The sequence below is a fragment of the Flavobacterium sp. FlaQc-49 genome, from assembly GCF_044005985.1.
Lineage (GTDB): Bacteria > Bacteroidota > Bacteroidia > Flavobacteriales > Flavobacteriaceae > Flavobacterium > Flavobacterium cupriresistens.
Genome location: NZ_JBIPCS010000003.1, coordinates 230,686 through 346,028, shown reverse-complemented (window position 1 = coordinate 346,028; position 115,343 = coordinate 230,686). Strand labels below are relative to the sequence as shown.

General features: G+C 35.2%; 102 protein-coding genes and 2 tRNA genes (2 of these 104 only partly in view). 33 read left to right on the top strand and 71 right to left on the bottom strand.

What is annotated here, in order from left to right:
- Positions 1 to 420: the 3' portion of a hypothetical protein gene (locus ACHRV3_RS07900; protein ID WP_230004575.1), read on the top strand. It extends 174 nt beyond the left edge of the window; only the last 420 of its 594 coding nucleotides appear in the window; the start codon falls outside the window, past its left edge; the stop codon is at positions 418 to 420.
- A 127-nt stretch (positions 421 to 547) separates the two neighbouring features.
- On the opposite strand, the gene ACHRV3_RS07895 is transcribed toward ACHRV3_RS07900, so the two are convergent.
- Positions 548 to 1,606 carry a serine hydrolase domain-containing protein gene (locus ACHRV3_RS07895; protein ID WP_395433877.1) on the bottom strand — a complete coding sequence of 353 codons (1,059 nt, stop codon included), beginning with the start codon at positions 1,604 to 1,606 and terminating at the stop codon, positions 548 to 550.
- Between the two features lie 308 nt (positions 1,607 to 1,914).
- Here ACHRV3_RS07895 and ACHRV3_RS07890 point away from each other — a divergent pair, with 308 nt between their 5' ends.
- The 4 genes from ACHRV3_RS07890 to ACHRV3_RS07875 all read left to right on the top strand — a co-directional run bounded on the left by ACHRV3_RS07890 (position 1,915) and on the right by ACHRV3_RS07875 (position 6,440).
- On the top strand, positions 1,915 to 3,783 hold the full coding sequence (locus ACHRV3_RS07890; protein ID WP_395433876.1) for a U32 family peptidase: 1,869 nt from the start codon (positions 1,915 to 1,917) through the stop codon (positions 3,781 to 3,783).
- A gap of 585 nt (positions 3,784 to 4,368) precedes the next feature.
- Entirely contained in the window at positions 4,369 to 5,544 is a 1,176-nt protein-coding gene (gene purT / locus ACHRV3_RS07885; protein WP_395434067.1) for a formate-dependent phosphoribosylglycinamide formyltransferase, read from the top strand.
- 3 nt (positions 5,545 to 5,547) lie between these two features.
- Positions 5,548 to 5,865 carry a DUF6370 family protein gene (locus tag ACHRV3_RS07880; protein WP_395433874.1) on the top strand — a complete coding sequence of 106 codons (318 nt, stop codon included), beginning with the start codon at positions 5,548 to 5,550 and terminating at the stop codon, positions 5,863 to 5,865.
- On the top strand, positions 5,865 to 6,440 hold the full coding sequence (locus ACHRV3_RS07875) for a Crp/Fnr family transcriptional regulator (protein ID WP_395433873.1): 576 nt from the start codon (positions 5,865 to 5,867) through the stop codon (positions 6,438 to 6,440). The genes ACHRV3_RS07880 and ACHRV3_RS07875 overlap by 1 nt, the downstream gene beginning before the upstream one ends.
- 202 nt (positions 6,441 to 6,642) lie before the next feature.
- Here the strand turns inward: ACHRV3_RS07875 and aceA are convergent, their stop codons facing one another.
- Together aceA and aceB are read right to left on the bottom strand one after the other, a co-directional pair.
- Positions 6,643 to 7,923 (bottom strand): isocitrate lyase, encoded by a 1,281-nt coding sequence (gene aceA, locus ACHRV3_RS07870; RefSeq protein WP_047778318.1) that lies wholly within the window; start codon positions 7,921 to 7,923, stop codon positions 6,643 to 6,645.
- Positions 7,924 to 8,178: 255 nt separating this feature from the next.
- Positions 8,179 to 9,780 carry a malate synthase A gene (gene aceB / locus ACHRV3_RS07865; protein WP_395433872.1) on the bottom strand — a complete coding sequence of 534 codons (1,602 nt, stop codon included), beginning with the start codon at positions 9,778 to 9,780 and terminating at the stop codon, positions 8,179 to 8,181.
- Between the two features lie 208 nt (positions 9,781 to 9,988).
- Between aceB and ACHRV3_RS07860 the strand changes: the two genes are divergently transcribed.
- From ACHRV3_RS07860 to ACHRV3_RS07845, 4 genes are all read left to right on the top strand, one after another.
- Positions 9,989 to 11,470: a helix-turn-helix domain-containing protein gene (locus ACHRV3_RS07860; RefSeq protein ID WP_047778314.1), complete on the top strand. Its 1,482-nt coding sequence runs from the start codon at positions 9,989 to 9,991 to the stop codon at positions 11,468 to 11,470.
- Positions 11,471 to 12,028: 558 nt separating this feature from the next.
- A complete protein-coding gene (locus tag ACHRV3_RS07855) occupies positions 12,029 to 12,745 on the top strand; it encodes a pirin family protein (RefSeq protein ID WP_047773241.1) in 717 nt (238 codons plus the stop codon).
- Between the two features lie 174 nt (positions 12,746 to 12,919).
- Positions 12,920 to 13,150 (top strand): (4Fe-4S)-binding protein, encoded by a 231-nt coding sequence (locus ACHRV3_RS07850; RefSeq protein WP_395433870.1) that lies wholly within the window; start codon positions 12,920 to 12,922, stop codon positions 13,148 to 13,150.
- 119 nt (positions 13,151 to 13,269) lie between these two features.
- A complete protein-coding gene (locus ACHRV3_RS07845) occupies positions 13,270 to 13,803 on the top strand; it encodes a YceI family protein (RefSeq protein WP_395433869.1) in 534 nt (177 codons plus the stop codon).
- Positions 13,804 to 14,107: 304 nt separating this feature from the next.
- Here ACHRV3_RS07845 and ACHRV3_RS07840 read toward each other — a convergent pair whose 3' ends face one another.
- The gene (locus ACHRV3_RS07840) at positions 14,108 to 14,974 is read right to left on the bottom strand and encodes an AraC family transcriptional regulator (RefSeq protein ID WP_395433868.1); all 867 of its coding nucleotides are present in this window, start codon (positions 14,972 to 14,974) and stop codon (positions 14,108 to 14,110) included.
- A 95-nt stretch (positions 14,975 to 15,069) separates the two neighbouring features.
- Between ACHRV3_RS07840 and ACHRV3_RS07835 the strand changes: the two genes are divergently transcribed.
- The 3 genes from ACHRV3_RS07835 (at position 15,070) to ACHRV3_RS07825 (ending at position 17,177) form a co-directional block, all read left to right on the top strand.
- Entirely contained in the window at positions 15,070 to 15,432 is a 363-nt protein-coding gene (locus tag ACHRV3_RS07835) for a hypothetical protein (protein ID WP_047773234.1), read from the top strand.
- 73 nt (positions 15,433 to 15,505) lie between these two features.
- Positions 15,506 to 16,381 (top strand): ACP S-malonyltransferase, encoded by an 876-nt coding sequence (gene fabD, locus ACHRV3_RS07830; protein ID WP_230004566.1) that lies wholly within the window; start codon positions 15,506 to 15,508, stop codon positions 16,379 to 16,381.
- A 112-nt stretch (positions 16,382 to 16,493) separates the two neighbouring features.
- Positions 16,494 to 17,177, top strand: coding sequence for a DUF4919 domain-containing protein (locus ACHRV3_RS07825; RefSeq protein WP_395433867.1), 684 nt, complete (start codon positions 16,494 to 16,496; stop codon positions 17,175 to 17,177).
- A 46-nt stretch (positions 17,178 to 17,223) separates the two neighbouring features.
- Here ACHRV3_RS07825 and ACHRV3_RS07820 read toward each other — a convergent pair whose 3' ends face one another.
- The 7 genes from ACHRV3_RS07820 to ACHRV3_RS07790 all read right to left on the bottom strand — a co-directional run bounded on the left by ACHRV3_RS07820 (position 17,224) and on the right by ACHRV3_RS07790 (position 21,724).
- Positions 17,224 to 17,541: a hypothetical protein gene (locus ACHRV3_RS07820; RefSeq protein WP_395433866.1), complete on the bottom strand. Its 318-nt coding sequence runs from the start codon at positions 17,539 to 17,541 to the stop codon at positions 17,224 to 17,226.
- Entirely contained in the window at positions 17,529 to 17,741 is a 213-nt protein-coding gene (locus ACHRV3_RS07815; protein WP_395433865.1) for a hypothetical protein, read from the bottom strand. The genes ACHRV3_RS07820 and ACHRV3_RS07815 overlap by 13 nt, the downstream gene beginning before the upstream one ends.
- A gap of 74 nt (positions 17,742 to 17,815) precedes the next feature.
- The gene (locus ACHRV3_RS07810) at positions 17,816 to 18,142 is read right to left on the bottom strand and encodes a hypothetical protein (protein WP_395433864.1); all 327 of its coding nucleotides are present in this window, start codon (positions 18,140 to 18,142) and stop codon (positions 17,816 to 17,818) included.
- On the bottom strand, positions 18,127 to 18,321 hold the full coding sequence (locus ACHRV3_RS07805) for a hypothetical protein (RefSeq protein WP_395433863.1): 195 nt from the start codon (positions 18,319 to 18,321) through the stop codon (positions 18,127 to 18,129). The genes ACHRV3_RS07810 and ACHRV3_RS07805 overlap by 16 nt, the downstream gene beginning before the upstream one ends.
- A 213-nt stretch (positions 18,322 to 18,534) precedes the next feature.
- Entirely contained in the window at positions 18,535 to 19,440 is a 906-nt protein-coding gene (locus tag ACHRV3_RS07800; protein ID WP_047773226.1) for a DMT family transporter, read from the bottom strand.
- Positions 19,441 to 19,541: 101 nt separating this feature from the next.
- The gene (galE, locus tag ACHRV3_RS07795) at positions 19,542 to 20,555 is read right to left on the bottom strand and encodes a UDP-glucose 4-epimerase GalE (protein ID WP_230004559.1); all 1,014 of its coding nucleotides are present in this window, start codon (positions 20,553 to 20,555) and stop codon (positions 19,542 to 19,544) included.
- Positions 20,556 to 20,593: 38 nt separating this feature from the next.
- Complete coding sequence (locus tag ACHRV3_RS07790) at positions 20,594 to 21,724, bottom strand: DegT/DnrJ/EryC1/StrS family aminotransferase (protein WP_395433861.1); 1,131 nt, start codon at positions 21,722 to 21,724, stop codon at positions 20,594 to 20,596.
- 138 nt (positions 21,725 to 21,862) lie between these two features.
- Here ACHRV3_RS07790 and ACHRV3_RS07785 point away from each other — a divergent pair, with 138 nt between their 5' ends.
- Together ACHRV3_RS07785 and ACHRV3_RS07780 are read left to right on the top strand one after the other, a co-directional pair.
- A complete protein-coding gene (locus ACHRV3_RS07785) occupies positions 21,863 to 23,092 on the top strand; it encodes a 3-deoxy-D-manno-octulosonic acid transferase (protein WP_395433860.1) in 1,230 nt (409 codons plus the stop codon).
- Between the two features lie 348 nt (positions 23,093 to 23,440).
- The gene (locus ACHRV3_RS07780) at positions 23,441 to 23,665 is read left to right on the top strand and encodes a hypothetical protein (RefSeq protein WP_017497763.1); all 225 of its coding nucleotides are present in this window, start codon (positions 23,441 to 23,443) and stop codon (positions 23,663 to 23,665) included.
- A 514-nt stretch (positions 23,666 to 24,179) separates the two neighbouring features.
- Here ACHRV3_RS07780 and ACHRV3_RS07775 read toward each other — a convergent pair.
- The 4 genes from ACHRV3_RS07775 to mutS all read right to left on the bottom strand — a co-directional run bounded on the left by ACHRV3_RS07775 (position 24,180) and on the right by mutS (position 27,657).
- On the bottom strand, positions 24,180 to 24,572 hold the full coding sequence (locus tag ACHRV3_RS07775) for a DUF1508 domain-containing protein (protein ID WP_395426692.1): 393 nt from the start codon (positions 24,570 to 24,572) through the stop codon (positions 24,180 to 24,182).
- 156 nt (positions 24,573 to 24,728) lie between these two features.
- Positions 24,729 to 24,814: transfer RNA gene (locus tag ACHRV3_RS07770), tRNA-Leu, on the bottom strand.
- A 14-nt stretch (positions 24,815 to 24,828) separates the two neighbouring features.
- Positions 24,829 to 24,901, bottom strand: a tRNA-Gly gene (locus ACHRV3_RS07765).
- A 149-nt stretch (positions 24,902 to 25,050) separates the two neighbouring features.
- The gene (gene mutS / locus ACHRV3_RS07760; RefSeq protein ID WP_395433859.1) at positions 25,051 to 27,657 is read right to left on the bottom strand and encodes a DNA mismatch repair protein MutS; all 2,607 of its coding nucleotides are present in this window, start codon (positions 27,655 to 27,657) and stop codon (positions 25,051 to 25,053) included.
- Between the two features lie 160 nt (positions 27,658 to 27,817).
- Between mutS and ACHRV3_RS07755 the strand changes: the two genes are divergently transcribed.
- Positions 27,818 to 28,237, top strand: coding sequence for a DUF1573 domain-containing protein (locus tag ACHRV3_RS07755; protein WP_047773212.1), 420 nt, complete (start codon positions 27,818 to 27,820; stop codon positions 28,235 to 28,237).
- A gap of 77 nt (positions 28,238 to 28,314) precedes the next feature.
- Positions 28,315 to 28,851: an RNA methyltransferase gene (locus tag ACHRV3_RS07750; RefSeq protein ID WP_047773293.1), complete on the top strand. Its 537-nt coding sequence runs from the start codon at positions 28,315 to 28,317 to the stop codon at positions 28,849 to 28,851.
- 136 nt (positions 28,852 to 28,987) lie between these two features.
- On the opposite strand, the gene folK is transcribed toward ACHRV3_RS07750, so the two are convergent.
- Complete coding sequence (folK, locus tag ACHRV3_RS07745) at positions 28,988 to 30,118, bottom strand: 2-amino-4-hydroxy-6-hydroxymethyldihydropteridine diphosphokinase (RefSeq protein WP_047773211.1); 1,131 nt, start codon at positions 30,116 to 30,118, stop codon at positions 28,988 to 28,990.
- 137 nt (positions 30,119 to 30,255) lie between these two features.
- Here folK and sppA point away from each other — a divergent pair, with 137 nt between their 5' ends.
- Both sppA and ACHRV3_RS07735 read left to right on the top strand, forming a co-directional pair.
- Positions 30,256 to 32,013, top strand: a complete 1,758-nt coding sequence (gene sppA, locus ACHRV3_RS07740; protein ID WP_395426690.1) for a signal peptide peptidase SppA — start codon at positions 30,256 to 30,258, stop codon at positions 32,011 to 32,013.
- 538 nt (positions 32,014 to 32,551) lie between these two features.
- Positions 32,552 to 35,146, top strand: a complete 2,595-nt coding sequence (locus tag ACHRV3_RS07735; protein ID WP_395433858.1) for an AsmA-like C-terminal region-containing protein — start codon at positions 32,552 to 32,554, stop codon at positions 35,144 to 35,146.
- A gap of 43 nt (positions 35,147 to 35,189) precedes the next feature.
- Here ACHRV3_RS07735 and ACHRV3_RS07730 read toward each other — a convergent pair whose 3' ends face one another.
- Positions 35,190 to 36,278, bottom strand: coding sequence for a glycosyltransferase family 9 protein (locus ACHRV3_RS07730; protein ID WP_395433856.1), 1,089 nt, complete (start codon positions 36,276 to 36,278; stop codon positions 35,190 to 35,192).
- A 223-nt stretch (positions 36,279 to 36,501) separates the two neighbouring features.
- Entirely contained in the window at positions 36,502 to 37,296 is a 795-nt protein-coding gene (locus ACHRV3_RS07725) for a DUF2797 domain-containing protein (protein ID WP_395426687.1), read from the bottom strand.
- A 242-nt stretch (positions 37,297 to 37,538) separates the two neighbouring features.
- On the opposite strand from ACHRV3_RS07725, the gene ACHRV3_RS07720 reads away from it, so the two are divergent.
- A complete protein-coding gene (locus tag ACHRV3_RS07720) occupies positions 37,539 to 39,050 on the top strand; it encodes a GH3 auxin-responsive promoter family protein (protein ID WP_047773201.1) in 1,512 nt (503 codons plus the stop codon).
- 477 nt (positions 39,051 to 39,527) lie between these two features.
- Here the strand turns inward: ACHRV3_RS07720 and serB are convergent, their stop codons facing one another.
- The 6 genes from serB to ACHRV3_RS07690 form a co-directional block, all read right to left on the bottom strand.
- Positions 39,528 to 40,757: a phosphoserine phosphatase SerB gene (gene serB, locus ACHRV3_RS07715; protein WP_230004550.1), complete on the bottom strand. Its 1,230-nt coding sequence runs from the start codon at positions 40,755 to 40,757 to the stop codon at positions 39,528 to 39,530.
- A gap of 236 nt (positions 40,758 to 40,993) precedes the next feature.
- On the bottom strand, positions 40,994 to 41,434 hold the full coding sequence (locus ACHRV3_RS07710) for a VOC family protein (protein ID WP_395433855.1): 441 nt from the start codon (positions 41,432 to 41,434) through the stop codon (positions 40,994 to 40,996).
- 49 nt (positions 41,435 to 41,483) lie between these two features.
- Positions 41,484 to 41,918: an ATPase gene (locus ACHRV3_RS07705; RefSeq protein WP_047773194.1), complete on the bottom strand. Its 435-nt coding sequence runs from the start codon at positions 41,916 to 41,918 to the stop codon at positions 41,484 to 41,486.
- A gap of 2 nt (positions 41,919 to 41,920) precedes the next feature.
- On the bottom strand, positions 41,921 to 42,337 hold the full coding sequence (locus tag ACHRV3_RS07700) for a VOC family protein (RefSeq protein WP_047773192.1): 417 nt from the start codon (positions 42,335 to 42,337) through the stop codon (positions 41,921 to 41,923).
- A gap of 11 nt (positions 42,338 to 42,348) precedes the next feature.
- Positions 42,349 to 42,756, bottom strand: a complete 408-nt coding sequence (locus ACHRV3_RS07695) for an SRPBCC family protein (protein WP_395433854.1) — start codon at positions 42,754 to 42,756, stop codon at positions 42,349 to 42,351.
- 32 nt (positions 42,757 to 42,788) lie between these two features.
- Positions 42,789 to 43,196: a VOC family protein gene (locus ACHRV3_RS07690; RefSeq protein ID WP_047773188.1), complete on the bottom strand. Its 408-nt coding sequence runs from the start codon at positions 43,194 to 43,196 to the stop codon at positions 42,789 to 42,791.
- A gap of 140 nt (positions 43,197 to 43,336) precedes the next feature.
- Here ACHRV3_RS07690 and ACHRV3_RS07685 point away from each other — a divergent pair, with 140 nt between their 5' ends.
- Positions 43,337 to 44,302 carry a GlxA family transcriptional regulator gene (locus ACHRV3_RS07685; protein WP_047773187.1) on the top strand — a complete coding sequence of 322 codons (966 nt, stop codon included), beginning with the start codon at positions 43,337 to 43,339 and terminating at the stop codon, positions 44,300 to 44,302.
- 476 nt (positions 44,303 to 44,778) lie between these two features.
- Here ACHRV3_RS07685 and clpX read toward each other — a convergent pair whose 3' ends face one another.
- The 6 genes from clpX to ACHRV3_RS07655 all read right to left on the bottom strand — a co-directional run bounded on the left by clpX (position 44,779) and on the right by ACHRV3_RS07655 (position 50,096).
- Entirely contained in the window at positions 44,779 to 46,011 is a 1,233-nt protein-coding gene (gene clpX, locus ACHRV3_RS07680; RefSeq protein WP_047773185.1) for an ATP-dependent Clp protease ATP-binding subunit ClpX, read from the bottom strand.
- Positions 46,012 to 46,088: 77 nt separating this feature from the next.
- Positions 46,089 to 46,763 carry an ATP-dependent Clp endopeptidase proteolytic subunit ClpP gene (gene clpP / locus ACHRV3_RS07675; RefSeq protein ID WP_047773182.1) on the bottom strand — a complete coding sequence of 225 codons (675 nt, stop codon included), beginning with the start codon at positions 46,761 to 46,763 and terminating at the stop codon, positions 46,089 to 46,091.
- Between the two features lie 218 nt (positions 46,764 to 46,981).
- Positions 46,982 to 48,304, bottom strand: a complete 1,323-nt coding sequence (locus ACHRV3_RS07670; protein WP_395433853.1) for a trigger factor — start codon at positions 48,302 to 48,304, stop codon at positions 46,982 to 46,984.
- Positions 48,305 to 48,421: 117 nt separating this feature from the next.
- Positions 48,422 to 48,766: a phage holin family protein gene (locus tag ACHRV3_RS07665; RefSeq protein ID WP_047773176.1), complete on the bottom strand. Its 345-nt coding sequence runs from the start codon at positions 48,764 to 48,766 to the stop codon at positions 48,422 to 48,424.
- A gap of 38 nt (positions 48,767 to 48,804) precedes the next feature.
- Positions 48,805 to 49,293: a YdcF family protein gene (locus tag ACHRV3_RS07660; RefSeq protein WP_395433852.1), complete on the bottom strand. Its 489-nt coding sequence runs from the start codon at positions 49,291 to 49,293 to the stop codon at positions 48,805 to 48,807.
- Positions 49,294 to 49,331: 38 nt separating this feature from the next.
- Positions 49,332 to 50,096: an alpha/beta fold hydrolase gene (locus tag ACHRV3_RS07655; protein ID WP_395433850.1), complete on the bottom strand. Its 765-nt coding sequence runs from the start codon at positions 50,094 to 50,096 to the stop codon at positions 49,332 to 49,334.
- Positions 50,097 to 50,312: 216 nt separating this feature from the next.
- Between ACHRV3_RS07655 and ACHRV3_RS07650 the strand changes: the two genes are divergently transcribed.
- On the top strand, positions 50,313 to 51,710 hold the full coding sequence (locus ACHRV3_RS07650; RefSeq protein WP_395433849.1) for a hypothetical protein: 1,398 nt from the start codon (positions 50,313 to 50,315) through the stop codon (positions 51,708 to 51,710).
- A 50-nt stretch (positions 51,711 to 51,760) separates the two neighbouring features.
- On the opposite strand, the gene ACHRV3_RS07645 is transcribed toward ACHRV3_RS07650, so the two are convergent.
- From ACHRV3_RS07645 to ACHRV3_RS07635, 3 genes are all read right to left on the bottom strand, one after another.
- Complete coding sequence (locus tag ACHRV3_RS07645; protein WP_395433848.1) at positions 51,761 to 52,615, bottom strand: DUF4249 domain-containing protein; 855 nt, start codon at positions 52,613 to 52,615, stop codon at positions 51,761 to 51,763.
- A gap of 3 nt (positions 52,616 to 52,618) precedes the next feature.
- The gene (locus ACHRV3_RS07640; protein ID WP_395433847.1) at positions 52,619 to 54,895 is read right to left on the bottom strand and encodes a TonB-dependent receptor domain-containing protein; all 2,277 of its coding nucleotides are present in this window, start codon (positions 54,893 to 54,895) and stop codon (positions 52,619 to 52,621) included.
- An 82-nt stretch (positions 54,896 to 54,977) separates the two neighbouring features.
- Positions 54,978 to 55,691 carry a pyridoxine 5'-phosphate synthase gene (locus tag ACHRV3_RS07635; protein WP_395433846.1) on the bottom strand — a complete coding sequence of 238 codons (714 nt, stop codon included), beginning with the start codon at positions 55,689 to 55,691 and terminating at the stop codon, positions 54,978 to 54,980.
- 116 nt (positions 55,692 to 55,807) lie between these two features.
- Here ACHRV3_RS07635 and ACHRV3_RS07630 point away from each other — a divergent pair, with 116 nt between their 5' ends.
- From ACHRV3_RS07630 to murI, 8 genes are all read left to right on the top strand, one after another.
- Entirely contained in the window at positions 55,808 to 56,467 is a 660-nt protein-coding gene (locus ACHRV3_RS07630) for a CBS domain-containing protein (protein WP_395433845.1), read from the top strand.
- A gap of 92 nt (positions 56,468 to 56,559) precedes the next feature.
- Entirely contained in the window at positions 56,560 to 57,444 is an 885-nt protein-coding gene (locus ACHRV3_RS07625; RefSeq protein ID WP_047773169.1) for an NAD kinase, read from the top strand.
- Between the two features lie 173 nt (positions 57,445 to 57,617).
- Positions 57,618 to 58,301 carry a DUF6089 family protein gene (locus tag ACHRV3_RS07620; protein ID WP_047773168.1) on the top strand — a complete coding sequence of 228 codons (684 nt, stop codon included), beginning with the start codon at positions 57,618 to 57,620 and terminating at the stop codon, positions 58,299 to 58,301.
- A gap of 4 nt (positions 58,302 to 58,305) precedes the next feature.
- The gene (locus ACHRV3_RS07615; RefSeq protein ID WP_047773166.1) at positions 58,306 to 59,046 is read left to right on the top strand and encodes an isoprenyl transferase; all 741 of its coding nucleotides are present in this window, start codon (positions 58,306 to 58,308) and stop codon (positions 59,044 to 59,046) included.
- Complete coding sequence (gene bamA, locus ACHRV3_RS07610) at positions 58,979 to 61,750, top strand: outer membrane protein assembly factor BamA (protein ID WP_047773164.1); 2,772 nt, start codon at positions 58,979 to 58,981, stop codon at positions 61,748 to 61,750. Before ACHRV3_RS07615 ends, bamA begins: the two co-directional genes overlap by 68 nt.
- A gap of 42 nt (positions 61,751 to 61,792) precedes the next feature.
- Positions 61,793 to 62,806 (top strand): OmpH family outer membrane protein, encoded by a 1,014-nt coding sequence (locus ACHRV3_RS07605; protein ID WP_395433844.1) that lies wholly within the window; start codon positions 61,793 to 61,795, stop codon positions 62,804 to 62,806.
- Positions 62,807 to 62,820: 14 nt separating this feature from the next.
- Positions 62,821 to 63,324, top strand: a complete 504-nt coding sequence (locus ACHRV3_RS07600; protein WP_205625349.1) for an OmpH family outer membrane protein — start codon at positions 62,821 to 62,823, stop codon at positions 63,322 to 63,324.
- Between the two features lie 662 nt (positions 63,325 to 63,986).
- Positions 63,987 to 64,763 carry a glutamate racemase gene (gene murI / locus ACHRV3_RS07595; protein ID WP_395433843.1) on the top strand — a complete coding sequence of 259 codons (777 nt, stop codon included), beginning with the start codon at positions 63,987 to 63,989 and terminating at the stop codon, positions 64,761 to 64,763.
- Positions 64,764 to 64,782: 19 nt separating this feature from the next.
- Here murI and ACHRV3_RS07590 read toward each other — a convergent pair whose 3' ends face one another.
- Both ACHRV3_RS07590 and ACHRV3_RS07585 read right to left on the bottom strand, forming a co-directional pair.
- Complete coding sequence (locus tag ACHRV3_RS07590) at positions 64,783 to 65,301, bottom strand: gamma carbonic anhydrase family protein (protein ID WP_047773157.1); 519 nt, start codon at positions 65,299 to 65,301, stop codon at positions 64,783 to 64,785.
- Between the two features lie 11 nt (positions 65,302 to 65,312).
- Entirely contained in the window at positions 65,313 to 66,302 is a 990-nt protein-coding gene (locus ACHRV3_RS07585; RefSeq protein WP_395433842.1) for a type IX secretion system membrane protein PorP/SprF, read from the bottom strand.
- Between the two features lie 143 nt (positions 66,303 to 66,445).
- On the opposite strand from ACHRV3_RS07585, the gene ACHRV3_RS07580 reads away from it, so the two are divergent.
- The 3 genes from ACHRV3_RS07580 to ACHRV3_RS07570 all read left to right on the top strand — a co-directional run bounded on the left by ACHRV3_RS07580 (position 66,446) and on the right by ACHRV3_RS07570 (position 68,812).
- The gene (locus tag ACHRV3_RS07580; protein ID WP_047773154.1) at positions 66,446 to 67,345 is read left to right on the top strand and encodes a NifU family protein; all 900 of its coding nucleotides are present in this window, start codon (positions 66,446 to 66,448) and stop codon (positions 67,343 to 67,345) included.
- 154 nt (positions 67,346 to 67,499) lie between these two features.
- Positions 67,500 to 67,907, top strand: coding sequence for a hypothetical protein (locus ACHRV3_RS07575; protein WP_047773152.1), 408 nt, complete (start codon positions 67,500 to 67,502; stop codon positions 67,905 to 67,907).
- 92 nt (positions 67,908 to 67,999) lie between these two features.
- Positions 68,000 to 68,812 (top strand): mechanosensitive ion channel family protein, encoded by an 813-nt coding sequence (locus tag ACHRV3_RS07570; protein ID WP_047773150.1) that lies wholly within the window; start codon positions 68,000 to 68,002, stop codon positions 68,810 to 68,812.
- Between the two features lie 10 nt (positions 68,813 to 68,822).
- Here the strand turns inward: ACHRV3_RS07570 and tsaB are convergent, their stop codons facing one another.
- The 7 genes from tsaB to ACHRV3_RS07535 form a co-directional block, all read right to left on the bottom strand.
- Positions 68,823 to 69,494 carry a tRNA (adenosine(37)-N6)-threonylcarbamoyltransferase complex dimerization subunit type 1 TsaB gene (gene tsaB, locus ACHRV3_RS07565; protein WP_395433841.1) on the bottom strand — a complete coding sequence of 224 codons (672 nt, stop codon included), beginning with the start codon at positions 69,492 to 69,494 and terminating at the stop codon, positions 68,823 to 68,825.
- 35 nt (positions 69,495 to 69,529) lie between these two features.
- Positions 69,530 to 70,822: an efflux RND transporter periplasmic adaptor subunit gene (locus ACHRV3_RS07560; RefSeq protein WP_395433840.1), complete on the bottom strand. Its 1,293-nt coding sequence runs from the start codon at positions 70,820 to 70,822 to the stop codon at positions 69,530 to 69,532.
- Positions 70,823 to 70,828: 6 nt separating this feature from the next.
- Positions 70,829 to 72,280 carry a TolC family protein gene (locus tag ACHRV3_RS07555; RefSeq protein ID WP_047773145.1) on the bottom strand — a complete coding sequence of 484 codons (1,452 nt, stop codon included), beginning with the start codon at positions 72,278 to 72,280 and terminating at the stop codon, positions 70,829 to 70,831.
- A gap of 79 nt (positions 72,281 to 72,359) precedes the next feature.
- Positions 72,360 to 73,475, bottom strand: a complete 1,116-nt coding sequence (locus ACHRV3_RS07550) for an efflux RND transporter periplasmic adaptor subunit (RefSeq protein ID WP_047773143.1) — start codon at positions 73,473 to 73,475, stop codon at positions 72,360 to 72,362.
- 40 nt (positions 73,476 to 73,515) lie between these two features.
- Positions 73,516 to 74,781: an ABC transporter permease gene (locus ACHRV3_RS07545; RefSeq protein ID WP_395433839.1), complete on the bottom strand. Its 1,266-nt coding sequence runs from the start codon at positions 74,779 to 74,781 to the stop codon at positions 73,516 to 73,518.
- Positions 74,782 to 74,783: 2 nt separating this feature from the next.
- On the bottom strand, positions 74,784 to 76,028 hold the full coding sequence (locus ACHRV3_RS07540; protein ID WP_047773141.1) for an ABC transporter permease: 1,245 nt from the start codon (positions 76,026 to 76,028) through the stop codon (positions 74,784 to 74,786).
- Complete coding sequence (locus ACHRV3_RS07535; protein WP_047773140.1) at positions 76,021 to 76,722, bottom strand: ABC transporter ATP-binding protein; 702 nt, start codon at positions 76,720 to 76,722, stop codon at positions 76,021 to 76,023. The genes ACHRV3_RS07540 and ACHRV3_RS07535 overlap by 8 nt, the downstream gene beginning before the upstream one ends.
- Before the next feature lie 174 nt (positions 76,723 to 76,896).
- Here ACHRV3_RS07535 and ACHRV3_RS07530 point away from each other — a divergent pair, with 174 nt between their 5' ends.
- Positions 76,897 to 78,303 (top strand): DUF4403 family protein, encoded by a 1,407-nt coding sequence (locus ACHRV3_RS07530; RefSeq protein WP_395433838.1) that lies wholly within the window; start codon positions 76,897 to 76,899, stop codon positions 78,301 to 78,303.
- Between the two features lie 322 nt (positions 78,304 to 78,625).
- Here ACHRV3_RS07530 and ACHRV3_RS07525 read toward each other — a convergent pair whose 3' ends face one another.
- The 29 genes from ACHRV3_RS07525 to ACHRV3_RS07385 form a co-directional block, all read right to left on the bottom strand.
- Positions 78,626 to 78,895 (bottom strand): hypothetical protein, encoded by a 270-nt coding sequence (locus tag ACHRV3_RS07525; protein ID WP_395433836.1) that lies wholly within the window; start codon positions 78,893 to 78,895, stop codon positions 78,626 to 78,628.
- Complete coding sequence (locus ACHRV3_RS07520; protein WP_047773135.1) at positions 78,885 to 79,427, bottom strand: DUF420 domain-containing protein; 543 nt, start codon at positions 79,425 to 79,427, stop codon at positions 78,885 to 78,887. Before ACHRV3_RS07520 ends, ACHRV3_RS07525 begins: the two co-directional genes overlap by 11 nt.
- A gap of 2 nt (positions 79,428 to 79,429) precedes the next feature.
- Positions 79,430 to 80,119: an SCO family protein gene (locus ACHRV3_RS07515; RefSeq protein WP_395433835.1), complete on the bottom strand. Its 690-nt coding sequence runs from the start codon at positions 80,117 to 80,119 to the stop codon at positions 79,430 to 79,432.
- A gap of 12 nt (positions 80,120 to 80,131) precedes the next feature.
- Positions 80,132 to 80,773 (bottom strand): hypothetical protein, encoded by a 642-nt coding sequence (locus ACHRV3_RS07510; protein WP_395433834.1) that lies wholly within the window; start codon positions 80,771 to 80,773, stop codon positions 80,132 to 80,134.
- 78 nt (positions 80,774 to 80,851) lie between these two features.
- Positions 80,852 to 81,202 (bottom strand): cytochrome C oxidase subunit IV family protein, encoded by a 351-nt coding sequence (locus tag ACHRV3_RS07505; protein WP_047773130.1) that lies wholly within the window; start codon positions 81,200 to 81,202, stop codon positions 80,852 to 80,854.
- An 18-nt stretch (positions 81,203 to 81,220) separates the two neighbouring features.
- Complete coding sequence (locus ACHRV3_RS07500) at positions 81,221 to 82,207, bottom strand: cytochrome c oxidase subunit 3 (protein ID WP_047773128.1); 987 nt, start codon at positions 82,205 to 82,207, stop codon at positions 81,221 to 81,223.
- A gap of 42 nt (positions 82,208 to 82,249) precedes the next feature.
- Positions 82,250 to 82,837 (bottom strand): cytochrome c oxidase subunit 3, encoded by a 588-nt coding sequence (locus ACHRV3_RS07495; protein WP_047773126.1) that lies wholly within the window; start codon positions 82,835 to 82,837, stop codon positions 82,250 to 82,252.
- A gap of 2 nt (positions 82,838 to 82,839) precedes the next feature.
- On the bottom strand, positions 82,840 to 83,742 hold the full coding sequence (cyoE, locus tag ACHRV3_RS07490; protein WP_047773125.1) for a heme o synthase: 903 nt from the start codon (positions 83,740 to 83,742) through the stop codon (positions 82,840 to 82,842).
- 159 nt (positions 83,743 to 83,901) lie between these two features.
- The gene (locus tag ACHRV3_RS07485) at positions 83,902 to 86,040 is read right to left on the bottom strand and encodes a gliding motility protein RemB (RefSeq protein ID WP_395433833.1); all 2,139 of its coding nucleotides are present in this window, start codon (positions 86,038 to 86,040) and stop codon (positions 83,902 to 83,904) included.
- Positions 86,041 to 86,784, bottom strand: coding sequence for a deoxyribose-phosphate aldolase (gene deoC / locus ACHRV3_RS07480; protein WP_395433832.1), 744 nt, complete (start codon positions 86,782 to 86,784; stop codon positions 86,041 to 86,043).
- A gap of 115 nt (positions 86,785 to 86,899) precedes the next feature.
- Positions 86,900 to 87,283, bottom strand: a complete 384-nt coding sequence (locus tag ACHRV3_RS07475; RefSeq protein WP_047773285.1) for a VanZ family protein — start codon at positions 87,281 to 87,283, stop codon at positions 86,900 to 86,902.
- Entirely contained in the window at positions 87,276 to 87,656 is a 381-nt protein-coding gene (gcvH, locus tag ACHRV3_RS07470) for a glycine cleavage system protein GcvH (protein WP_047773117.1), read from the bottom strand. Before gcvH ends, ACHRV3_RS07475 begins: the two co-directional genes overlap by 8 nt.
- 86 nt (positions 87,657 to 87,742) lie before the next feature.
- Complete coding sequence (gene sprA, locus ACHRV3_RS07465; protein ID WP_395433831.1) at positions 87,743 to 94,987, bottom strand: cell surface protein SprA; 7,245 nt, start codon at positions 94,985 to 94,987, stop codon at positions 87,743 to 87,745.
- 24 nt (positions 94,988 to 95,011) lie between these two features.
- Positions 95,012 to 95,593: a Holliday junction branch migration protein RuvA gene (ruvA, locus tag ACHRV3_RS07460; protein WP_047773113.1), complete on the bottom strand. Its 582-nt coding sequence runs from the start codon at positions 95,591 to 95,593 to the stop codon at positions 95,012 to 95,014.
- Between the two features lie 66 nt (positions 95,594 to 95,659).
- The gene (locus tag ACHRV3_RS07455; protein WP_047773111.1) at positions 95,660 to 97,951 is read right to left on the bottom strand and encodes an NADP-dependent malic enzyme; all 2,292 of its coding nucleotides are present in this window, start codon (positions 97,949 to 97,951) and stop codon (positions 95,660 to 95,662) included.
- A 159-nt stretch (positions 97,952 to 98,110) separates the two neighbouring features.
- Positions 98,111 to 98,536, bottom strand: coding sequence for a CBS domain-containing protein (locus ACHRV3_RS07450; RefSeq protein ID WP_047773110.1), 426 nt, complete (start codon positions 98,534 to 98,536; stop codon positions 98,111 to 98,113).
- Positions 98,537 to 99,451: 915 nt separating this feature from the next.
- Positions 99,452 to 100,375 (bottom strand): tRNA epoxyqueuosine(34) reductase QueG, encoded by a 924-nt coding sequence (queG, locus tag ACHRV3_RS07445; protein WP_395433830.1) that lies wholly within the window; start codon positions 100,373 to 100,375, stop codon positions 99,452 to 99,454.
- Positions 100,375 to 101,721, bottom strand: a complete 1,347-nt coding sequence (locus ACHRV3_RS07440) for a cytochrome P450 (RefSeq protein WP_395433829.1) — start codon at positions 101,719 to 101,721, stop codon at positions 100,375 to 100,377. Before ACHRV3_RS07440 ends, queG begins: the two co-directional genes overlap by 1 nt.
- Positions 101,722 to 101,732: 11 nt before the next feature.
- Positions 101,733 to 102,755 carry a Holliday junction branch migration DNA helicase RuvB gene (ruvB, locus tag ACHRV3_RS07435; protein ID WP_047773104.1) on the bottom strand — a complete coding sequence of 341 codons (1,023 nt, stop codon included), beginning with the start codon at positions 102,753 to 102,755 and terminating at the stop codon, positions 101,733 to 101,735.
- Between the two features lie 201 nt (positions 102,756 to 102,956).
- Positions 102,957 to 103,526, bottom strand: coding sequence for a hypothetical protein (locus ACHRV3_RS07430; RefSeq protein ID WP_395442778.1), 570 nt, complete (start codon positions 103,524 to 103,526; stop codon positions 102,957 to 102,959).
- Positions 103,523 to 104,008 carry an RNA polymerase sigma factor gene (locus ACHRV3_RS07425; protein ID WP_395433827.1) on the bottom strand — a complete coding sequence of 162 codons (486 nt, stop codon included), beginning with the start codon at positions 104,006 to 104,008 and terminating at the stop codon, positions 103,523 to 103,525. The genes ACHRV3_RS07430 and ACHRV3_RS07425 overlap by 4 nt, the downstream gene beginning before the upstream one ends.
- 1 nt (position 104,009) lies before the next feature.
- Entirely contained in the window at positions 104,010 to 104,846 is an 837-nt protein-coding gene (locus tag ACHRV3_RS07420; protein ID WP_395433826.1) for an alpha/beta fold hydrolase, read from the bottom strand.
- 840 nt (positions 104,847 to 105,686) lie between these two features.
- Positions 105,687 to 107,489, bottom strand: a complete 1,803-nt coding sequence (locus ACHRV3_RS07415) for a cbb3-type cytochrome c oxidase subunit I (protein WP_230004523.1) — start codon at positions 107,487 to 107,489, stop codon at positions 105,687 to 105,689.
- A 31-nt stretch (positions 107,490 to 107,520) separates the two neighbouring features.
- Positions 107,521 to 108,708: a cytochrome c oxidase subunit II gene (locus tag ACHRV3_RS07410; RefSeq protein WP_047773095.1), complete on the bottom strand. Its 1,188-nt coding sequence runs from the start codon at positions 108,706 to 108,708 to the stop codon at positions 107,521 to 107,523.
- 19 nt (positions 108,709 to 108,727) lie between these two features.
- Entirely contained in the window at positions 108,728 to 110,272 is a 1,545-nt protein-coding gene (locus ACHRV3_RS07405; protein ID WP_395433824.1) for a quinol:cytochrome C oxidoreductase, read from the bottom strand.
- Positions 110,273 to 110,299: 27 nt separating this feature from the next.
- Positions 110,300 to 110,845: a cytochrome c gene (locus ACHRV3_RS07400; RefSeq protein WP_026110155.1), complete on the bottom strand. Its 546-nt coding sequence runs from the start codon at positions 110,843 to 110,845 to the stop codon at positions 110,300 to 110,302.
- 8 nt (positions 110,846 to 110,853) lie between these two features.
- The gene (locus ACHRV3_RS07395; RefSeq protein WP_041516373.1) at positions 110,854 to 111,378 is read right to left on the bottom strand and encodes a DUF3341 domain-containing protein; all 525 of its coding nucleotides are present in this window, start codon (positions 111,376 to 111,378) and stop codon (positions 110,854 to 110,856) included.
- Positions 111,371 to 112,774: an NrfD/PsrC family molybdoenzyme membrane anchor subunit gene (gene nrfD, locus ACHRV3_RS07390; RefSeq protein ID WP_047773090.1), complete on the bottom strand. Its 1,404-nt coding sequence runs from the start codon at positions 112,772 to 112,774 to the stop codon at positions 111,371 to 111,373. The genes ACHRV3_RS07395 and nrfD overlap by 8 nt, the downstream gene beginning before the upstream one ends.
- 38 nt (positions 112,775 to 112,812) lie before the next feature.
- Positions 112,813 to 115,343, bottom strand: partial view of a TAT-variant-translocated molybdopterin oxidoreductase gene (locus ACHRV3_RS07385; protein ID WP_395433822.1) — the 3' portion only. 529 nt of this gene lie beyond the right edge of the window; only the last 2,531 of its 3,060 coding nucleotides appear in the window; its start codon lies beyond the right edge, outside the window; the stop codon is at positions 112,813 to 112,815.

Genomic DNA, 115,343 nt, shown 5'->3' with positions numbered 1-115,343 from the left:
TCTGGTTTTTATACAGAAGGAGAATATGTTTTTGGAATAACTTCATGGTTTAGCGTAAGACCTTATGCAGGAATTATTTTAACTTCTCCTGATAAAAATCCGGAACTACAAAATCAGCCTCAATACAAAGTAAACACCAGAGCTTTTTTAGTGGGAGGAAAAATTCGTCTATGTGCACCTATTCCCTGGGTAGCTCCTTTTATTGAAACCGGTATTGGTGCTTCTATTGGTTCATTTGAAACTTTTACACCTTCACACAATTTCAATAAAAGCGATGTCCTAATGCACATCCCTATTAACCTTGGATTAGCAGTAGGCCCTAAAAACAATATAGAGATTGCTGTTTCTTTTTACGTACATCCGGCAGCCAAACAATCTACCGGAGTCTTTGCCGCAGGTTTTTCTTTTCCAATAGATTAATAAAAAATATACTAAAATTAAAAGCAAAAAAGTCTCACGCAGATTTTAGCGGAATGAAATAAAAAAAATCCGCGGAATCTGCGTGAAAAAATCGCTTAACTTAATGACATTGACCTAAAGCGAGAGGCTAATCCAACAACAAAGCCACTATCTCTCTTGTAAGTGCAGTTGGAGAATTGCAATCACAATTACTCAAACCAATTACATAAATTTTACTAGCCGGCTCATAAACGCCCATCGATTTAAAACCAAAAATACTGCCTCCATGTTCATATACAAGCTTCCCTTTTACCGCATCAATATGCCATCCATATCCGTAGTCCGTTTTGGTACCGTTATTTAGTTGATAATTCGTGAATACTTTCGCAGTAGTAGCCGGACTAAGCAACGTATGGGCTGCAATTGCATTTTGCCATTTCAACAGATCCTCAACATTTGACATTATCGATCCCGAAGCATAAGGTATAGAAAAACTGATATAAGGTGCATTTACATAACCCTCTCTATCACGATAACCGGAAGCCCTGTTTTTTATTACCTTCTCATGACTTGCATAATAAGTATTGTTCATGTCTATTTTCTTAAAAATATTCTGATCAATAAACTCCCCAAAAGTTTTACCTGACACCATCTCAATAATATACCCCAAAAGAACATAACCCGAATTACAATACTTATACTGTTCACCCGGTTTAAAGTCTACTGGTTCATTCTTAAAAAAATCAACTAGTTCCTTAGGCGATAAATCGCTTTTGGCAATATCTTTAATTGCTTTCATACTTGTAAAATCCTTAATTCCTGCAGTATGGGTCAACAAATGATGAATCATAATACTATTTCCGTTGGTTGGATAATCCGGAATAAACTTGGTGATTTCATCATCCAATTTCAGTTTTCCTTGCTCAACTAACATCAAAATGGAGACCGCTGTAAATTGTTTGGTCATGGAACCAATTTCAAAAACAAAGTCCGGCTGCATTGCAACATTCAATTCTAAATTAGCCTTTCCAAAAGCTTTCTTGTATATAATCTTTCCCTCTTTAGCAGCTAAGAATGCGCCTCCGGGACCTTCGGGTTTGAATTTTTCATTTAATAACTTATCTATTTTGGCTTCTAAAGTCTGAGCAAAAATAACAGGCTGAAAAATGAAACAGGAAACAATACAAATTTTAAAAATTAATCTCATTTGATACTCTAATTAAGGGTTACTATTTGTTTTGACGACATTGGGAATCATTAGGTTACAAAAAGCAATATCTATCTAAAATCATATTAATCATTTAATTGGCAAAGAGAAATCAGTATAAGAATATCATGTAAATAGCTTTGAGAATAAAACATATACAAAGAAACACAGTAACTTCTTAAACATCATCATTCCATATTAGCCACTCATTTCAAAAAAAATCACCGCAGCACTAGCAAACTCAAATTATTTATTAGAACTTTGCACACTTTTTTCCGGGAAAACCACAAAAGCCTAAAGTACTAAAAATGAAGAAGAAGATTGAAATATTAGCCCCTGCTAAAGATTTAATTGGAGGAATTGCTGCCATCAATAGTGGCGCCGATGCAGTTTATATTGGCGCACCATTATATGGAGCACGCTCTAATGCCACAAACTCTATTGAAGATGTTGCAGCATTAGTAAAGTATGCACACTTATTTAACGCTCAGGTTTTTGTCGTTATCAATACCATTTTATATGATAACGAACTAGAAACGTGTCGTTTAATGATTTGGGAATTATACAATATTGGAGTTGATGCCTTGATCATTCAAGATATGGCGATTATGGAAATGGACTTACCTCCTATCGTACTTCACGCCAGTACACAAGCCAATAATCGTGATGCCGATAAAATAAAATTCTTAAAAGATGCCGGAATAAAACGTGTCGTTTTAGCACGTGAATTGAACCTGCACCAAATTAAAGAAATCTACGATAAAGCAGATGTTGAATTAGAATTTTTCGTTACCGGCGCCTTATGTGTTTCCTTCAGCGGAAATTGTTATATGAGTGTGGCCAACGGAGAACGTAGTGCCAACCGTGGTTCTTGTGCTCAAAACTGTCGCTTACCATACAACTTAATCGACGGAAACGGAGAAACTTTAATCAAAAACAGCCACTTACTTTCTATAAAAGATTTTGATGTTTCAAATGAAATTCCAAATCTGGTTGAAGCAGGAATTGTTTCTTTTAAAATCGAAGGCCGTCTTAAAGATATTGTTTACGTAAAAAATAACGTTTCGTATTTACGCCAAAAATTAGATGCTTACTTAGAAGGAAGTGATAAATATACCAAAGCTTCTTCGGGAAAATGTACTTACAGTTTTGATTCTGCTTTGGATAAAAGTTTTAATCGTGGTTACACCGACTATTTTGTAAACGAAAGACACAGTTCAATTGGCTCATGGGAAAGTCCAAAATCAAAAGGACAATACATTGGTAAATTGGTTAAAACAATAGGAAACGCTTACCAAATTGAGAATGGTGAATTATTGAATAATGGTGATGGACTCTGTTTTATCAATGAAAGCAATGAAGCAGAGGGAATCTATGTCAACAAAGTTGAAAATGGCTTGGCCTATCCTAACGTTTTAAAAGAAATTAAAGACGGTACTTTTATTTATAGAAATAATGATGCCGCTTTCATTAAAATTGTAGAAAGAGAAGACAGTGCCGTACGTAAAATCAGCACCACTTTATTATTGACCGAAAACGAAAATGGCTTTGAATTAATTGCCACTGACGAAGATGGAAATGTAAGTATTGTGACTTTAGTTCACCCGAAAGAGCAAACTAAAAACAACGAATCAATCGCAGAAAACTTTAAAATCAATCTGGCAAAAACAGGTTTTACTCCTTACACTGCAGATGAAATTAATGTACTATTTTCTCAAAATTGGTTCCTTCCTATTTCAAAAATCAACGAAATGAGAAGAACCGTTTACGAGCAATTATCCGAAATTCGTTTGGCCAATTACAAACGCGAAGAACATCAGTTGGTAAAAACGTCACACCCTTATCCTGAAACTAAATTGGACTTTATGTACAATGTTTCAAATAAAATAGCGCGTAAATTTTACGAACGCCATGGTGTAACTGAAATTGAAAAAGCATTCGAATTACAATGGGATCCAGGAAAATCCCGTGTAATGACCACCAAATATTGTATCAAATACGAATTAAAAAAATGTCCGATACACCAAAAAGACATTGTAGGTGTCAAAGTAAAAGAACCATTGGTATTAAAGCAAGGCGAACTGGAATACAAACTAAAGTTCAATTGTAAACCTTGTGAAATGGAAATTTGGGAAAAAGACGCTGAATTTGAAATTGAAGAAGATCATTTTCATTAAGAGCGTTATTTAACCGCTAGGTACGCAAAGGTTTACGCAAGGTTCGCAAGGGTTTATTTTAAATCTTTGCGAACCTTTTTTTTGTCGCAATAAGGGTTTAACCGAAAAGGACGCAAAGTTTAATTATAGCATTGCGACTTCTTTTTTAATTCTATATCTATTTTTTTACACGCAGATTTAGCAGATTGCGCAGATTTTTTTTGCAAGAGGCAAAGATCAGCCTAATCTGCTAAATCTGCGTGCAAAAGAAAAAATTTGCTACTCCACGAACTAAAATCACGCCCCCCTTACTCTCCTTACGATCATTTTATAGCTTTTAATAAAGATAAAACTCTTCTATTAAGTTAACTTTTTTTATCAAATCCAAAGTAAAGGCAAGATACGCTAGGACTTGTTTTAAATCTTTACGGGCTTTTTTATTTTAGGTTCAACCTCAAGGAGTACAAAGCTTTTTTCAATCTTTGCGAACCTTGCGTAAACCTTCGCGTACCTAGCGGTTAAAAAAAACAAACAAAACATCTCCAATGACCAATATTATAGAATGCTTTTTTTTACATTTACTACCCTTATAAGATTCCAAAAATCATAAAAAATTCCCCCATGAAAATACTACTTCTAGGTTCAGGCGAATTAGGAAAAGAATTCACCATTGCCGCACAAAGAATCGGTCAGACCATAATTGCTGTTGACAGTTACGAAAACGCTCCTGCAATGCAAGTTGCTCATGGTTTTGAAGTAATCAATATGCTCGATGGCGAAGCACTTGACCGCATAGTAGCCAAACACCAACCTGACTTTATTGTCCCTGAGATAGAAGCCATTCGTACCGAACGTTTTTACGATTACGAAAAACAAGGCATCACCGTTGTTCCTTCAGCAAAAGCAGCGAATTTTACCATGAATCGAAAAGCTATTCGCGATTTAGCCGCAAAAGAATTAGGCTTAAAAACAGCCAAATACCAATACGCAACTTCGGCAGAAGAATTACAAAAAGCCGTTCAGGAAGTTGGAATTCCATGCGTAGTAAAACCTTTGATGTCGTCTTCAGGAAAAGGACAATCGACCATTAAAAATCAGGAAGATATTCTTAAAGCTTGGGAATATGCCGTTGCAGGTTCCCGAGGTGATGTTATCGAAGTGATCGTGGAAGCTTTTGTAGATTTCAATTCTGAAATTACACTTTTGACAATTACTCAAAATAACAATCCAACACTTTTTTGTGCTCCGATTGGCCACCGACAAGAACGTGGCGATTATCAGGAAAGCTGGCAGCCAGCAAAAGTCTCCGATAAAGACTTGTACGAAGCACAGGATATGGCCGAAAAGATAACCGAAGCCCTTGGTGGTGCCGGACTTTTTGGTGTTGAATTTTTTCTGACCAATGACGGCGTTTATTTCTCCGAACTTTCCCCACGTCCGCACGACACCGGAATGGTAACTTTGGCCGGAACTCAAAATTTTAATGAATTCGAATTGCATTTACGAGCCATTTTAAGCCTCCCAATTTTTGAAATTACTTTAGAAAAAGCCGGAGCAAGCGCTGTAATTTTGGCTTCTGAAGATTCAGCAAATCCAACTTTTACCGGAATCGAAAAAGTAGCTGCTTTACCCAAAACCGATTTCAGACTTTTTGGAAAACCAACCTCAAGACCGTACCGCAGAATGGGTATTGTTTTAAGTCATGATACTTTAGTCACTCCAATCGAAGAAATAACAGAACGCGCAAAAGCAACTTCAAAACTAATAATTGTAAACTCTTAAAAAATGAAAAAACTAATATTTCTTACATTGTTATTTACCGGCCTTAACATGCAGGCTCAAGACAAAGAAAAAACCGAAAAACCTCAAATTGTAGAAACCGCTTGTGGTGAATGCCAATTCGGAATGAAAGGTGACGCTTGTGATCTTGCCGTTCGCATTGACGGAAAATCCTATTTTGTTGACGGAACAACCATTGACGAACATGGTGATGCTCACGCAAAAGATGGTTTTTGCAATGCAATCCGTAAAGCTGCTGTTACAGGAAAAATAGAGAACAACCGCTTTAAAGTGACTACATTTACTTTAATAAAAGAAAAATAATGGCGCTGATTCTTGACAATATTGCCAAGCATGTTGCATTGACTCCGGAAGAGCAGGCACTTTTTTTATCCAAAACAGAAACACATACCTATAAAGCCAAGACCATTTTATTAAATGCGGGCGAAATATGTAAACATTCTTATTTTGTGAATTCAGGGATTTTAAGAAGCTTTAACATCAACGATAATATTGTTGAACATGTACTTTCTTTTGCCTGCGAAGGCTGGTGGATGAGTGACATGTACAGCTATTTTTCACAAAAACCCGGACAGCTTTTTATAGAAGCTCTAGAAGAAACGGAAATCGTTTCGTTATCAAAAGAAAATCAGGAGCAATTGTATCTTCAAATTCCAAAATTAGAACGTTTTTTCAGAATTCTAATCGAAAATTCGCTAGTTGCCAATCAGCAAAGACTAATGGACAATCTGAGCTTACCCGCAGAAGAACGCTTTGAAAAATTCTGCGCCAAATATGGAACATTGGTTCATAAAGTCCCTCAAAAACAAATTGCTTCTTTCATTGGTGTTACGCCAGAGTTTTTTAGCAAAATGAAAGCAAGACTTTTGAAGAAATAAATAATATAGCCACAGATTTCACAGATTAAAGTGATTTTTTTGGCCACTAATTTCACTAATTCACGTGAATTTTAATTCCATTATTAAACCAATTAATTAGTGAAATTCGTGGCCATATTTTTTTAATCCTTTTAATCTGTGAAATCTGTGGCAAAAAAAGAAAAAACACGGCTCAAACAAGAACCGTGTTTTTTTTTATGAATTAAAATTGCTCAACCTCCGTAGAATGTTTCATTGCCGTAGTGGTTGACTTACCAATGGTAACCGTATTCTGAACCGCATCAAAATAAGAAGTCCCTACAAAAGCTTGATGTTTAACCGCTCTAAATCCGTTTTTCTGTAAAGCAAATTCTCTTTCCTGTAACTCAGAATAACCTGCCATTCCGCGTTCTTTATACGCTTTAGACAGTTCAAACATACTAGTGTTTAAAGCATGGAAACCTGCTAAAGTGATGAACTGGAATTTATACCCCATCGCAGCCAAATCTTCTCTAAAAGTTTCCATTTCTGCCACTGATAATTTTGCAGCCCAGTTAAAAGAAGGCGAACAATTATACGCTAACATTTTGTCCGGAAATTCTTTTTTCATGGCATCAGCAAATTTTTTCGCATAAACCAAATCAGGATTACTGGTTTCCATCCAGATCAGATCGGCGTACGGTGCGTAGCTCAATCCTCTTGCAATTCCCTGATCGATACCGCAGTTTACATAAAAGAAACCTTCATTGGTTTTTTCACCAGTAATAAACTTAGCATCTCTCGGATCTGCATCACTCGTTAGTAAATTAGCGGCATCTGCATCAGTTCTTGCTACAATAAGTGTAGGAACCCCCATAACATCTGCTGCTAATCGAGCCGCAATTAGTTTATTAATCGCCTCCTGAGTTGGTACCAAAACCTTCCCTCCTAAATGCCCGCATTTTTTAGCAGAACTCAACTGATCTTCAAAATGAACCCCAGAAGCTCCGGCTTCAATCATAGATTTCATTAGTTCAAAAGCATTTAAATTTCCACCAAAACCTGCTTCGGCATCAGCAACAATGGGTACTAAATAATCTATTTTATCTTCTACTTTATTTACCACCTGAATCTGATCAGCTCGCAATAAAGCACTATTAATTTTTTTCACAACCATTGGTACACTATTTACCGGGTAAAGCGATTGATCCGGATACATTTCTCCAGCCAGATTCGCATCAGCAGCCACTTGCCAACCGCTTAAATAAATCGCTTCCAAACCGGCATCAACTTCCTGAATCGCCTGATTCCCTGTTAAAGCCCCCAATCCAGCTACATAATCCTGACTTTTTAACTTTCTCCATAATTTTTGCGCCCCTATTTTAGCAATAGAGTGCTCAATCTGATAAGAACCCTGAAGCGTCACCACTTCGGTAGCAGTATACGGACGTTCAACACCTTTCCATCTTGGGTTCGTAATCCAATCGTTAATCAATTCCTGAATTCTGTCTTCTGTTGTTTTCATAAATAATATAGTTAAGTTGGTTAGTAAAAAGTTTGCAGTCTCAGTTTTCAGTTTTCAACTGAGACTTAAAAAAAAATTAATTAGTATAATGAGTTATTTTAACGTGCAGGAACATCTCTTTTCTTTCTGATGAAGTTTGTTCCATTTGTTTTAAAACACATAGCTATGTGCAAAATCAAGATTTCTTAAAATATCCCTTCCTTCAATTTTACATCTATGTTTCTATGTGTTAAAAAAAATTAAACGCAACAGCCCTTATAAATATTTGTAACATGGAATCGTCAAAAAGTCAACAAAATCAGCATTAACAACTAATCTTTCCAGTACTTTTTCAGCCAAAGGAAATTGTCGTTTTTCGTAGTTTTCTTCTCCCAATTCCGTTTTTATTTTATGGAATTCCTCTAAAGCCAATTCGTGATAATAGGCCAGATTCAACTCTTTGTCAGTATCCAAAACCACTTTATTCTGAAGCCACTGCCACAATTGTGATCTCGAAATCTCAGCCGTTGCAGCATCTTCCATCAAATTATGCAAAGCTGCCGCACCCTGACCATTCAACCACGAAGCCAAATACAAAACCCCAACATTGATGTTTTTTCGAACTCCATTTTCAGTAATGATTCCAATTGGTGGTTCAATCAGATCCGCTTCTGTAATTTTGCGGTGTTCTCTTTTGATATGAATCTGGTTTGGGGTTGGCATTCCGGCATCAAAAACTTCTTTCGCCAGCGCTACCAAATCCGGATGTGCTACCCAGGTGCCATCATGACCATTTCGAACTTCACGTTCTTTATCGGTTTTTACTTTTGCAAAAGCAACAGCATTGGCTTCTTCGTTATTTTTAATCGGAATCTGAGCCGCCATTCCTCCAATAGCATGAATTCCTCTTTTATGACATCTCTGAATTACCAAATTCGAATAAGCATTCATAAACGGTGAAGTCATATTTACCTGATCGCGATCCGGAACAATAAACTTCGAATTTTTACGGAATTTTTTGATGTACGAAAAGATATAATCCCAACGACCACAATTCAATCCCACAATATGCTCTTTCAATTCGTAGATAATTTCATCCAACTGAAAACTGGCTGTGATGGTTTCTATTAACACCGTAACTTTGATCGTCCCTCTTGCTAATTTTAAATAATCTTCGGTAAAATCAATTACAGTATTCCACCAACGCGCTTCTAAATAATGTTCCAATTTTGGAATATAGAAATAGGGTCCGGAATTATTTTCAAGCAATTGTTTATGATTGTGAAAAACATACAAACCAAAATCCATCAAAGAACCTGAAACCATTTGACCTTCTATCTGAAGGTGTTTTTCTAAAAGATGCAAACCTCTTGGACGAACAATCAAAGTCGCTATTTTTTCATTTAGCTGATAGGTTTTGTTTTTTGAAAGATCCGTATGCGAAATCGTTTTGTTAACCGCATCTATTAAATTAACCTGTCCTTCCATCAAATTTTGCCAAGTTGGAGAAGTACTGTCCTCAAAATCGGCCATAAATGTTTTTGCTCCTGAATTCAAGGCATTGATAATCATTTTACGATCAACCGGTCCAGTAATTTCAACTCTTCTGTCTAATAAATCTTTTGGTGTTTCACCGGCAGTCCAATTGCTTTCTCTAACCTCTTTGGTCTCTAAAGGAAAAGCAGGCATGACACCTTGATCAAAACCGACTTGCGCTTGGTCTCTTTGCAACAAAAGTAATTTTCGTTGTGATTCGAATTTCTTATGCAATTCTGTTATAAAAGCAATTGCATCATCGGTCCAAATACTTGGATAAGAAAGCTTTTTTTCGGCTAAAAATTCCATTGCCGTCTCGGTAATCTCAAATTGGTTTTTCATAGCTGCAGATTTTATTTTTAAATAGTTAAATAAGATATTATCTCAATTGATTCATGCCTTTTAAAACATTTCATATCTAACAATCTCACCTCTAACTTGTTTTACACTACAATGTTATGAAAAAGTTTTTTACAAAACAAGCGAACGTTCGCTAAATGTGTAAAATATTTTTTTGGCGATTATTTTTTTATTGGTTACATTTGATACTATGGATATCGAAAAAGACTATATAAAGCTGATTTTTGGGCTAAAACTCAAGCAGGTCCGCACCCAAAAGAACCTTTCGCTTTTTGGCTTAGCCAAATTGACCAACCTTTCAAAATCGTATTTAAACGAAATTGAAAAGGGAAAAAAATATCCCAAAACCGATAAAATTTTACTTTTATGTGAGCATCTCGATGTTTCTTACGACCAAATGGTCTCTTTAAAACTCGACAACAACCTCGCTCCGATTGGTGAAATTTTAAAATCCGGTATTTTAAAAGAGATTCCTTTAGAGCTTTTTGGAATCCAGGAAGCGGATCTAATTGATATTATTGCGAATGCTCCGGCAAAAGTCAACGCCTTTATCAGTACCATAATTGAAATTGCACAGCATTATAATTTAAGTCGTGAAAGTTTCTTTTTAGCTGCTTTGCGTTCGTATCAGGAAGCACACAGTAATTATTTTGAAGATTTAGAAAATAAGGTAATTGCTTTCTCCAAATCTTTTCAAATCAATTTAGATACTAAGATCAGTATTGAAGAATTGCAAGCGATTCTAAAAGAAGAGTACGAATACACTATAAAAGAAATTGCTTTTACCGATCAGGAAGCATTGGGAGATTTACGTTCCATTTATGTCCCAAAAAGCAAAACACTATTACTTTCTACAGAAATTGACGACCCACAAAAAGCATTTATACTTGCCAAAGAAATAGCCTACAATTATTTAAATCTATCCGACAGATTGCTGACTTTTAGTTGGATTAAATTTGATAATTTCGATCAGGTGCTCCATAATTTTTATGCTTCGTACTTTGCTGGAGCTTTATTGCTGCCAAGACAATTGGTAGTAGACAAAATCAATGCATTCTTAAATAACGAACAACCTAAACCGGAACAGTTTGTAGCTTTAATTGAAAGTTTCGAAGTTTCACCGGAATCTTTCTACCAACGATTAACCAATTTATTACCGAAAGACTTTCATCTGAAGAATCTCTTCTTCCTAAGATTATCTCATAAAATTGGCTCTGATTTTTATCAGATAAAAAAAGAACTACATATTACCAATCAGCAGGAACCACACGCAAACGAAACCAATGAGCATTACTGCCGAAGATGGGTTTCGGTAAAAACGATTGACGAAGCCATCAGACAAAATAAACCTCACTTTTTTGATGCTCAGATTTCGAGTTATGCGAATAGCGGAAATGAGTATTTGGTTTTTTCTTCCGCTACAAAAGATCCGTTTGTTGAGAATTGCATCAGAAGTATTTCTGTTGGCATTTTGATCAATCCAACGATGAAAAAGAAATTCAAATTCATCGACGGAAAACCACTCACCAAACAAATCGTAGGCGTAACCTGCGAAACTTGTGCCGTAAAAGATTGCCTGGAAAGAGCTTCCCCTCCTATTGCATTAGAGAAAAAGAAACGCCATGAGGATACAGATGCCGTTGTGCAGCAGTATATCACACAATATAGTTAGGATTTTAGATTGCAGATTTTAGATTTTAGATTAAAGACTGTTGATTGAAGATTATTGATTGAAAATTATTGATTGAAGATTGTTGATTTCAGATTGTTGATTTCAGATCGTGATTATTGATTTTAGATTTTCTCTCACCTTGTCATTTCGAAGAATGAGAAATCACACTAGAAACTCCGTTTCAATTCTCCGCAATTTTGTCATACTGAGGAACGAAGTATCTTCACGAGATAATCCATAAAGTGCAGCTCAACAGTATCGATTCAGCAAACACAGATCCATCGTTCCTCAGGACAACAAACAGTACGGAGTTTCTCATGCGCTTTCTCGACTTTGCTCAGAAATGACAAATTAAAATTACTCTTCACTCTTATTACACATAGTCGCAAAGTTCCCCTCCTCAGAACCTTTGTACCTCTACCCCTTTAAACCTCCCATAAAAAAACTCAGAAACTTAGCCACTCAGAACCTCAGAACCTTTTCTTAATCTACATTAAGTACATTTCATCTATGTCCGTCGTAAATTTGTACTATAAAAATAACAAAACACATAGCATCATGGAAAATATAGTATTACATAAGGCAGAAACAAGAGGAAATGCAAATCACGGATGGCTAAATGCTTATCACAGTTTTAGTTTTGCAAGCTGGTACAATCCGGAAAGAGTTCAATTTGGAGCATTGCGTGTTTTGAACGATGATACGATTGCAGGCGGAATGGGCTTTGGAACACACCCACACGACAATATGGAAATCATCACTATCCCGTTGGAAGGTGATTTAGCGCACAAAGACAGTATGGGTAACACCGAAATCATCAAAAATGGTGATATTCAGGTAATGAGTGCAGGAACCGGAGTACAACACAGTGAGTTTAATCCGAATGCTGATCAGCAGACTAAATTATTGCAAATCTGGTTGTTTCCAAACCAAAGAAATGTTGATCCACGTTATCAGCAAATCTCTTTGAATGTAGAGGACAGACATAACAAATTACAACAAATCTTATCTCCAAATGCAGACGATGCAGGAGTTTGGATTCACCAGGATGCCTGGTTTCATATGGCCAACTTTGACGCTGGAATCGCAACAGAATATCATCTAAAAAAAGAAGGAAATGGCGTTTATGCTTTCATCTTAAAAGGAAATGTAACCATCAACGGACAGGAATTAAACTCCCGTGATGCTCTTGGAATTACCGATTTTGAGACTTTAAACATCAAAGCAAATACTGATGCTGAGTTTCTTTTAATGGAAATTCCGATGAATTATTAATTCGCATAAGTAATAAACAAACCCTCACAACAAGAGGTAATATTTTGAATTTCAATTTATTACCTCTTTATTTTTTATCCAAAATTTCATAAAGCCCGAAAGAAAGATTAAATTTATAGTAGAAACTGATCGGACTTCAACAAAGTAGAAATAACCACTCTAAAACACTCAATTATGGATCCAAATGACCTTACAAAAGAATATACGAATGGTGAAGTAACTATCGTATGGCAATCCGGAAAATGTATTCATTCTGCCAATTGTGTAAAAAATAATCCCGATGTTTTTCACCCAAAAGAAAAGCCGTGGATACAAGCTAAAAATTCAACTACAGAAAAAATTATTGAAACTGTAAACAAATGTCCATCCGGAGCTTTGACTTTTTACCTGAATAATAAAGACTGATAATCAAAAACTTAATCTATTGTTTTCATTTCTTAATCTAGGTTAAGTGCCCTTCGTTTACTCTCAGCGTAACTTTGCCTTATCAAAATGAAACTATTACAATTTAAAAAAATAAAATTATGGCAACTACAAAATGGTCTATTGACCCAACACATTCACAAATTGGTTTTAAAGTAAAACACATGATGTTTACAAATGTTTCAGGTAAATTCGGAACTTACGATGCAACCGTTACAACTGATGACGAGAATTTCGAAAATGCAGATATCGCTTTTTCCGCAGACATCGCTTCAATTGATACAGCAAATGCAGACAGAGACGGACACTTAAGAAGCGGCGATTTTTTTGATGTTGAAAACCATCCAAAATTAGCTTTCAAATCTTCTTCCTTTAAAAAAATTGACGATGGTGAATATGAGATCACAGGAGATCTAAACATCAAAGGAGTTTCTAAAACAGTAAAATTTCCAGTAGAATTTAGTGGTATCATGACCGATCCTTGGGGAAATACAAAAGTAGGATTAAACATCGAAGGAAAAATCAATCGTAAAGATTGGGGATTAAACTGGAATTCTGCCCTTGAAACCGGTGGTGTATTGGTTGGAGAAGAAGTTAAATTAAACATCGAAATTCAATTGGCAAAACAAGTCTAATTTGAATTAATCTGATTAATGAGAAGCTCTGTATTCTAAGAAGTACAGAGCTTTTTGTTTGACACGAATTACACAAATTTTCACTAATTGTAAACTGAGAAACTAAAATTTAATTCGTGGTAATTCGTGGTAAACATCCTCTTTTTTGTCATTTCGAAGAATGAGAAATCACACTACAAATTCACGCACAGTTTGCGGAATATTGGATGTGATTTCTCATTCTTCGAAATGACAATCTTTGCGCAATAAAAAAACACAACCAACAAATCAATTCGTGACAATTCGTGTAATTCGTGTCAAAAAATCAACGCCCTGTATTATTCCTAAATTCCGTCGGAGAATTTCCGGTTTGTTTTTTAAATACTCTCGAAAAATAAGAGTAGTCTTCATAACCAACAGCATATGCGACTTCGTTTACAGCTAATTGTTTATCGATCAGCATTCTTTTTATTTCGAGAATTACGCGATCCATAATTACTTCGGTTGCTGTTTTTTGCAAAATCTCGTTACATATTCGGTTCAAATGTTTTAAAGTAATATACAATTGATCCGCATAAAAAGAAGGCAACTTCTGAGTTTTAAAGTACTTTTCCAGAAGTACCTCGAAAGCACTAATTTTAACATTATACGAATGCGCCTGACGTGAGTAAGTTTCACCATATTTGCGAGCAATTTCGATATGAACACAATCCAGCAAATTGAGCATCTTGTCCAATTGCAATCTATGATTTTGATTGTTTTCCTGAATCAGCAGATTAAAATAAGGCAAAATTTTAGATGATTCTTCCCCTTCAAAAAGAACTTCCGGCTGATTGAGAATCGAATTGTAAAAGTTGTAGTCGTTTATTTTTTTCTGTCCGAAATACAGATTATAAAGTTCCTGTGAAAAGATAATCACATACCCCTCAATATCTTCCGACAAACTCCAATGGTGCATTTGCCCGGGTTGCAAAACAAACAAACTACCCTTTTTTATTTCAAAACGATCAAAATCAACTTCGTGAATTCCCGAACCGTTAGTAAAAAAAACCATTAAATAAGAATCGTGACGATGCGGCTCTTCTACAAAACTGTGACTTTTTAAATGTTCCTTGAAAGTATTGACATAAAAATCACGGTGAATATCGTTACAACTAAAATTCTGAACGCTATAAACAGGGTATTTTTTCATAACAAATGTCTTTATTGTGCTATAAGTAGCGAAGATATAAAAAAGGTTTCAATAGAATCTAAAATACCTTTGTATAAATAAAAAACAACAAAATCATGTCAAGTACACTAGTCCATATTTTGAAAAATGAATGTCCGAATTGTCATAAAGGAAAAGTATTCAAAGACAAAAACATATTCCTAAATATCGGTTTTCCAAAAATGAATGAATACTGTGGTCATTGTAATTATAAGTTCCAAAAAGAGCCAGGCTACTTTTTTGGTGCGATGTATGTAAATTACGGACTAACGGTTGCGCAAGGAATTGCTACTTACTGTATTGCACAATTTTTCTTTGAAAAAACATTTGATCTGAGAATTATTCCCATCATTGCGGTTGTAATTACCTCTTTATCATTTTTCAACCTTCGTTTTTCCAGATTATTATGGATTTATATGTTTAAGGACTATACAAGCTAAAAAAATGTTATTTTTGCCTTTCAATTGAAACTAATTTTCAATTCCAAAAAAATTCAATCTTTAAATTAGACAAATGAAAGCATACGTATTTCCAGGTCAGGGCGCACAGTTTACAGGAATGGGCAAAGACTTATATGAAACATCGGCTTTAGCCAAAGAATTATTCGAAAAAGCTAATGAAATTTTAGGTTTCAGAATTACAGATATCATGTTTGAAGGTACTGCCGAAGAACTAAAAGAAACAAAAGTAACACAACCTGCCGTTTTTTTACACTCGGTTATTTTAGCCAAAACTTTAGGCGAAGATTTTAAACCGGAAATGGTTGCAGGACATTCTTTAGGAGAATTTTCCGCATTAGTAGCTAATGGAACATTATCTTTTGAAGATGGACTGAAATTAGTTTCTCAACGTGCTCTTGCGATGCAAAAAGCATGCGAAATTACACCTTCTACAATGGCTGCCGTTTTAGGTTTAGCGGATAATGTTGTTGAAGAAGTTTGCGCTTCTATTGACGGTGTTGTGGTAGCTGCAAATTACAACTGCCCTGGGCAATTAGTAATCTCAGGAGAAACCACGGCTGTTGAAAAAGCTTGTGAAGCAATGAAAGCTGCGGGAGCAAAACGTGCTTTGATTTTACCTGTTGGAGGAGCATTCCACTCGCCAATGATGGAACCGGCAAGAGAAGAATTAGCTGCTGCAATTGAAGCAACAACATTCGCAACACCTATTTGTCCGGTATATCAAAACGTAACAGCTAGCGCTGTTTCTGATGCCAATGAAATCAAAAAGAACCTGATCATTCAATTGACTGCTCCTGTAAAATGGACACAATCGGTACAACAAATGATCGCTGACGGTGCTACTTTATTTACTGAAGTTGGACCAGGAAAAGTATTAGCCGGTTTAATTACTAAAATTGACAAAGAAGCAGTTACTGCTAATGCTTAATTTTTAGTTTTCAGCTTAAAATAAAAATCAAAAAATCCCAAATGATCAAATTCATTTGGGATTTTATATTTCTAAAGTCTTTACCTTTTTCATCCAAACTAAACCATTAATTATGAAAAAAGCACTTCTAACCGCGGTCTTTTTATTTTTTAGCCTAGCAGGCTTTTCTCAGTCACCTAAATTTGTTGCTCCAAATTACAAAGAAATAGAGTCCAATATAAAAGATAAAAAATCCGTCTATTATTATCCCAATTTGCTTGAAAAATTCAATGTTTCTGACTCTACAATGACACTTGAACAAAAAAGACATTTGTTTTATGGATTTGTTTTTCAGGAAAAATATAACCCCTATTCTGTATCAGATGATAAAAAATCTTTAAACACTTTAATCAATAAAGAAAACTTAACCAATCAAGACTTCGAAAAGATTATTGAGCTCTCCGATTTAAATCTGAAAGAAAATCCATTTGATTTAAGACCATTGAATTACAAATCTTATGCATTTAAAAAACTAAACAAAGAAGCTGAATCGAAGCTGAACGTAATCAAAACAAACATTATAATGGAAGCCCTTCTTAGCACTGGAAACGGAACTAGTAAAGAATCCGCTTTTTATGTAATTAACACCTCAAATGAATACGACTTGATTAATATGATTGGTTTTCAATTTGGTGGAGAACAAAGTTTAATCGAGCATTATGATTACCTCAAATTAGCAGAGAACAAATACAATATTCCTGGTTTTTACTTTGATATTAGCCCTTGCTTAAATCATATTAAAACAAAAGGTTTTTAAAATTAAAAAATCCCAAATGAATTTGAACATTTGGGATTTTTTATTTCTATAGATCTTTTGCTTCAATACAATAATTATTCAGGATACCTGTAATCAAATAATTTTGCTCACTTTTTTCAAAAAAAACATACCAGGTTGTACGAGAATTAGTTTTATAAAAAATATAATTAGAACCTAAATACAGAAGCATTGTTGGCGTTTTCTTATGCGGAAAACTTGAAATCCCAGAAACAATAAAAGCGACAATTTCATCCACATATTTCTGTGCAGACTGAGGAAAACCAAAATATTCTTTTTCAAAAAGCAAAAAAACCAAATGATTAAAATACTCAAGAACATTGTTCTCAAAAATTATTTTTCCCAAGGATATGCTTTTATTCTCTTAAACATTTCCTCTTTAAATTCCTCTGGAGTCAAACCGTTTGCAAACTCGGCATCAAAATCAAAAGTATCTCTGTCTATTCCTTTAAATTCTGGCTTCAGAACTTCATATTCTAATGCTGGTTCTTCGACTTTATTGTCCTTTATTTGTTTTTTCTTCGCATTCATAATAAAAAATTTCATCTAACCCATTTATAACAAATCAACCAAATCAAGATATACCAAATTATCGATTAATCAATTGGAAATTTATATTTCTACAGATTTTTTGCTTCAATACAATAATTATTCAGGATACCTGTAATCAAATAATTTTGCTTACTCTTTTCAAAAAAAACATACCAAGTTGTACGAGAATTAGTTTTATAAAAAATATAATCAGAACCTAAATACCGAAGCATTGTTGGCGTTTTCTTGTGTAGACCCTTTTGTATTTTTTCCGGAACAGCATCGTAGATATTAGAAACATATCTTTCTGCTGCATCTACAGAGCCGAAATACTCTTTTTCATACAACGTAACAACTAAATTATCAAGATATCGAATAACGCCTCGTGTAAAAACAACTTCTATTTTCCCCACCACTCTCTAATTCTCTTAATTGATTCTGCCTTTGCTTCCTCCGGAGTCAACCCGTTTGCAAACTCAGCATCAAAATCAAAAGTATCTCTGTCTATTCCTTTAAATTCTGATCTCTGAACCTCATATTCTACTACTGGTTCTTCGACTTTATTGTCTTTTATTTGTTTTTTCTTCGCACTCATGATCCCTTTTTTTATTCTGATAAATTTACGACAAACTAATCGGACCAAAAGATTCCAATTTATAAATGTGTGGTTTTAATCTCTATTTGTTATTGACCGTAGAGACGCACTGCAGTGCGTCTCTACAAATGCAGTGCGTCTCTACAAATGTGGTGAAGATGCACTGCGGTGCATCTCTACGAATTCGGCGTGTCTTCTATTTGTATTCCTTTTTTATTTTATGTGATTTTCTTTCTTCTTATAATTAATAATAAATACACCTAAAATAATAAGCACTGTAGCGATGATAAAGTCAACTGTAATTTTTTCATCTAAAATCAACCAACCCAGAAAAACAGCTATAATTGTATTTATGTAAGACAAAATAGAAACTTGTACAGCTGTAACACGTTTTAAAGCATAATTATAACAGAGAAAAGCAATTACAGACCCAAAAACAGATAGATATAAAGAAGCAAAAATACTTCTTGAACTCCACAAACTTATATCCGGATTTGGTGAAAAAATAAAAGCTAAAACCAATTGTATACAAGAAGCCATCGTAAACTGATAAAACAAATTGAGTGCAATATTACCCGATTTATAAGCATGCGTTTTCGTATAAATCGTTCCGGCTGCCCATGCTAAAATCGCCAGCCCCATAAACAGCACTCCGATTTTATAATCTGCATCCAAAAACGAGCCGAGCCCTTCTTTGAATATAAAAACAACTCCTGAAAATCCGATTATAACCCCAACGAAGCCTTTTAAACTTGCTTTTTGCAATCCAAACAAAATACTACCTATAAAAATAAGTATTGGAGACATGGCACTAATCACAGACGCTAGTCCGCTGGGTAAAGTCTGTTCGGCAACGGTTGTAAATCCGTTCGCAATTACAATCATTAAAATAGACGGAACCAGTTGGTGTTTTAAATTTTTCCAGCCAATCCATTTCAGTTCTTTTTTAAACAATAAAACGGTCATAATCATCAGTCCCGCCAATCCTTGACGAATAGAGGTTACAAACCAGGGCGGGATTGTTTCTACAGCAACCCTAATTCCTAAAAATGTGGTGCCCCAAACAACTCCAACCGTTGCTAAGGCAAAAATTAACTTATAATCTAAATTTTGTTTCATGATAATTAAATACCTTTTTTTTAAATAAAAAAAATCCCAAATTACACTTCGATAATTTGGGATTTTTCAATGTAGATGCACTGCAGTGCATTTTTACACCATTATGATCGTACTTTTTGTTCCCATTTCCAGGCGCTTGCCATGGCTTCATCTAACGTTAACTGTGCTTTCCATCCCAAAACATTATTTGCCTTGTCTGTATTTGCATAAGCCTCCGTGATATCACCCTCGCGGCGTGGCATAATTTTATAAGGTAATTTTTTATCACTGACTTTTTCAAAGCTATTAATCACTTCAAGGACAGAACTTCCTTTTCCTGTTCCTAAATTAAAAGTCTCTACTTTAGACAGATTCTTTTTATTGAATAAACGCTGTAAAGCAATAACGTGTGCTTTTGCCAAATCAACCACGTGAATATAATCCCGAACCGCCGTTCCGTCCGTCGTTGGATAATCATCTCCAAAAACAGATAACTCCTGACGTAATCCGATACCGGTTTGTGTGATAAAAGGCACTAAATTCTGAGGAACTCCAATTGGTAACTCTCCAATCTCTGTCGAAGCGTGAGCTCCAACCGGATTAAAATAGCGCAATAGAATAGCACTGATATTCGTTACTTTAGCCGTATCTGTTATGATTTCTTCTCCTATTTGCTTAGTATTTCCATAAGGAGACATTGCGGTTTGGACAGGAGCATCTTCTGTAATCGGCATATTTTCGGCTTGACCGTAAACCGTACAAGAAGAACTAAAAATAAAACTTGCCTCCGGTTTTTGTTCCAATTGCTGTAACAAATACACCAAAGTACTGATATTGTTTTCGTAGTACAAAAGTGGATTTTCAACACTCTCGCCCACTGCCTTTGAAGCCGCAAAATGAATAACCCCAGTAACGTCATTGTGTTTTTTAAAGAAATCCTGAACTTTGGACTTCTCCCGTAAATCTATTTTTTCAAACAGCGGAAGTTTTCCCGTAATTTTCTCAATTCCTTTTAAAACATCTTCTGAAGAATTAGAAAGATCATCAATTATTACAACTTCAAAGCCTTCATTTTGTAATTCGACTACTGTATGTGATCCGATAAATCCTAAACCTCCCGTTACTAATACTTTCATTTTGTGGTTATTTTATATGGCTAATAATTAAGTTTACTCTATTTCAAAAATTCAATAACACTATCGGTAATAAATTTAATCTGTTCGTCATCTAATTCCGTATGCATCGGTAAAGCGATTACTTCCTGTACTAATTGATTGGTAACAGGAAATTGTTCCTCTTTATAACGAACATCAACATATGCTTTTTGTGAATGTAAAGGAATTGGATAATAAATCGCACAAGGAATCCCTTTGTCCAATAAATGTTGCATTAAACCATTACGATCCGCATCAATAACTCTTAAAACATACTGATGAAAAACGTGGTCGTTTTGATCCACATCAAATTCCGGAGTTATAATATTTTTATTCCCTGCAAAAGCAGCGTTGTATTTTGTTGCAGCCAAACGACGTGCTGTATTATATTCGTCCAATAAAGGTAATTTCGCATTTAAAACAGCAGCTTGAATACTGTCTAAACGTGAATTCACACCCACAACATCGTGGTGGTAACGCTCGTACATTCCGTGATTTACGATTCCGCGGATAATGTGAGCTAATTTATCATCGTTTGTAAAAATCGCTCCACCATCTCCGTAACAACCTAAATTTTTAGACGGAAAAAATGAAGTAGCAGCCACATGACCAATTACACCAACTTTGCTTTTTACTCCTGACTTAGAAATATAATCCGCTCCAATGGCTTGTGCATTGTCCTCGATTACATACAAATTGTGCTCAGCAGCAATTTCCATAATCGCATCCATATTAGCAGCACGTCCGAATAAATGAACCGGAACAATTGCTTTTGTTTTTGGAGTAATTGCATTTTTAAGCGCTTCGATATCAATGTTCATATTATTCATATCAACATCAACCAAAACCGGAGTCAATTGCAATAAAGCAATCACCTCAACTGTAGCAGCAAAGGTAAAATCTGCTGTAATAACCTCATCTCCCGGTTTAAGATCCAATCCCATCATAGCAATTTGCAAGGCATCGGTTCCGTTTGCGCAAGGAATTACGTGTTTTGCACCTAAATAGTCTTCCAGATTTTTTTGAAACTGATGAACTAATGGTCCGTTTATATAAGTATTTGTATCTAAAACTTCTTGAATCGAAGCATCAACTGTAGTTTTTATTTTCTCGTATTGACTCTTTAAGTCAACCATTTGAATTTTTTTCATTTATCTTTCTTTATTTTAAAACTTAAGATTTGTTTTTGGAATTCAATCTTCAAAACGAAGAACAAAAATAGTTATTTAATACCTTCAAACAATGAAAAATAATGGAAAGAAACGTATTTTAGCACCAAAATTACACACATGCTTTTTCTATACAATTTAGTCGTTTATCTTGCTACGTTTTTTCTGAAAATTGTTTCCTTATTTAGTCCGAAAATTAAGCTTTTTATAGAGGGAAGAAAAAACGTCTTCACGATATTGGAAGAAAAGATAAAACCCACAGACAGAACAATTTGGTTTCACGCTGCCTCTCTTGGAGAGTACGAACAAGGCCTTCCTGTTATTGAAAAAATCAAAGAAAAATACCCTTCGCATAAAATCATTGTTACCTTCTTTTCCCCTTCCGGATACGAAGTGCGTAAAAATAACACAGTAGCAGATGTTACCCTATACCTGCCTTTAGACACCAAAAACAACGCTAAACGTTTTTTAAAACTAGCCCATCCCGAACTGGTATTTTTTATCAAATATGAATTCTGGCTTAATTACCTGAAAGAACTCAAAGAAAACAAAACACCAACTTATTTAGTTTCCGGAATTTTCAGAGACAGTCAGATGTTTTTTAAATGGTATGGAGGATTTTATCGCAAAGCCTTAAAAACATTTACTTACTTCTTTGTACAAAATCAAAGTTCAAAAGAAAAGATAGAAGCTCTTGGCTTCCACAATGTGATTGTTTCCGGCGATACTCGTTTTGACCGAGTGAATGCTATTTTAGAAAGAGACAACACGCTTGATTTTATTGAAAATTTCAAAAACAATCAAACCACAATTGTTATCGGAAGTTCATGGCCAAAAGACGAAGCCTTATTAGCCGAATACATCAATCAGGCTCCTGAAAATGTAAAATTCATTATTGCCCCGCATAACATAAAAGCAGATCAGATCGCGAACCTCACGGCTCAAATCACGAAATCAACTGTCCTATATTCCGAAAAAGAAAACAGCGACCTATCTACTTATAATGTCTTTATTATTGACACGATAGGCTTATTGACCAAAATATATAGTTATGGAACGATTGCCTACGTAGGAGGCGGATTTGGAAACCCGGGTATTCATAACATTCTGGAACCGGCTACTTTCGGTATTCCAATTGTGATTGGTCCAAACTACGCTAATTTTGCGGAGGCCGTACAACTGGTAACACTTGGAGGCTGTACCGTTATCAACAACAAAGAGGAGCTAAAACAAAATCTGGATCATTTGATCTCGGACGAAACCTATTATAAAGAAAAAGCACAAATCTGCAAGTCGTTTATTCAGGACAATAAAGGAGCTACAAACAGCGTTATGGAAATCGTTTCATAACAACTCCGATTAACAAAAAGTAAATTTTGAGTCGTAAATCATAAAAAATACTTTCAAAAAAGGGCATCAATCTATTTGGCGATTATTAAATAATCATCAAAAAGCAAAATAAACCACAATGAAGACCATAAAAAGCGCCCTTTTTCTTATTGAATATGCAGCGATCGATAATTTACGCAAAATATACCACAATACAACACAATTTAACTATTTTGGCATATTTTTTGATAATTAAGATAATCGTGAGCGATGAAAATATTTTAAAAAAAAAATAAAAAAATATTTTACATATTAAAAAATTTATATCTTTGCCACGAATTAATAATTAACCTTTTATAATAAAGTAAGATGAAAAAAGTATTTTTAAGTTTAGCTGTTGTTGCTGTTTTAACTGTTGTATCTTGTAAAAAAGCTGACGCTGCAGCTACTGAAGCTGTAGATTCTACTGCTGTTGCTGTTGATTCTGCTGCTGCTGTAGTTGATTCTGCTGCTGCAACTGTTGATTCTGCTGCTGCAAAAGTTGATTCAGCTGCTGCAAAAGTTGAAGAAGCTGCTGCTCCTGCTAAAAAGTAATTCTAAATTACTCAAAAAATTAAAAAGCTATCTTTTAACAGATAGCTTTTTTTTATGCCCAGAAACCAAGGTTCTTGGAAATTCCAAAATTTTGAAATTCCAAATTTCAAATCTTGAATTCCAAGCTTCGCTTTGAATTTTAAAACAGAACGAGAACACCTTATAATAAAAAAGGATTAAAGACCGCATTAGATCTTTAATCCTTTTTTGTTATTATATTTCTCAAATCACTATAGAGGAACCTACCTTTAAAAACACCCCTTCATTCAATCCAACACCACACCACTACTATCAACTATTTCCAATACAGATCTACAAGCCCTATTTTCCAACAATCTTGTTCATTTCAGCACAAGAAATCACAATAACATTTCCGCTGAGGAAAGAAAAATCTTTGTCGAGTTACGCGTGCGATTTCTCCTTCGTCGAAATGACAAAAACAAGCCCCTTAAAAAAAAAAAAAAAAAAAAACAGTTTCAAAAGCTGGAATTTGGAATTTCAAAATTTTGGAATTTCACCCCTCCATCATCTCTTCATCCAAAACTTCCTCCCCCTCCTCTTCGTCTTCAAAAATCGATTCACTTGACGAGAAGTCCAAAATCTCAGATCTTGAGCCGTACGTAACAATCTCCTTGATTCCTTTTTGTAAAAGCAATTCCGTCGTGTATTTACGACTTGTTGCAAAATGAAGCTCCCCTAACATCAATTTAAAAAAATACTTCCCTCCTGAGCCTTTAAATTTTAAAAACTTAGCCTGATCCATATTTGCTTTAAACTTCTCAATATCTTCTTCGCACTCAAACTTCAATTCATAACTCAAACTCGTAAAGATCACTTTTCCCTTTCTCGAAGTAAAAACAAATTTATACTCGTCGTTAAACCGCTTACTAATTACAAAGGCACCCATTTTTTGATTGTTGATTTTAGATTATTGATTGCTGACTTTGATTTTTGATTTCCGAATTTAGATTACCGGATATGCAAAAAATCACTTTATCATCTCACGTTTAAAAGACATGAGTTTACGCCATAAAAAAAGCCTCTTCAAAAGAAGAGGCTTTAGTACTCAGAGCGGGACTTGAACCCGCACGAACATTGCTGTTCACTGGATTTTAAGTCCAGCGTGTCTACCAATTTCACCATCCGAGCATTATATGGTTTTGAGCGAAAAACGGGGCTCGAACCCGCGACCTCGACCTTGGCAAGGTCGCGCTCTACCAACTGAGCTATTTTCGCATTTCACATTCTAATAAGAACCGCAATACTTGACTTGTTCTGTATTGCGGTTGCAAATTTAGGACATTTATTGAGTTATACAAGCGTTTTTTGAAAATATTTTTCACTTATTTTATAACTTTCTGATAACCTAATCTTTAAATATGAAATTATTTTTTCACTAACATTCTTTTGATCTCATTCAGCTTCATTAACGCTTCAACCGGTGTGATCGCATTGGTATCAAGCCCCATAATTTCTTCCTTTATCTCTTCTAACAAAGGGTCATCTAAATTAAAGAAACTCATTTGCATTTCTTCTTCGCCGGATTTGATTCCGTTTAAAGCATCGCTGGAATGATTCTTCTCTAATTTCTTCAATAACTTCTGTGCTTTCAAAATAACAATTTGTGGCATTCCCGCCATTTTCGCTACATGAATACCAAAACTATGTGCACTACCGCCTTTTACAAGCTTTCTGACAAAAAGAACGGTATCTTTTAGTTCTTTTACTGCAACATTATAATTCTGAATCCTCGGCAATGATTCTGTCATTTCATTTAACTCGTGGTAATGCGTCGCAAATAACGTTTTTGGTCTTGCCGGATGCTCATGCAAAAACTCTGCAATGGCCCACGCAATAGAAATACCATCGTACGTACTGGTTCCTCTACCAATTTCATCAAGCAACACCAAACTACGATCTGAAATATTATTCAAAATAGAAGCCGTCTCATTCATCTCTACCATAAAAGTCGATTCTCCCATCGAAATATTATCCGATGCTCCTACTCTGGTAAAAATTTTATCCACGATCCCCATTCTCACACTGTCTGCCGGAACAAAACTTCCCATTTGAGCCAGCAATACAATCAAAGCCGTTTGTCTCAAAATAGCCGACTTACCCGACATATTGGGTCCGGTAATCATAATAAGTTGTTGGGTTTCTCTGTCTAAGAAAACATCATTGGCTATATAAGGCGTTCCAACCGGTAATTGTTTCTCGATAACCGGATGCCTACCGTTCTTAATTTCCAACTCAAAAGTCTCATCAATTTCAGGACATACATATTGATTCTCTATAGCAAGTTGTGTAAAGGAACACAAACAATCTAATTGCGCCACCAGATAGGCATTCATCTGAACCGGCTTTATATAAGTCGAAATCCAGGAAACCAACTTCTCAAAAAGATCTGTTTCGATTTTATGAATTTTCTCCTCCGCACCTAAGATCTTTGTTTCGTATTCTTTTAATTCTTCGGTAATATAACGCTCTGCATTTACCAAAGTTTGTTTACGAATCCATTCTGTCGGCACTTTATCTTTATGTGTATTTCGAACTTCAATATAATATCCGAAAACATTATTGAATGAAATCTTCAACGAAGAAATTCCTGTTCGCTCTGATTCTCTTTTTTCAATACCTTCTAAATATTCTTTTCCGGAGGTTGAAATCGCTCTTAAATCATCTAATTCTTCACTGATGCCTTTTGCAATTACATTTCCTTTTGCCACGGCAACAGGCGCATCCTGATTTAAAGTAGTTTTGATTTTTTCTCTTAACAAATCACAGGCATGCAGACTGTCTCCAATTACTTTTACCGCTTCCTGAGGGCTATCAAGTGCCAAAGTTTTGATTGGAATGATAGCATCCAGCGATTCTTTAAGATACACAATCTCGCGCGGTGAAATTTTCCCTGTCGCTATTTTTGAAATCAAACGCTCCAAATCTGAAATCTGTTTGATTTGATATTGAATGTCTTGCAGGACTTCCTGATTTAATTTCAAATAAGAAACCACTTCATGACGGCCTTTTATTTTTGTACTATCTTTTAAAGGAAGTGCCAACCAACGTTTTAACAAACGTCCTCCCATTGGCGAAAGGGTTCTGTCAATAACATCCAGAAGCGTAACTGCATTTGGATTATAACTGTGGTATAATTCTAAATTTCGAATGGTAAAACGATCCATCCAAACATAAGCGTCTTCTGCGATTCGTTGAATTGTTGTGATATGCTGTACGCGGTTGTGTTGTGTTTCCGACAAATAATACAACACCGCTCCCGAAGCAATAATTCCTTCTTTCAACTCTTCGATACCAAAACCTTTTAGCGAAGAGGTTTGAAAATGCTTGGTAAGAGTCTCTAAAGCATAATCCTCTTTATAAATCCAGTCTTCCAGATAAAAACTATGAAAAGTCTCTCCGAAAGCCTCCTTAAAATCATTTTTATTATTCTTTGGAACTAAAACCTCACTTGGACTAAAGTTCTGCAATAATTTATCAATGTACTCTGCATTTCCCTGTGCTGCTAAAAATTCACCAGTAGAAACATCCAGAAAAGAAACTCCGATACTGTTTTTAGCAAAATAAACAGAGGCCAAAAAGTTATTTGTTTTTGACTGTAAAACCTCATCGTTTAAAGAAACACCCGGAGTTACCAATTCGGTAACACCACGTTTCACGATTGTTTTAGTCATTTTAGGATCTTCCAACTGATCGCAAATTGCTACACGAAGTCCTGCCTTTACTAATTTTGGCAAATAGGTATTAATAGAATGGTGTGGAAACCCTGCCAAAGCTGTTTCGGTTTCAGAACCCGCACCTCTTTTTGTTAGTGTTATACCCAGAATTTTAGAAGCTCTGATGGCGTCTTCTCCAAAGGTTTCGTAGAAATCTCCTACTCTGAAAAGCAAACAGGCATCAGGATATTTTCTCTTGATTTCATTGTACTGTTTCATTAAGGGTGTTTCCTTCACCACTTTCTCTTTCGCTGCCAAATTATTGTATTTTAAATGAAAAAATTTATGACAGCGAATTTATGCTATTTTAAAGAAATATCGAAGAGCTTCAAAAATTAAAATATTTTAAGCTTTTTTTAAGCGCACATATAAGAATTTTATCTAGATTTGTTACTAATTAAATAAGACCCTAAAAAAGATGAAAAAAATAATTTTAATCGCAATGTTGACTGTAGTTGGAATTACAGCTTCTAACGCTCAAAGTACTAAGAAAAAAGCAGCTAAAGTTGAAGGAGCTGGAATGGCTTTCGAAACTGAAACAATTGACTACGGAACTATCGCTCACAATGCAGATGGAAAACGTGAGTTTGTTTTTGTAAACAACGGAAGCAAGCCACTTATCATTACTAACACACAAGGATCTTGTGGTTGTACGGTACCAACTTCACCAAAAGAGCCAATCGCTCCGGGTGCAAAAGGTACTATCGGTGTAAAATATGCTACTGACAGAGTTGGTGCTTTTACAAAAACGGTAACGGTTACTTCTAATGCTGAAGGACAACCAACAAAAGTACTTACCATTAAAGGTACTGTTTTACCAGATCCAGTTAAAAGCTAATCTGAAAAACAATTTAAAATAATCGAAAAAGCTTCCTTATCTTTGGAGGCTTTTTTTATGACCTGAATGCAATGCAAATGAGAAAACTTGAAAATAGTGAACTAGACCGAAAATCAATTGAAGATTTTAAAGAATCCAAAAAAACACCGCTGATTTTAGTATTGGATGATATTCGCAGTTTACACAATATAGGATCTGTATTCAGAACCGCTGATGCTTTTTTGATTGAAAAAATAATCCTGTGTGGTATTACCGCTACTCCTCCCAACAAAGAGATTCACAAAACCGCTCTTGGCGCTACCGAAACTGTAGCCTGGGAACATCATGAAAATGTACTGGAGGTTATTGAAAACTTAAAGAAAGAAAACGTACTGACGCTTGCCATCGAACAAGTAGAAAGTTCTGTTTTTCTTCAGGATTTTGAAGTAAAGAAAGATCAAAAATACGCCTTGGTTTTCGGAAATGAAGTTTATGGAGTTGCTCAGGAAGCTGTTGCGCTTTGCGATGGCTGTATCGAAATTCCGCAATTAGGAACCAAACACTCTTTAAACATTTCTGTAAGTGCCGGAATTGTAGTCTGGGATTTGTTCCAAAAACTCAGCTGGCCGAAATAGATAATGTGGCAATGTGTCAATTAGATAATGTGCCAATTTGGAAATGTGTTAATTGAAAATGTGTTAATTGGATAATTGCCATGTTTACCACGTTCAGAATAATTATCAAATTATCAAATTGACACATTATCTAATTTTAGATCTTCTTGCGTATTTCATCCAGAATAAAAAGATAGTCTTCGTGTTTTTTTACAAAATCGCGGTCTGAGACGTCAATAATCAGAACATTCAAATCTGTTTGTGATTTAATATAATCCAAGTAACCGGTATTGATTTTATCTAAATATTCGGCCGAAATATTTTGCTCGTAATTTCGTCCGCGTCGTTTGATATTTTCCAACAATCGGCCTGTATTCTGATACAAATACACATACAGATCGGGCTTTTGCATTTCTTTGTAGATGATATCAAATAAGTTTCTATACAAACGATATTCATCTTCAGCAAGTGTAATTTTAGCAAAAATCAGCGATTTAAAAATATGGTAATCGGCTACCACAAAATCTTTAAACAAATCAAATTGAGCCAAATCATCAGATAGCTGCTGGTATCTATCTGCCAGAAAAGACATCTCTAACGGAAAAGCATATCGGTTTTGGTCTTTATAAAACTTAGGCAAAAACGGATTGTCTGCAAAACGTTCTAAAACGGTTTTAGCATTGAAATCTTCCGCTATTTTATGTGATAAAGTCGTTTTTCCTGCCCCGATATTGCCTTCAAAAGCAATATAATTAAACTTCTCAAGCGGAATATCTCCCAACGGGTTTTTCAAATCCTGAACAACAGTACAAACACTATCATCCGGTGTAATTGCAATTAATTCGGATATGGTTTTCTGAAAAACAGGATGTTTCCAATCTAATTTCAAATCCTGCATGGGCAGCAATACAAATTTTCTGTTTTGCATTAACGGGTGCGGAATCTGAAGTTTTTCCGACTCAATAATTTCATCGTCAAAAACAATCAGATCAATGTCAATCGTACGGGCTTGATATCCTTCCTGATTTCCCCTGATTCGTCCTAATTGTTTTTCTACTTTCAGCACCTGATTAAGTACTTTCTGTGCAGAAGCATTGGTGTGCAAAATAAGAGCACAATTATAAAAAGCATCACTTTCAAAACCCCAGGCAGGTGTTTCATATAGCTTTGAAACCTGAATTATGGTCCCTACTTCCTGATGTATCAAACGAATACAATCTTCGATGTTTGCTAAACGATTTCCTTCGTTACTTCCTATAGATAATACGACCTGATGCTGTGATTTCATAATAAATGCAAATTAACTAAAACTATTTTAGAATTAACAATATATTTGTAAAACGAGTTCTCAATTTAATTCAGAACTTGTTTTTAAAACTTGTAACATATTGCCTCTTATCGCTACTTATTAAAAAAAACATATTTATGAAATTTCTAGGAAATGTAATTGCCACTGTGATTGGTATTTTTGTATTCATTATGCTATTCTTTTTTGGAGTACTTCTAATTGGAGCTATTTTTGGAGGAAGCGAAACCGTTTCTGCCAAAGCTGATTCTGTTATCGAATTAGATCTGAGAAAAATCAGAAATGACTATGCCGGAAAATACAAAGACCCTTGGGTTACCGTTTTTTCAGACCAAAAAGATGTTGGTTTAAGTGATGTTATTAACGCCATTGAAGCCGCTGAAGCTGACGATAATATTAAAGGTATTTCAATCTTAAACGATCAATCTTCGTTGGGACTTGCGCAATGTAAAGATTTAAGGAATGCGCTTGAAAAATTTAAAAAGTCAGGTAAATTTGTTTGGGCTTATGCTAATACTTACTCTCAAAAAGAGTACTATTTAAACTCTGTTGCCAATACAGTTTATTTAAACCCTGCAGGAGATTTAGATTTTAAAGGTCTTTCGTCTGAAATCATGTTTTTTAAAGATTTTCAGGACAAATCCGGTATTCATATGGAAGTGATACGCCACGGAAAATACAAAAGTGCTGTTGAACCCTTTTTAGAAAACAAAATGAGCGATGCTAACAGAGAGCAAGTAACCGCTCTTTTAAATTCGATCTGGTCAACGGTTTCTAACGACATCTCAAAAAGCAGAAATATACCGGTAGCCAAACTAAATGAAATTGCAAACGGTCTCTTAGCAAGAACACCGGAAATGGCTAAAGCACAACATTTAGTTGACATTGTCGCTTATGAAGATGTTTATCATAATGCCATCAAAAAAGCATTAAAAGTTGCTGATGATGAAGAGTACAACAAAATCTCGATCTTAGATTACACACAAAATAACATTACAACAGCTTTAGCAAATACCTCTAGTGATCAGATTGCTATTATTTACGCTCAAGGCGAAATTCAAAGCGGTGAAGGTGATGTTACGGTAATTGGTGAAGGATCCATGCGTCGTTCTTTGCAGGAAGCCAGAAAAAACAAAGACGTTAAAGCTATTGTTCTTAGAATTGACAGCCCGGGCGGAAGTGCTTTGACTTCTGATTTGATCTGGAGAGAAATTGAAATTACCAAAAAAGTAAAACCTATTGTGGTATCTATGGGTAATTATGCGGCATCCGGCGGATACTACATTGCTTGTAACGCAAATAAAATTTTTGCCGAAAGCAATACAATAACAGGTTCGATTGGAGTTTTCGGAGTATTACCCAATTTTACGCCCTTAGCAACTAAATTAGGGATTAATACTGAACAAGTAAAAACACACGAAAATTCAGCCAATTACAGTCCGTTTGTGCCATTAGACGAAAACTTTAAAGCCTTTACCTTAGAAGGTGTAGAAAACATCTATAAAACTTTTGTAACACGTGTAGCTGAGGGTAGAAAAATGTCTTTTGCTCAAGTAGATGCTATCGCTCAGGGAAGAGTGTGGTCCGGTAGTGAGGCTATAAAAATTGGTCTGGTTGATCAAATTGGCGGACTAAACGCCGCTATTGCGGAAGCTGCTAAAATTGCTAAAATAAAATCATACAGCACACAGAATTATCCAGAGTACGAAAAATCATTTGATGATTTATTATCCGGTCTGCCTTTTGCAAAATCAAAAGAAGCTTTCATAAAAGAAGAAATTGGTGAGGAAAATTACAGGATTTTAGAACAGGTAAAAAGATTCCAAAAACAAAAAGGAGTTCAGGCTATGCTGCCGTACGGAATAAACATTCAATAAAAGAAACTTGTTGTGTCTATTTATTTTTTAACACATAGAATCATAGTCTCAAAAAGACTTTTCACTTAAAAAAAATCACATAGACTATTCGAAAAAGAAAGCTGATTTTCCTGAAACATTTCCGAGCATTACTTTCGAATCTATGTTTCTATATATTAAACAGCACTAATTCTATTTTTTGCAAACAAGTTCAAAAAGAATAAAAATCAACACAACCCGTCTGAGACAAACTCAGGCGGGTTGTTTATTTTAATTAACCAAAAGTTAATTTCTACTTAACATCTTTAACCTGTCATCTTATCTATTTTAGCCGAAAATTACAGCATTCCAGTAAGACCAAAATCAGCCCTTGATAAAGTATTAAAAACATAGAAAATTAATTTATTTTTTTTTGATAGCTTGCCTTAATCGAAATTCGATCGACGGCAGGCTATTGTTTTTTATGAAAATTTTCAAATAAACTCAAGTATAAAAGTCTATTTTTGCAAGTATAGTACATCTCAAATCAGAATCGTAAACCTCAAACCTACAATTAATTATGTTGAAGAAAATTTTAAAAATCTCAGCCATTGTCCTCGTGGTATTTATTGCCGCCTTATTCGCCATTCCCTACTTTTTTAAAGATCAGATTAAAGCAAAAATCTCCGAAGCCATTAACGAAAGTGTAGACGCCAAAGTGAGTTTTGCAGATGCTGATTTAAGTTTGTTCCGAAACTTTCCGAATGCCACTGTTGGAATTGATAAATTAGTTATCATCAACAAAGCCCCTTTTGAAGGAGACACTTTGGTATCATTAGGTAAATTAAATCTAAAGATGAGCATCAAAGAACTTTTCAAAGGAAAAGAGGAACCTTTAAACATCGAGGGAATTAGTTCTGAAAATGGTTTAATCAATATTATTTTTAACAAAGACGGTGTCGGGAACTTTGATATTGCTTTAAAAAACAAAGAAAAAACAGAAAAAGAAGAAGCCGGAAAACCTCTTGCTTTAAAGATTCAAAACTACAAAATCGAGAATTTTACTTTTAGATACATTGATCAGGGGTCTAAGATTAAAATGGTAATTGACAGTTTAAATCACGAAGGAACTGGTGACTTCACCAACTCAAAACTGGATTTGACTACCAAATCTACTGCGAAAGTTTCTTTAGACATGGATAAAACCAATTTCATGAATAAAGTATCTCTGACTTTAGATGCTGTTCTTGGCATTGACTTAGAGAAAAGCAAATATACTTTTAAAGAAAACAAAGCTTTAATTAACCAATTGCCACTGGAATTTGACGGATTCATTCAAATGGTTGAAGCGGGTCAGATTTATGATTTAAAATTTAAAACACCTACTTCTTCCTTTACGAACTTCTTAGGGTTAATTCCTTCTGCCTATGCCGCTGGTTTAGACGGTGTAAAAACTACGGGAGACTTTACTGTAGCTGGTTTTGCAAAAGGAGAATTAACCGAAACAACGGTACCAAAATTCAATATTGCAATTGCCTCAAACAATGCTTCTTTTCAATATCCGAACTTACCAAAATCGGTTCAGAATATTGTAATTGACACCAAAATCATCAATGAAACAGGGATCTTAAATGACACTTATGTTAATTTAGACAAACTTTCTTTTAGAATTGACCAGGATGTTTTTAGCGCAAAAGCCAATATTAAAAACATAACTGTAAATCCGATTGTAGATGCAGCTTTAAAAGGAACAATCAACTTAGCCAATCTTTCAAAAGCCTATCCAATCAAATTAGACAAACCTTTGGCCGGTATTTTAAAAGCAGATGTAACTACCAATTTTGATATGGCTTCTGTAGAGAAAAGCCAGTATCAAAACATCAAAAATGCAGGAACAATGCGTTTATCCGGTTTTAAGTATACGGATGAGAACAACAAATCTATGAACATCAGTACGGCTTTGGTCGAATTTAATCCAAGTAAAATCAACCTTAAGCAATTTGATGCTACTACAGGAAAAAGCGATATCAGCATCAACGGAGTTCTGGAAAATTTCTATGGTTTTATGTTCAAAAAACAAGAACTTAGAGGAAACTTCAACATGAGTTCTAACCAACTTGCTGTTGATGATTTCATGACTTCGGGCGAGCCGGCAACAGCCACAACGCAAGCAAAACCTACCGAAGCGATGAAGATTCCCGCGTTTTTAAATTGTACCCTAAACGCAAAAGCAACTACCGTTTTGTACGATAATTTAAAACTAAAAGATGTTTCCGGAAGATTGATTGTTAAAGACGAAAAAGCAACTTTAGAGAACTTTAAAACGTCTATTTTCGGAGGAACAATTGGCTTAAACGGAGCGGTTTCTACCAAATCTAAAGTACCTACTTTTGACATGAATTTAGGTTTTAATCAAGTAGATATTGCTCAGACTTTTACGCAATTGGACATGATGAAAAAAATTGCTCCTCTGGCAGGAATCATCAACGGAAAATTAAATTCTACGATTAAACTAAACGGAAATTTAGATGCCAAAGAATTAACTCCGGACTTAAAATCAATTTCGGGAGATTTACTGGGGCAGTTGCTTTCGAGTACACTAAATGCTAAAAATTCTACGGTATTAAATTCCTTAACTTCAAACATCAAATTCCTTGACGCAAGCAAATTGAATTTAAATGATTTGAAAATGGCTTTGACTTTTGAAAACGGAAAAGTAAATGTAAAACCATTTGACATTAAATACCAGGATATCAAAATCACAGTTGGAGGAACGCACGGTTTTGACCAAACCATGAATTACAATCTAAAATTAGATGTTCCGGCTAAATATTTAGGAAGTGAAGCAAACGCATTGATCGCTAAAATGTCTCCTGCAGATGCCGCAAAACTGGATAATATTCCTGTGAATGCCATGATTACCGGTAATTTCTCTAATCCGAAGGTAACAACCGACATGAAAAGCGCCGTTACCAGTTTAACGACTCAATTAGTAAATCAACAGAAAGATAAACTGACCCAAAAAGGTACATCAGCTCTTACGGATTTGATTAATAAAAACACAAAATCTAAAGATACAACGAAAGCTGCGGCAACTGAAAAAGAGAAAAAGACTCAGGAAGTTACCAAAAAAGCAGGCGACTTATTGAACGGTTTGTTTAAGAAGAAAAACTAAACAACAAAAAAAGGTCAATCTCGCGATTGACCTTTTTTTATGCTTAAACGGCTTTTGAATAAGCTTTTAGCTTTCCGTTATTTAAAATTCCATTCAATATTTTAAAATAATCCTTTAGAGAACAAGTAGTAACATCAACTCCAATGCTAGAGTTATCATAAGGCTCATATTTTTTAAGATCTGAGACCGAAAAAAAACCTACTGTCGGGGTCTGAACCGAGCTTGCTAAATGCATCATACCACTATCGGCTCCTATAAAAACCATTGCATTTGCTATTACCGCTCCAATCTTTCTAATGTCTTTACTATAAAATGATGGCGCTTCAAAACCAATCTGTGATACATTTTCGATTGGCAAAATTTCGATTATGGTATAGTCTGCGTATTGTTGTTTAAGCGCTTGGTAAAAATCCATCCACCAGTCTTGTGACAAACATTTTGTCCCGGTAGCATAGGTAAACAAACAAATTGTTTTTTTCGAACTGCCGTCTACTATTTTCTTTAAAGTTTTTTTGCCTTTTTTGAGTTCAGGCTGTGTTAATTTCAGATCTAAAGGCAGAATTATGCTGTTGCTTTTTGCTAATCCCAGTTTTGTTAGATAGTTCCTGAAATTATAAACAGGATACTTGGCAATATGGCCATAATCACTTTTTACATGCTGATGCTGCTGCTGATCACTTAAATCTCCGTAGAATTTATATTTTGCCCTTGAAAAAATGATCGCCAAACGTCCCGATGAAGAATTCTGATCTACATTAATCGCCATATCGTAGGGCTGTCTTCTTATCGAAATCCAAACTTTACAGTACTTCAGCAAACTTTTAAAAGGTTTTTTGGGTAAATGAATTGTTTTATGGACCGTATCGTAGTTTTTAAAAATAATTGGCGCCAGCGGTCCTTTTACAAATAAATCGATTTTACAATTTGGAAACATTTCTGAGACTTCCTGAACCAATGGTGTAATCAATAAAAGATTTCCCAGTCGTGCATTGGGTCTGCAAATCAAAATTCGTTTTATTTCTGTTTTATCTACTAAAACAATATCTAAGTCTCTTTTTGATTTCCCAACATTCTTAGTCAGACTGTGCATTACGCGCCTTCTGAAAACATTTATGGCAGTTAAAACACTCATAACTATATAATTTACGTATTAGAAAAAATATCTCTGTATTCAAGAAAAACAACCATCATTTGAACCTCTTCAAATCTAAATTGTTTTGTTCTCTAAAATAAAAATCTTCTAATAAGTAATTATTATAAAATTGTAATCAAATGTATCAACTTCTTCATGCTTTTCACAGAAAAAACAGCACCTAATGCCAACAGAATAAACTAGTTAACCAAACAATAAAAAACTAAACTGCAATGGTTACAACATAGCCTTCTGAGCTTCGAACATTAAAAACAGTACCATTTTCAAAGATCAGATACTGCCCTTTTATTCCCGTTAGTTTTCCTCTAAATGTAGGTGTTTTATCTAAATTTAGACTCGTTACTTTTGCCGGAAAATTTAAAACCGGATATTGTAATTCGTACAAATCATTCTTTTGACTGTAAAAATACTCGCGCGCTTCTTCCGGAATTAAACTTTCTACTTTTTCTTTCTCTTTAATCAAGTCAAAAGTCTGTGTTTCGTTCTGAAGCATTTTTCGCCAATTGGTTTTGTCGGTATAATGACTTTTTAAAGCAACTTCTGTGATTCCAGCCAAATAACGATTCGGAACCTCAACAATTGCAATCGCCTGACTCGCTCCCTGATCAATCCAACGGGTTGGTACTTGCGTTTTACGGGTTACCCCAACTTTTATATCACTCGCTACCGCCAGATAGACAATATGAGGCTGCAATTGCACTTTTTGCTCGTATTCCAAATCACGATCTGCGATTCCTAAATGTGCCGTACTCAATTCAGGTCTCATAATCCAATCTCCAACAGCCGCACTTGAATAAAAGCATTCGTAACAAAATCCCTGTCTGTATATCTTTTTCTTTTTACCACAATTCAGACATTGATATCCCACAAAACTGACTTCAATTTCTTTATTCAATAATTGATTCATATTGAGAAAACTATCTTCAAAAACCAAATAATATTGAATAGGGTTTCCGATTTCTGTTTGCATTTTTGTAAGTACGCCTTGATATGTCATTGGATTTTAGATTGCTGATTTTAGACTTTAGATTTACTTTTAAGGGCGGTGAATTCTGCCTTTTAAATTCAAATTTTGAATTAGATTCTTAACTTAAATAAATTGTATTTTGTAAAAAATACACTATTTTTGGTATGACGACAAAGTTAGTATTTGTATATCGATATTCAAATTTTAAATCTTCTGCTTTTTGATACTAAAATTCAAATCGGAAATTTAAAATCTAAAATCTAAAATTATCCATGCCCTTATCAATAATCAACTCGTTTGCATCTTGGGTTCTTAAGCAAAGAATTCATCAAATAGAGCTCTTTCTAAAATACCCGAATGAAGTTCAGGAAGAATTGTTACATAACTTATTGACTGCTTCTGAAAACACGATTATAGGAAAACAATATGAATTTTCGTCCATAAACTCGTATCAGACTTTTGCTGAGCGGGTGCCTATTGCTACTTACGAGGAATTGCAACCTCTAATTGAACGAACACGTCAGGGAGAACAGGGTGTTTTTTGGGAAACGCCAATCAAATGGTTTGCTAAGTCAAGCGGAACTACTAATGCCAAAAGTAAATTTATACCGGTCAGTAATGAAGCTCTCGAAGATTGTCATTATAAAGGAAGTAAGGATTTGCTTTGTCTGTACCTGAACAACAATGAAGATTCAGAATTGTTTTTGGGAAAAAGTCTTCGTTTAGGCGGAAGCTCTCAGATTTACGAAAACAACAATACTTTTTTTGGAGATCTTTCGGCCATTCTGATCGAAAACATGCCAATCTGGGCCGAATTTAGTAGTACTCCAAGCAACAAAACTTCATTAATGACCGAATGGGAAGCTAAAATTGCAGCCATCATCAATGAAACCAAAAATGAAAATGTAACCAGCTTTGCCGGAGTTCCGTCGTGGATGTTGGTTCTAATGAATAAAGTTTTAGAAGATACAGGAAAAGGAAGTTTATTGGAGCTATGGCCCAACCTTGAAGTTTATTTTCACGGCGGTGTGAGCTTTTCTCCTTACAAAGAACAATACAAGAAAATCCTGCCTAGCAAGGATTTCCAATATTACGAAATATACAATGCCTCAGAAGGCTTTTTTGCGATTCAGGATTTAAATAATTCGAGTGATTTATTATTGATGCTGGATTATGGAATTTTCTATGAATTTATCCCAATGGATACTTTTGGAACTCTAAATCAGAAAGTAATTCGCCTGGCTGACGTTGAATTAAATAAAAACTACGCTATTGTTATTACCACAAATTCAGGTCTATGGCGCTATTTGATTGGTGATACGGTTCGTTTTACTTCTTTAAATCCTTATAGAATCAGAGTTACCGGAAGAACCAAACATCACATCAATGTATTTGGTGAAGAATTAATGGTCGAAAATACCGATCAGGCCATTGCCAAAGCCTGTCAACTTACTCAAACAGAAGTAATCGATTATACGGTTGCCCCTATTTTCATGAAGGACAAAGAAAAAGGAGCACACGAATGGATGATCGAATTCAAGAAAAAACCGGCAGATGTGGGGCTTTTCCAAAAAGTATTGGATGAAACCTTGCAGACTTTAAACTCCGATTACGAAGCCAAACGCTACAATAATATGACCTTAAATCCTTTGGTAATTAACGTTGCCAGAGAAAATTTGTTTTACGACTGGCTAAAAGAAAGAGACAAATTGGGTGGTCAACATAAAATACCAAGACTTTCGAATCAGAGAGATTATTTGGAACAATTAAAGGAAATGTCGTGATTTTTTTGAAATTCCAAATTTTTTAAATTCCAAATTCCAAATCTGGAGTAGAACTTTGGGGATCTGGGATAGTTGTTGCCGTAGCTTTTTTGAAATTCCAAACTTTTGAAATTCCAAATTCCAACCTGGGGTAAAACTTTGGGGATCTGGAATGATTGAAGGTGCTATAGTTTTTTTGCCACAAATTACTCTAATTATCACAAATTAAAACCTGCTGTTCTATATTCTCAAACTTAATAAACTCACATTGTCAGGCTGAGCGAAGTCGAAGCCCCTTTATCCCTTAAAAGCCTTCGACTTCGCTCAGGGTGACACCATCTTTTTAAATCATATCAATGCGCCTATCGTAAAGTGTAGTTTTTTGCCACGAATTACTCTAATTTTCACAAATTAAAGCCTGCTATTCTATATTATCAAACTTAATAAACTCACATTGTCAAGCTGAACAAATCCCATTAGGATGAACGAAGTCGAAGCCTACATCATATCAATATACCTGTCGTGATATCCTAACAGATACAAAACACCGTCAAGTCCTAAGCTTGAAATTGAGGTTGCGGCATTTTCTTTTACTTTTTGTTTGGCGTGAAAAGCGATTCCCAAACCGGCTAAGTTTAGCATCGGTAAGTCATTTGCACCGTCACCCACAGCTATTGTTTGGTTAATGTGAATCCCTTCTTTGTCGGCGATAGCTTTTAAATGCTCTGCTTTTTTCTGTCCGTCGATAATATCTCCTAAATATTTACCGGTCAGTTTACCGTCTATAATTTCCAACTGATTCGCGTGAACATAATCAATTCCTAATTCCTTTTGCAAGTATTCGCCAAAATAGGTGAATCCTCCGGAAAGGATTGCTGTTTTATATCCGTAGTATTTTAAGGCTTTCATCAGACGATGTGCTCCTTTTGTTATAGGTAATTTTTCTGCAACGGATCGTAAAACATCTTCACTCAATCCTTCCAATAAAGCCATGCGTTGCTTGAAGCTATCGTTAAAATCAATTTCACCATTCATGGCCTGCTCTGTAATTGCTCTTACCTGCTCGCCTACTCCGTTTAATTCGGCTAACTCATCAATTACTTCGGTCTGAATCAATGTCGAATCCATATCAAAACAAACCAGACGTCTGTTTCTTCTGTAAATATTGTCTTCCTGGAAAGAAATATCAACATCTAATGTTCTTGAAATCTGCATAAAACTGGCCGTCATGACAATTTTATCTACAATTTCTCCGGTTACCGCTAATTGTATGCAAGAACGAGGATTTTCTTCTATCTCAATAATAGAAGTTCTGCCTGTTAGTCTTATAATGGAATCAATATTCAGATTTTGATCAGACAATATTTTAGTCACTGCGGCCAATTGTGAAGCGGCCAATTGCTCTCCTAAAATATTAATGATATAACGTTGTCTTGATTGCGATTTTACCCAGGTTTCGTAATCTTCAATAGAAATCGGAGTAAATTTTACTTTGATTTCCAGTTCATAAGCTTTAAACAGCAAATCTTTTAAAACAGGTCCCGAACTTGAACCGGATTCAATTTCGAATAAAATTCCTAATGAAAGTGTATCGTGAATATCGGCCTGACCTATATCTAAAATAACAGCGTCATAAGTTGCCAATACCGCGGTTAAACCAGCTGTAACTCCCGGCTTATCATGACCGGAAACTTTTAATAAAATAATCTCTTTGCCTTCTGCTGCCATGTTTTCTTTATTGATTACGAAGCGACAAAAATCGGCAATCTATTGTTGATAAAAAAGAATAATCATTGTTTTTTTAGACCTAAAAAACACAAATCAATGGCTATTTTTTAATTAATTTAACATTTAACGCTAATTATTAAAATAAATATACTTTTGGTAACTTCAAACAAAAAATGACTCCTTTTTGAGGAATCATTTTTTGGTCTTTTAAAGATAAAATAATTGCTTATCAGTCTTTATTTACTTGGCATATTTTCATCAAAATTTACCATCCAGCTGATGTCAAATTTGTCTTTGAACATTCCGAAATACGCACCCCAGAATGTTTTTTCCATCGGCATATAAACGGTTCCGCCAGCTGATAATCCGTTAAAAATTCGATCTGCTTCTTCTGTACTTGCTACGTTAATTGAAACGGAGAAATTCCCACCAACTACTACATCTCCGGATTGTTCGCTGCTATCGCTTCCCATCAAAATAGTATCTCCAATTGGTAAAGAAACGTGCATGATTCTGTCTGCATCTTTTTCTGATGCACCTGTACATCCTTCTTCGCCTTCAGGCATATCTTTAAATTTTCCGATATACGGAAATTCTCCTCCAAAAACTGATTTATAAAATAGGAATGCTTCTTCGCAATTTCCATTAAATATTAAATAAGGGTTTACTGTTGCCATGATATTTTATTGTTTGTTGTTATTATTTATTGTCATTGATCATTTATTCTTATTCTGCTAATTCTTTTACTTTTTCCAATCCTTTTGGAAAAGTCTCTTTGAAGTAATCCAGGTATTTTTCGACTACATCAACGTGAGCCACCAAATCAGTAAATTCGCCGTCAGCTGTTAATCGATACGTTTCCATGGCACCGCTCCATTTTTTTGTTTCCTCATCAATGGGCATTTCCTTAAAATCTTTTAGTTCACCTAAATGTTTAAAAGCCATATATTCGTTAGGAATCTTTGTTTCAATAATGCTATACATTCCTTCACCTCCAGGGGATAAAAAATGTATTGTATCTCCTTCGTTCCAGTTACTTATTGTAGAGGAACCTTCGCAGAAAACTTCAGTCCATTTCTTATAGGTTTCCTCCTCCCATAAAACTGACCATATTTTCTCTCGTGAAGCCTTTATTCTAATTGCAAATTCTAATCTTTCCATATCTAATTTTGTTGTGGTAGTTTACTAAAATCCATATATAAAACATTCCAGCGATGACCGTCTAAATCGGCAAAACCAAAACCATACATCCAACCCTGGTTTTCTGCCGGCGGAGCAAAAACAATCCCTCCGGCTGCTTTTACCTTTTCTGCTAATGCATCTACTTCCTCTTTACTTTCGGCATCAATCGAAATCAGGATTTCTGAACTCGATTGTGTATCTGTAATTTTGTTCTGAGAAAAGCTCTCAAACAAAGCATCTTCAAAAAGCATTACTACAAAATTCTTTTCTCCAACCAACATACAAGTCGAGCTGGGCGTATCCTGTTGCTCATTAAAAGTAAACCCTACTTTCAAAAAAAAGGCTTTTGCTTTTGCTACATTCTTAACAGGTAGATTCAACCAAATTTGTTTTGTCATCTTTGTCCGTTTTAGGTTGCACTTTCTACATAACTTTTAAAACTATCCATAATAGCCTGCCAGCCTCCGCGTTGCATTTCTTCCGAATTTTCTATTTCAGGGTCAAAACTTTCAACCACTTCTACTCCGTTTGGCGTTTGCTTGAAGCTAATCTCCACTTTACGTCCATCTGTTATTACATAATTGATGGCTTCGTTTTGTTTGACCAACGTATATTCTCCTTCAAAATCAAAACTCATACTGCCATCTTTTGCAGCCATAGTCGATTTGAATTTTCCGCCCTCTTTTACATCATTCTCAGCATAAGGGGTATGCCAGTCCGGCGAAGGTGTGTTCCATTTTGTAATGTGTTCCGGTAATGTCCAAAATTCCCAAACTTTACTTATCGGTGCATCGATTGTATTCTTTACTGTAATCATAGTTGTTTAAGTTTATATTGTTAGTTAAAAATTTAATTTGAAGGAGCCTGACTTTCATCCATAAAGAAGATTTCCCAATGATGTCCATCCGGATCTAAAAAAGCTTTTTGGTACATCCAACCATAGTCTTTTGCCTCCATATATTCTGTTCCTCCGGCTTTTACAACTGCTGCTATTATCTCATCTACTTTTTCACGACTGTCAACGGATAAAGCCGTCAAAAATTCCGTGCTCTTAGAGGTGTCACAAATTTGTTTATTAGTAAAGGTTTTGAAAAACTCCTCTAAGAGAAGCATGGCAAAAATATTTTCACCAATTTCCAAACAAGCTGCTTTATCATCTGTAAAGTTTAGATTGAATGTAAAACCCAATTCCGTAAAAAAATCCATGGACCGTTTTAAATCTTTTACAGGAAGATTTAAGAAAATTTCTGTTTTCATATTTATAAAATTACTAATTATTTAAGACAAATTTAGAATTTTAAACAATCCTTAAGAATACAATAAAAGTCATTTTTAGGGTCGTATGAGACAATTTTTATACTTTTGTGTAGAGATTAACTTTCAAAAAGCAACAAACCATGAGCAAAAAAATAGGTCTAATTGTACCGCATGACTATAAATTATTGAGCATTGCAGCGATTTTAGAAGTTTTTGAAACCACTAATAAATTGCATACCGGAATTGAAAAACCTTTTGAGATTATGGTCTTTCAATCTTCCGAACAGATCAATCAGGAACACTTGTTCGGATATGAAGTACAACCAATAGAAACTTCTGAAGAACATCCGGAATTGATTTTGATTCCCGCTTTTACTACAGACAATATGAGTGAGGTGATTGCAAAGAACAAAAGTTTTATTCCGTGGTTACAAAAGCAACACAAAAAAGGAGCTGAATTGGCTAGTTTTTGTACCGGTGCGTTTTTGTTTGCCGCTTCAGGTTTACTAAATGAAAAACTGGCTACTACACATGTGGATGCTTGTAGTGCCTTTACTAAAGCTTTTCCATTAGTCAAACTAAAATCAGAGGAAACTTTGACAGCAGATGGGAGCTTGTATACCAGTGGAGGCTCTACCTCAACCTTTCATTTATTGATTCTATTGGTTCAGAAATATTGCGGAAATGAGATTGCGGTTCAGATCGCCAAGATTTTCTCGATTGATTTAAACCGATACAAACAGAGTTATTTCAGCACGTTCAGACCCAATCATTTGCATAATGACAGTCTGGTTGCCATGTTACAGCAAAAAATAGAGAATCAATACAGTACCATAGAAAAACTGGAAGAGATCACCAAAGATATTCCCACCAGCGCCCGAAACATGACACGTCGTTTTAAACTGGTTACAGGAATTCCGCCTATTGAATATTTACAGAATATAAGAGTAGAGAGTTCAAAGAAATATCTGGAGCAAACGCAGCTTTCGATCTCTGAAATTATAGAAAAAACAGGTTATAATGATCCTAAAGCGTTTAGAAAAGTATTTTATAAAATGGTCGGCATGAAACCTATTGAATATCGCGACAAGTTTAGGGTGCAATAAATTACGCTTTTTGGAGTAAAAGGCAAAGTCGCAAAAAATTTTAAACCATATAAGTGATGTAAGAAAATATAAGTTTTGAATTCGATTAACTTATAACTCTCCTTGTGATAAATGTCTTGTAAGCATTGGAGCTATTTTTCTCGCAAAGCCGCAAAAAATTAAACCATATAAGTCATAGAAGAAAATATAAGCTTTAACTTAAGTGAACTTATAATTCTCTTTGTGAAAAATGTCTTGTAAACATTGGAACTATTTTTCTCGCAAAGACGCAAAGTCGCAAAAAATTAAACTATACAAATCATTGAAGAAAATATAAGCATAAAATTAAATGAACTTACATCACTTATATGGTTTAAACCGACCCTCATTAGCTTAACAACTAAAAGATCAATCTCTTTTTTTTACTGCGTCGAGAATTAAAAAACCACTTTTCAGTCAAAAAAAACGCCTCAGATGAGGCGTTTTATAGTATTGTTTTAAGAAGCAATTTCCATTCTCTTCAATAAATTTTTACTTAGTGTATGTTCGGCATACTCTCTGTCGATTGTCAGTGTTTTGTCGTCTGAACTTGGCAATTCATACATCGCATCGGTTAAGATTGCTTCACATAACGAACGCAATCCACGTGCTCCTAATTTGTATTCTAATGCTTTGTCAACAATAAAATCTAAAGCTTCATCCGTGATACTGAATTCAACTTCATCCATCAAAAATAACTTTTGATATTGTTTGATTAAGGCATTTTTAGGTTGCGTCAAGATTGCACGTAGCGTTTCTCTGTCCAAAGGATCCATGTGCGTTAAAACCGGTAAACGACCGATAATCTCCGGAATCAATCCGAAATCTTTAATGTCTTTTGGAATAATATATTGTAACAAATTGTCTTTGTCGATATTGTCTACATTTTTAGAAGTTGAATATCCAACTGCCTGACGGTTTAAACGCTTTGAAATAATACGTTCTACTCCATCAAAAGCTCCACCTGCAATAAACAGGATGTTTTGGGTATTTACTTCTACAAATTTCTGGTCCGGATGTTTACGACCTCCTTTTGGTGGTACGTTTACAACTGTTCCTTCCAGTAATTTCAATAATGCTTGTTGTACACCTTCACCTGAAACGTCACGTGTTATAGATGGATTATCGCTCTTACGGGCGATTTTATCAATTTCATCAATAAATACGATTCCTCTTTCGGCTTTGGTTACATCATAATCAGCAGCTTGTAGCAAACGTGTCAAAATACTTTCAACATCTTCTCCTACGTAACCTGCTTCTGTAAGTACCGTTGCATCAACAATAGCCAAAGGAACGTCTAACATCTTAGCAATCGTTTTTGCCACCAATGTTTTTCCGGTTCCGGTCTGACCCACCATAATGATGTTACTTTTTTCGATCTCTACTTCGTCGTCTAATTGCTGTTGCATTAAACGTTTGTAGTGATTGTAAACCGCAACCGACATTACTTTTTTAGTCTGATCCTGACCAATTACATATTGATCCAAGAAAGCTCTAATTTCTTTTGGTTTCTTTAAAATTAAGTCCCCAACTAGTTTTGCACTTCCGCTTGATTTTAATTCTTCTAATACAATTCCGTGTGCCTGCTCAATACACTTATCACAGATATGTGCATTGATACCTGCAATCAATAAATTGGTTTCTGGCTTTTTTCTTCCACAAAACGAACATTCTAATACTACTTTTGCCATTTCTTATGTTTCAAGTTTCAAGTTTCAGGTTCCAAGTTAACAATAGCAACTTTAAACCTGAAACTTTAAACCAATTTTTATCCTCTTCTCAACACCTCATCAATCATTCCGTATTCTTTAGCTTCGTCTGCGATCATCCAGTAATCACGCTCGCTGTCTTTGTGTACTTTATCAAAAGTTTGTCCTGAATGTTGTGAGATGATGTTGTACAATTCATCTTTTAGTTTCAACATTTCACGTAAGTTGATTTCCATATCGGTAGCTACTCCTTGTGCTCCTCCTGATGGCTGGTGAATCATTACTCTTGAATGTGGTAAAGCGGAACGTTTTCCTGCTGCTCCTGCACATAGTAAAACGGCTCCCATAGAAGCTGCCATACCGGTACAAATTGTCGCTACGTCAGGTTTGATGTATTGCATAGTGTCGTAAATCCCTAATCCTGCGTAAACGCTTCCTCCCGGAGAATTTAAATAAATCTGAATGTCTTTTGATGCATCAGCACTTTCCAGGAAAAGTAATTGTGCCTGAACGATATTAGCGATCTGGTCGTCGATACCTGTTCCTAAAAAGATAATTCTGTCCATCATTAATCGGGAGAAAACATCTAATTGAGAAATATTCAACTGACGTTCTTCGATAATATATGGAGTCATATTGGTTGGGTTCATTGCCGCTACGATTTTATCATAGTACATGGCATTTACTCCTTGGTGCTTTGTAGCAAATTTTTTAAATTCTTTACCGTAGTTCATATGTATCTGTTCTAAGTTTAAGTTTATTTGATGTCTATTTTAATTTATCAAAGGTCATACCTTTTTATGAATAATGCCAATATGTCTTCTTTTCGTTTAAAATGTTTCAGGTTTCAAGTTTCAGGTTCACGAACTTGAAACCTGAAACCTGAAACAAAAAAAAAGAGCGTCAAAAGAAAATATCAATTGACGCTCAAATATACTTATTTTTTCAGAAATTATTCTCCGTATGATGCAGCAATAAATTCTTCGTAAGTTACTTCTTTAGTTGTTGGATTTGCTTTTTCTTTAAACAACTCTAACAATTTCTCTGCAACAACTTGCTCAGAAAGTCTTTTTACTTCCTCTTGGTTAGATAAAACTCTAGCCACGATTCCTTGTACTTCCTCGTCAGTTGGGTTTGTTTGACCAAATTGAGCCATTTGTTGTCTGATCGCGTTTGTTGTAAAAGCTTTCAAATCTTCAAATGTAATTTGGATATTACTTTGAGCCATTGCTTTTCCTTCAATCAATTGAAAACGCAATCCTTTTTCAGATCTTGCATATTCTACTTCAGCTTCTTCTGCAGAAAGTTTTTTCTCTCCAACAGTTTGCAACCATTTTTTAAGGAATTCTGACGGTAAATCAAATTTTGTGCTTTCGATAAGGAAATCCTGAACGTCTAACAATAATTTTTGATCTGCTTGTTGTGCAAATTGCGCTTCAGCATCTTCTTTGATTTTAGCTTTTAAGTCTTCTAATGAAGCTACTTTTCCTTCACCAAAAAGTTTATCAAATAAATCCTGGTTTAATTCTGCCAATTCAGCTCCGTTGATAGCTTCGATAGTAAAGTTTACTTCGATATCTAAACCGTGAACATTATCATGACCTACTTTTAGGTAGTCCATTAATTGGTGATCATCTTCGAATAAACCTTTTGTGCTTACTACAACAACGTCTCCTACTTTTTTACCGATGAATTTATCTCCGGCAGCTTTGTTGAAAGTAGCTACAGAAATGGTAGTTGTGTTATTGATTCCGTTTTCTTCATTAGAAAAAGTTCCAGTTAAGTCAGAATCTGCAACAACAGCTTCTTGAGGAATTGCTTTTCCGAATTGTTTTTGGATACGCTCTACCTGACCGTCGATTAATTTAGCATCAGCTGTAACGATATATTTTACGATATCATTTTTAGCTTCTAAATTAATTTCGAAGTTTGGTACTAAACCAATTTCGTATTCGAAAGTTAACTCTTCAGCATCCCAATCGAAGTTTTCGTTTACTTTAGCAAGAGGAGTTCCTAATAGATTTAATCTTTCAGATTGTACAAAACGCTCTAAAGCTAAATCAACTACTTTTTGAATTTCTTCTTGTTTAATACCTTTTCCGTATTGTTTTTCAACAAGGTCTTTAGGTACTTGTCCTTTTCTAAAACCTTTTACAGTTGCTAAAGGCATTTTTTCGTTTATTCTTTTTTGCACCTGCCCTTTGTAGTCCATGTGAACAACGTTCATCACAATCACTTCATTAACAGCGTCTATTGCTACTCTTTTAATATCCATCGTGTTCTTTAATTTACGTAATAAAATTGGGTTGCAAAATTATAAAATTTTTGCAACCCAACCAAGTTTTTAACCTATTGTATTTGAAGCCCTTTTTTATTCGGCTTTGATTTTAGTTTATTTATCGTCTCCTACAATTTTATAAGTAATAGATTGAAGAATAGACAATATAATACTGAAGAATAATGCGGTCCAGAAAGACTCCACTTTAAAGCCTCCGACAATATTGGTGCACAGAAGAATAATAATGGCGTTAATCACCAGTAAAAACAAGCCCAACGTCACAATCGTAACTGGAAAAGTCAGAATGACCAATATTGGTTTTATAAAAAGATTCAGCAACCCTAAAACTACCGCAACAATTACAGCGGTGGTAAAACTGGCAACATGAACACCTGGTAAAAAGTGAGCGATCACCAAAACCAAGGCAGCGGTAACAAGAAGTCTGAGTAATAAATTCATAATTGTATGGTTTAAAATTTATTTAAAAGTACTAAAATTTAATAATATAAGCCTTTGCTTAAAATTCCATTGATTGCTTTTTTTTCATGGATCACCAATCGCTCTTTTTCTGTATCAGAAATAGCATGGACTACTCCGGCATATTCCACGTTATCAAATCCTAAAATTTCATCAAAAATAAGCTTCACCCTTTCGACATGATAGTCAGAAGTAATCACAACGACCGTATCAAAGTGATGTTTAATCAATATCTTTTTTGCTAATACTGCATCTTCGACCGTATTGGCAGACAAGGCCGCTTCTAAGAAGTTTTCCGCACTAAGTCCATTCTCTGTTAAATAGTTCATTGCATAGTCTGCATGCGGATAAGGCGCTGTATTAAAATGCGCTCCAAAACCTCCTGTACAAATAATATAGTTATCCTTTGGCTCAAAAATATCCAAACAATAATCTAATCGGTCCAGCGCTATTTGCCCTAAGTTTCCAAGTTCTGAATTTGGAGACCCCAGTACAATTAAAACTTTCATCCTTTAACTTTAATAACAGTAGTCGTCATCCTCAAAACTTACTCTTTTAAAAATGCCGTTGTCAGTTCAAAAAACAATTTTGGATTTTCGGCATGAAGCCAATGTCCTGCATTAGGTATCGTATCTAATTTTACATCCGGAAAATGCTGACGTATTTGTTCCATGTCTTCGTCCTTAATATAACCAGAACTTCCTCCACGTATAAACAAGGTCGGTTTATCAAAAACCAAACCGTCTGCCAACGCTTTTCCTATAGCATCTAAATTACCATTAAAAACAGCCAGATTAAAACGAAAGGCCAGTTGTCCGGGTTCCTGCCAATATAAATTTTTCATTAAAAACTGACGGGTTCCAAAATCCGGAACATATTGTGTCAAAATAGCCTCTACGTCATTTCGGCTTGGCTTTACAGAAAAATCAACTGCATTTAACCCCGCCAAAATATCCTGATGATGCTGGTTGTAAAATCTCGGACCAATATCAGCCACAATTAATTTATCTACTAATTCCGGATAAGTCGTCGCGAAAAGCATCGCTACTTTCCCTCCCATCGAATGTCCTAAAATATCAATTTTGCTTAGCTGATTTGCCTGGCAATATTCGAACACGTCCTTTGCCATCGCTTCATAGGTAAATTCATCGGAATGAAAACTGCGTCCATGATTTCGCAAATCCAAAACATGAACCTGAAAACCTGACTCTGCATATTGCGAAGCAAGCGTTTTCCAGTTATCTGACATTCCTAAAAAACCATGCATGATAACGAAAGGTTTCCCTTCGCCTTCTATTTTTGAGTATAACATTTATGTTTTTATTTTAAGTATTGCAAAGGTAAAAAACTTATTTATCAATTTACAGCAGAACGAGATCTTCAACCGTTATTTCAAAATTAAATCATCAGCAAAAAGTTTCCTTTTTTTACGGTTTCGCGTAAAAAAAAACGAATCCAAAACAGTACCTTGCACCTTCAAAAACCGAAACTTTTGTTTCATTCATTTAATTAATTTCAACCCTTCACCATGATTAAAAAAATTATTTTAACATCGTTAGTTCTTTCGCAACTAGCAATTTCCTGTTCAAGTGATGATAGTAAAGACGAAACCAAGCCGGAAACAGAACAAACTCTTGCCGAGCAAATTGCAAACATTGTTAAACAACCTTATTCTAATTTAACTCCAGCCGAACAAAAACAAAAACTGGAAGTAGAGGCTAACGAAATGTTGGTACAATTGGACAAATCAAAAAGCTCAAATGCAATTGAAGCAATAAAGAATTTAGGACGTTTATTTAGCCTTAATCACATCGATCTTTTTGACGGAAAAAGCGATAACGGTGTTGAAGAAGCTTTAAACATTTCAGGAGTTTATGGAATTTACACTTGGAACAATGCACAACAAAACTGGACAAAAACAGCTTCTTTAACAGAATTAAAGTTCGTTTTTCCTGCTAAAGCATCTCAGACTGTAAACAATGCTGTTTTAACTTCTAAAAGCACACCTTCTGATATAAAAATAAAAAACATCGACACTTACGGAGAATCGTCATACAATCACGAAACTGGAAGCTGGACCCAAACTCCTTCTCTACATGATTGGTTCTTTTTACCAACAGCAACAGATGCAACATTAACAATCGACGGTGGAGCGTCTGCTACTTTTACTCAAACAGCTAAGTATTCTAACGGAAAAGAAGTTCCAAATGAATTTGCATACAAAATCACATTAAACGATGGTTACATCTGGGAAATGAGTGGTACAAAGGCTACTGAAAACACTTCAAAAGCTTCCTTTACTTTTAATGGTAAAAACCTGGTTCAATTTACTGCCGGCAGTACTTCTCAGATAGACGCTTTACTTGACAATAAAGAAGTTGTCGCTTACAAAGGAAAAGCTAATGGATTGATTAGATTGATGGACAATTTTATTATTGTTGCGGATGCGGACTTAGCTACTGAAGCTGCAGATGATATTGCTTTACGTAAAAATAATACCCGACCTGCATATCCTGAAGAATACAACAATCCTAAAAACAATTACAAAGAATATTATACTGCTTCAAACGCCTACGAAAAAAGGATCTCTGAAGGAACAGCAGCTAATTTTAACAAAAACATGAAATTAGCTTTAGTTTCTAAAAAAGACGGAACTAAAATTGCTGAAATTGTTCTACATTCAGAAGAAAGAGGCAATCCTTTTACTTTTAACTTACCAATTTGGGTCGTTAACGATTCAAGTACAGGCGGCTACTGGTCATGGTATAGTGAAAAAGGCGAGAGATTCTCTCAACCGTACCTGGAGGAAATATATTACTTAAAATTCAATGATAAAACCGAAGTAGAAATGAGTGTTTATTTCTCTGCAGGATTCACGGAATTAATAACTAAATTTAACGATTTCACTAAGTCTTTTAAAAAATAACTTTTTTTTAAAGAGGATCTAAAGCCGATTTGAACGTATTCAAATCGGCTTTATTTTTTAGCCGGTGTTTTTACCAGCAAAGTGCTCTGACCATATCCCGCCCAAATACCAATCCCTCCTGTTATATTCGATTTCAAACTGGTGTTCGAAGGGTAAATCGGGTTTTTACTGTTTACAATTTCATTTTGCCAACTGTTCCAGAAATCCAACGCTTCTTTGGTTTGGGTTCTTAATTTCACATAAATCACATCTCCATCGACAAAATAAGGCGTGAATTTTGTTTTAGGAAAAAGCAAAATCCCTCTGTTGATTTGTGCCAAAACAGCGGATTCCTGAAAGTTTTTATCATCTAAATTCCCATAAAACGCAGGAACAAAAACAGGTTCTTTCCCTTCAATTTTTGTAGCTAACTGATAATAATTTTTTTCGTTTAACGGATCATCAAATCTTACAAACACATAACCGGTTGTATCGGAAGGATTCTTTTTTACATATTCTGCACTTTTAAGCGTTACACTTTTTGGAATTGCTGTAACCGCTTTAACGACCCTGTTTAAATATTCTATTTTTAAAGCGTATTCTTTTCCTGCTTCACCTCTTAAAGTGAATCCGAAATAAACAAAGGGCGGTATTCTGTTTTTATCATTTTTAACCCTTAAAACTTCTGATGTAACACCATCTGAGATTGTGATTTTTGCTGATCGTATGACATGGTTTAAAACAGCTGTAGAATCTGTAGCACTAGTGACGGGAACACTGCTCGACAGTAAAACCTGTGCAAAATCACCTTCTTCAATCCACCCTTCTACTACAATCTTAGATTCAACGTTAGTTTTTTGACTAAAATCATCTTTAGAGCAGCTAATGGTTATTACAATCAAAAGAAATAAAACACACTTTTTCATCTGTTAAAATTTAAATCTCCAACTTATTGAAGGTAATATTCGATATAAAATCTTCTTATCTTGTTTTACAACTATATTATTACGATCCTTATCCACCGCAACATCCAGCACAACATAAATCGGATTGTCTAAATTGAATGTATTGTAAATTGAAAAATTCAGAGCACTTTCTTTTTTATTCGTTTTTATGAAAAAGTAGTTAACGGATAAATCTGTACGGATATAATTTGGCATTTGCGCATTATTGTATTCCGAATACTCTTTGACAGGGTTATTGTTGATAAAGTACCACGACGTTGGCATTGTAAAACGATTTCCTGAACTAAACAGCTGCGTCAATCCAAAACTCCATTTCGGATTTAAATCATACATCCCCACCAAAGAGAGATTGTGTCGTCGGTCGTATTTTGCAAAATAAGTATTTCCATTATTGAGTGCGTCAAAATTTCGATCCGACCAGCTCAAAGTATAACTCAGCCAACCTTTAAATTTTCCGTTATTCTTTCGAAGCATCATTTCAAAACCATATGCCTTTCCATTACCAACAAGCAAATCATTCTTCAAAGTGGTAATTTCATTGAACTGTGTTACGCCATACGGATATTCGAGTAAATTTTTCATTGTACGATAAAATCCCCCGAATGAAGAAACTAAATTCTTCGAGATATTCTGACTGGAACCAACAGAAAACTCATCTGATGACTGGGGTTTTATCCCCTCTGAACTGGCAATCCAGAAATCAGTCGGAATCCCGACACTGGAGGTAGTTATCAAACTCAAATATTGATACTGTCTATTATAAGATGCATAAAAAGAATATTTGTCACTGGCCATATAATTCAGCAGCACACGAGGCTGGAAATGAAGATAGGAATTCGAAGATCCTGAGGTATAATAATTAATCCGAAGACCTAGTTCTGCATTTAAACGATCTCCAAACTTTGGTTTAATAGTGGTGAAAACCGCCCCTTCTCCAGCATTAATCACCGTATTTTGAGTCGTATTATTTACATCTGCCAAATTTTCAATGGCAACTTTTTGAGGTTGCAAATTGTGGTATACATATTGCAAACCCGATTCAAAAGGAATGTTTTTAATGGCATAACGAACCGAATTGGTAAACCCAAAATCTTTTACATAAGAAGAAACTTCAAACTGAATGGTAGCTTGTTCCATGCTTAAGTTATTCGAATATTGACTGAAATAAACCGAATTGGTCATACTTACATTCGAAGAAATAGTTGTCGCCAAGGTCGGAGAAACCGTAAAATTACTCCACTTTAAATTCGTTCGAAGCGCAAGATTACTGTCTTTAATTTTCAACTCATCGGCGCTAAAAAAAGCATCAACAGTAAGCAGATTGTTTTTGGTTATCTGAGATACAAAAGTCATATTCCCGTCTGAAAATCCATATTTCATATCCTGAACATCATTATTTTTTGAACCCCTATTTAATAATGGCGCAATAATTTCGTCAATATAGGTTTTTCTTCCGGATACATAAAACCCTGTTTTTTTGGTAATCGGAACAGCTAAACTTAATTGTGAAGCCAAAATCCCCACATTTCCCTGAATCCCCAATTCAGTAGGCAGCGCTTTATTAGGAAGTAATAATATAGTTGAACTTAACCGTCCGCCATATTTTGCATTTGAACTTGATTTATCGAATTCAACTTCTTTAATATGGTCGGCATTATAAAAAGGAAAGATTCCTAACAAATGAGACATTCCGTAGATTGGAGTTCCATTATACAATATAGCATTATGCCCCGGGTCTCCGCCTCTGACGTACAAATAACCATTGGCGTCACCTGAGTTTTGCACCCCTGGCGTCAGCTGCAGCAATTTAATGATATCTGTCGTTCCAAGTGCAGTGGGCAGAGCGGATAGTTCTTTTAAATTGAATGATAATTTCCCTCCCGATAGTGTAGTAATTGTATTTTTTCTATCATTAGCTATCACAACTTCTTTTAAAAGCGAAGTGTCTTTTTCTAAAACAATTGAGACTAAAGTGTCTTTTTGGCAATCAAATTGTATGCTTTTCTCCACATACCCTAATTGATTTACTATAATGTTGATTTGTCCTAAAGGAATATTTTTAGAAAAATTCCCCAGACTATCCGTTATAACGTATTGACTAAATTTATTTGAAGTAAAAGAAACACTTGCACCTACTAAATTCTCATTTTCAGAAGATTTTATCTTTCCGACAACAACTGCCTTTGATTGTGCAAATACATTGAAAAAACAAAAGAAACAAAAGAAAGTAATTAGCTTCAACACCTTGATTTTAATAAGAAAAGGGCGAAAGTAAACAATTATAACCCAATTACATCAGGTTATAATTGTTTTATATAGTAACTTATTTCAGTTTTTGCAAATACATATTCACCACATTATCCAAACCAAGATAAAGCGCTTCTGAAATTAAGGCATGACCAATAGACACCTCTAACAATCCCGGAATGTTTTGTTTGAAGAATTGAATATTATCCAAACTTAAGTCATGACCTGCATTAATTCCTAAACCTAATTCGTTGGCCAGTTTTGCTGCTTCAACATAAGGATCAATTCCGTTTTTATTTCCTAAGCCGTATTGATGTGCAAAAGCTTCTGTATACAATTCAATTCGGTCCGCCCCTGTTTTTTTGGCACCTTCAATTATTTCCAAAACCGGGTCTACAAAAATCGAAGTTCTGATTCCGTTACGCTGAAATTCCTGAATAACCTCACTTAAATAAGATTCATTTTTTATAGTATCCCAACCGGCAGAAGAAGTAATGGCCCCAATTGCATCGGGAACTAAGGTAACTTGTGTTGGTTTACACTCTAAAACCAAATCAATAAAATTATGCTGTGGATTTCCTTCGATATTATATTCAGTATGTACAATGGCTTTTAAATCGCGCGCATCCTGATAGCGAATATGACGCTCATCCGGACGTGGGTGAATCGTGATTCCTTGTCCGCCAAAATTCTGGATATCTGTTGCCACTTTTAATAAATCAGGAACATTTCCGCCACGGGCATTTCGCAACGTTGCAATTTTATTGATATTTACACTTAATTTTGTCATATAAATAGATAATTAATTCTAGTAACATTATATTTGTTACCACAAAAATACAAAGTAAAAGGTAGCAGTTTTTGCTATTTTTTGATTATTTTGCATCAAATATCCACAATTGATCTATGACAGAAATTACCAACTATATCACAAACGATTTTCGAGCAATCGACAGCCAGGAAACGATAGCGTCGGTTCAGGACTTTTTTGCTGACCTAAGTTTTTCCCATTTTCCGGTTTTAGAGAATGGTATTTACATTGGAAGCATCTCCTCTGATGATGTTGAAACTTTTGATACAGACAAAAAAACAATCGACTATAAATATACGTTTGAACGTTTTTTTGCGCGAAAATCAATGATTTGGTTAGATCTTTTAGAGGTTTTTGCTAAAAATCACACCAACACCGTTCCTGTTCTGGACGAAAACAACACTTATATCGGCTATTATGAAATGGAAGATATAATGAAGTTTTTTAAAGAAACTCCATTTTTAAAAGAACAAGGTGGCATCATTATCATTCAAAAAGGACTTATCGATTACTCCATGAGTCAGATCACTCAGATTGTAGAAAGCAATAACGGTAAAATTCTGGGTTGTTTCATCTCTGAAGCCGATCTCGAGAATGTTCAAATCACCATAAAAATTGGATTGGGAGCCATGAATGAAATCATTCAGACTTTCAGAAGATACAATTACGAAATTATATCAGAACATCAGGAAGACACCTATATCAACAGTTTAAAAGAACGTTCTGATTATCTGGACAAGTACCTTAATATATAATTTAAAATATAACAAGCAGAAAATGAGTCAATCAGATCGTCCCCCAAGACATTGACACATCATCAAATTTTCTCATTATCTAAACAAAAAGAATGAAAGTAGCGATTTACGGACAATATTATCAAAACAGTACGGAACCGATCATAAAAGACATTTTCTTGTTCTTCAATTCGAACAACGTTGAAATGGTAATTGAAGAAAATTTTCTAAAAATGCTTTATGAAAAGCAACTTATTAATGCGGAGTACAACACCTTTTCTTCGACTACTTCTTTAGATGATAGCTTTGAAATGTTGATCAGCATTGGCGGTGACGGGACTATTTTGAGAGCAGCTACTCTAGTTCGGGATTCAGGCGTTCCAATCTTAGGAATAAATGCAGGAAGACTCGGATTTTTGGCCACTGTACAAAAAGAAAAGATTGATAGTTTTTTACAGTTTGTAGTCGACAAAAACTACACGATCTCTGAGAGAACTTTATTAAGTCTGACTTGTGAGCCAAAAAATGATGCTATAGCCGAATTAAACTTTGCCATGAATGAGGTTACTATAAGCAGAAAAGACACCACCTCGATGATTACAGTTGAAACGCATTTGAACAATGAGTACCTGACTTCGTACTGGGCAGATGGTTTAATCATTTCTACACCAACAGGGTCTACAGGATATTCGTTAAGTTGCGGAGGACCATTATTAACGCCAGATGTCAAAAGTTTAGTGATTACCCCTATTGCCCCACATAATTTAACGGCAAGACCTCTTGTAATTCCGGATGATACCGAGGTAAAACTTCGTGTTTCAGGCAGAGACGATCAATATTTAGTTTCACTGGATTCCAGAGTTGCTTCTGTAAAAAACGAATCCATTTTAACCATAAAAAAGACCAATTTCAAAATAAAAATGGTCGAAATCCCAGGCGAGACTTTCTTGAAAACCTTGAGAAACAAATTGCTTTGGGGAGAGGACAAAAGAAATTAATCTCTTTTCTGATTCACAAGTATACTATTGCAGTACTTTTTCCCGTTCTGCATGTAGCGAATCATCATTAAATGTCTAAAAATCATATCGTAAATTGAAAAAAAAGCACATTTTACTAAAGAAACTTTGATTCGTATTGATAATTATTATATTTGCACGCAATTCTGAATTAAATGAAGAAAATTTTTAATTTATTGTTCTGTTTTTTCCCCTTCTTAACACTAAGCGCTCAAATAAATGAGATTGGTGTTTTCTTGGGTGGAAGTAACTTTGTAGGAGACGTAGGAAAGACCACCTATATCGCTCCTGAAAAACCGGCTTTTGGTATACTATATAAATGGAACCGAAGCCCACGCCACTCCTACCGTTTCTCTTACACTCAGTCTACCGTAATAGGAAATGACCTTGATTCTAAAGAAACCGGAAGAAGCAACAGAGGTTATAAATTTAAAAACAATATAAAAGAACTGTCAGCTGGTCTGGAATTTAACTTTTTTGATTTTAATCTTCACGATTATCATCCTAAAGTTACACCGTATCTGTTTTCGGGATTGAGTTTCTTCAACTATGATGATTTGTATATCTCGGGTGGACAAACAAGAAAAATCAAAAATTCAAATTCGTTTGCAATACCTATTATATTAGGGATAAAATCGAATATAACGCCTCATCTGATTTTAGCAGCAGAAGCCGGAGTGCGTTATACCTTTACTGATAATATTGACGGAAGCAATCCCAGCAATGGAAATTTAGCTCCTTTACGTTTTGGAAATTTAAATAATAATGATTGGTATGTATTCTCAGGTGTTACTTTAACGTATACCTTTGGACAAAAACCTTGCTATTGCGCATATTAATACAATGAACTTACTAGACTCTATAGATCAAACAAACTTACCACAACATCTGGCCATTATTATGGACGGAAATGGGCGTTGGGCAAAACAACAAGGCTTCTTAAGAGCATTTGGTCACGAAAACGGAACAAAGTCTGTAAAAAAAACAATTACTACTTGTGCTACACTTGGCATTAAGTATTTAACCTTATATGCTTTTTCAACAGAAAACTGGAATCGTCCAAAACTCGAAGTGGAAGCTTTAATGAAAATTCTAATCAATTCTTTAAAAAAAGAGCTTGGTACTTTGCAGGAAAATAACATTAAACTTAATGCTATTGGAAACCTTGATAAGTTACCAAAAAGTGCTCAAAAAGAACTTTTAGATGTAATTGATAAGACAAAAAACAACACCCGCCTTACTCTTACTCTGGCCTTAAGTTACGGATCACGAGAAGAATTGGTAAATACCGTTAGAATCATCAGTGATAAAGTTAAAAATAATATAATTTCAATAGACGCTATTGACGATTCAATTATAAATGAGCATCTTTACACGCAAAATTTACCTGACGTAGATTTATTAATACGAACAAGTGGAGAACATAGAATAAGTAATTTTTTGCTATGGCAAATCGCCTATGCAGAATTATATTTTACTAATGTCTTGTGGCCAGACTTTAAAGATCAAGATTTATATGAGGCTATTATTAGTTATCAAAAAAGAGAACGTAGATTTGGAAAAACCAGTGAACAAATTAAATAATTTTTTAGTGTTACAAAAAAGAATACAACTAGTCCTTACCCTGATTCTAATGGGTAGTTTTTCACAAATAAAAGCACAAGAAAGAGTTCCTTTTGATCAAGGAAAAAAGTACATTCTTGCTAAAGTCTCTGTCGTTGGTAAAATAAGCTTCAATGAACAAACAGTGGTTACTTTCTCTGGCCTTCAAAAAGGACAGGAAATAACGGTACCCGGAGAAGAAATCAGTGGCGCAATTAAAAAATTGGGCAAACTGGGACTTTTTGACGAAATTTCGTTTTATGTAAATAAAATCGAACAAGACAGTATCTATTTAGACCTGAATATTATTGAGCTTCCTAAGCTTAATGAGGTCAAATTTGTTGGTATCAAAAAGAATAAAGTAGAAGGTTTAATTAAAGATAACAATTTAACTAAAAACAAAATTGTTAATGAAAACCTTATTACCACTACCAAAAATTACATCGAAAACAAGTATAAAAAAGACGGTTTTTACACCACCAAAGTCACTATTACTACTACTCCCGATACCACTGCAGGAAATCAGGTAAATATGGTTGTGCGGGTAGATAAAGGCGACAAAGTAAAAATCAGCAGTATCGATTTTGAAGGGAACACCCAACTTAGCGATACTAAACTGAGAGCCGCTATGAAAGACACTAAACAAAAAAATGTCTTCCGCATTCTTAAATCTTCAAAATTTATACCTGAAAAATACAAGACCGACTTAGAAAAAGTTATTTCTACCTATAAAGAAAAAGGATACCGTGATGCACGTATTATTTATGACTCTGTTGCTTACAACAAAGAGAAAAATATGCTTGCCATCAAAATTAAAATGGAAGAAGGAAATAAATATTACTTCGGAAATATTAAGTTTTTAGGAAATACAGTTTATCCTGACCACCTTTTGAATCGCTACTTAGGGATCAAAAAAGGAGAAACATATAACGGTGTTTTACTTGAAAAAAGGATCGCAGACAAAACAAAACCGGATGCAGAAGACATTACCAATTTGTACCAAAACAATGGATATTTGTTTTCAAACATTAATGCTGTAGAGGTAAAAACTGCTAATGATACAATCGATTTTGAGATCAGAATTACAGAAGGTCCAATCGCTTATTTTAATAAAATTACAGTTGTTGGAAACGACAAAACAAATGATCATGTTATTTACCGCGAGTTAAGAACTAAGCCAGGTGAAAAATACAGTAAAGAACAATTAGTAAGAACGATTCGTGAAATTGGACAATTAGGATTTTTTGATCCTGAGGCGATAGATCCAAAATTCAAGAATGTAGACGCAGGTGCCGGAACAGTAGACATCGAATACCATGTTGTTGAAAAAGGATCAAGCCAGGTTGAACTTCAAGGAGGTTATGGTGGAGGTGGTTTCATTGGAACCTTAGGACTTTCTTTTAATAATTTCTCAGCCAGAAATTTATTCAAGAAAGACTCTTACAAACCTTTACCAATGGGAGACGGGCAAAAAGTATCACTTCGTTTACAAGGAAGTACTTATTTCCAAACGTATAGTTTATCGTTCTCAGAACCATGGTTCGGTGGAAAAAAACCAGTACAGTTTAGTTCTTCTATCTCTTACAGTAAACAATTCTTAAACAATTTTGTGACAAGAGATGTAGATAAGAGCAAAAGTTTTAACATCTTAACGTTACAAGTTGGTCTTGCTAAAAGACTTACAGTGCCGGATGACTACTTCGTATTGTCACAATCTGTAAGTTACCAACACTATGACCTGAACAATTATAACACAGGATTGTTTACCTTTGGTAACGGAGCGTCAAGAAACCTTGCGTATACAATTGGAATTTCAAGAAGTAATAAAGGGGTCAATCCTATATTCCCAACTTATGGTTCGGAGTTTAGTATTTCTGCAAAAGTTACACCACCTTACTCTATGTTCAATGGTATTGATTATGGTGATCTGGGGAATCAAAAAGAATACAAAACACAATATACAGGAACATCTGGAAACGGAATAGATGGTAAACCTCTAAATACTGGTGATTACGTTAAGACTGAAGTAGTAAATGGAAATACTGGATTATCTAGTGTAGGTACAAATTACCAAAATGCAGATACTGACATTGCAAAAGTCGATCAGAAGAAATACAACTGGTTAGAATATTATAAAATTAAATTTAAAGCAGACTGGTATACTAAAGTGTACGGTAAATTAGTTTTAAGAACATTAACAGAATTTGGTTTCTTGGGTGCTTATAATCAAGAACGAGGTGTAGTACCTTTCGAACGTTTTTACATGGGAGGAGATGGAATGGCCAACTACTCTATGGACGGTAGAGAGACTATTGGATTAAGAGGATATAAAAACAATACGTTGACACCGATTATTGAAGATCCTAAAGATCCTAGATATGGACAGCAAATTGGAGCAACGATTTACAATAAGTTCTCTATGGAGCTTCGTTATCCAGTAACCTTAAAACCATCGGCCTCAATTTATGTTTTAACATTTATAGAAGCTGGAGCTGCTTATCCAACGTTTAAAGCTTACAACCCGTTCGATTTATATCGTTCTGCAGGTCTTGGTGTTCGTGTATTTATGCCGGCGTTTGGACTATTAGGTTTTGACTTCGGGTATGGTTTCGATGCTGCACCGGGAGCAATTAATAACAGACCAAATGGTTGGGAACCACACTTTATTATTGGTCAGCAATTTTAAGAAGATTATATTTGGTTAAAAATTTTCAAATAAAGTAATGTTATGAGAAGACAATTTTTATTTATATTTTTAGCCTTGATTGTAGCAAATACAAGTCAGGCACAGACAAGATCGACAAGGATTGGCTACATAGATATGGAGTATATCTTAGAAAATGTCTCTGATTATAAAGAAGCAAATGCACAATTAGAGCTAAAAGCTCAAAAATGGAAACAAGAAATTGAGACCAAAAAAACGGACATCAATAATCTCAAAGAAAGTCTTAAAGCTGAAAAAGCATTATTGACTAAAGAGCTTATCGATGAAAGAGAAACAGAGATTAAATTTCTGGAAACAGAAATGCTGGATTACCAGCAAAAGCAATTTGGAGCTGACGGAAATTTAATCCGACATAAAGCGGCTTTAGCAAAACCAATTCAGGATCAGGTTTTCACAGCCGTTCAGGATATTGCCGAAGCTAAAAATTATGATTTTGTTTTTGACAAGTCTTCTGATTTAACAATGCTTTTTAGCAATAAAAAGTTTGATATTAGCGATCAGGTTATCCGTATCTTAAACCGAACCGATAAGCGTGAACAATTGACTAAAAAACAATTGAAAGAACAAGAGAAAAAAGAAAATCTTGAAAACGCTATCGATGAGAATCCTGCCATGAAAGACAGACAAAAAGTTCTGGATGACCGAAAAGCAGCAAGAGAGAAATTAATTTTAGATCGAAAACTAGAGCAGGAAGCTAAAAAGAAAGAATACGAAGACAGAAGAAAAGCATTATTAGAAGAAAGAGAGGCCAGAAAAAATGGCACGGTTTCTGAACCAGCAAAAACAGACGCTACTAAAACAAGTCCGTCTACTGATAAACCTGCTGCCACGACAGAGCAAAAAACAACAACAGCTCAGCCAGCGGCAACAGAAAATAAAGCAGAAGAAAGACAAAAACTTTACGAGCAGCGTAAAAAAGAATTAGAAGAAAGAAAGAAGAAAATTTTAGAAGAAAGAGAAGCGGCCAAAAAAGCAAAAGAAGCCGCAGCACAGAAAACAAATACGACCAATAATTAATTAATATTTTAAAAATGATGAAACAAATCAAAACTTTACTAATCGCTGCTATGCTAATATTAGGAGCAAGTAACACAATGAACGCACAAGCTAAGGTAGCCCATGTTGATGTTAGCGAGATTATGTCGAAAATGCCTGCAATGCTTGACGCACAAAACCAACTACAAAAATTAAGTGGTACATATGATGCTGAATACAAAAAAATGGTTGACGAATATCAAGTAAAAATCAAAAAGTATGAGGCTGAAGCTGCTACAGTAACAGAAGCTGTAAACGGTGAGCGTTCTAAAGAAGTTCAAGACATGCAAAAAAGAATTGTTGATTACAGAGACAATGCACAAAAAGAACTACAACAAAAAGAAACTGATATCGTAAAACCATTAATGGAAAAAGTAAGAGCTTCTATTCAAAAAGTTGGAAAAGCTAAAGGTTTCCAATACGTATTAGACGGTTCTACTCTTTTATTAGCTGACGGTCCAAACGTTACAGCTGACGTTAAAAAAGACTTAGGATTCTAAGAAACACTTTCTTATTATAAAAAAACGGCTCTGCTTTTTAAGTTGGAGCCGTTTTTTATTTTAGAGCAATGACCACAAGGGTTAAATTCCAAGTTTTTGAAATTCCAAATTCCAAACCTAAAAGTTATGGATAAGTCAAAGCTTTGCTCGTCTATGTCATTTCGAAGAATGAGAAATCACATTAGCTGCTCCGTTTCTATTTTCCACAATTTTGTCATACTGAGGAACGAAGTATCTTCTCAAGTAATTCCGTAAAGTGAAGCTCAACGGTATCGATTCAGCAGACGTAGATCCTTCGTCCCTCAGGATGACAAACTGTACGAGGTTTCTATTTTTCTCAATTTTGTCATACTGAGGTACGAAGTATCTTCACAAGTAATTCCGTAAAGTAAAGCCCAACGGTATCGATTCAGTAAACGAAGATCCTTCGTTCCTCAGGATGACAAACTGTACGGAGTTTCTACTGTGATTTCTCGACTTCGCTCGAAATGACAAACCTCAACATACATTTTACAGATTTCAGAGCACATTTACTACAAGTTTCTACCTTCAGAATCGTTTTAACCAAACCACATCCATCACACCTTTTTATTCTTCCTTAAATCTTATTTTTATTTAAAATCCAGATTGTAGAGAAACGCAGAAATATGTAACTTTGCTTTATGACGAATAATAATCCTATAGGTGTTTTTGATTCCGGTATCGGAGGAACTTCCATTTGGAGTGCCATTCATGAACTACTTCCGAATGAAAGAACCATTTACTTAGCCGACAGTAAAAATGCGCCCTACGGTCAAAAAACCAAGGAAGAGATTGTGGCACTAAGCAAAAAAAATGTTGATTTTTTAATCGAAAACAATTGCAAACTAATTGTGGTTGCCTGCAATACCGCTACTACAAATGCTATTCGTGAACTTCGTGCAAGCTACAACATTCCTTTTATTGGAATTGAACCTGCTATAAAACCTGCCGCTACGAATTCGAAAACACAGGTTATTGGGATCCTCGCTACTCAAGGCACTCTCAACAGTGAGTTGTTTAACAAAACTGCCGAAATGTTTCAGAACACGACCATCATTGAACAAGTAGGTCATGGACTCGTTCAGCTTATTGAAGAGGGTAATCTTAATTCGCCAGAAATGACGCAATTATTAGAAACTTATCTGCAACCTATGATCGAGGCCAATATTGATTATTTGGTTTTAGGATGCAGTCATTATCCGTACTTAATTCCACAGATCAAAAAAATCCTGCCGGAACACATTCAGATCATAGATTCAGGAGAGGCTGTGGCACGTCAGACTCAAAATGTATTACGCGAAAAAGTGGGCTTTACAGCTGCAGAAAAAAGCGAACCTGTCTTTTATGTCAATTCAAATCCATCGGTTTTAAAATCGATCTTAAACGACAAATACGAGGTTATACAAAAGGATTTTTAAGAACAAATCCTTTTGTAAATTATTCTTCGTCTTTAAACCAACCGGAATACATAACATAATTGTTCGAAATGCGTTCGATTTCGCCGGCAAAATCAGACTGATCGATCTCTTTTACCTTTCTCGCCGGAACACCTGCGTAAATGCTTCCTGAAGTCACCACCGTATTTTGCGTTAAAACAGCACCGGCTGCTACTATAGAGTTGCTTTCGATCACACAATTATCCATAACGATAGCGCCCATTCCGATTAACACATTGTCATGAACCGTGCAGCCATGAACAATTGCATTATGACCGATTGAAACATTATTACCTATAATAGTCGGATGCTTTTGATAGGTGCAATGAATAACGGCCCCGTCCTGAATATTAACTTTATTTCCGATTTTAATATAGTGAACATCACCGCGAATAACAGCATTGAACCAAACGCTGCAGGAATCTCCAAAAGTAACATCTCCGACAATAGTTGCATTTTCGGCTACATAACAATCCTCAGGAATTGCCGGTGATTTTCCGTTTACAGATTTAATTAACATAAAAAAGATTTTTAATTAATAGCAGGACAATTACAATCGTAACGTTCCTTTTTACAAAACAAATTGATTCCCAAAGTAATCTGGTGGTAACCACCAGTATCAAATTTCACATTACCGGTGACTTGAGAATAAGTATAGGCAAACATGAAATTTTTATAATTTATACCTATTATAGGTGTAATATATTGTAATTTCTGAGAAGCGACTCCACTTCCCGGGCTATATTCAGCTCCATCAAAACTTCTTCTATAAGACAATGCCGCCCACAAACTTCCAAAATCCATGTTTTTGTAAGCTTTTAAATTTAAATCAATTGATTTTTCCTTGGTCTTGTCAAAGTATTGAAATAAAACAGAAGGTTCCCAGGTTACACTCTCTTTCTTGCCAAAAACATATCCTACACTAAGCAGCAACTTTCTCAGGTTATCACTTTCAAGATCACTGTACAATTGTCTTCTGGTCTCCAATAATCCCTGAACAGTAGCATGAGCATAAAAATTCAGATAGTTATAAGAAGCCCCTACATCAACATTAAAATAAGAATCTTTTTGCACAGAACCGAAAATAAGCGGGTCAAAAGTTGTTCCGAATTGTGTTTCATCCAACTGATTCTGAATCACTCCCCCACTAATTCCAAAAGAAAGCTGATTCAAATCGATTTCGTCTCTGGAGAACATGATATGATGTGCATACGTAAGCTTAAAACCTTTTTGAGAATGATATCCATTTTTATCATTAAAAACAATAATCCCGGCTCCGGATCGCTCTCCTATCCTGCCATTAAAACTTAATGTTTGCAAGGATGGGGCATCTTCCTGGCCAAACCATTGTTTTCTGGCGGTAAGTCTGATTTTAGCACAATTTGCCGCGCCAGCCATCGAAGGGTGGATTAAATAATAATTATCAGACAAGTAATCTGAATATACGGGGATTCCTTCTTGTGAATAAGAATAAAGAGAGGTAATCAAAAAAACAAATAATACTCTGATTCTAAATTCCATAAAGGCAACTTTGCTTAGATATACTTACAACTCTTCGCATTTTATACGATTAATTTGAAAAGAGTCTTAATTATTTTATTAAAAAACCAAATATAGGTATTAGTAGAAAATAACTTTACTAAATTTGCAAAAAAATAAAGCTCATGACAAAAATCACTATAAAAGAAACTCAAAATCCAACGATCTTAAAGTTCGAATTTGAAGATTTCATCACTCAGAATCAAAACTTTGAATTCAAAAATATCGATGACGCACAATCTTCGCCATTGGCGCAGCAATTGTTCTATCTTCCGTTTGTAAAAACAGTTTATATCTCAGGGAATTTTATTGCTATTGAAAGATACAGTATTGTAGAATGGGATGATGTAAAAGACGCTGTTGCAGAACAAATCGAGTCTTTTGTAGACAAAGGTGGTGTGATCATAAAAATTGAGGAAAGCAGTGCTAAAAAACAGCCTATTACGGTTTATGGCGAAACAACTCCAAATCCTGCGGCATTAAAATTCGTAGTTAGCAGAATGCTGACCCGAAATGCTGTTGAATACAAAAACATTGACCAGACTGCTTCTTCGCCATTGGCAAAGGAATTGTTTAAATTTCCTTATGTTAAAGAAGTTTTTATTGATGAAAACTATATTTCGGTAACTAAATATGACATCAATGACTGGCAGGAAATCACACTTGAAGTACGAACTTTCATCAAACAGTTTATTGAAAACGGAGGAACCGTTTTAGATGAAACATTAATCGAAGTGGCTACTAAAAACGACATCACTAAAGATGAAGCTTTTGACAAATTAGATGTTACTTCTCAGCAAATCATTAATATCCTGGAAGAATACGTAAAACCTGCAGTAGCAGCTGATGGTGGTAATATTGCGTTTGACTCTTATAATGAAAATGACAAAACGGTAAAAGTAATTTTACAAGGAGCCTGCAGTGGTTGTCCTTCCTCTACTTTTACATTAAAAAGCGGTATCGAAAATATGCTAAAAAGCATGTTAAACGATGAAGCGATTAAAGTAGAAGCTGTAAACGCATAAAACAAAAAAGCATAAAAACAGAAGCGCCTTTATCGAGGCGCTTTTTTTATTTCACCCTATCTCTCTAATTTTCAGTAAATTATTTCAATTATAATACTATAAATTCTGTAGAAATAATTAATATTGTAATATAAACCAATCAAAATCAGAAACTATGGGATTATCTTCGTTTTTCAAGAATTTATTTGGCACCGCCAAAGAATCAGCTACAGATTTGGCCAATCAGGCAGAAAGTACTTTTGAACAGGCTAAAGAAGCTGCTGCACCCTATATAGACCAAGCAGAGACTTTTGCTGAAGAAACGCTGGCCAAAGCCAAAGAAGCTTCGGAACCGCTACTTAATACTGCTGCCGAATATGCCAGTCAGGCCAAAGAAACAGTGAGCGAATACGTTGAAAAAGCTTCTGACTCTATAGGTGAAGTCATTGATTCTGTAAAAGAAAAAGCAGGTGAACTAACCGGAGAAACCAAAACCGCTATCTCAGATACTGTAGCCGATGTTAATGAAAAAACCGTAATTGCCAAAGATGAGATTGCTGATGAGGCTACAGACAAGGAATAAAAAGCCACATCTTTTCTTATAAAAATAAATATCTTTATATTTGCACCACTAATATACCTTCTCTATTGAGAAGGTTTTTTTATTCTTATAATATGTACATCAATTCAGATCAGATTAGTAATTACGCCAGCAAATTCGTGGACGTATTACTTGATTATTCGCCAAAATTCATTTCGGCATTTGTAATTTTATTTATCGGCTTATACGCCATAAGATTAATAAACCGAATCATTAGAAAGATAATGGTTAAGAGAAATCTAGACCCTACCTTAACTAAATTTCTTGCTGACATTCTACTATGGGCTTTACGAATTTTATTATTTGTAACTTTTATTTCAAAACTTGGAATTGAAACTTCTTCGTTTGTTGCCATTTTAGGAGCAATGGGGCTTGCAGTTGGTTTATCCTTACAAGGCTCCCTTTCGAATTTTGCAGGAGGAATGTTGATTATTGTTTTCAAACCTTTTAAAGTTGGAGATACTATTGAAGCACAAGGTGTTATCGCAACTGTAGTTGAAATTCAGATTTTCGTTACTAAGATGTTAACTGCCAACAACCAAACGGTTTTTGTTCCTAACGGTTCATTGTCTAACGGAACGATCATTAACTACTCCATGCAGGGAGAAAGAAGAGCTGATTTAACATTTGCTGTTTCTTATGATTCAGACATTAAAAAAGCGAAAGAAGTGCTTTTAGAGGTTTTAACTAAAAACCCTAACGTCCTTAAAAATCCTGCTCCTGAAGTTTTCGTTAAAAACCTAACAACAAGTGCCATCGAATTTTCGGTACGTCCGTGGGCAAAGAATGAAAATTATGGTGTTGTTTTCTCTCAAACTCTGGAAAATTGCAAAACCGCTTTAGATGAAGCCGGAATTGCAATTCAACCGTACACCATTCAAAAATAAAAAGTACTTCTTATTTTTTTGATGGCGTAGTCATCATAAAATCTTTTAAGTAATAAGGTTCAAAGTAAGCGACATCTACGGTGTCGCTTTTTTGATACTTATCAAAACTGATTTTACTCATTGCCGCTGCCGAAGGGTATTTGATATTCTCTAAAAAGATAAAATTATCTCTTGTCAGAACTGTTTTGCCTTTTTCGGCACAATCTCCAACAAAATAGATCGTCTCACTGATGTCTCCAAAAGAATTTTCGTCTATAACTTCTGCCTGAATTGCTCTTTCAACTTCTAATTTAGCATTAAAAATCTCGCTGTACACTTCCATTCTTCTTGCGTCAAGCATTGGGATAATTTTTCCCTCTGTAACCTGAGCCTGAGAAGCCAAAGTCAATAAGGTATCAACCGCAATCAATGGAACGTTTAATGCGTAACACAAGCCTTTTGCAGCCGAAACCCCAATTCGTAAACCGGTATAAGAACCCGGTCCTTGACTTACCGCTACTGCAGTTAAATCTTGAACAGAAATGCCCGCTTCGGCAATTACTTCTTCGATGAAAACATGTAATTTTTCGGCATGGGAATATCCTTCTTCTGCGATTTCTTTACATAAAATTGTTTCACCATTTTTTGCAATTGCTACAGAACAATTTTTGGTAGCGGTTTCAATATTGAGAATAAAAGACAATGTATTTTTTTTTAAGTTGAATTATTTAACCTGAATTATTTCTTAGAAGTATCTGCTTTTTTAAGCTTCACTTTATCTCCGGAATTTAAATCTTTAGAAACCGTAGTATAAGGCCCCGTAATGACAACATCCCCTGGTTTCAGTCCCGATATTACTTCGATATTCGTATCGTCCTGAATACCTGTTTTGATGATTCTGATTTTGGCCTTATCGCCCGATTTCACAAAAACGCATTCAAATTTCTTATCGCTTTTTGGAGCTGCTTTTTTATCTTCATTAGGATCTTCTACTGTAAAATCCTTTACAGCTGCGGTATCCGATTTGACCACAACAGCACTAATTGGCACTGCTAAAACATTATTCCTCGTCTGTGTACTAATATCAACCGTAGCGGTCATCCCTGGTCTAAAAGGAGAATAGGTGGACGGTTTACCTTCTAATAAATCCTGATAAGATTCTTTTAAAATGCGAACTTTAACTTTAAAATTAGTAACCTGATCTGAAGTCAAAGCAGTACTTGCTGAGTTAGAAATACTCGTCACAACTCCTGTGAATTTCTTTTTCAGATAAGCATCCACTTCAACATTGGCTTCATCACCAATTTTTATCTTTACGATATCATTTTCATTTACATCTACTTCAACCTCCATATTATTGAGGTTCGCCACTCTTAACAACTCTGTTCCTGCCATTTGTTGTGTTCCTAAAACACGTTCTCCCAATTCTACATTTAATACGGAAATGGTTCCATCAGCCGGAGCATAAATAGTAGTACGTCCCAAATTATCCTTTGCCTCAGTTACAGAAGCCGAAGCACTTTGCACGTTATAATAAGCATTTTGTTTGGTGGCTTTCGCTACTTCAAAAGAAGCGACCGCTTTGTCCCAATCTGATTTTGAAATTACGCCTTTATCATACAAGGTTTTATTTCTCTCATAATTTGATTTAGCTTCTTTAAAACTAGCATCAGATTGTGTTAAACCTGCTTTAGATCCCGCTAAGTTAGCCACGGAACGATCTAATCCCGAAGTATATAAATCCGGATTTATTTTAACAAGCAAATCTCCTTTTTTAACAACTTGCCCTTCTTTTACATTTAATGCAATGATTTCTCCCGAGACCATTGAAGCTATTTTCACTTCAATTTCGGGTTGAATTTTACCTGTAGCCGAAACCGTTTCAACAACTGTTGAAGCTACTACTTTTGAAATCTCTACCTCTTTTCCTTTATCCTTATTTCCCAGTACACCCGATTTTGAAAGAAAAACCAAAACTGCGATAACAACCATCGCACCGCCGACTAAGAAATAAATTGTTTTTTTTGACATACTAAATTATTTTGTGATAATTGGGACAATTGGAATTCCGAAATAAAACTCAATTATTTTGATCTTAAACATGTAATCGTATTTAGTCCTGATAACATCTGATTGCGCATTGGTCAACAAGGTTTGAGACTGTGTAAAATCAAATGAATTCATTAAACCTACGTCATATTTTTCTTTTGCATAATTATAAGCTTGTTGTCTTGCTTCTAAAGTTACATTAGATGATTCATACGCATTTAAAGCCCCTTTTGCATCTGTAAAGGCAGTATAAACATTACGCTGCAAATCTAAACTTTTTTGCTCTAAATCTATTTTAGATTTCTCTAAACTTACTTTATTACGTTCTACATTATTTCTAACGGAGAAGCCATTAAAAATCGGCACAGAAAGCTGAAGCCCGAATGACTGTCCTTTATTATCACTAAATTGATCCACAATCGGAGCTGCGTTTCCTAAAACCGGAGTATAGTTATCCTTTAAAACACTTTGATTTGTTCCCTGAACATAACCAATCTGACTTGTAGGATTATCTAAATTAGGAGTTGCACCTACAGGAATTTGCGAATAACTTGCTCTTGTATTAAAGTTATAAAAAGCACTTAATGTAGGTTGGTAAGCACCTCTTGCAATTGCAACATTTTTTTCAGCAATTTCAAGATTAGTCTGTGCTAATTTTAATTCTGTTCTGATTTCTTTTGCTTTATTATAAATATCAGTTGGACTTTGTGCCATGATATTATTTTCATCTTTCGCATTGGTATCATCAATAACATCAAATTCTGTAAATTCCTTAAGCTGTAAAAGTTGTGCTAAACTTAATTTAGAAATCAATAAACTATTTTCGGCAATAATAATATTTTGCTTATCTGTAGCAACTGTAGCCATTAAGTCAAACAAATCACCACGAGGAATTGTTCCCGCATTTACCATTTCTTCAGAGCGGGTAAGTCTTTTTTCATCTATAGACAGTTGCTCTGTTTTTACCTTTAGATTTTCTTTATTAAAAAGAATCTGCAGAAAAGCATTGGCAACATTCAATCCAATATCTTCCTGCATTTTTACTAATTGATACTTTGAAGCAACAATAGAAAGATTCGCTTTTCGAAGTGTATTTTGATTCTGTAAACCTTTGTAAATATCTACTCCTACTGAAGCACCAACAGAAGAATATTGTGTGGTCTGATTTTCAAGCAAACCGGTTGTGATATTCTGATTCAAACCAATATTCCAGGAATGTGAAGCATTGGCACTAACGGAAGGCAGAAAGTTACCGATCGCCCCTCTTTTATCAATAGCTGCGTTTTTAATATCTAATTCTGTATTTTTAATTGTGATATTATTTTCCATTGCGTATCTCACGCATTCTTCTAAAGTCCATTTTTTTGTTTGCGCCTGACCTGATAATCCAAATCCAAGAAGCATTGTAAAAACAAGAGTGTTGTATTTATTTATTTTCATATATTTTGAATGATAGTATAGCATCAATACTACACAAATTTAACTTATTTTAAAAGCAAAAAACCTACAAATTTTTAAATTATTTCTTCTCCCCCTCTGTTATCAGGCCCTGATTCCAGATTTTAATATTGTCTGTACTCTTAATACCACTCTTAATTTGAACATAAATCCCATCACTTACCCCCAAAACTAAATCTTTTCTTTTAAACTTTTGAGGCGTTGTCTCAATCTCTACATAAGGTTTTTGTGTTTTTTTATCAAATTGAACTAATGATTCTTTAATGGCAAGTACTTTCTCTGCTTTTTCTAAAATGATAGACGCATTTGCACTCAAACCGGCTCTGATAAAAGTTTTTTCTTTATTAGGTAATGATGCTTTAATTTCAAATTGAATTGCTCCATTCTCCACTACTCCTTTTGGCGCTATATCCGTTAAAACAGCTTCAAACTTTTTGTTTTCAATCGCTCCGACTGTAATTTCAATCGCCAAATTTTCTTTTATTTTTCCTACCTCAGATTCGTCAATTTTTCCAATAAAGATCATTCTTCCAACATCGGCAACACTTGCAATTGTAGTTCCTTCATTAAAGTTATTACTTTCAATAACCTGATTCCCCACTTTCACGGGAACAGCCAGAACCATTCCGTTTACCGTAGAACGAATTAGCGTATTAGCATAATTCCCCAAAGAAGTTGTTGTTCCTGTTTTTACAATATCTAAACTTTGTTTGGCTGCCAGATAAGTTTGTTTGGCTTGTGTGTAAGCCAATTGTGCAGCATCAAAATCGTTTGCCGAAATAACATCTTTATCGAATAACGTTTTTTGTCTTTTAAAGATTTTCTCCTGATTGTCTAAAGCAATTTTAGCCGTTTGTACCTGATTTTGTGTACTGCTTACATTAGACACATTGGCTACTACTCTAATTTTCGCAATCATATCACCAGCCTTGATTTTTTCTCCTGCTTTGATATACACTTCTTCGATAATACCCGAAATATTTGGTTTGATTAACACCTCTTCATTCGGTTGAATATTACCTGTCGCTATGGTATTTTTTACAATCGTTTTAATTTCTGCTTTCTCCGTTTTGAAGACGATAGGTGACTCCTGATTTTTAGCGTACAAGTAATATAGTGCGCCAAAGAAAACTACAGCAATAAAAATTAAAATAGTTACCGTTACTCCTTTTTTCATTTTGTTTTTGGTTTAATCGATTATTTTTTTGATTGATAATTTATTCTGCTCGTAAAGCATCTACAGGCTTTACATTGATTGCGGTCTGCGCCGGAATAAATCCTGCCAGCAAACCCGATCCAACTAATATTAATAATGCTACAAACACTACTCCTAAATCTACGCTTGGACTGGCAAACATGGTATTACTATCAGGTGGCATAGAATCTAAAACCAGGTTCAGAATTGCTATAATTCCGGTTGCTACTGCTATCCCTAACATGCCCGAGATAATAGTTAAAAAGATAGACTCTGATAAAATTTGCCCCCTGATGGCTGCCGGTGTTGCTCCTAAGGCTCTTCGGATTCCAATTTCTTTTGTACGTTCTTTTACTACAATAAGCATAATATTAGAAATACCAATTACCCCTGATATTAAAACTAAGGTTCCCACAAAATAAGCAATGATTTTTAGAATGTCAAACAAACTTTGCACCTTCTTAAATTGTTCGTACAAGTCAAAATTCCCCACCGCCCTGTCATCTGTAGGATTTACCGAATGCAGTGCTCTGATCAATTCTAAAATTTTTGGTTTTAAATCTGTAATCGACACCTCGTCTCTTGCCGTAAGCGCCATCCAGCCCACTTTATCTCCAAAATTAAAAGCTTGTTGAAAAGTCGTAAACGGAACAAAAATATTTTTCTGTTCCTGTTCTGCATTCCCTCCCTGTTGTTTGGATTTATAAACGCCAATTACCATAAAATTGATTCCGTTTATTTTTACGTAACTCCCAATCGCTTCTTCTTCTTTTCCGTACAGTTCCGTGATCACGCCTTTACCAATAACCGCGACTTTTCTTCTTTCGGCAATATCCTGCTGATTTACAAAACGACCTTTTATAATATCCATCGGTTGTTGCTTGATCAACTCCGGATAATCGCCATAAACCGTAAAAGAGGACGTTTTGGTACCACGAACGACATTATTGGTTCCGTTAAAATCACCCAACTGATTTCTTGGTGAAACATATAACAAATCCGGAAACGCCTGTTTTAACGCCATAACATCGCTGTTTCTGAAATCGTAACGACGGGTTTTAGGCAAACCTTTATAGGCTTTTGAGGTCGTCTGACTCCACATAAACATAGTGTTGGTCGCAATTCCGTCAAAACCTTTTTTAACTCCGTTTTCTAAACCATTTCCTGCCGCTAACAGTATTACAAGAATAAATATCCCCCAAAACACCCCAAATGCTGTAAGCACTGTCCTAAAGACATTGGCTGTTAAGGCCTGTAAAATTTCATCCCAATTATCTTTTTTAAACATAATTATTCGTCTCTAAGTGCTACAATAGGTTTAATTTTGGCGGCTCTGTATGCTGGAAAAAAGCCGGCCATTGCTCCTGCAAATACCAGTAAAACCAACGTGGTTAAGGCCACCGTAAAATCAACTTGAGGATTTTGAAAATATTCACTTTGAACCATTGGCCCAACAAATTCCAACAATAATAAACTTGCCAGTAAACCAACAAAACCTGCTATTGTAGTAATAAAAATAGACTCGTGAAGGATCATCGAAATAATAGAAAACGGTGACGCTCCCAATGCTTTTCTGATTCCAATTTCTTTTGTTCGTTCTTTTACAATGATCAACATAATATTACTTACCCCCACAACTCCGGCAACAATGGTACAGATACCTACCCACCAAAAGAACAATCTGATGTACAGATTTAAATCATAAACTTGTTTGGCATCTTCAACTGTATTATTCACTCCTATTGCACTATCATCATCAGGTGCAATAATATTTTTACTTTTTAATAATTGCTTTAAATCCTCTGTAAACTTTCTTGATTGTGCCAAAGCTTGATCATAATCATCTGTCTTTTTTAAAGTAAAAAACAAATTACTAATTTTATCTCCTCCTCCAAAAGCTCTTTGCACAGTGGTTAATGGCAGATAAGCTCTTGTTTCCTCTCTTTCGCCAGCAGGATCCGTAAAGACCCCTACTACTTTAAAATTAATGTTACTTATTGAAATCTCCTCCCCAAGCGCTTCTTTTCCTTTAAACAAATCCGTTTTAACCTTCATTCCAATAACAGCAACTTTTTCATTTTTAGCAAGATCTCTACTATTTATAAATCGCCCTTCTACAACAGTAACATTTTCTATGTCACCATAATCCGGATCAACCCCTCTATATTGATAAGCCCCCGATTCTTTTCCATATGAAATAACTGCTCCCCAAAAATTAAAGGTTGACGCTCTTTTATCTAATTTGTCTTCAAATTTCTGAATGGATTGCGAGTAATCACTATTTCTAAACTGTATCTGTCTTCCGGGATTTAAACCCTTATACTCTTTTGTTGTTGTATTACTCCAAACTTCAATAATCCCCGCAGCGTCGCGTTCAAATTGTTTTTCAATTCCATTCTGAAGCCCTTTTCCTGCTCCAAGTAAAATCACCAAAATAAAAATTCCTGAAGCCACAGAAATTCCGGTAAGAAAGGTTCTCAACTTGTTTTTGGAAATGGCTTCAAATATTTCGTGCCAACGTTCAATATTAAACATAAGATGTAGCTCTAACTTGTTCTACCATTTTATCGTCGATAATTAATCCGTCTTTCAGGACCACATTTCTTTTGCACATTGCGGCAATGTCGGGCTCATGGGTTACAATCAGGATCGTTTTGCCCTCATCGTTAATTCCCTGAATAAGTTCCATTACTTCATACGAAGTTTTGGTATCTAAAGCACCGGTTGGCTCATCTGCCAACAGCACTTTTGGGTTTGAGGCTAGCGCTCGTGCAATAGCCACACGTTGTTTCTGACCTCCGGAAAGTTCACTTGGCAAGTGATGCGAGTGCGTCCCTAAACCTACTTTTTCCAGATATTTCATTGCAATATCATAACGTTCTTTTCTTTTTACTCCCTGATAATACAAGGGCATAGCAACGTTATCAAGTGCCGTTTTATAATTGATCAAATTGAAAGATTGAAAAACAAATCCTAAAAATTTATTCCGATATTTTGAAGCTATCGTTTCGTTCAGTTTTTTTATTGGTGTTTTATCTAAAATATAACTGCCCGAATCTGCCTCATCTAAAATTCCTAAAATATTAAGAAGTGTCGACTTTCCAGAACCCGAGGATCCCATGATAGCAACCAATTCGCCTTCTGCAATATTAAAATTAATTCCTTTTAACACATGTAACTCTGAACTTCCCATCTTATAGGACTTGTGCAAATCTTTGATTTCAATCATGGTATTGTTAAATTTTAAAACAATAATAACATTTTTATTAAGTCAGTTGTGGTAAGAAAACGTTAATAATTCTGCCTTACTATTTCAATAAGACTCCATTTCTTATCAATTGTTACACTTTTTTAAGATAATATAATTGTTTTCTTAATTTTGCATTACTAAAAAATCACACTGATGAAGTTTCTTTCTGCTCTTTCCCTATTCACGGTACTTAATGTACTTGTTGGATGCTCTTCCACTCAAAAATTAGAAACTTTAAAACCGGAGCCGGATGACGCCAGCCCTTTGGTTTATGAAAGCAATCCATCGTTTATAAACTTACCCATTACGGTAAAACTTCGGGATATAGAAAACCAGACGAATACTATTTTGAATGGTTTAATTTATGAGGATACCAACATAGAAGACGATGATATCGAAATGAAAATCTGGAAACTGGCTCCCATTAAAATTCAAAATGATCCTGCAAATCCCGATAAAAAAATAAAAACTATCCTGCCTCTAAAAGCAACTGTTAAATACAGAATCGGCACCAAGAAATTAGGCGTTGAACTTTACGACATTCGCGAATTTAACCTCAATGGTGTAATCACCTTGTCAAGCGAAGTAGCTTTAACCAATTGGAAACTAAACACTAAAACGGAGTTCAAATCCCTGGATTGGAACGAAAGTCCTACCATGCTGGTTTTTGGAAAAAGCCTGCCGATTACCTATTTAATTAATCCGGCAATCTCTATTTTTAAATCTAAAATTGAAAAAAGCATAGATGAGGCAATCGAAAAATCTATGGATTTTAAACCTAATGTTTTATCTGCTTTGGAAAAGATCTGTACTCCTTTTCAAATGAGTGACACCTACGAAAGCTGGTTGCGCATTGTTCCGATCGAAGTGTATGCTACCAATGCAAAACTTAAAAATGATCAGTTTTTATTGGACATGGGAATGAAGTGTAATATGGAAACCATCGTTGGTAAACAACCGGAATCAAAATTTAATGCCAATAAGATTGTTTTAAAACCTGTCGCTAAAATTCCAAATCAAATTTCGGCCAATATTGCTGCTATTTCAACTTATACCGATGCTTCTAAAATCATGACCAAAAATTTTGCAGGTCAGGAATTTGGATCGGGAAGCAAAAAAATTACGGTAAAAAATGTAGCGATTTGGCATAAAAACGATAAAATGGTGATTGCGCTGGATGTCCTTGGATCTATTAACGGAACTATTTATCTAAACGGATTTCCACAATACAACCCGCAAACCAAAGAAATTTATTTTGACAAACTGGATTATGTTTTAGATACCAAGAGCAAGCTAATGCGCACTGCAAGCTGGTTGGCTCAAGGATACATTCTAAGAAAAATGGAAGAAAGCTGTCGTTATTCTATTCAACCTAATTTGGATGAGGGTAAAAAAAGCATGGCTGCCTATCTTAAAAACTACTCTCCGATGCCCGGTGTTTTTGTAAATGGAAAAATGGAAGACATTCAATTTGATAAAATACAATTGACCAATCAGGCTATTATCGCTTTTATAAAGATAAACGGTACCGTTAATGTTTCGGTGGATGGATTGAAGTAGATTGAGAAGTGACTGTATTATAGTTGTTTTTTAAGGCAAGGTTCGCAAAGTTTAATTATAGTATTACGACTCCTCTTCAATTTTAGAGCTAATTTTTTTTGCACGCAGATTTAGCAGATTGCACAGATTTTTCACAAGAAACAAATAAAATCAGCCTAATCTGCCAAATCTGCGTGCAAAAAAATCATTGCGAGCTTTGCGTTTTTTCTTTGTGTTTTTCTCACCACAAAGCCCAAAGGATTTACGTAAAGTCCCCAATTTTGAACCTTTGTTCCTTTGCTTCTCTAAACCTTAAAAAAACGATCTCAAAAAAAAAGCCGTCTTATTCAGACAGCTTTGTTTTCTTTTTTGACTTGTACATTTTGTAAATCAGAAAACCAATTATTACGACCAGCAGATAAGGAATTACCATTAGATAAACAATTCCGTCATTTACGGCCTCTGCTTTTTTTATATTTGAATCCCCTGACAAAGCAGCACGACACATGGCGCATTGCGCATTGGCTGAAATTGCGAAAAGGAAAAAACAAACTCCAAAAACAAACGTTTGGAATTTGGAATTCGAGGTTTGAATTTTATTTTTAGTAAACATAATAAGGAGATATCATTAAATAAACCACCACACCCGTCACAGCAACGTACAACCAAAGCGGAAACGTAATTTTTGCAATTTTTTTATGCCTGTCAAATCGTTTTGCCAAGGCTCTCACATAAGTAATTAACACCAACGGTATAATAGCAATAGACAGTAAAATGTGTGTTACCAAAATAAAGAAATACACATAACGTATTACTCCTTCGCCACCAAATTTAGTCGAATCAGAAGTCATGTGATAAGCCACATACATTACTAAAAAGGCAACCGACAATGCAATAGCAAACGTCATTAACCCTTTGTGTAGCTTTTGATTTCCGTTTTTAATAGCGATTACGGCCAAAACTAAAACAATCGCTGTAATACCGTTTGTTGTAGCATAAATTGGAGGCAAAAATGATAAGGGTTCTACATCGTATCCTAAATCTTTTAATTTAACTCCAAACAAAATAGCTACTACTAGCGGAATTATAATAGAAACTGCAATAATTAACTTACTGTACTTTTTTTCTAATGAATTGTCTTCCATTTTTATTCTTCTAATAATATTTTAATATCTTCCTGAATGTCTCTAACGCCTTTTTTGTCCAATCCGTCATAATACAAAATCGGATTCCCGAATTCGTCTTTACGACAACGAATGTTTCCGTCTTTATCAATTAAGGCAAACAAACCGGAATGTTCGAAACCACCATTTACTTTGGCATTTTCACCTGCATACAGATTAAAGCCTTTATTGGACAAATCCATAATTGTTGCTTTATCACCCGTCAGGAAATTCCAATTAGACGATTTTACTCCAAGTAATTTAGCGTGATCTTTCAAAACCTGAGGCGTATCATGACCTGGGTCAATTGTAATAGAAACGATTCCGAAATTAGGATTCCCGAAAAATGTTTTCTCAATTTCCAACATACTCAAATTCATCTTTGGACAGATTGAAGGGCATGTCGTGAAGAAAAACTCCAAAACATATACTTTTCCTTTGTACGATTCGTTTGAGATTTTTTTATCTTCCTGATTGGTCAATTCAAACTTAGGCGCCGGTCCTATTGTAATTAATTTTGCTGCCGATTTTGAATCTTTCAAACCAACATTATCCAGGCGATTTCCTTTAACAATTTCTCCTTTTGTTACCCTGTCCACAATTTTTGGTACAGCGTAAATTCCAAAGATTAAAACAATAAACGAAATTCCGATATATGATTTATTTTTAAACATTATGATTGAAATTTAAAGTTGTTTAGTGGCATTGTGATTCTTTTTAAGAGCGGCACGATATTCATATAAGATAATTTTAAAATCATCTAACATTTCGTTACTCAATTCAGACGGATGAAAAGTATCGTATCCTTCTTTGTAGTCTTTCTTATCTTTTCTGCCTCTCAAATTTCTTTCTTTATCAATGATGTAGACATTAGAAGTCCCTAAGGTATCATCCAGTTTCCCTTTTAAATTGAGTTGCTTGTAAAAGGCTTTGATTTCGTCAGCTGATGCAAAAACAAATTTCCATCCTGACACATCTGTAAAAGGTTTCAGAGCATCTAATACTTTCTGTGCTTCCACTTCGGTACCGGTTGGACAAAGCACCACAAACTGAAGGTCTTCGAAACCGTAGTAGCGTTTGTATATTTTCTCGTTTAAGTTAAAGTAATTACCGCGATTGGCTAAAATATCATCGCCGGAAAAACCTAAAACGGTTATTTTTTTATCGAGCGAAACTTTTTTACCGTCTAAGGATTTCCAATCTCCAAAATCCTTGATTTTTGGCGTTATTACGGGAAGTGTAGTAAAGCTATTTACTCCCGAGGCAAAAAATAAATAGGCGACAATTGGCAAAACAAAAAGCACAAAGAGAACTATATTTTTTTTCATTATTTCAGTAGAAGTTATTGAGGTACAAAAATAAAAAAAGCTCCGTTAAACGGAGCCTCTTTTCGAATTAATATCATGTTAAAAATTCCATTTAATAGTAGAATCTTTAAAAACACCATAAATATAATGTCCTTCTGTAAGTAAAATAAATAATAAATATAAAACCAGGAAAATAACCGGTGATACGACAGACCATCTAAGACTACTTGTTTCACCTTCCATGTGCATAAATGCCCATACAATGTAGTATGCCTTGTATATAGTTAAGATATAAAATATCCAGTTCAATAAATTCAATCCTACAAAATGATTAAACTCTAAAACTCCAGGTTTGTAGATCCCTAAGATTACCTCTACAGTAGTTACCATAGACAATAATAGAAAAACAGACCAGATTCTTTTTGTATTTGATACGTGCTCGTGTGACATAATAATTAAAATCTAAAATTAAACTAAGTAGAAAACTGTAAATACAAATACCCAAACTAAATCGACAAAGTGCCAGTATAAACCAACTTTCTCTACCATTTCATAGCTTTTTCTTTTCTCGTAAGTCCCTAACAATACATTAAAGAAGATAATGATATTGATGATAACTCCAGAAAATACGTGGAATCCGTGGAATCCTGTAATGAAGAAAAAGAAATCAGCAAACAATTTACTTCCGTATTCATTTCTAGTCAGGTTTGCACCCTCTACTACATATTTTGCAGTACTTAAACGAGCTTCAGATTCGGCTCTGTCTAAAACAGTTTTTTTCTTTTTCTCTGTCAATTTTTCTGTTCTCACCAACAATTCAGGGTGTGCTTTAAAACCAGCCTGAACTTCAGCAACAGAATAAGAAGCTACTGTTTCAGTATCTTCCATGAACCAAGAAGTTTTACTTCTGGTCAAAGCTTCTCTTTGCTCCGGTAATTTAACAGCAAAGTCAGCTAAAGCTACTCTTTTACCATCTTTATCAACGAACTGCAACAAACTTCCTCCTGCTGTTTCAACAGCACCATATTCTCCTTTAATGAAGTTTTTCCATTCCCAAGCTTGTGAGCCAACGAAAATAAAACCTCCAATAATAGTTAAGAACATGTAGATTGCAACTTTTGTTTTTTTCAATTGATGACCTGCATCAACCGCTAACACCATAGTTACAGATGAGAAAATCAAAATAAAAGTCATTAAGGCTACATAATACATCGGAGCCGAAACGCCGTGCATAAATGGAAAGTGAGTAAACACTTCATCAGCCAAAGGCCAGGTTTCAATAAATTTAAATCTTGAAAAACCATAAGCAGCAAGGAATCCAGAGAATGTCAAGGCATCTGACACGATGAAAAACCACATCATCATTTTACCATAACTTGCTCCTAATGGCTGGATCTCATGACCGCCTCCCCAAGTTTTTTCGTCGTTATTTGCAGTAGTAACTGTCGCTTTCATAAAAGATATTCGTTAAAAAGTTCCCAAATTTACGTTTTTTTCTTATTTAAAGAAATATAAAAATAAAAATAATAATACCCATAATAAATCCAAAAAGTGCCAATACATCGCACCTAGTTCTATACCAAGAGTTTGAGTCGAATTGTATTTTTGTTTAAAATGATTATAAATTATAATTAAAAGTGAAATCAACCCTCCAGCCAAGTGTAATAAGTGTGTAACGGTAACTACATAAAGAAAAGTTGTAGTAATAGAACTACCCTGTCCTGTAAAATAATAGCCGCTTTCTACAATCTGTCCAAATCCCACAAATTGCAAAACCACAAACAAAACACCCAACGCTAATGTAGCCAAAAGAAAAGCCGTAGTTGCGCTTCTATTGTCCTTTTGAATGGCTTTTTTAGCCAAGTAAAAAGTAACACTACATCCTATAATTACAGCAGTACTAAAGTAAAATGCTGTTGGAAATTCAAAATTCTTCAACCAATCCGGTCTCGATCTGCTCACTACAAATGCACTTGTAAGACCGCCAAACATCATGGTCATACTTGCCATTGCGAACAACAAAATCAGCTTAGCCGACTTTGATTTTCTTTCTTGTTCTTCACTTATTTTCATTGTCATTTCCATAACTATCTTAAAAATTTATCTACTATATATATAATTTGCAATAACGAAATATACGAAACACTAACCAACATTAGTGTTCTTGCTGCCTTTGCAGTTCGCAATTTGTACAATCGTACCGCATAAAACAACATCCATAATCCTAATAAGAAAACCAAAATTGCGGCAACCGGCGAGATAAACAATTGTCCGGTATACCCTAAACATGGCAATAGAGAAGCTATAATCAACCAAACGGTGTACAACATAATTTGCATGGCCGTTCCTTTGTCTTTTCTTCCTGTTGGAAGCATAAAGATTCCTGCTTTTTCATAATCTTCATACAAAAACCATCCAATTGCCCAAAAATGAGGGAATTGCCAGAAAAACTGAATCAAAAACAAGGTTCCGGCTTCTATACCAAATTCTCCGCTGGCTGCAACCCATCCTAACATAAAAGGAATTGCTCCCGGAAAAGCACCAACAAAAACAGACAACGGTGTCACCGTTTTTAAAGGCGTATAGATACTGGTGTATAAAAATATAGAAATAGCCGCAAACATAGCCGATTTTGCATTGATGCTATACAACAACGCAATTCCAACAATGGTTAATAAACTTGCTACAAACAAAGCCATTTTTGGAGACATACGCCCTGAAGGAACGGGACGATTTTTGGTTCGATCCATTAAGGAGTCGATATCTTTTTCGATTACCTGATTGAAAGCGTTTGAAGCTCCAACCATGCAATATCCTCCTATCATCAAAACGATCAGAACACTCCATTTAAAAGGATGTTCGTCATTAACACCTAACAAATACCCCGCAATAGAAGAAAACAAAACACTAATTGCTAAACCAGCTTTAGTGATCTCTTTAAAATCGAGAAACAATGATTTAAATGAAAATGTGTTTTTAGTAGCGTTCAATACGATAATTGTTTTGAATGTTTTTTTTGAGTGGTGCAAATGTACAAATTGATTATAGAATCAGAACCTATAAAATTATATTTTTTTCAATAAAACCTTTACAAAATAAGGTCTTGCAGATTTTTAACACAATCTTTTCGAAAAATCTTATTAAATATCCTAGTAATCAAAATACCAATTAAAGATATCAGAACGCAATCCGATCGTAAACCAGGTAGTACTTTGTTTAAATGTAGTTGCCGTTTCTTGTGTCGGATCAAAATTCCTGTAGATAAAACTTCCGAAGAATTTCAAATTTGTCATCGGGTTAATCAAATACCCTCCTTGAATATCGGCAATAAAAATACTGGTTTTATTACCTTGCCCTACTTTTACACCGGTGTCATACGGACGTTTTTCGTCGTAACTTTTATAAATATCACCACCGTAATTAAAACTGTCTGCCGTGGTATTAAAATCCAAACCACGTTTACCAGTTGTAAATTTCGCATCGGCAAAATAACGTCCTTTGTGATAACGTGCGATTGCTACTAATTCCTCAAAATTCCCTCCCCATTGGTGCCCCATACTCTGATTGTTATGACCGTAATTGGTAATAACGGCACTATGTGAATACACATACGGACGCACATGATTGTATTCGACCTGCAACAACAGATCCTTTACTTTGAAGGCATTAAAATACTTGGCTCCTATTTGGTACCCTATTTTGTTTTTCCAGCTGTTATCACCCCCTTTTATATCTCCGAATGAAAATTCATCGATTAAAAGCTGCGCATAAAAATTAAGTTCATTGTTCCATTTGTATTTTGCAGACATTCCCAAAAGCGCATTACCACTTTTTGATGATGATGTAAACTCGACTGTACGGTAAAAAATAATCGGATTGATAAAATTGACATCAAATCCTCTGTTGTTACTATCAGTCCAGACCACCGATTCGAAGAAACCTAAATTCAGCTTATTTGAAACGTTCCAGCTTAAATAATGATTCGCCATAAATTTTGTTGCATAGGTTTTTTCAACCGTAACATCGGGACGAACATCTTTTAGCCACATATAGGTATTGGTGTATTTTATCTTCCAGAAAGTAGTATTGATTTTAAAGTACGGATACGGACTTGGCCCGTCGCTTTCCAACAGCGAACGATAGCCGTCTCCGATAAAGTTTCTGCCATAACCCAATTGCAAATCAAAAAACTTACTTGGAGCAAACGTAATATTGGCTTCCGCTAAAGGGAAATCGTACGCGTCTGTTTTAAATCGTTTTGCAATTCCAACTCCGGGAATAATCGCAGGATTTCCTCCGGATGGCTTTATAGACTCTGCATAATCATTAAAATAACCTGCAAATCGGCCTTGGCTTTCAAAAATTGTAGTGGTAAAATTAATCTGTTTCCCTAAACCTCCTCTAAAATTCAAAGCACGAGTATTGACATAAGTCGAAGGATCAATATCTGAAGCCTTACCTACTTGTAAATCAAGAATAGGATTTAATGCCAACCAATAATCCTCGCCTTGAATTTGTACTAAATTCTCGTTCCAGAATTTTCTTCCTAACCAGGTCGTTGTTTTTTTCTGAAGCGATTCATTAACTGCTTTTAAGTTATAGTATTTTTTAACCTCATTATAGGTATAAGGTTTAGAAGCAGTGTGATTATTACTTCCAACCTGATTCATTGCTCCGTCAAATTGCGCATAATAACTGTGCGAAAACGGAATGTTTAAATGACTATCAAACTCGGGATTGTTGTATTTTTTATAGACAATACTGTCCAGTTCTGTCATTGGTTTTTCTACAGGTCTTAAAATCTCAGCCGCCGCCAAAGCTTCTGCTGCAATCTGATCCGCACTTTTTAACGGTATTCCAATCACAATGGTGTATTTTGAATAGGTCGGTTTTCCATTATAAGTAGAGGGTTTCACAATAGGAAACTTCCCAAAAACACGCTTTGCTTCTTGCGACAATGCCTCATTCAATGCATTTACATAAAGCACTTTAAACGCCCCTTTTTCATCCACTTCAAAAAGAACTCTTACTTCTCCTTTATACTCTGCTTGTTTTAAATCTTGAGGAACTTCAAAATTATGAAAGACAAAATCCTGCACTTCTTTGTAAAAACAATTTTCCAGTTTTTTAGATTGCAGGTTTTCACAATTAGGAAAAACAGGAAATTGCTCTGATGCAAAACCGGGAGTAATGGAAGAATTCGTATTTTCCTGCGAAAAAGCAAACAAGGCGGATAATGTAAAAACGAAGGTTAAAAAAATCTTGTTCACGTAGAATTGGGTTTTCATTTAATATTGATTTGAGGTATTTTCTCCATTGGCAATTGCTTTTGCCGCCGAAGTTCCGATGCGTTTAACTCCTAAACGAATCATTTCTATTGCTTCATCATACGATCGCACTCCACCGGCAGCTTTTACCGATAAAGGTGATGCATTTTCTAACATCATAATTATAGTTGGGACCGTAGCTCCGTTTGGCAAATCATTTTTGGTTTTAAAAAAACCGGTGGATGATTTCACAAAAACTGTAGTATAATTTTCTTCTTTAAAATTTGATATAACCACATTTTTAATCAAAGCCGAAAGCTGAATAATCTCCTTATCCGTCAAAGCGGCCACTTCAATAATCCATTTTACGGTTTTATTGTGCGCCAGTCCCACTTGTGTACCGATTAAAACCTCTTCCTTTATCAGCGCACTGTCACCATTTTTGAAAGCCTCGTAATTACATACAAAGTCCAAATCGTCAGCTCCGTTTGCTATTGCTTCGTTTGCTTCTTTAATTTTTGTTTCTAAATCTGATTTACCTTCCGGAAAATCGATAACAGTACCAACAAGCAAAGTCGAATTGGCTTTTAGAATCATTTCTTTAGCCAAACTTACATGCTCGGGACGAATCATAACAAGCTTAAACCCCTCCTCAATTGCTTCGGCAATCGTCTTTTTAACCACAGCAAGATTTGCTGCTTCAGAAAGTCCCGCTTGCGAAGCTGTTTTTAAGTAAGTAGAATCCAAATAGTACTTAACGTTCATGATATTAAGAATTATAATCGGGGACAAAAATACGTTTAAAATTCAGAAAAAAAACACTCTTGCCGTTCTTCATTTTTGGGCAATAAAAAACCCACCGAAGTGGGTCTTTATATTCTTATATTTTATCTATTTGCTTCTTTAAAGCTATTGCTGTAAATATTGCCGTCGTACTTCCAATTGTATTTGCTAAAACGTCTGCTACATCTGCCGCTCGGGTAGTCGTAAGAACACCTTGCAAAATTTCGATTGTAATTCCGAAGAAAACGGAGAAGATAAACGAAATCAGATAGGCTTTAAAATCATCTGTACTTTTTCCTTTTAATTCTTTTTTAAAAAACAAAATCCAGGAAATCGTAAATCCGAAATGAAAACAAAAATGCACTACTTTGTCAATGCTTGGAAAACTTACCGCAGGAATATTACTGGAATCCGTTAAACAGAAATAACTAATAATTCCGGAACAAATAATGGCCCAGCAAAGCAATATTTGTTTAGGCACCAATTAATTCTTTATAAGCTTCGTCACTTAACAATGAATCAATTTCTGATGCATCAGCAATTTTTATTTTGATCATCCATCCTGCTCCGTAAGGATCAGAATTTACCGTTTCAGGTGCACTTTCTAAACTATCATTAAAAGCAATAATTTCTCCAGTTAATGGTAAGAACAAATCAGAAACCGTTTTTACAGCTTCAACAGTTCCAAAAACCTCGTCTTTATCTAAGGTCTGATCTAAAGTTTCTACTTCAACGTACACGATATCACCTAACTCTTTTTGAGCGAAATGAGTAATTCCTACAGTTGCTACATCTCCTTCGATGCTAATCCATTCGTGATCTTTTGTGTACTTTAAATTTGTTGGTATGCTCATAATAGTTATGTTTGAAAATTGATATTTGAATATTTCAGCCACAAATGTAATAATCTTCTAATGAAATCTACTTTAGAAATTCAAAATTAATTTCCGAAATTGTATCGTAGTGTAAATCCGGATCGAATATTAGTTAATGGGAATGATGTTGAAATCACCGCTTTAGAAAACGAGTGGTCGTAATAAAATATAGCGGTTAAGTTTTTACTGAACGAATAATCTGCCGTTACTTTTACCGACCATATATTTTGTCCTGCGGCCAACTGATTGTTATCGTAATCTAAATAACGCACCAAAGTTTCGTTTTTACGCAAAGAGAAATCCGCTTTTATATTAATGTCGCTTTTAATAATTCCCGTTGGAGTATCGGCAAGTCTGGAAGAGAAAATAACATCTTTGAAACGGTACCCTAAACCAATTATATATTCCATTCCTTTTACCTCGGTCAATAAATTATTATCAAAACTCATGGACAATGCTCTGTCTTTTTTGATTTCCGTAAGTACTCTCAATGAACTTTTCAATTCAAAATCCACACGAATAAGCGGACTAAACTGCTCTACCAAATTGACATTTGACATCACGGTCTTATTGTAGAAATTGTAATTTACATCCAGTCCGTTTGATTGTGGCGGAGGGTTGTAGAAATCAAAATTAGATCTAAATTGATTAATAGTATAAGAAGCACGGTAATTGTGCTGTAGAGAAAAACGTTTAAATTTATCTTTAAAGTACTTATAGCGCATTAATCCATTGTACTTAACACTCCAGTTTGGAATTGGAAAACTTCTAAAAATATCGGTAGATACTCCCGAAGCATCTTTGCCGGAATAAGCCGCTAAGAATGATGGTAACAATACAGCCTGATTACTTTTCCCAAATCCTATAGGATATCCTTGATTTGAAGCATATATATCTCTTTTCTTTTTAAATGGATCGTCGGCTGTTGGATCTAACGGTGGCCCCGGAACATCACTAACATTATAACGTGGTATTTCATTTCCTGCCCCATAATAACCCTCAGCCAATCTGTTCGCAATTATCAAACGATTGTTTCTAAAATCATCAAAAGCGGCTGATTGAGTAGCATCACTTGTTGAAAAAGAAGTTCCAATCAATACCGTTGAAATCGAGAACATACCATAACTGTAACGTGATAAAGGATTATACATTCCGTTTTCACTTACACTATATTGCTCTGAGCTGTTTTGAGAATAAGCCCTGTCCATCGCCAAATCAATCTTTAAATCAGGGAACAAATCCACGTTAGCCGTTACTTTTAAAAGCGTATTGGTTACTTGTGTAAAACTCTGATTGAAGTCCTGATAGGTAGTAAGCCATCCACTTTTTGCCGCTTCATAACGTACATCATCCTGACTACCAAAAACAAATCCTAATGTTGGTCTTGAAGTTCCGAAGAAACCAACGCTTGGCGTATACCCGGGTAAAACTGTTCCGCTATTTTTAGTATAATTAACCTGAATGTTTTTTACGCTAGTCAGCACACCGATAAGTCCATCATAAAAAGGACTGCTACTCGAAACCTGTTTTGGTGTATTTACAATTTTCTCTCCCGGTTTTGGCGGTGCTGTCGTCTTAGGTTTTGCCGGTTTTCTACCGCCCGGCGTCAGACCAACATATTTATACAACATCCCCATATTAAAGGTTGTTGTCAACGTATTGGAGTTGGCATTCTGAATAGTATTTCCTAAATCATAAACCGATCCATCTGGTGCTTCATACTCAGAAAAGGCCGTTGAAGAACGTTGCCAGCTGTAATCTGCCGTATACGAATAACTTGCTTTTACAAAACTTAAAGCCGGAATTTTATTGATCGGAATCTCATAATTCAACACTAACTGTTGCATGTGCTGGTTTGGTGTTCCGATGTCCAAATAATCATCCCATATTGTAAAATCTTCTTTTGGCGAATTATCATCGTTTAGAAAATTTCTAACAATATTATTAGAGGCTGCCGTATAATTCAGTTTCAGTGATTTTGTCAAATTATATCCAAAACCATATTGATAATTGAAGGCAAAATTTCTTCTGTAAAGTGGTCTAAGTCCAATTCCTTCGACTTCAACTTCTCTAAATTGCTGACGATTACTTTGTCTTAAAATATTAGTATTGAAGGTAACATTTGAAGGCAGGTAATTGAAATTAATATCACTTAACATCTTCCAATAGTCGCTTTTTTTCATGAACTTGGTCTTCTTAAAAGGGACCACTTCTTTGGGTTGAAAAGTATAGGCATAATTTACCGCAGTACTCGATTGCTCGTCCTGAAACTCTTCAATTTCATAATCATGACGTTCGACCTGATTGTAGGATTGTGAAAATGTAAAATTCTCAACATCATACACATGTGGTTTCTGCTCCGGAGCTCTGTCTTTTCTAACACCAATAAAGTTAATACTTCTTCGTTTTGTATAATCAACAGCACGGGTTCTGATATTTTCTTTTTCAGCCTGATTCGTCGTTTCTCTTAACAACTGATCTAATTTTATATCCTGATTAAAAGGATCATATTCGGGCGTAATTACCTCTTCTCCGATCGCATAATTAAAAGGCAAATTGATTCCCCATTTAGGAGGCAATAACTTCCCTAAATTTAAATTAGTTACAATGTTGTACTGCTGTATGTCTTCTCTGTCTCTTTCATTTGCTCCTTGTTCAAGAGATCCAAAACCAATAGTACTTTTACGTCCGGTAGCCGAAACGGTAGCAAAATCAGCCATATTGGTATCGATGCTTAATACCGCTGCCATCCCTCCTTTATTCTCCAGATCCGCCATACGGAGTTCATTAAACCAGACTTCTCCTTTTATATCTTTATGATCCGCAGCACTTTTTACTCCGACCATTAAATTTCGAACCAAACCAAAATTTGGATTTCCTTTTATACCTAATCGCAGTTTACTATCTCCATCACCATCTGCTACAGTGGCATCATCATCGGGATAATAAACGCCATTAATATCTCTCTTATCTGAATTAATATCGAGTGGCATTGCTTTAATTTTTATACGGGTCAACAACTCCAGCGCCAAATCAATACTGTTTTCATCAAACCAGACATCTTCGGGGGTTACTGCACAAGAACCAGCCGGTCTTGTCACTTTTAAAGGAATTTCAACTTGATAATAGTTCTGCGTAAAGTCGTTACCAAAACGAAGAAATCCGATCATTTCACCATCTTCCAGCTCTCCATTAGGCAATGCTTCAGCATGCAAAAACATTTTTAGTTTTTTGTATTGACGCATGTCAACACTTACATTTTTAAAAACAGCTCTTGAATCCCTGAATTGCAATCCACCACCTGAAACACGTAAAGCCAGCGACTGTTCATTTTGATTGATAACCGTATTATTATTATACAACTGTTCTCTTCGTACTCCCGGAGGAATTACATAATTAACAGGGCATTTTGTAGCATTCTCCTGTACGTTGACTGCTAAAACATCAAAATCCGTATTATCATCCTCTGCGTTTGTGTCATTAGCATCTAATGTTCCTGTGTACCTTCTCCATTCTCCTCTTACCAAATCCAAGGCTCCAAAACGCACCGTCATTTCATCACTAAAACCAGTCATAAACATACGCATGAATCGAATCGATCTGAAATCGGTAATATTTCCTATTGTATTTTCAGGTTGAGATACCGGAATTTTAAACTGAATCCATCTTGCATTAGTCGTACTTCCATTAGGCAGATCAGCATTGCTCACCTCACGAATATCAGTAACGTAGTTTTGTCCTACCTGCATTCCGGGCTTAATATCAATACTATATTCATAATAAGCATTAATCGTATTCATGGTATTGTCACGATTGATATCTTCGACGTCAGGCAATGTTGTAGATCCACGATTTGGGTCATTGATACTAACAGGTGAATTCCCTTCAACACCATTATAATTTCTATAACGATCTTTAACTCCTCCTTCTCTGTTTAGATAGTAGGTATAATTATCTGCAGCCGGATCCGGTTCAGAAGCATAATTAGAATAAACCTCACTCTCTCTGGAATCCGGTAAACCATCTAAACCAACGTCCTGATTTCTGCGATTCCCTTCATTGGTATCGAAGGCATAAATTAAAGATTGCGATGCCGGAACTTCTCCCCAAAGTGCACGTGGTTTCACCATTAACTGATCTGGTCCTAACCCGTTTTCATATTGTTTTCTTCCGTCTTTTAATACATCTTCTGAAACTTCCCCTAAGTTAAAATAAATTTTTCCCGTATTATTGGCTGGCGACTGCCCCGTTCCTATATAAGGATCGAGTACCCAAAATTGGATGTACTCGACATTTCCTTGTTCAAAATTCGTTGAATTTATAGCACGCATTATACCTCCAAAATTGGAAGAAGCGGGAGCGGTATTAAAGTTCTGATTGTTATTATACGGACCTCTTTCAGACGGATAATAACTTAAATCCAGTGTATTAATAACCTGTATTTGCCCCTGGGCTATATCGGTATTTGGATACAACTCTCTACTGTAAATTCTTCTTGTTGTATTTAGCGACAAATCATCATTTGAAATACCGGATGGTTTCGACGAATAAAAAACAGGATCAATGGTATACCAGGATAATTTTGCTCTTTTAGACCCGTACTCTAAAGTACTTGAACTAGCCTTAAACTTATCATCCGCAATCAAATCTGATTTTACAAATGGTGTTGACGCTAAACTCCACGCATAAGCAGAGCGCATATCAATGGTAGATTGTGAACCCTCAAAATCATCTATATATATCGTAGCTTCTCCTTCAAAATCACTGGCTTTTGGAGCATCAGGTCTTAAAAAAGCAACTTCACCACGAATGGAAAGATTAGAAGGAACATCGGTATCAATATTAGGCAGTTTATTTACCAATCTGGTAAAGAAAGGAACTTCTGTTGCATAATTCCCGTTAAACCCAAAAATCGTGTTATTTACAGATTCCTGACCATAACTTGATTTTTGTGTAAAGGGTCTTTCTGTCATTTTTAAAAAAGTACCACCAACAACAAATTTGTCTGAAATTTTATGCTCCACATTCACCCCCATAAATCTTCTGGTTTGTTGTCCGAAAATAGAATTATTTTCTAACGAAACCTGAATCGGTGTGTTGGACGCCTGAAGTGAAGGGTCTAAAATCTGAACTCTTCCTAATTGATAATCGACACTGTAATCAATACCTTCAACCAAAACTCTACCGCCGGCTGTTACGACAACAGAACCTTGCGGCACATTAAAAGCTCCGATCGGAATACCGTTATTTCCTGTAGATTTGTATTTACCTCTTAATAAGAATTTATTTTTATCGGCATCCTGCAAAGCTCCGGATTGGGTATTTCTATACATGTTTCTAAACACGTATTTCTTTTGATTTAAGTTGTAAGTATCGGGACTATTATAATCTTCTCCCGCTGCACCTTTTAGTTTTTGAAACATCAGTTCTCCAAAAGGCTCTTTGGTTGTAAAAATAATTCGTCCGTTTTGTGCATCAACAGTAATCCCCGGTATATAATCAAAAAAACCATCTCCACCCTTCTGAGGGTCATTATTATAATTTAACTGATCAATATTAAAGACATTTAATAAAGGCGTTTTTGTCACATAATAATTCGCCGGATTTGGATTAACAGGATCATCATCCGGGAAATGAGTTCCCGTAACCGGACTAATATAATTTATAGGAGATGGGTCTGTATAAAGAATATTTAACCTGAAATCGTCTTGTTTGATCTGATAAGCCTGAGGGATCTGATAAACGTTTTTCATCATCAAATTCCAAACCGGATTTTTTACGTTTGTCAAACTGCTTTTCAGCATTTTCAAAATCAAACTCTGCGTAATAATGGTTTGATTCGGGGTATTATTTCCTGTCACTAAAGTACCATCAACACCATCACTACCAAATTCTCCTACACGATATACGACACCTCCAATAGTATATTCAAAAGCTACGGCCAAAATTTCATCATTTGCCAAACGCTGTTGCAAAGAAATATATCCTAATTGTGCATTAAAAGTATACTCATTCGTGGTTAATTTACGGGCATTTTCCAATACGGAGTAATCGGTTCCTTCGCTTACATCTACATTAAAACCTTTTCTTGCCGTTACAATTTCCCTAACGTTCTGATTCAAAAAACCACCGGTACCTATAGTCGCCGGATCGTATTTGTTATTTTTATTGTCACTTGGCGTACCGATTCCAGCCACAAAAAAGTTTGCTGTACTCCCTATCACTACCACTTCATTATCCGGAATTCCCTGAATTTGTGCTTCTCCTAAATCCTGAAGTGCGATAACATTACGCAAGTTATTATTGGTTGTACTTACTCTGTTTTGTTTATTGGTTACCCAAACTTCAAGTCTTGTGATCTGAGCACGACTGTCAATAAAGGGATACTTCTTTAAAGAGGCATCGTATTTATTTCTAAAGTATTGAGATAAAAAGAAGTGTCTGTCATTATCATAATCTAAAGCATACAAATCAAAATTCTGAACCGTACCGCCACCTTCTGCAACTATACTCTTGGTTTGTGACTTTTGTTCTGAGAAAACTCCGGTAATAGTTGTCTTCCCAAATTGCAGTTGTGCTTTTACCCCAAACAAACTTTGAGCTCCTCTGATTAAAGTACTATTCAGTGGCATGCTAACATTACCAACTTCAATTTTCTGAACAATATCATCCTCTGAAGGCGTATAAGCCAGTTTGAATAAGTTTTGAAAAGCAAATGTAGATTGGGTGTCGTAATTAGCGTTTACCTCTAATCTCGTTCCCACTTTACCCATTAAACTCATACTAATCCTCTGATCAAAGTCAAAGGTTAGATTGGATCGGTTTCTTGGAGAAAAAGAAGGATTGTCTTGTTTGGTATAGCGAATCCCAAGATCCATTTCAACTGATCCTGTGGGCTTTACATCAATTGTATTACTCCCAAAAATGCTTTCGAAAAGACTTGAATTAATATAATATCGGGGTAGTAAATCCTTTTTGGCGGCTTCACTTCCTGATTTTTTACCATCAATCGCATCCGATTTTTTTCTGAAATAATCTCTTCTGGATTCTTTCAAAACTAAAGCTTCGTACTCTTTTGGCGTTAAGACAATTGGATAATTAATAGAGAACCCATCTACCGATTTGGTATAAATGTAACGGTCTGTAATGGGATCATATTTATAAGCCGAAAGTATACTGGGTGGGTTTTCTAACTCTAATTTCCCAACAGAAAATTGAGTTTTAGTTGTATCTTGAACTGCTGGATTTACTTGCGCCCGCAAAACATTACCGCAAAATAAAACCAGTAAAAAAATACAAATTTTACGCATACAATTCGTTTATATAAATTGAGTTTATAAGCTTTTTAATGCTTTTTTAATGATCGTTTCGACAGTCGCCTCCGGATCTTCTTTTACGATTTTTTCGACTACTTTTTCTGAAGTTTTACGAACAAAACCTAAAACCTCCAAAGCAGATAACGCTTCATCACGGTTTGTATTGTTCTGAACCACTGAAACTTCGTCCAAATCGTACAATTTTAACACTTTTTCTTTTAAATCAAGTATAACTCTCTGTGCCGTTTTGTTTCCAATCCCTTTTATAGATTGTATCACTCCAACATCCCCAGAGGCAATGGCGTTTATAATTTGTTTTGGCTCTATTGAAGATAACATTGTTCTGGCAATATTAGCCCCTATCCCCGAAACGGATAATAACATTCTGAATATTTCTCGTTCTGATTTTTCTACAAAACCAAATAAAGTATGCGCATCTTCTTTGATTTGAAGATGCGTATACAATTTTATAAAATCAGCATTGGGAAGCAAAGAAAATGTGTGTAGGGATATATTAACATGATAACCCACTCCACCACAGTCAATTACGACTTCCGTGGGGTTTTTTTCTACTAATTTCCCTTGCAAATGTGCTATCATAGTATAATTTGTTATTGTCAAATATAATAAAAATAAGACAACATTAACAGTTCCTAACTATATATACTACTTAGCTAATTTATTTTTTTTACTTTCTTTTTCCTGAGCATCAATAACCGCAATTGCAGCCATATTAACCATTTCTTCAACACTTGCTCCTAATTGGAAAATGTGAACCGGTTTACCCAGACCCATCATAATCGGACCGATTGAATTTACTTTATACAATTCTTTTAACATTTTATAAGTAATATTCGCTGATTCTAAGTTTGGAAAAATTAAAGTGTTTACTTTTTTTCCTGCCAATTTAGAGAACGGGAATTTTTCTTTAAGCATTTCCGGATTCAAAGCAAAATCTGCCTGAATTTCTCCATCAACGATCATATCAGGGTAGTTCTTATGCAAATAAGCTACTGCTTCTCTTACTTTTGAAGCACTTTCGCTTGTAGAAGAACCAAAATTTGAAAAAGAAACCATTGCAATAACAGGCTCAACTCCAAACATCCTTGCCGTTTTAGCAGTCATCACAGCGATATTTACCATATCTTGAGCTGAAGGATTGATATTGATTGCGGTATCTGATAAAAACATTGGTCCACGAGAAGTCAACATCATGTTTGCTGTTGCTACTAATGAAGCTCCTTGTGCTTTTTCTACCAATTGTAACATCGGTTTTACCACACTTGGATAACTTCTTGAATATCCGGTAACCAAAGCATCAGCTTCACCTTCATTCACCATCATCGCTGCAAAGTAGTTTCTCTCACGCATGAATTTCTGAGCGTCAAGCAATGAAATACCTCTTCTTTCTCTTGTTGTCCAATACGAATTAGCAAATCTGTTTCTTCTTGCTTCCTCTTCTGGAGTTTTAGGATCAATGATCTCAAGTTCAGCATCAAAACCTAATTCTTCTTTAAGTTCTAAGATTGATTCTTTGTTTCCTAACAAAATAGGGAAACCAATACCATCTTCATAAACAATTTGAGCTGCTTTTAAAACATTTAACTGATCTGCCTCTGCAAAAACAATTCTTTTTGGGTTTAATTTAGCACGGTTTGTAATCAAACGTACCATTTTATTATCATTCCCCATTCTTTCCAAAAGCACCTCTTCATAAGCTGCCCAGTCTGTAATAGGATTTTTTGCAACACCGGATTCCATTGCTGCTTTTGCAACCGCCGGTGCTACTACTGTAATCAATCTAGGGTCAAATGGCTTAGGAATGATATATTCTGTACCGAAACCTAATTTTGTTGCTCCGTATGCCACATTTACTTGCTCCGGAACTGGTTCTTTTGCTAATAAAGCCAATGCTTTAACAGCTGCCATTTTCATAGCCTCATTAATTTTAGTAGCTCTAACATCTAAAGCTCCTCTAAAAATATAAGGAAAACCTAAAACGTTGTTTACCTGATTAGGAAAATCCGAACGCCCTGTAGCCATAATAACATCTTTACGCGTCTCAACCGCTAAAGTATAACTAATCTCAGGATTTGGATTTGCCATGGCAAAAACGATAGGATTATCAGCCATAGTCAACAACATTTCTGCTGACATGATATCGCCTGAAGATAATCCTAAGAAAATATCTGCTCCTTTTAAAGCTTCTGCTAAATCGATTGGAGCGATATCAACAGCATATTTTAGTTGTAAGCTTGATAAAGAAGGATTGTCTTTTGTTAAAAGTCCTTTACTATTAAACATTAAGATATTCTCTACTTTTACTCCTAACAAAACATATAAATCAGCACATGCCAATGCAGCCGAACCTGCACCGGAAACTACCATTTTTACATCTTCTGCTTTTTTTCCTGCCAATTCAAGTGCATTGATCAATGCAGCAGACGAAATAATTGCCGTACCATGTTGATCATCGTGCATTACAGGAATATCCAATTCTTCTACCAATCTTCTTTCGATTTCAAAAGACTCTGGTGCTTTGATATCTTCCAAATTGATTCCTCCGAAAGTTGGAGCAATATTTTTTACGGTCTGAATAAATTCTTCCACATCTTTTGTTCCGATTTCAATATCAAAAACGTCAATGTCAGAGAATATTTTAAACAACAAACCTTTTCCTTCCATAACTGGTTTAGAAGCTTCCGGACCAATGTCCCCAAGTCCTAAAACGGCTGTACCGTTTGAAATTACAGCAACTAAATTTCCTTTTGCTGTGTATTTGTATACGTCGTCAACATTTTTTGCAATTTCTAAACATGGCTCAGCAACACCTGGTGAGTATGCCAAAGATAGATCTCTTTGAGTTGCATATTTTTTTGTTGGAACTACTTGAATTTTTCCGGGAGTCGGCTTCGAATGATATAATAACGCCTCTTCTCTTTTACTGTCTTTATTCATTGTTTTTAGCTTTTATTCTAGCTTACAAAGATATAAGTCTTCGCTTAAAATGGCATGTTTTTGTTGCTTTCTTTTGTTAAAATAACGTTTTCGTAATCCAAAAAAAAATAGTCCAGCAAGATTTGGACTATTTTTTAAAGTTTATTTTTTGAATTTCACTTACTGCGAAATATAAGAATTTAAGTGATTAATAGTATCTTTCTGAATTTCTATAATTGCCTTAACAACATCACTGATAGAAATGATTCCGACTACAATTCCGTTTTCCAAAACCGGTAAATGTCTGATACGCTTTGTGCTCATAAGCTCCATACAATCTTCAATTTTGTTAGAAAGTTGTACCGAAAAAACATTCGTTTCCATAATTTCATGCACAAAGGTCTCTTTTGAAGATTTGTCTTTCAAAACAATTTTTCGGGCATAATCTCTTTCGGACAATATTCCTTTTAAATCGGATCCGTCTATAACCAGAATTGCTCCTATGTTTTTTTCTCCCATTACTTTCAGTGCTTCATAAACAGTCGTCGTTGAAAGCACGGAATAAACATTTTTCCCTTTTGCGTTTAGTATTTGATCTACAGTCATATCTGAAAAATTTTAGTTCTATAAAGTTAAAAAAAAAGGAACAGAAATAACAAATATTGTTATTTTTCATAACACAACCAACTCATTTTAAACATAATACACCTAATTTTTAGATTTTAGATTTTTCCAATAAAGAAGCAGACTATTTCTAAAGCTTTTTTGCAGAAAAGACAGGTTTTTGGGGATTAAGGACTTTTGTTGCGAATTTAACCACAAAGTTCACAAGGTTTTATGCAAGGGGCACGAAGTTAAATTATGGTATAGTAAATCCTTTTAAATTTTGTACCTACTTTTTTTTCACGCAGATTTAGCAGATTTGGCTGATCTGTTTACCTCTTATAAAAAATCTGTTCAATCTGCTAAATCTGCGTGAAAAAGAAAAACTTTGTGCTCTTTGCGTCAAAAAAATAGCGGTTTTCAAAGTGATAAAAACCTTTGTAAAACTTGCTTTTAATTTTTTAATCGCAAAGTAAAGACAAGGGACGTTATTTTTTTTCTTGCAACAGACAGCTAATTTCTCTCTGTTTGTGTCATCTCGACGAAGGAGAGATCACATCCTATTATTCGACAACAATACTTACTTTTTGTGTCATCTCGACGAAGGAGAGATCACATCTTATATTCGTCAACAGCTCTTCCTTTGTTTGTATCATTTCAACAAAAGAAAAATCACATCCTATATTCGACAACTGTGTGTGATTTGCTGGTGTGATCTCTCCTTCGTCGAGATGACATTCTAAGGGCTAGTGCTGTTATCAAGGAATGTATTTACGGTCGTAGTTTTCAGTCGCAGTTTTCAATCACAGTTAGCAGTCTAAATCTGAAATCATAAAACAGAGCAGTCACAGTTTGCAGTCACAGTTTCTACCCAGAAGTTGGAATTTGGAATTTAAAAAATTGGAATTTTTATAAATTTTATTCGAGAAATTTAATGTTACGTTTAAGTCCATCAAATTTCGCCCTCTTAATAGGTGAATTTTTAAAGACTGCTCGAAATGTTTCTTCGGTAATTTCAATCCAGTCTTTTTTGGAGAAAGAGAGTACTTCGGGATTGGGGTTAAATAAGGGCTCTGAATGCGGTTTGGAGAACCGATTCCAAGGGCAAACATCCTGGCAGGTATCACAGCCAAATGCCCATTCATCGAATTTACCCTTCATTTCCATTGGGATATTTTCTTTGAGTTCAATCGTATAATACGAAATACACTTACTCCCATCCACCACATATGGAGCCACTATTGCTTGTGTTGGACAAGCATCGATGCAGGCGGTGCAGGAACCACAATGATCTGTTGTGGCGTGATCGTATTCCAGATCAAGATCTAAAATAAGCTCGGCGATAAAATAAAAGGATCCTACTTTTTGAGTGAGCAGATTACTGTTTTTACCAATCCAGCCCAAACCGCTTTTGGCAGCCCACGCTTTGTCTAAAACAGGTGCCGAATCAACAAATGCACGACCCGAAACTTCGCCAATATGTTCCTGAATCGAGAAAAGAAACTCTTTTAGCTTTTCTTTTATGACTGTATGATAATCTTGCCCGTAAGCGTATTTTGATATTTTAAAACTTTCCTGATTTTGAACTTCTTCGGGATAATAATTAAGCAAAAGAGAGACAACACTTTTGGCATCATCAACCAATAAGGTAGGATCTAAACGTTTATCAAAATAATTTTCCATATAAGCCATCTGACCGTTATGGTTTTTCTTCAACCAATTTTCCAGACGCGGGGCTTCCTGCTCTAAAAAACCAGCTTTAGAGATTCCACAAGATAAGAAACCAAGTCTTTTTGCCTCTTCCTTGATAAATTTTGAATATGTCTCTTTAGAATTAATCATTATCTCTTTGAAAAAACAACTTCTACACCCACCGGTTTTAAGGTAATTAACGGATTAAACTGAACCGTAGTTTCCACGGAAGTAATCTTGTATTTTTTAACGATATGAGCAATTGCCAAACACATTTCGTAGATCGCAAACCCGGCTCCAATACACATTCTGGGTCCGGCACCAAAAGGGTAAAAATAAGGCATTGATTGCTTTTTCTGCTCTCCCAGAAATCGCTCGGGATTAAAGTCATCGGGGTTTTCCCAGTACTTCACATTTCGATGTAACTCATAAAAAGAAACTCCAATTAAAGTTCCTTTTTTTATATTATACCCTCCTAAAGTATCGTCTTCAACATTTTGCCTGTCTGTAATCCAGGCTGGCGGATACAGTCGCATCGATTCGTTTAAAACGGCATTTGTATAGGTCATTTTCTGAAGTTGTTCGACAACATCCTCGGTTTCAACTTCGATTTTAAGAATCTCCTCCAAAACTTTTTGCTGCACATCAGAGTTATTACCCAAAAGATGTAATGTAAAAGTCAAAGCATTGGCTGTCGTTTCGTGTCCTGCCGTAAAAAGAATCTTTATCTCATCTATCAATTGCTGAGTTGACATTCCTTCGCCGCTATCTTCATAACGTGTTTCCAGAAGCATGTTAAGCAAATCATTAATTTCGGTTTTAGAAGCCACTCTTTCTTCGATAATTTCCTGAATAATTGTATTATTCTCTTCTGCTAATTCCAGGTGTTTTTTTACCTGACCGCTAACCGAAAACCACCAGGCTTTATGAGGAAGCCTAATTTCTTTGATGAGGAAGTTTTGAACTTCTTCAATAATAAATTTTATCCGATCTAATTTCTCTTCCGCAATTGAAAATTGGAATAATGATTTGGCCACGACATTAAATGCCAGCTCACTCATTATCGGAAAAAGATCCACTTTTTGTTCTTCAGCCAGACCGTCCATCTCCGAAACAATGGTCTGTCTCATGGTCTCGACAAGCTGATTCATTTTTTGTTTGTGAAAAGCAGGTTGAATAAGCCTTCTTTGTTTTAACCAAAAATCCCCATCAACCGTCAAAAGTCCTTTCCCTAAATACTTCGAAAGATAAACAGACTGAAACCTTGACTTATGGTAATTCTTCTGATTTTTCTGTAATATATATTGAGCAACTTCATTATCTCTTGATAAAATGATATGTTGTGAACGTCCAATTTGAATGGAAAAGGAATCACCAAACCTATCAAAGTATCTTTTATGAAACGGAATAGGATTTTTACGAACCCCTTCAGCATCTAAAAAGAACCGGAGAATGGAAAGTTTCTCCGGGTAACTGTATTTTGTATGCTTAGACATTTTCAAAAGAATTAAAATAATCCGCCCTGAATATTTGTATTGATTTTACCTAGATGTTTATACGCTTTATCTGTGACTTCTCTTCCACGTGGCGTACGCATAATAAAACCTTCCTGAATTAGGAAAGGTTCATATACTTCTTCTATCGTTTCACTACTTTCGGATACTGCTGTTGCCAAAGTAGACAAACCAACCGGACCTCCTTTAAATTTATTAATGATAGTCAGTAAAATTTTATTATCCATTTCATCAAGACCGTGGGCATCGACATGTAATGCTTTCAAGGCATAACGCGCAATCTCTATGTCAATAGTTCCATTCCCTTTTATCTGTGCAAAATCACGAACTCGGCGCAGTAACGCATTTGCAATACGAGGTGTACCTCTGCTGCGTCCGGCAATTTCGATAGCAGCTTCAAGTGAAATTGGCATTTTTAATATAGAAGCACTTCGCTCGACAATAGTCGTTAAAAGTTCGGTAGTATAATATTGTAAACGAGAGGAGATTCCGAAACGCGCACGCATCGGTGCTGTCAGTAATCCGGATCGCGTTGTGGCTCCAATTAAAGTAAAAGGATTCAAATTGATCTGAACGGTTCTGGCATTTGGACCAGATTCAATCATAATATCAATTTTAAAATCCTCCATTGCCGAATACAAATATTCTTCGACAATTGGGCTCAGACGATGAATTTCATCAATGAACAAAACATCTCTTTCATCAAGATTAGTAAGCAAACCGGCCAAGTCTCCGGGTTTATCTAAAACGGGACCCGAGGTGATTTTTATTCCAACCTGAAGTTCATTAGCCAAAATATTAGCCAATGTTGTTTTACCAAGTCCGGGAGGACCATGAAACAAGGCGTGATCTAAAGCCTCGCCACGTTGATTGGCTGCTGCAACAAAAACCTTTAAGTTTTCTAAAACTTGGTCTTGTCCGGCAAAATCATCAAATGACAGGGGACGCAATCTTTTTTCAAGATCTAGCTCTTCCGGGTTGTATCCTTTTGTGGTAGGATCTAGGTTTTCATTCATCTTACAAAGATAAACAAAGTAATCAGTTTGTAAAACAGTTAAATTCCAAATAAAAATCCAAATCCCGACAATGATTGTGATCACAGCGGGATTTGGATGTTGTTATTTTCTCAGTCCTTAAAAAATTGACTTATGAATTTTTAAGTCTATTAATCCTCGGATCTTCAATTATGCCTTTTAGAAAGTCGTGTCTGTATTTTTCTAAGACATATTTTTTAAGAAATCTAAAAGTTTCATTTCTCTTCTAATTATTCTGATCATTACTAATCCAAAGAAAAGTAAAAACCCGAATCCACTGAACACGATATAAAGATAAAATCCATTGGAAAAACTTTCTTTAAAAATGGGCAAAAGAAAAGCAAAACCCGCCATATAACTCAGATAAACTATAGGTGTGAAGATATAATGAATTTTCTTTCTCCACTCATAAAACTGATGTGCTTGTTTACTGTATTCTAATAAGGTCACATCTGCTTTTAAGTTTTCTAATTTTCTCGCACTAGTCCACTCCAAAACAATTCGAATTAAAAGCATAGAAATCATAATCCCCAATCCTAAACTGAATAAGGTCTGCTTATATGCCCCAACCCAAACATAATAAATGATTAATACAATTGAAGTCAGACTTAGAATAATTCTCGTCCAAAGATGATTGTGTTTAATTTTTTTTGTGTGTGCCTCCCCTTTTTTAATAATCTCGGAGGCTGTTGGTACTACTTCGGGTCCTGTTTGCTGATCCCAAATATTTTGTAAGTCTTCAAATGTTTTCATTGTTGTACGCATTGAGTTAAACTTTTTTTAATTCGATGAATTCTAACTCGAAGTGTTTCTTCGGTGATCCCGATTACTGCTGCTATCTCCGGATAATCGATTCCGTCTAAGGTCATCAGGATGATCATTTTGTTTGTTTCTTCAAGCTTTTGTATGCATCGATACATTTGTTGAAGTTGCTCTTCTTTTTCATTCGAATAGCTTTCTAAAACAACCTGAGGTAAAATATCAGTTCGAATTTCCTTCCTCGTAGCTGATTTTCGCAAGTAAAGAAGACAGGTGTTTACCGCTATCCTATAAATCCATGTACTAATTCTGGATTCATTTCGGAATGTGTCTAAATTCTCCCAAACTTTAATGAAAATTTCCTGAGTAGCATCAGAAGCCAATGCGATCTCTCCGCAAAAATAACCTTTGCACAGTCGAAATACTTTAGCGTAATGCTTGTTGTATATATCGTTAAATTGCTCTTTTTTGACCACCTTATTTTATTTCTGATTTAATTTTTTCCATATACCACTCCGGCTGATCGTACATCACAAAATGAGCGGCCTTTTCTGCATAATAAATTTTAACAGACGGCAGGTTTTCATACTGCGCTGTATACGTTTTTTGAACTGTACTAAGATCCGGATTTGTGGCAGCTAAAATTACAACCGGAATTTTTATTTTGGCAATTTCTTTTCTCAAATCTAAATTAAGCATATCAATGTAACCGTATACAAAAGTTTTTCTATCGGCAACATTCATCCATTCGTTGATTGTTTTTTGCTTTTCTTTGTTTAGACACATGTATGGAGTCGACTGAGCATTCATTGCTTTAAACGCATTTTGATCCATGGCCAACATCATTTTACTTTGTGGATTGTCATAAGGAATCACATCTCCTTTGTAATTCGGAATCATCAATGCCGCACTTGCAGGCAAAGCATCCACAATAATTACTGCTTTGAACAGATTCGTTTCTTCTGCTGCTAACCATAAACTTAAAGTCCCTCCCAAACTATGACCTATTAAGGTGGCTTTTTTTAGGTCTTTGGTTTTTACATAAGATATAACTTCATTTTTTATCGTAGAGAGCCAAGGGGTATCTATTGGAGGAACAGTCCCAAATCCCGCAAAAGTAAAAATGTGACATTCGTTAGTTTTAGAAAGTTCGGCTACGGTCTCCTTCCACACTTCTCCTGTACAACCAAAACCAGGGAATAATAAAACAGGGGCTCCTTTTCCTTTTACTTCTACCTTAAAGGCAGTTTGAGAAAAAACAGTTTTAGAAATAAGAAGCATGCATACGATAAGTAAAATTGATTTAGTTTTCATAATGTTTAGTTTTTTAAAGGTTTTCCTTTTGATGCAGTGCTATAGTATTTGTTACATCGAAAAAGCAGTTTTTTCAAAAAAAGTGACACACTAAAAAACAATTCTTGCAAATCAAGTCCGAATACATGCTTTCTCTTTGAATTTTTTAACCATATAAGTTATGTAAGTCCATTTTAGAGTTGGCTTTGTATTCCTTGTCTTTACTTTGGATTTGAAAAAATGTTAAACTACTAAAAGGAATTTTGGATCAAGTGCAAAAGTTGGGGATTAAATAAAAAGTATACTAAAACCATGTAAGTGATTTAAGTTCATTTTAGATTTACTTTAAACTACTTGCCGAAAAAAGATAAAATCTGGAAGCCGTGGGGAAATAAAAACTTCGCTAAATGCCCGTTTAAATTTCATTTGGAAGAACTTTAAATCCTTTTTAATCCGTGTCTTCGTGATAACGAATCTGTTCAATCCGTGTCTGAAATTAAATTGCAACAGTTGTAGACAACTATTATGTAAAACTGGACGCGGATGATGCGGATTTGCAATAGCAAAAACGCTGACAAAAACGGATCTTTTATAATGAAAAGCAATATGATCGATTAAGATGGAGTGCTTTTATTTTTTACGTTTTTTTTTTGCCCAATCCTTAACTTTTACACCCGATCCGGCTTTTTATCCTAATAAAAAACGCAAAGTCCGCAAAGCTATAACTAAACTTTGCGGACTTTGCGTTTTTCCTTTGCGCCCCTTGCGGTTAAAAAACAGCAAATCTTATATCATGCTCACTAATAAAACTTGTGTAAAACAAAAGAGACTGTCTTTTCAGACAGTCTCTTTAAAATATTTTTAGTGGTGTAAAACTTCTTCACCTTCTTTCATCGGTACATTTTGAGGAACAAAATCTACATCGTGATTCGGGTTACTGTAGTCATATGGCCAACGGTATACATGAGGAATTTCTCCTGGCCAGTTACCGTGGATGTGTTCTACAGGAGTAGTCCACTCTAATGTTGTAGATTTCCAAGGATTCTGAACTGCTTTTTTACCGTAGAAAATACTGCTAAAGAAGTTGTATAAGAATACTAATTGGAATACTCCTCCAACAAGAGCAAATGTTGTAATCAATACATTCACATTTTGCAAATCGTCAAATAATGGGAAGTTTGTATTGGTATAATAACGTCTTGGTAAACCAGCTAATCCAATAAAGTGCATTGGGAAGAATACTCCGTAAGCACAAACTGCTGTAATCCAAAAGTGAATATAACCTAAGTTTTTGTTTAACATTCTTCCGTACATTTTAGGGAACCAGTGGTAAATACCAGCAAACATTCCGTAAAGTGCAGAGATACCCATTACTAAGTGAAAGTGAGCAATTACAAAGTATGTATCGTGAACGTTAATATCTAAAGTACTATCTCCTAAAATAATCCCTGTTAAACCTCCAGTGATGAAAGTAGAAACCATTCCGATAGAGAATAACATTGCAGGGTTGAATTGTAAGTTACCTTTCCATAAAGTCGTAATCCAGTTAAACGCTTTTACAGCAGAAGGAATTGCAATCAATAAAGTAGTAAAAGTAAATACAGATCCTAAGAAAGGATTCATACCTGAAATAAACATGTGGTGACCCCAAACAATTGTAGATAAAAAGGCAATTGCAAGAACTGACATAATCATCGCTCTGTATCCGAAGATTGGTTTACGAGAGTTCGTAGCCATAATTTCAGAAACAAGTCCCATTGCAGGTAAAATTACAATATATACCTCAGGGTGTCCTAAGAACCAGAATAAGTGCTCAAACAAAACCGGAGAACCTCCTTGGTAATGTAAAACCTCTCCTGCGATATAAATATCAGATAAGAAGAATGAAGTTCCGAAACTTCTATCAAAAATCAATAATAATGCTGCAGATAACAATACCGGGAATGAAATAACACCAATAATAGCTGTTACGAAAAATGTCCAGATTGTAAGTGGAAGTCTTGTCATAGACATTCCTTTAGTTCTTAAGTTGATAACCGTTACAATGTAGTTCAAAGATCCCATTAAAGAAGATGCAATGAAGATCGCCATTGAAACTAACCATAAAGTCATACCTGTACCTGATCCAGGGATCGCTTGTGGTAAAGCACTTAAAGGTGGGTAAATTGTCCAACCTGCAGAAGCTGGTCCAGCCTCAACAAATAGAGAAGACAACATTATTACAGCAGATAAGAAAAACAACCAGTATGAAATCATGTTCATAAATCCGGAAGCCATATCTCTTGCTCCAATTTGAAGTGGAATAAGTAAGTTACTAAACGTTCCACTCAAACCTGCCGTCAGTACAAAGAATACCATGATGGTACCGTGAATTGTAACTAAAGCCAGATAAATATCATTAGCCATTACACCGTCCGGTGCAAATTTATCTCCTAATAAAACATTAAATATTTTAAAAGACTCTTCCGGCCAAGCCAATTGCATTCTGAAAAGCAATGACATTGCAATACCGATAATCCCCATAATAATACCTGTAATCAAGTATTGTTTGGCAATCATTTTGTGATCAATACTAAATATATATTTGGTAATGAAAGTGTCCTTATGGTGATGTTCGTGCTCGTGATCGTGTTCGTGTCCGTGATCGTGTGCTTCTGCTGACATATATGTATACTTTAAATTTTCTTAATAAATATTATTTCGTAGCCACTTTAGCAATAACAGCTTTTACAGTATCAATAACTGCTTTTACTGTATCTTTCGCTGTACTATCTGTAGTGTTTGCTTTAGCACCTTCCGCAGGTTTTTCAGCAGCGGCAGCCGCTTTAATATCCTGAGATAAAGTTGTTTTTTCGCTTAACCATTTTTTATAATCTTCAGGAGTATCAACTACCACTTTCATTTGCATGTTGTAGTGTGAAGCTCCACAAATTTTATTACACAATAATAAATAATCAAATGTATAAGGATCTAGAGCGGTACCACCTTTAGCAACTAACTCAAGGCTTTTTTCAGCTCTAAGTTTGTTGATGTGTGCTACTTTTTCAACCATAAATGGCAACTCTCTGTATTCAGCAGTAGTATAAGTAGGAACGAATGCAAATTCAGTAACCATTCCCGGTACACAGTTCATCTGCGCTCTAAAGTGAGGCATGTAAGCAGAGTGTAATACGTCTTGTGAACGCATTTTGAAATGTACTTTTTTACCTTTTGGAATATGCAATTCACTTACAATAATATCATCTTCAGAATTTTTATCTGACATATCAACACCTAAAGTATTAATACCTTCAATCAAACGAACGTTTGCTTTTCCTAAAGTATTATCGTTTCCGGCATATCTTGCTGTCCATTTAAACTGTTGAGCATATAATTCAATTTCAATAACATCTTCATCTTTATCAACAAACATAATGTTGTTCCAAGCATACAATCCGTAAAGAATTAAACAAGCTAAAACTACAGATGGAATAATACTCCACATTGCCTCTAATTTGTTACTGTCAGCAAAAAACAATGCTTTTCTATCTTTATGTCCTCTGTTTTTAAAAGAAAACCAGTATAATAAACCTTGTGTAATAGCCTGAACTATAAAAATTAAAACCCAAGTAATGTTCATTAAACTATCTACTAAAATACCGTGCTCAGAAGCAGGTGTATGAAGTGCTAAATTACCCCATTTTAGTAAACCGTAAATCGTAAATATATAGATGAAAGCTAAAAAGCCAAACATAATATATCCTTGAATATTATTATCATTATCAGATGCAACCTGAGAATCGTCAGAAGAAGCTCCTACCTGAGTAAGATCAAATATTCTGGTCAATTGCCATAATGCAACTGCTAATAAAACTAAAACTATAATTACCAACAAACTTGTCATCTGTTTATCTCTTTAAATATTAATAATGAAAATGTTTACTTTCTTCTATGAAAGGATTTCTTTTTGCTAACAAAGGAGATTTAGTTAATGCAGTAAATACAGCAAAAATAAACAAACCTAAGAAGAAAAGAATAGATGCAATTTCAGAAACTCCAATAAACCATTTATCTCCAACAGTACCAGGCATAATCATATTAAAGAAATCAAGGTAGTGACCTAATAAGATTACAACACCAGCCATTACGATAACCCAGCTTAGACGTTTGAAATCAGTATTAATTAATATTAACAATGGGAAAACAAAGTTCATAACAACAGCTCCAAAGAAAGGAAGGTTGTATAATTGGATTCTTGTTACGAAATACGTTACCTCTTCAGGAATATTAGCGTACCAGATCAACATGAATTGAGAGAACCATAAGTAGGTCCAGAATACACTGATACCAAACATAAATTTAGCTAAATCGTGAATGTGACTTGTATTTACGAATTCTAAGTATCCTTTAGATTTTAAGTATATAGTAACTAAAGCGATTGTAGTAATACCACTTACAAAGAAAGAAGCGAATACATACCAACCAAACAAAGTACTGAACCAGTGTGGGTCAAATGACATAATCCAATCCCAAGACATGATAGACTCAGATACGATAAAGAAAACTAAAAATCCCGCAGAATAGTTGAAATTCTTTTTGTAGTACAAATCATCATTAGCTTCGTCCTGAGCTAAACAGTTTTTTCTAGAATAGTAACGGTATAAGTTCCATCCTAATAAAAAGATAGCTGCTCTAATAATCCAGAAAGGAAAGTTTAAGTAACCTGCTTTACCTGCTATAATAGCATCGTAATTCTCGCTCTTAGGATCTGTTACTCCTTCTCCTAACCATACGAAAATATGATTAAAGTGAAGTCCGCATAAAACTAAAATTATAAAGAAAACTACAGAACCTACAGGTAAGTAAGCTGTTATTCCTTGCATAACTCTGAACAAAACCGGAGACCATCCTGCTTGTGCCACTTGTTGGATAGCATAAAATGCTAAAACTCCCATAGAAAGCAGCAAGAAGAAAATAGCCGCAACATATAATGCTGACCAAGGTTTGTTTTGCAATTGGTGCAATACGTGTTTTAAATGTTTTTCATGCTCACCAGCACCATCAACTTTAGCATGCTCCCCACCTTCGTGTGAATCATGTGAAGCTTTTGCAACTTCAGGAGAAGCTACTGGAGCTTCTGCGTGTGCAGTATCTGCGTGAGCATCATGTGCTGCTTCTGTAGCTTCATGACCTGCAACTTCAGGAGAAGCTGCCGGAGTTTCTGCGTGTGCTGCACCTTCGTGTGAATCATGTGAAGCTGCTGTAGCTTCGTGACCTGCAGCCTCATGAGAAGCTGCCGGAGCTTCTGCATGTGCAGCACCATGAGAACCATGTGCATCTGCAGCTAGTATTTTTTCAACTTCTTGAATATCTTTAGGCGCACTTAAAAAACCATACCCAATCCCTAATAAACCAACGGCCATTAGGATGATAGAAAAAGTTTTTAATTTACTTGAAAATGTATACATATCTATTACGATCAGTTTGTTCAACAATTATAATTGGCTTTTTAGTTTCAGAACATAGTCAGCAACTAACCAACGTTCGTGGGCACTTAATTGATTTGCATGTGAACCCATTGCATTTAAACCATAAGTTTCAACGTGAAAGATACTTCCTTCTGTGATAACTCTGTCTTTATAGCTAGGTACTCCAAGAAATTTTTCTCTTTCAACCAATTTACCTTTACCGTTTCCAGTTGCACCGTGACAACTGATACAGTAAATTTCGAAAAGCTCTTTTCCTTTTTCAGAACTTTTTTCTGCTTCAGTCAAAGGTGATTTTAAATTTGCTTTCGCCAATTCATAACCAGCCGTTGAATTCTCATACTCGTAAGGTTCAAAACCTCTATTGATAGTTCCTTCTACAGGAAGCTGTCCTTCTTTTCCACCTTTAAATATTTTTGCCTCTGTATATGGCTCGTAAGCCACAGACTCATACATATTAGGGAAATACTGATAGTTTGGTGCCGAATTATTGTGGCATGATGAAACTAAAATAGTTATACCAACTAAAAGTGTTATTTTATATATCCTTTTCATAGCTACAATTAATTCTTTTCAATTACTTTAACTTCAACTGCTCCTGTACCTTCGAAAAAAGAAACTAGTTCTGCTTCGTTATCGTTTACAGCAACTTCCATTAAAAAATGGTCATCTGTTGTTCTTACATCAGGATTTTCAGCTTCTTTAAATGGCCATAATCTACTTCTCATATAAAAAGTAATAACCATTAAGTGGGCAGCAAAAAATACAGTCATCTCAAACATAATAGGCACAAATGCCGGCATATTTTGAATGAAACTGAAACTTGGTTTTCCACCAATATCTTGTGGCCAGTCATGAATCATAATATAACTCATCATTGTTGTTGCAACAGAGATACCAACACAACCGTATAAGAAAGCACAAATTGCTAATCTAGTTGGTGCTAATCCCATAGCTTTATCCAATCCGTGAACTGGGAATGGAGTAAAAACTTCTTCAATATGATGATGTGCAGCTCTGGTTTTCTTTACTGCATCCATCAAAATATCATCGTCATTATAAATGGCGTATATTACTTTATTACTCATGATGTGAATCTTTATTTGCTGCTCTTTCTCTAATATAATTATCTCCTGTTCCTTTCAAAATTGTTTTCACCTCTGCCTGAGCAATTACAGGGAATGTTCTAGAGTATAATAAAAACAATACGAAGAAGAAACCAATTGTTCCGATGAAAATTCCAATATCAACAAATGTTGGTGAGAACATTGTCCAAGAAGATGGAAGGTAATCTCTATGTAAAGAAGTAACAATAATTACGAATCTTTCAAACCACATTCCGATGTTTACCACAATCGAAATAATAAATGAAAACATGATACTTGTTCTTAGTTTTTTGAACCACATAAATTGCGGAGAGAAAACGTTACAAGTCATCATTGACCAATATGCCCACCAGTAAGGTCCGGTAGCTCTGTTTAAGAACGCATATTGCTCATATTCTACACCTGAATACCAAGCTACAAATAACTCAGTGATGTAAGCAACCCCAACGATAGAACCTGTAATCATGATTACAATATTCATTAATTCGATATGTTGAAGTGTAATATAAGCTTCCAAGTTTGAAACTTTTCTCATAATGATCAACAAGGTGTTTACCATTGCAAATCCTGAGAATACCGCTCCAGCAACGAAGTATGGAGGGAAAATTGTAGTATGCCATCCTGGAATTACAGAAGTAGCAAAGTCCATAGATACAATAGTGTGTACAGAAAGTACAAGTGGCGTAGCTAATCCTGCAAGTACCAAAGATACTTCTTCAAAACGTTGCCAGTCTTTTGCTCTACCACTCCATCCAAAACTTAGGATAGAATATACTCTTTTATGGAAAGGTGTTATTGCTCTATCACGTAGCATTGCAAAGTCAGGTAACAATCCAGTCCACCAGAATACTAATGATACCGAAAGGTACGTTGAGATTGCAAATACGTCCCAAAGTAGCGGTGAGTTAAAGTTTACCCATAATGATCCAAATTGATTTGGAATAGGTAAAACCCAGTATGCTAACCATGGACGACCCATGTGAATAATTGGAAATAAACCTGCCTGAACTACTGAGAAGATAGTCATAGCTTCTGCAGAACGGTTAATCGCCATTCTCCAACGCTGACGGAAAAGTAATAATACGGCAGAAATCAATGTTCCTGCGTGACCAATACCAACCCACCAAACGAAGTTAGTGATATCCCAGGCCCAACCAACTGTTTTATTTAATCCCCATGTTCCGATACCGGTAGATACAGTGTAAATAATACAACCTAATCCCCAAAGGAAGGCCGTTAATGCGATTGTAAATACAATCCACCAATGTTTATTTGCTTTACCTTCAACAGGTGCAGCTACATCTACTGTTACATCGTGATAAGATTTATCACCTATAACTAAAGGTTTTCTAATGGGTGCTTCGTAATGAGACGACATAATCCTTTATATTGTTTCTAATTAATAATTATTTTTTACTAAACGTTTCTAACTTTAACATGATAGAAAACGTTTGGTTTTGTACCAACATGCTCTAATAAGTGATACATTCTTTCACTTTCAGCAAGTTTAGCAACTTCACTTTCTTTATCATTAACATCTCCAAAAACCATTGCTCCAGAAGAACAAGCAGCTGAACATGCACAAGTATTATTAAATTCATCTTTCGCTACTACTCTTCCTTCACGTTTAGCTTGAAGAATAACCGCTTGTGTACTTTGAATACAGAAAGAACATTTTTCCATTACTCCACGAGAACGAACGTTTACGTCTGGGTTTAATACCATACGACCTAAGTCATCATTCATGTGGTAATCGAATTCACTGTTTTTGTTGTACAAGAACCAGTTGAAACGACGTACTTTATAAGGACAGTTGTTTGCACAGTAACGAGTACCAACACATCTGTTGTAAGCCATATGGTTTTGACCTTGACGACCGTGAGAAGTCGCAGCAACAGGACAAACCGTTTCACATGGTGCGTGGTTACAGTGTTGACACATTACAGGTTGGAAAGCCACTTGCGGGTTATCCCCTGGTTTTTCCATTTCGTTAAATGTAGACAATGAACTAGATAAACCAGCTATATTTTCTTTTCTTTCGTTATCACCTTCAAAAGTACTTTCAGAAGAATAGTATCTGTCAATACGCAACCAGTGCATATCACGACTTCTTCTTACCTCTGCTTTACCTACAACCGGTACATTGTTTTCAGCATGACAAGCAATAACACATGCTCCACATCCTGTACAAGCATTTAAGTCGATAGAAAGATTAAAGTGATGTCCTGTAGAACGATCAAATGACTCCCATAAATCAACTGTTGTAGCTTCAACTTCTTCGTGATCTAAAGATACCATTGGTTGTGGATTCCAATGTTCTGCATCTTTAGAATTAAATACTTCAAGAGTAGTTTCCTTAATAATATCTCCTCTACCCATTAATGTTTTCTGACCTTGAACACAAGCAAACTCATGCTCTCCATTTGCCTTAGCAATAGAGATAGTCTGAACACTATTAAAGTTTTTATATAAAGCGTAAGCGTTTAAACCTACTTGCATTTCTTCTTTTAAAGCTGCTTTACGTCCGTAACCTACAGCCATACCAACTGTACCAACAGCTTGTCCTGGTTGAACAATTACAGGAACATTTTCCAACTTAACACCATCAGCTGTTGTAATTGTAGCATAACTACCATTCAAACCACCATTGGCAACGATTTCATTTGTTAAACCTAATTTCTTAGCATCTGCGTTCGAAACGGTAACATAGTTATCCCAAGAAACTCTTGTGATTGGATCCGGAAACTCTTGCAACCAAGGATTGTTTGCTTGTTGTCCGTCACCCATACCCGTTTTAGTGTACAATACTAATTCGAAGTCACCGGCTGCTTTTGATTTAGAAACTGCGGTTGCAGCTGCATTATAATCAAATGAACCAGCAGCTAAAGCAGATGATCCCATTACAAAAACACCATCATGTAAAACTTTGTTCCAAGAAGAACCTACAACAACACCAGCTGAATTAGCTTTGATATAATCATAGAAAGTTCCAGAAATTCCGTTTAACGATAATAAAACGTCTTGAAATTGTTTTGTATTAAATATAGGACGGATAGTTGGCTGAGTCAAACTATACGTTCCTTTTGTTATCATAACATCACCCCATGCTTCTAAGTAGTGAGCAACAGGAGCAGCAATCTTAACAATAGAAGCTGTTTCGTCTTCTTTTAAAGAAAAAGCAACAGACGTATCTACTTTTTTCAATCCCGAAACAAAAGCAGCAGAATCAGCTAATGTGTAAACCGGGTTAACACCACTCATAATTAAAGTATGAACACTACCTGCATTCATATCTTTGATCAACTGAGCAACAACTGCATTAGAACCTTTTCTAATTTGTCTTGTTCCAGCAGTACTAAAAGCTTCACTAGCCAACACTTGGTTGATAGCTAAAACTAATAACTGAGCATTTTTATCTTCAATTCCAGATACTAAGACTCCTTTTGATCCGGCAGCTTTTAATTGCTGAGCAGCTTTCACTACTTCAGCTTTCACTGTAGGATCTAAAGTAACTCCAATAGAAGTACCTGCAATAACATTATATATTTGAACTAAAGCTTGTTTCTGATTTTCAACAGTCATCGAAATACGCTTATCAGCAGCAGCTCCGGACAATGTCATATTAGATTCGAACTGGAAGTGACGAGACATTTTTCCGTTTTGAGGAATACGTCCTTTTGCATATCCTGAATCGTATCCACCACCTTGCCAATCTCCTAAGAAATCAGCTCCAACAGCAACAATTAAAGAAGCTTTTGAAAAATCATAATCAACTAAAGCTCTTTCACCGTAAACTGTTTCGAATGCATCTAAAGCATCTGATGAAGAAACTGCATCATAAACCACATGCTTAGCATTTGGATTTTTAGCAATAAAATCAGCAATTAATTTTTCAGTAGACGGACTCGCCAAAGTATTTGTCAACAATACCACTTGACCTCCTTTAG

Coding starts and splice junctions, on each gene's coding strand:
- ACHRV3_RS07895 (WP_395433877.1), bottom strand. CDS start 1,606: ATGAGATTAATTTTTAAAATTTGTATTGTTTCCTGTTTCATTTTTCAG.
- ACHRV3_RS07890 (WP_395433876.1), top strand. CDS start 1,915: ATGAAGAAGAAGATTGAAATATTAGCCCCTGCTAAAGATTTAATTGGA.
- ACHRV3_RS07880 (WP_395433874.1), top strand. CDS start 5,548: ATGAAAAAACTAATATTTCTTACATTGTTATTTACCGGCCTTAACATG.
- ACHRV3_RS07875 (WP_395433873.1), top strand. CDS start 5,865: ATGGCGCTGATTCTTGACAATATTGCCAAGCATGTTGCATTGACTCCG.
- aceA (WP_047778318.1), bottom strand. CDS start 7,923: ATGAAAACAACAGAAGACAGAATTCAGGAATTGATTAACGATTGGATT.
- aceB (WP_395433872.1), bottom strand. CDS start 9,780: ATGAAAAACCAATTTGAGATTACCGAGACGGCAATGGAATTTTTAGCC.
- ACHRV3_RS07860 (WP_047778314.1), top strand. CDS start 9,989: ATGGATATCGAAAAAGACTATATAAAGCTGATTTTTGGGCTAAAACTC.
- ACHRV3_RS07855 (WP_047773241.1), top strand. CDS start 12,029: ATGGAAAATATAGTATTACATAAGGCAGAAACAAGAGGAAATGCAAAT.
- ACHRV3_RS07850 (WP_395433870.1), top strand. CDS start 12,920: ATGGATCCAAATGACCTTACAAAAGAATATACGAATGGTGAAGTAACT.
- ACHRV3_RS07845 (WP_395433869.1), top strand. CDS start 13,270: ATGGCAACTACAAAATGGTCTATTGACCCAACACATTCACAAATTGGT.
- ACHRV3_RS07840 (WP_395433868.1), bottom strand. CDS start 14,974: ATGAAAAAATACCCTGTTTATAGCGTTCAGAATTTTAGTTGTAACGAT.
- ACHRV3_RS07835 (WP_047773234.1), top strand. CDS start 15,070: ATGTCAAGTACACTAGTCCATATTTTGAAAAATGAATGTCCGAATTGT.
- fabD (WP_230004566.1), top strand. CDS start 15,506: ATGAAAGCATACGTATTTCCAGGTCAGGGCGCACAGTTTACAGGAATG.
- ACHRV3_RS07825 (WP_395433867.1), top strand. CDS start 16,494: ATGAAAAAAGCACTTCTAACCGCGGTCTTTTTATTTTTTAGCCTAGCA.
- ACHRV3_RS07815 (WP_395433865.1), bottom strand. CDS start 17,741: ATGAAATTTTTTATTATGAATGCGAAGAAAAAACAAATAAAGGACAAT.
- ACHRV3_RS07805 (WP_395433863.1), bottom strand. CDS start 18,321: ATGAGTGCGAAGAAAAAACAAATAAAAGACAATAAAGTCGAAGAACCA.
- ACHRV3_RS07800 (WP_047773226.1), bottom strand. CDS start 19,440: ATGAAACAAAATTTAGATTATAAGTTAATTTTTGCCTTAGCAACGGTT.
- galE (WP_230004559.1), bottom strand. CDS start 20,555: ATGAAAGTATTAGTAACGGGAGGTTTAGGATTTATCGGATCACATACA.
- ACHRV3_RS07790 (WP_395433861.1), bottom strand. CDS start 21,724: ATGAAAAAAATTCAAATGGTTGACTTAAAGAGTCAATACGAGAAAATA.
- ACHRV3_RS07785 (WP_395433860.1), top strand. CDS start 21,863: ATGCTTTTTCTATACAATTTAGTCGTTTATCTTGCTACGTTTTTTCTG.
- ACHRV3_RS07780 (WP_017497763.1), top strand. CDS start 23,441: ATGAAAAAAGTATTTTTAAGTTTAGCTGTTGTTGCTGTTTTAACTGTT.
- ACHRV3_RS07775 (WP_395426692.1), bottom strand. CDS start 24,572: ATGGGTGCCTTTGTAATTAGTAAGCGGTTTAACGACGAGTATAAATTT.
- ACHRV3_RS07755 (WP_047773212.1), top strand. CDS start 27,818: ATGAAAAAAATAATTTTAATCGCAATGTTGACTGTAGTTGGAATTACA.
- ACHRV3_RS07750 (WP_047773293.1), top strand. CDS start 28,315: ATGAGAAAACTTGAAAATAGTGAACTAGACCGAAAATCAATTGAAGAT.
- folK (WP_047773211.1), bottom strand. CDS start 30,118: ATGAAATCACAGCATCAGGTCGTATTATCTATAGGAAGTAACGAAGGA.
- sppA (WP_395426690.1), top strand. CDS start 30,256: ATGAAATTTCTAGGAAATGTAATTGCCACTGTGATTGGTATTTTTGTA.
- ACHRV3_RS07735 (WP_395433858.1), top strand. CDS start 32,552: ATGTTGAAGAAAATTTTAAAAATCTCAGCCATTGTCCTCGTGGTATTT.
- ACHRV3_RS07730 (WP_395433856.1), bottom strand. CDS start 36,278: ATGAGTGTTTTAACTGCCATAAATGTTTTCAGAAGGCGCGTAATGCAC.
- ACHRV3_RS07725 (WP_395426687.1), bottom strand. CDS start 37,296: ATGACATATCAAGGCGTACTTACAAAAATGCAAACAGAAATCGGAAAC.
- ACHRV3_RS07720 (WP_047773201.1), top strand. CDS start 37,539: ATGCCCTTATCAATAATCAACTCGTTTGCATCTTGGGTTCTTAAGCAA.
- serB (WP_230004550.1), bottom strand. CDS start 40,757: ATGGCAGCAGAAGGCAAAGAGATTATTTTATTAAAAGTTTCCGGTCAT.
- ACHRV3_RS07710 (WP_395433855.1), bottom strand. CDS start 41,434: ATGGCAACAGTAAACCCTTATTTAATATTTAATGGAAATTGCGAAGAA.
- ACHRV3_RS07705 (WP_047773194.1), bottom strand. CDS start 41,918: ATGGAAAGATTAGAATTTGCAATTAGAATAAAGGCTTCACGAGAGAAA.
- ACHRV3_RS07700 (WP_047773192.1), bottom strand. CDS start 42,337: ATGACAAAACAAATTTGGTTGAATCTACCTGTTAAGAATGTAGCAAAA.
- ACHRV3_RS07695 (WP_395433854.1), bottom strand. CDS start 42,756: ATGATTACAGTAAAGAATACAATCGATGCACCGATAAGTAAAGTTTGG.
- ACHRV3_RS07690 (WP_047773188.1), bottom strand. CDS start 43,196: ATGAAAACAGAAATTTTCTTAAATCTTCCTGTAAAAGATTTAAAACGG.
- ACHRV3_RS07685 (WP_047773187.1), top strand. CDS start 43,337: ATGAGCAAAAAAATAGGTCTAATTGTACCGCATGACTATAAATTATTG.
- clpX (WP_047773185.1), bottom strand. CDS start 46,011: ATGGCAAAAGTAGTATTAGAATGTTCGTTTTGTGGAAGAAAAAAGCCA.
- clpP (WP_047773182.1), bottom strand. CDS start 46,763: ATGAACTACGGTAAAGAATTTAAAAAATTTGCTACAAAGCACCAAGGA.
- ACHRV3_RS07670 (WP_395433853.1), bottom strand. CDS start 48,304: ATGGATATTAAAAGAGTAGCAATAGACGCTGTTAATGAAGTGATTGTG.
- ACHRV3_RS07665 (WP_047773176.1), bottom strand. CDS start 48,766: ATGAATTTATTACTCAGACTTCTTGTTACCGCTGCCTTGGTTTTGGTG.
- ACHRV3_RS07660 (WP_395433852.1), bottom strand. CDS start 49,293: ATGAAAGTTTTAATTGTACTGGGGTCTCCAAATTCAGAACTTGGAAAC.
- ACHRV3_RS07655 (WP_395433850.1), bottom strand. CDS start 50,096: ATGTTATACTCAAAAATAGAAGGCGAAGGGAAACCTTTCGTTATCATG.
- ACHRV3_RS07650 (WP_395433849.1), top strand. CDS start 50,313: ATGATTAAAAAAATTATTTTAACATCGTTAGTTCTTTCGCAACTAGCA.
- ACHRV3_RS07645 (WP_395433848.1), bottom strand. CDS start 52,615: ATGAAAAAGTGTGTTTTATTTCTTTTGATTGTAATAACCATTAGCTGC.
- ACHRV3_RS07635 (WP_395433846.1), bottom strand. CDS start 55,691: ATGACAAAATTAAGTGTAAATATCAATAAAATTGCAACGTTGCGAAAT.
- ACHRV3_RS07630 (WP_395433845.1), top strand. CDS start 55,808: ATGACAGAAATTACCAACTATATCACAAACGATTTTCGAGCAATCGAC.
- ACHRV3_RS07625 (WP_047773169.1), top strand. CDS start 56,560: ATGAAAGTAGCGATTTACGGACAATATTATCAAAACAGTACGGAACCG.
- ACHRV3_RS07620 (WP_047773168.1), top strand. CDS start 57,618: ATGAAGAAAATTTTTAATTTATTGTTCTGTTTTTTCCCCTTCTTAACA.
- ACHRV3_RS07615 (WP_047773166.1), top strand. CDS start 58,306: ATGAACTTACTAGACTCTATAGATCAAACAAACTTACCACAACATCTG.
- bamA (WP_047773164.1), top strand. CDS start 58,979: ATGAGGCTATTATTAGTTATCAAAAAAGAGAACGTAGATTTGGAAAAA.
- ACHRV3_RS07605 (WP_395433844.1), top strand. CDS start 61,793: ATGAGAAGACAATTTTTATTTATATTTTTAGCCTTGATTGTAGCAAAT.
- ACHRV3_RS07600 (WP_205625349.1), top strand. CDS start 62,821: ATGATGAAACAAATCAAAACTTTACTAATCGCTGCTATGCTAATATTA.
- murI (WP_395433843.1), top strand. CDS start 63,987: ATGACGAATAATAATCCTATAGGTGTTTTTGATTCCGGTATCGGAGGA.
- ACHRV3_RS07590 (WP_047773157.1), bottom strand. CDS start 65,301: ATGTTAATTAAATCTGTAAACGGAAAATCACCGGCAATTCCTGAGGAT.
- ACHRV3_RS07585 (WP_395433842.1), bottom strand. CDS start 66,302: ATGGAATTTAGAATCAGAGTATTATTTGTTTTTTTGATTACCTCTCTT.
- ACHRV3_RS07580 (WP_047773154.1), top strand. CDS start 66,446: ATGACAAAAATCACTATAAAAGAAACTCAAAATCCAACGATCTTAAAG.
- ACHRV3_RS07575 (WP_047773152.1), top strand. CDS start 67,500: ATGGGATTATCTTCGTTTTTCAAGAATTTATTTGGCACCGCCAAAGAA.
- ACHRV3_RS07570 (WP_047773150.1), top strand. CDS start 68,000: ATGTACATCAATTCAGATCAGATTAGTAATTACGCCAGCAAATTCGTG.
- ACHRV3_RS07560 (WP_395433840.1), bottom strand. CDS start 70,822: ATGTCAAAAAAAACAATTTATTTCTTAGTCGGCGGTGCGATGGTTGTT.
- ACHRV3_RS07555 (WP_047773145.1), bottom strand. CDS start 72,280: ATGAAAATAAATAAATACAACACTCTTGTTTTTACAATGCTTCTTGGA.
- ACHRV3_RS07550 (WP_047773143.1), bottom strand. CDS start 73,475: ATGAAAAAAGGAGTAACGGTAACTATTTTAATTTTTATTGCTGTAGTT.
- ACHRV3_RS07545 (WP_395433839.1), bottom strand. CDS start 74,781: ATGTTTAAAAAAGATAATTGGGATGAAATTTTACAGGCCTTAACAGCC.
- ACHRV3_RS07540 (WP_047773141.1), bottom strand. CDS start 76,028: ATGTTTAATATTGAACGTTGGCACGAAATATTTGAAGCCATTTCCAAA.
- ACHRV3_RS07535 (WP_047773140.1), bottom strand. CDS start 76,722: ATGATTGAAATCAAAGATTTGCACAAGTCCTATAAGATGGGAAGTTCA.
- ACHRV3_RS07530 (WP_395433838.1), top strand. CDS start 76,897: ATGAAGTTTCTTTCTGCTCTTTCCCTATTCACGGTACTTAATGTACTT.
- ACHRV3_RS07525 (WP_395433836.1), bottom strand. CDS start 78,895: ATGTTTACTAAAAATAAAATTCAAACCTCGAATTCCAAATTCCAAACG.
- ACHRV3_RS07520 (WP_047773135.1), bottom strand. CDS start 79,427: ATGGAAGACAATTCATTAGAAAAAAAGTACAGTAAGTTAATTATTGCA.
- ACHRV3_RS07515 (WP_395433835.1), bottom strand. CDS start 80,119: ATGTTTAAAAATAAATCATATATCGGAATTTCGTTTATTGTTTTAATC.
- ACHRV3_RS07510 (WP_395433834.1), bottom strand. CDS start 80,773: ATGAAAAAAAATATAGTTCTCTTTGTGCTTTTTGTTTTGCCAATTGTC.
- ACHRV3_RS07505 (WP_047773130.1), bottom strand. CDS start 81,202: ATGTCACACGAGCACGTATCAAATACAAAAAGAATCTGGTCTGTTTTT.
- ACHRV3_RS07500 (WP_047773128.1), bottom strand. CDS start 82,207: ATGAAAGCGACAGTTACTACTGCAAATAACGACGAAAAAACTTGGGGA.
- ACHRV3_RS07495 (WP_047773126.1), bottom strand. CDS start 82,837: ATGGAAATGACAATGAAAATAAGTGAAGAACAAGAAAGAAAATCAAAG.
- ACHRV3_RS07485 (WP_395433833.1), bottom strand. CDS start 86,040: ATGAAAACCCAATTCTACGTGAACAAGATTTTTTTAACCTTCGTTTTT.
- deoC (WP_395433832.1), bottom strand. CDS start 86,784: ATGAACGTTAAGTACTATTTGGATTCTACTTACTTAAAAACAGCTTCG.
- gcvH (WP_047773117.1), bottom strand. CDS start 87,656: ATGAGCATACCAACAAATTTAAAGTACACAAAAGATCACGAATGGATT.
- sprA (WP_395433831.1), bottom strand. CDS start 94,987: ATGCGTAAAATTTGTATTTTTTTACTGGTTTTATTTTGCGGTAATGTT.
- ruvA (WP_047773113.1), bottom strand. CDS start 95,593: ATGATAGCACATTTGCAAGGGAAATTAGTAGAAAAAAACCCCACGGAA.
- ACHRV3_RS07455 (WP_047773111.1), bottom strand. CDS start 97,951: ATGAATAAAGACAGTAAAAGAGAAGAGGCGTTATTATATCATTCGAAG.
- ACHRV3_RS07450 (WP_047773110.1), bottom strand. CDS start 98,536: ATGACTGTAGATCAAATACTAAACGCAAAAGGGAAAAATGTTTATTCC.
- queG (WP_395433830.1), bottom strand. CDS start 100,375: ATGATTAATTCTAAAGAGACATATTCAAAATTTATCAAGGAAGAGGCA.
- ACHRV3_RS07440 (WP_395433829.1), bottom strand. CDS start 101,721: ATGTCTAAGCATACAAAATACAGTTACCCGGAGAAACTTTCCATTCTC.
- ruvB (WP_047773104.1), bottom strand. CDS start 102,755: ATGAATGAAAACCTAGATCCTACCACAAAAGGATACAACCCGGAAGAG.
- ACHRV3_RS07430 (WP_395442778.1), bottom strand. CDS start 103,526: ATGAAAACATTTGAAGACTTACAAAATATTTGGGATCAGCAAACAGGA.
- ACHRV3_RS07420 (WP_395433826.1), bottom strand. CDS start 104,846: ATGAAAACTAAATCAATTTTACTTATCGTATGCATGCTTCTTATTTCT.
- ACHRV3_RS07415 (WP_230004523.1), bottom strand. CDS start 107,489: ATGTCAGCAGAAGCACACGATCACGGACACGAACACGATCACGAGCAC.
- ACHRV3_RS07410 (WP_047773095.1), bottom strand. CDS start 108,708: ATGACAAGTTTGTTGGTAATTATAGTTTTAGTTTTATTAGCAGTTGCA.
- ACHRV3_RS07405 (WP_395433824.1), bottom strand. CDS start 110,272: ATGTATACATTTTCAAGTAAATTAAAAACTTTTTCTATCATCCTAATG.
- ACHRV3_RS07400 (WP_026110155.1), bottom strand. CDS start 110,845: ATGAAAAGGATATATAAAATAACACTTTTAGTTGGTATAACTATTTTA.
- ACHRV3_RS07395 (WP_041516373.1), bottom strand. CDS start 111,378: ATGAGTAATAAAGTAATATACGCCATTTATAATGACGATGATATTTTG.
- nrfD (WP_047773090.1), bottom strand. CDS start 112,774: ATGTCGTCTCATTACGAAGCACCCATTAGAAAACCTTTAGTTATAGGT.